104 protein-coding genes, 2 tRNA genes, 1 other RNA gene and 2 pseudogenes (2 of these 109 only partly in view) are annotated in these 115343 nt (G+C 25.2%); 56 read left to right on the top strand and 53 right to left on the bottom strand.

Annotated elements, in window-relative coordinates:
- From EXC38_RS01300 to EXC38_RS01265, 9 genes are all read left to right on the top strand, one after another.
- Positions 1 to 2722: the 3' portion of a hypothetical protein gene (locus EXC38_RS01300; RefSeq protein WP_129694556.1), read on the top strand. It extends 1418 nt beyond the left edge of the window; the window shows 2722 of its 4140 coding nt (coding positions 1419-4140); the start codon falls outside the window, past its left edge; its stop codon occupies positions 2720 to 2722.
- 51 nt (positions 2723 to 2773) lie between these two features.
- On the top strand, positions 2774 to 3964 hold the full coding sequence (locus EXC38_RS01295) for an Mbov_0401 family ICE element transposase-like protein (protein WP_129694555.1): 1191 nt from the start codon (positions 2774 to 2776) through the stop codon (positions 3962 to 3964).
- Between the two features lie 626 nt (positions 3965 to 4590).
- Positions 4591 to 5967 carry a glycine--tRNA ligase gene (locus EXC38_RS01290; protein ID WP_109246681.1) on the top strand — a complete coding sequence of 459 codons (1377 nt, stop codon included), beginning with the start codon at positions 4591 to 4593 and terminating at the stop codon, positions 5965 to 5967.
- Positions 5968 to 5987: 20 nt separating this feature from the next.
- Positions 5988 to 7937: a DNA primase gene (dnaG, locus tag EXC38_RS01285; protein ID WP_129694554.1), complete on the top strand. Its 1950-nt coding sequence runs from the start codon at positions 5988 to 5990 to the stop codon at positions 7935 to 7937.
- A complete protein-coding gene (locus EXC38_RS01280) occupies positions 7927 to 9465 on the top strand; it encodes an RNA polymerase sigma factor (RefSeq protein ID WP_129694553.1) in 1539 nt (512 codons plus the stop codon). The genes dnaG and EXC38_RS01280 overlap by 11 nt, the downstream gene beginning before the upstream one ends.
- 17 nt (positions 9466 to 9482) lie before the next feature.
- Positions 9483 to 10328 (top strand): deoxyribonuclease IV, encoded by an 846-nt coding sequence (locus EXC38_RS01275; RefSeq protein WP_129694552.1) that lies wholly within the window; start codon positions 9483 to 9485, stop codon positions 10326 to 10328.
- Between the two features lie 193 nt (positions 10329 to 10521).
- The gene (locus tag EXC38_RS01270) at positions 10522 to 10836 is read left to right on the top strand and encodes a hypothetical protein (protein ID WP_129694551.1); all 315 of its coding nucleotides are present in this window, start codon (positions 10522 to 10524) and stop codon (positions 10834 to 10836) included.
- Positions 10837 to 10948: 112 nt separating this feature from the next.
- Positions 10949 to 11104: a hypothetical protein gene (locus EXC38_RS03470; RefSeq protein WP_165056850.1), complete on the top strand. Its 156-nt coding sequence runs from the start codon at positions 10949 to 10951 to the stop codon at positions 11102 to 11104.
- A 123-nt stretch (positions 11105 to 11227) separates the two neighbouring features.
- A complete protein-coding gene (locus EXC38_RS01265; RefSeq protein WP_129694550.1) occupies positions 11228 to 11680 on the top strand; it encodes a hypothetical protein in 453 nt (150 codons plus the stop codon).
- A 197-nt stretch (positions 11681 to 11877) separates the two neighbouring features.
- On the opposite strand, the gene EXC38_RS01260 is transcribed toward EXC38_RS01265, so the two are convergent.
- From EXC38_RS01260 to holA, 6 genes are all read right to left on the bottom strand, one after another.
- A complete protein-coding gene (locus tag EXC38_RS01260) occupies positions 11878 to 12927 on the bottom strand; it encodes an aminopeptidase P family protein (RefSeq protein WP_129694549.1) in 1050 nt (349 codons plus the stop codon).
- A 16-nt stretch (positions 12928 to 12943) separates the two neighbouring features.
- Positions 12944 to 13096, bottom strand: a complete 153-nt coding sequence (gene rpmG, locus EXC38_RS01255; protein ID WP_004414614.1) for a 50S ribosomal protein L33 — start codon at positions 13094 to 13096, stop codon at positions 12944 to 12946.
- Positions 13097 to 13249: 153 nt separating this feature from the next.
- Positions 13250 to 14155 (bottom strand): CDP-diacylglycerol--glycerol-3-phosphate 3-phosphatidyltransferase, encoded by a 906-nt coding sequence (gene pgsA, locus EXC38_RS01250; protein WP_129694548.1) that lies wholly within the window; start codon positions 14153 to 14155, stop codon positions 13250 to 13252.
- Positions 14142 to 14666: an MHJ_0274 family protein gene (locus EXC38_RS01245; protein ID WP_004414708.1), complete on the bottom strand. Its 525-nt coding sequence runs from the start codon at positions 14664 to 14666 to the stop codon at positions 14142 to 14144. The genes pgsA and EXC38_RS01245 overlap by 14 nt, the downstream gene beginning before the upstream one ends.
- 67 nt (positions 14667 to 14733) lie before the next feature.
- Entirely contained in the window at positions 14734 to 16239 is a 1506-nt protein-coding gene (locus tag EXC38_RS01240) for an alpha-amylase family glycosyl hydrolase (protein ID WP_129694547.1), read from the bottom strand.
- 12 nt (positions 16240 to 16251) lie between these two features.
- Positions 16252 to 17220 (bottom strand): DNA polymerase III subunit delta, encoded by a 969-nt coding sequence (gene holA / locus EXC38_RS01235; RefSeq protein ID WP_129694546.1) that lies wholly within the window; start codon positions 17218 to 17220, stop codon positions 16252 to 16254.
- A 91-nt stretch (positions 17221 to 17311) separates the two neighbouring features.
- Here holA and EXC38_RS01230 point away from each other — a divergent pair, with 91 nt between their 5' ends.
- The 3 genes from EXC38_RS01230 to EXC38_RS01220 all read left to right on the top strand — a co-directional run bounded on the left by EXC38_RS01230 (position 17312) and on the right by EXC38_RS01220 (position 19927).
- Complete coding sequence (locus EXC38_RS01230; protein WP_129694545.1) at positions 17312 to 18043, top strand: YebC/PmpR family DNA-binding transcriptional regulator; 732 nt, start codon at positions 17312 to 17314, stop codon at positions 18041 to 18043.
- Positions 18044 to 18146: 103 nt separating this feature from the next.
- Positions 18147 to 18659 carry an MAG0490 family ComEA-like DNA-binding protein gene (locus EXC38_RS01225; RefSeq protein ID WP_129694544.1) on the top strand — a complete coding sequence of 171 codons (513 nt, stop codon included), beginning with the start codon at positions 18147 to 18149 and terminating at the stop codon, positions 18657 to 18659.
- Positions 18584 to 19927, top strand: coding sequence for an MAG0480 family ComEC-like protein (locus EXC38_RS01220; RefSeq protein WP_129694543.1), 1344 nt, complete (start codon positions 18584 to 18586; stop codon positions 19925 to 19927). Before EXC38_RS01225 ends, EXC38_RS01220 begins: the two co-directional genes overlap by 76 nt.
- Here the strand turns inward: EXC38_RS01220 and ligA are convergent.
- From ligA to EXC38_RS01200, 4 genes are read right to left on the bottom strand one after another with little or no spacing between them, the layout of a single operon-like run.
- Positions 19924 to 21933, bottom strand: a complete 2010-nt coding sequence (gene ligA / locus EXC38_RS01215) for an NAD-dependent DNA ligase LigA (protein ID WP_004414724.1) — start codon at positions 21931 to 21933, stop codon at positions 19924 to 19926. The genes EXC38_RS01220 and ligA overlap by 4 nt on opposite strands.
- A gap of 1 nt (position 21934) precedes the next feature.
- A complete protein-coding gene (locus tag EXC38_RS01210; RefSeq protein WP_109246674.1) occupies positions 21935 to 22885 on the bottom strand; it encodes an energy-coupling factor transporter transmembrane component T family protein in 951 nt (316 codons plus the stop codon).
- A gap of 1 nt (position 22886) precedes the next feature.
- Entirely contained in the window at positions 22887 to 23915 is a 1029-nt protein-coding gene (locus tag EXC38_RS01205) for an ATP-binding cassette domain-containing protein (protein WP_129694542.1), read from the bottom strand.
- Positions 23900 to 24703, bottom strand: coding sequence for an energy-coupling factor transporter ATPase (locus tag EXC38_RS01200; RefSeq protein WP_129694541.1), 804 nt, complete (start codon positions 24701 to 24703; stop codon positions 23900 to 23902). Before EXC38_RS01200 ends, EXC38_RS01205 begins: the two co-directional genes overlap by 16 nt.
- 200 nt (positions 24704 to 24903) lie before the next feature.
- Here EXC38_RS01200 and EXC38_RS01195 point away from each other — a divergent pair, with 200 nt between their 5' ends.
- Together EXC38_RS01195 and EXC38_RS01190 are read left to right on the top strand one after the other, a co-directional pair.
- A complete protein-coding gene (locus tag EXC38_RS01195; RefSeq protein WP_129694540.1) occupies positions 24904 to 26805 on the top strand; it encodes a hypothetical protein in 1902 nt (633 codons plus the stop codon).
- A gap of 142 nt (positions 26806 to 26947) precedes the next feature.
- Complete coding sequence (locus EXC38_RS01190) at positions 26948 to 27946, top strand: IS30 family transposase (RefSeq protein ID WP_129694539.1); 999 nt, start codon at positions 26948 to 26950, stop codon at positions 27944 to 27946.
- A 181-nt stretch (positions 27947 to 28127) separates the two neighbouring features.
- Here EXC38_RS01190 and hpt read toward each other — a convergent pair whose 3' ends face one another.
- The 10 genes from hpt to EXC38_RS01140 form a co-directional block, all read right to left on the bottom strand.
- Complete coding sequence (gene hpt, locus EXC38_RS01185; RefSeq protein WP_004414737.1) at positions 28128 to 28673, bottom strand: hypoxanthine phosphoribosyltransferase; 546 nt, start codon at positions 28671 to 28673, stop codon at positions 28128 to 28130.
- Positions 28643 to 29314: a deoxynucleoside kinase gene (locus tag EXC38_RS01180; RefSeq protein ID WP_129694538.1), complete on the bottom strand. Its 672-nt coding sequence runs from the start codon at positions 29312 to 29314 to the stop codon at positions 28643 to 28645. Before EXC38_RS01180 ends, hpt begins: the two co-directional genes overlap by 31 nt.
- Before the next feature lie 148 nt (positions 29315 to 29462).
- Positions 29463 to 30335: a bifunctional 5,10-methylenetetrahydrofolate dehydrogenase/5,10-methenyltetrahydrofolate cyclohydrolase gene (locus EXC38_RS01175; protein ID WP_129694537.1), complete on the bottom strand. Its 873-nt coding sequence runs from the start codon at positions 30333 to 30335 to the stop codon at positions 29463 to 29465.
- A gap of 2 nt (positions 30336 to 30337) precedes the next feature.
- Positions 30338 to 30514, bottom strand: coding sequence for a DUF2188 domain-containing protein (locus EXC38_RS01170; RefSeq protein WP_004414744.1), 177 nt, complete (start codon positions 30512 to 30514; stop codon positions 30338 to 30340).
- 166 nt (positions 30515 to 30680) lie between these two features.
- Positions 30681 to 31068: a transfer-messenger RNA gene (ssrA, locus tag EXC38_RS01165) on the bottom strand.
- A gap of 5 nt (positions 31069 to 31073) precedes the next feature.
- Entirely contained in the window at positions 31074 to 31505 is a 432-nt protein-coding gene (gene smpB / locus EXC38_RS01160; protein WP_129694536.1) for an SsrA-binding protein SmpB, read from the bottom strand.
- Positions 31506 to 31573: 68 nt separating this feature from the next.
- Positions 31574 to 31789, bottom strand: a complete 216-nt coding sequence (locus EXC38_RS01155; RefSeq protein WP_129694535.1) for a hypothetical protein — start codon at positions 31787 to 31789, stop codon at positions 31574 to 31576.
- A gap of 144 nt (positions 31790 to 31933) precedes the next feature.
- Positions 31934 to 32137 (bottom strand): hypothetical protein, encoded by a 204-nt coding sequence (locus EXC38_RS01150; RefSeq protein ID WP_129694534.1) that lies wholly within the window; start codon positions 32135 to 32137, stop codon positions 31934 to 31936.
- A gap of 48 nt (positions 32138 to 32185) precedes the next feature.
- Complete coding sequence (locus tag EXC38_RS01145; protein WP_129694533.1) at positions 32186 to 35296, bottom strand: type I restriction endonuclease subunit R; 3111 nt, start codon at positions 35294 to 35296, stop codon at positions 32186 to 32188.
- 12 nt (positions 35297 to 35308) lie between these two features.
- Positions 35309 to 36673 carry an RNA-binding domain-containing protein gene (locus EXC38_RS01140; protein WP_129694532.1) on the bottom strand — a complete coding sequence of 455 codons (1365 nt, stop codon included), beginning with the start codon at positions 36671 to 36673 and terminating at the stop codon, positions 35309 to 35311.
- Between the two features lie 139 nt (positions 36674 to 36812).
- On the opposite strand from EXC38_RS01140, the gene EXC38_RS01135 reads away from it, so the two are divergent.
- The 4 genes from EXC38_RS01135 (at position 36813) to EXC38_RS01120 (ending at position 39521) form a co-directional block, all read left to right on the top strand.
- Complete coding sequence (locus EXC38_RS01135) at positions 36813 to 37421, top strand: restriction endonuclease subunit S (RefSeq protein WP_165056848.1); 609 nt, start codon at positions 36813 to 36815, stop codon at positions 37419 to 37421.
- Between the two features lie 129 nt (positions 37422 to 37550).
- The gene (locus EXC38_RS01130) at positions 37551 to 38021 is read left to right on the top strand and encodes a restriction endonuclease subunit S domain-containing protein (RefSeq protein WP_129694530.1); all 471 of its coding nucleotides are present in this window, start codon (positions 37551 to 37553) and stop codon (positions 38019 to 38021) included.
- 75 nt (positions 38022 to 38096) lie between these two features.
- Complete coding sequence (locus EXC38_RS01125; protein ID WP_129694529.1) at positions 38097 to 38684, top strand: restriction endonuclease subunit S; 588 nt, start codon at positions 38097 to 38099, stop codon at positions 38682 to 38684.
- A 36-nt stretch (positions 38685 to 38720) separates the two neighbouring features.
- Positions 38721 to 39521, top strand: a complete 801-nt coding sequence (locus EXC38_RS01120; RefSeq protein WP_129694528.1) for a tyrosine-type recombinase/integrase — start codon at positions 38721 to 38723, stop codon at positions 39519 to 39521.
- Here the strand turns inward: EXC38_RS01120 and EXC38_RS01115 are convergent, their stop codons facing one another.
- Entirely contained in the window at positions 39522 to 40622 is a 1101-nt protein-coding gene (locus EXC38_RS01115) for a restriction endonuclease subunit S (protein ID WP_129694527.1), read from the bottom strand. It lies immediately after the preceding gene.
- Between the two features lie 6 nt (positions 40623 to 40628).
- Between EXC38_RS01115 and EXC38_RS01110 the strand changes: the two genes are divergently transcribed.
- The gene (locus EXC38_RS01110; protein WP_129694526.1) at positions 40629 to 41123 is read left to right on the top strand and encodes a restriction endonuclease subunit S; all 495 of its coding nucleotides are present in this window, start codon (positions 40629 to 40631) and stop codon (positions 41121 to 41123) included.
- On the opposite strand, the gene EXC38_RS01105 is transcribed toward EXC38_RS01110, so the two are convergent.
- Positions 41103 to 42581: a type I restriction-modification system subunit M gene (locus EXC38_RS01105; protein ID WP_165056847.1), complete on the bottom strand. Its 1479-nt coding sequence runs from the start codon at positions 42579 to 42581 to the stop codon at positions 41103 to 41105. The genes EXC38_RS01110 and EXC38_RS01105 overlap by 21 nt on opposite strands.
- A gap of 15 nt (positions 42582 to 42596) precedes the next feature.
- Positions 42597 to 42803, bottom strand: a complete 207-nt coding sequence (locus EXC38_RS01100) for a helix-turn-helix domain-containing protein (RefSeq protein ID WP_129694524.1) — start codon at positions 42801 to 42803, stop codon at positions 42597 to 42599.
- A gap of 195 nt (positions 42804 to 42998) precedes the next feature.
- On the opposite strand from EXC38_RS01100, the gene EXC38_RS01095 reads away from it, so the two are divergent.
- Entirely contained in the window at positions 42999 to 43676 is a 678-nt protein-coding gene (locus EXC38_RS01095) for an IS30 family transposase (protein ID WP_129694523.1), read from the top strand.
- A gap of 39 nt (positions 43677 to 43715) precedes the next feature.
- On the opposite strand, the gene EXC38_RS01090 is transcribed toward EXC38_RS01095, so the two are convergent.
- The 4 genes from EXC38_RS01090 to EXC38_RS01075 form a co-directional block, all read right to left on the bottom strand.
- The gene (locus tag EXC38_RS01090) at positions 43716 to 44462 is read right to left on the bottom strand and encodes a DUF4238 domain-containing protein (protein WP_129694522.1); all 747 of its coding nucleotides are present in this window, start codon (positions 44460 to 44462) and stop codon (positions 43716 to 43718) included.
- Positions 44463 to 44483: 21 nt separating this feature from the next.
- The gene (locus tag EXC38_RS01085) at positions 44484 to 45005 is read right to left on the bottom strand and encodes a cyclophilin-like fold protein (protein ID WP_197723424.1); all 522 of its coding nucleotides are present in this window, start codon (positions 45003 to 45005) and stop codon (positions 44484 to 44486) included.
- Positions 45006 to 45359: an ATP-binding domain-containing protein gene (locus EXC38_RS01080; RefSeq protein ID WP_330445409.1), complete on the bottom strand. Its 354-nt coding sequence runs from the start codon at positions 45357 to 45359 to the stop codon at positions 45006 to 45008.
- A gap of 111 nt (positions 45360 to 45470) precedes the next feature.
- Entirely contained in the window at positions 45471 to 46802 is a 1332-nt protein-coding gene (locus EXC38_RS01075) for a nuclease-related domain-containing DEAD/DEAH box helicase (RefSeq protein ID WP_129694520.1), read from the bottom strand.
- A 68-nt stretch (positions 46803 to 46870) separates the two neighbouring features.
- Here EXC38_RS01075 and EXC38_RS01070 point away from each other — a divergent pair, with 68 nt between their 5' ends.
- The 3 genes from EXC38_RS01070 to EXC38_RS01060 are packed head-to-tail and all read left to right on the top strand — an operon-like array spanning position 46871 to position 48280.
- Positions 46871 to 47266: a helix-turn-helix domain-containing protein gene (locus tag EXC38_RS01070; RefSeq protein ID WP_129694519.1), complete on the top strand. Its 396-nt coding sequence runs from the start codon at positions 46871 to 46873 to the stop codon at positions 47264 to 47266.
- On the top strand, positions 47257 to 47865 hold the full coding sequence (locus EXC38_RS01065; protein ID WP_129694518.1) for an IS3 family transposase: 609 nt from the start codon (positions 47257 to 47259) through the stop codon (positions 47863 to 47865). The genes EXC38_RS01070 and EXC38_RS01065 overlap by 10 nt, the downstream gene beginning before the upstream one ends.
- The gene (locus tag EXC38_RS01060; RefSeq protein WP_220096544.1) at positions 47789 to 48280 is read left to right on the top strand and encodes an IS3 family transposase; all 492 of its coding nucleotides are present in this window, start codon (positions 47789 to 47791) and stop codon (positions 48278 to 48280) included. Before EXC38_RS01065 ends, EXC38_RS01060 begins: the two co-directional genes overlap by 77 nt.
- Positions 48281 to 48307: 27 nt before the next feature.
- Here EXC38_RS01060 and EXC38_RS01055 read toward each other — a convergent pair whose 3' ends face one another.
- The 4 genes and pseudogenes from EXC38_RS01055 to EXC38_RS03695 all read right to left on the bottom strand — a co-directional run.
- Positions 48308 to 53452 (bottom strand): DEAD/DEAH box helicase, encoded by a 5145-nt coding sequence (locus EXC38_RS01055; RefSeq protein WP_165056845.1) that lies wholly within the window; start codon positions 53450 to 53452, stop codon positions 48308 to 48310.
- Positions 53453 to 53463: 11 nt separating this feature from the next.
- The gene (locus tag EXC38_RS01050; RefSeq protein WP_129694515.1) at positions 53464 to 56793 is read right to left on the bottom strand and encodes a hypothetical protein; all 3330 of its coding nucleotides are present in this window, start codon (positions 56791 to 56793) and stop codon (positions 53464 to 53466) included.
- Positions 56794 to 56843: 50 nt separating this feature from the next.
- Positions 56844 to 58538, bottom strand: a complete 1695-nt coding sequence (locus tag EXC38_RS01045; RefSeq protein ID WP_465223459.1) for a type I restriction enzyme subunit R domain-containing protein — start codon at positions 58536 to 58538, stop codon at positions 56844 to 56846.
- 93 nt (positions 58539 to 58631) lie between these two features.
- Positions 58632 to 59015, bottom strand: a pseudogene (locus tag EXC38_RS03695) (DEAD/DEAH box helicase family protein); the annotation flags it as partial.
- A 224-nt stretch (positions 59016 to 59239) separates the two neighbouring features.
- Between EXC38_RS03695 and EXC38_RS01040 the strand changes: the two are divergent.
- Entirely contained in the window at positions 59240 to 59596 is a 357-nt protein-coding gene (locus EXC38_RS01040; RefSeq protein WP_129694514.1) for a hypothetical protein, read from the top strand.
- 393 nt (positions 59597 to 59989) lie between these two features.
- Here the strand turns inward: EXC38_RS01040 and rnr are convergent, their stop codons facing one another.
- From rnr to ruvA, 7 genes and pseudogenes are all read right to left on the bottom strand, one after another.
- The gene (gene rnr, locus EXC38_RS01035) at positions 59990 to 62122 is read right to left on the bottom strand and encodes a ribonuclease R (RefSeq protein ID WP_129694513.1); all 2133 of its coding nucleotides are present in this window, start codon (positions 62120 to 62122) and stop codon (positions 59990 to 59992) included.
- A 9-nt stretch (positions 62123 to 62131) separates the two neighbouring features.
- The gene (secG, locus tag EXC38_RS01030; protein ID WP_004414865.1) at positions 62132 to 62386 is read right to left on the bottom strand and encodes a preprotein translocase subunit SecG; all 255 of its coding nucleotides are present in this window, start codon (positions 62384 to 62386) and stop codon (positions 62132 to 62134) included.
- Between the two features lie 17 nt (positions 62387 to 62403).
- Positions 62404 to 64077 carry an aspartate--tRNA ligase gene (gene aspS / locus EXC38_RS01025; protein WP_060823232.1) on the bottom strand — a complete coding sequence of 558 codons (1674 nt, stop codon included), beginning with the start codon at positions 64075 to 64077 and terminating at the stop codon, positions 62404 to 62406.
- Positions 64077 to 65336, bottom strand: a complete 1260-nt coding sequence (gene hisS / locus EXC38_RS01020) for a histidine--tRNA ligase (RefSeq protein WP_129694512.1) — start codon at positions 65334 to 65336, stop codon at positions 64077 to 64079. The genes aspS and hisS overlap by 1 nt, the downstream gene beginning before the upstream one ends.
- 34 nt (positions 65337 to 65370) lie before the next feature.
- Positions 65371 to 68016: a protein translocase subunit SecDF gene (gene secDF / locus EXC38_RS01015; RefSeq protein WP_129694511.1), complete on the bottom strand. Its 2646-nt coding sequence runs from the start codon at positions 68014 to 68016 to the stop codon at positions 65371 to 65373.
- Positions 68017 to 68104: 88 nt separating this feature from the next.
- Positions 68105 to 69053 (bottom strand): annotated as a pseudogene (ruvB, locus tag EXC38_RS03660) (Holliday junction branch migration DNA helicase RuvB).
- Positions 69031 to 69648 carry a Holliday junction branch migration protein RuvA gene (gene ruvA / locus EXC38_RS01005; RefSeq protein ID WP_129694510.1) on the bottom strand — a complete coding sequence of 206 codons (618 nt, stop codon included), beginning with the start codon at positions 69646 to 69648 and terminating at the stop codon, positions 69031 to 69033. Before ruvA ends, ruvB begins: the two are co-directional and overlap by 23 nt.
- 110 nt (positions 69649 to 69758) lie before the next feature.
- Here ruvA and EXC38_RS01000 point away from each other — a divergent pair, with 110 nt between their 5' ends.
- The 3 genes from EXC38_RS01000 (at position 69759) to EXC38_RS00990 (ending at position 72117) form a co-directional block, all read left to right on the top strand.
- Positions 69759 to 70307 (top strand): inorganic diphosphatase, encoded by a 549-nt coding sequence (locus EXC38_RS01000; protein ID WP_129694509.1) that lies wholly within the window; start codon positions 69759 to 69761, stop codon positions 70305 to 70307.
- 145 nt (positions 70308 to 70452) lie between these two features.
- On the top strand, positions 70453 to 70833 hold the full coding sequence (locus EXC38_RS00995) for a hypothetical protein (RefSeq protein WP_004414883.1): 381 nt from the start codon (positions 70453 to 70455) through the stop codon (positions 70831 to 70833).
- A gap of 189 nt (positions 70834 to 71022) precedes the next feature.
- Complete coding sequence (locus EXC38_RS00990) at positions 71023 to 72117, top strand: MHO_1580 family protein (protein ID WP_129694508.1); 1095 nt, start codon at positions 71023 to 71025, stop codon at positions 72115 to 72117.
- 25 nt (positions 72118 to 72142) lie between these two features.
- On the opposite strand, the gene nadE is transcribed toward EXC38_RS00990, so the two are convergent.
- Positions 72143 to 72904: an NAD(+) synthase gene (gene nadE, locus EXC38_RS00985; RefSeq protein ID WP_004414885.1), complete on the bottom strand. Its 762-nt coding sequence runs from the start codon at positions 72902 to 72904 to the stop codon at positions 72143 to 72145.
- A gap of 152 nt (positions 72905 to 73056) precedes the next feature.
- Here nadE and efp point away from each other — a divergent pair, with 152 nt between their 5' ends.
- From efp to EXC38_RS00965, 4 genes are all read left to right on the top strand, one after another.
- Positions 73057 to 73614, top strand: a complete 558-nt coding sequence (gene efp, locus EXC38_RS00980; RefSeq protein ID WP_004414887.1) for an elongation factor P — start codon at positions 73057 to 73059, stop codon at positions 73612 to 73614.
- Between the two features lies 1 nt (position 73615).
- Positions 73616 to 73924: an MMB_0454 family protein gene (locus tag EXC38_RS00975; RefSeq protein WP_040543522.1), complete on the top strand. Its 309-nt coding sequence runs from the start codon at positions 73616 to 73618 to the stop codon at positions 73922 to 73924.
- Positions 73917 to 75767 carry a transketolase family protein gene (locus EXC38_RS00970; RefSeq protein ID WP_129694507.1) on the top strand — a complete coding sequence of 617 codons (1851 nt, stop codon included), beginning with the start codon at positions 73917 to 73919 and terminating at the stop codon, positions 75765 to 75767. Before EXC38_RS00975 ends, EXC38_RS00970 begins: the two co-directional genes overlap by 8 nt.
- 127 nt (positions 75768 to 75894) lie before the next feature.
- Positions 75895 to 76893, top strand: a complete 999-nt coding sequence (locus EXC38_RS00965; RefSeq protein WP_129694506.1) for an IS30 family transposase — start codon at positions 75895 to 75897, stop codon at positions 76891 to 76893.
- Positions 76894 to 77070: 177 nt separating this feature from the next.
- Here EXC38_RS00965 and EXC38_RS00960 read toward each other — a convergent pair whose 3' ends face one another.
- Positions 77071 to 77793, bottom strand: a complete 723-nt coding sequence (locus EXC38_RS00960; protein WP_129694505.1) for a pseudouridine synthase — start codon at positions 77791 to 77793, stop codon at positions 77071 to 77073.
- Between the two features lie 125 nt (positions 77794 to 77918).
- On the opposite strand from EXC38_RS00960, the gene EXC38_RS00955 reads away from it, so the two are divergent.
- The 5 genes from EXC38_RS00955 (at position 77919) to EXC38_RS00935 (ending at position 80195) form a co-directional block, all read left to right on the top strand.
- Complete coding sequence (locus tag EXC38_RS00955) at positions 77919 to 78227, top strand: MG284/MPN403 family protein (protein ID WP_129694504.1); 309 nt, start codon at positions 77919 to 77921, stop codon at positions 78225 to 78227.
- Entirely contained in the window at positions 78211 to 79344 is a 1134-nt protein-coding gene (locus tag EXC38_RS00950) for an MHO_1580 family protein (protein WP_129694503.1), read from the top strand. Before EXC38_RS00955 ends, EXC38_RS00950 begins: the two co-directional genes overlap by 17 nt.
- A complete protein-coding gene (locus EXC38_RS00945; protein ID WP_129694502.1) occupies positions 79344 to 79853 on the top strand; it encodes an MHO_1590 family protein in 510 nt (169 codons plus the stop codon). The genes EXC38_RS00950 and EXC38_RS00945 overlap by 1 nt, the downstream gene beginning before the upstream one ends.
- A 7-nt stretch (positions 79854 to 79860) precedes the next feature.
- Positions 79861 to 80085, top strand: a complete 225-nt coding sequence (locus tag EXC38_RS00940; RefSeq protein WP_004415005.1) for a phosphopantetheine-binding protein — start codon at positions 79861 to 79863, stop codon at positions 80083 to 80085.
- 35 nt (positions 80086 to 80120) lie between these two features.
- Positions 80121 to 80195: transfer RNA gene (locus EXC38_RS00935), tRNA-Trp, on the top strand.
- Positions 80196 to 80311: 116 nt separating this feature from the next.
- On the opposite strand, the gene EXC38_RS00930 is transcribed toward EXC38_RS00935, so the two are convergent.
- Positions 80312 to 80386: transfer RNA gene (locus EXC38_RS00930), tRNA-Thr, on the bottom strand.
- 95 nt (positions 80387 to 80481) lie between these two features.
- On the opposite strand from EXC38_RS00930, the gene prfA reads away from it, so the two are divergent.
- The 10 genes from prfA to EXC38_RS00880 all read left to right on the top strand — a co-directional run bounded on the left by prfA (position 80482) and on the right by EXC38_RS00880 (position 90173).
- Entirely contained in the window at positions 80482 to 81561 is a 1080-nt protein-coding gene (gene prfA, locus EXC38_RS00925; RefSeq protein ID WP_129694501.1) for a peptide chain release factor 1, read from the top strand.
- The gene (locus tag EXC38_RS00920) at positions 81561 to 82271 is read left to right on the top strand and encodes a peptide chain release factor N(5)-glutamine methyltransferase (protein WP_129694500.1); all 711 of its coding nucleotides are present in this window, start codon (positions 81561 to 81563) and stop codon (positions 82269 to 82271) included. The genes prfA and EXC38_RS00920 overlap by 1 nt, the downstream gene beginning before the upstream one ends.
- A gap of 34 nt (positions 82272 to 82305) precedes the next feature.
- Complete coding sequence (gene dnaJ / locus EXC38_RS00915) at positions 82306 to 83412, top strand: molecular chaperone DnaJ (RefSeq protein ID WP_129694499.1); 1107 nt, start codon at positions 82306 to 82308, stop codon at positions 83410 to 83412.
- Positions 83413 to 83504: 92 nt separating this feature from the next.
- A complete protein-coding gene (topA, locus tag EXC38_RS00910) occupies positions 83505 to 85346 on the top strand; it encodes a type I DNA topoisomerase (protein ID WP_129694498.1) in 1842 nt (613 codons plus the stop codon).
- Positions 85347 to 85477: 131 nt separating this feature from the next.
- Complete coding sequence (locus EXC38_RS00905; RefSeq protein WP_129694497.1) at positions 85478 to 86587, top strand: hypothetical protein; 1110 nt, start codon at positions 85478 to 85480, stop codon at positions 86585 to 86587.
- Positions 86588 to 86589: 2 nt separating this feature from the next.
- On the top strand, positions 86590 to 86856 hold the full coding sequence (locus tag EXC38_RS00900) for a hypothetical protein (RefSeq protein ID WP_129694496.1): 267 nt from the start codon (positions 86590 to 86592) through the stop codon (positions 86854 to 86856).
- A gap of 25 nt (positions 86857 to 86881) precedes the next feature.
- Positions 86882 to 87550, top strand: coding sequence for a (d)CMP kinase (gene cmk, locus EXC38_RS00895; RefSeq protein ID WP_129694495.1), 669 nt, complete (start codon positions 86882 to 86884; stop codon positions 87548 to 87550).
- Positions 87550 to 88866: a ribosome biogenesis GTPase Der gene (gene der / locus EXC38_RS00890; protein ID WP_129694494.1), complete on the top strand. Its 1317-nt coding sequence runs from the start codon at positions 87550 to 87552 to the stop codon at positions 88864 to 88866. The genes cmk and der overlap by 1 nt, the downstream gene beginning before the upstream one ends.
- Before the next feature lie 2 nt (positions 88867 to 88868).
- Positions 88869 to 89843, top strand: a complete 975-nt coding sequence (locus tag EXC38_RS00885; protein ID WP_129694493.1) for an NAD(P)H-dependent glycerol-3-phosphate dehydrogenase — start codon at positions 88869 to 88871, stop codon at positions 89841 to 89843.
- Positions 89844 to 89876: 33 nt separating this feature from the next.
- Complete coding sequence (locus EXC38_RS00880) at positions 89877 to 90173, top strand: HU family DNA-binding protein (protein ID WP_057235694.1); 297 nt, start codon at positions 89877 to 89879, stop codon at positions 90171 to 90173.
- A 183-nt stretch (positions 90174 to 90356) separates the two neighbouring features.
- Here the strand turns inward: EXC38_RS00880 and EXC38_RS03670 are convergent, their stop codons facing one another.
- The 5 genes from EXC38_RS03670 to EXC38_RS00855 form a co-directional block, all read right to left on the bottom strand.
- The gene (locus EXC38_RS03670) at positions 90357 to 90665 is read right to left on the bottom strand and encodes a Holliday junction resolvase RecU (RefSeq protein ID WP_268812630.1); all 309 of its coding nucleotides are present in this window, start codon (positions 90663 to 90665) and stop codon (positions 90357 to 90359) included.
- Positions 90666 to 90717: 52 nt separating this feature from the next.
- Positions 90718 to 92847: a UU173 family protein gene (locus tag EXC38_RS00870; protein ID WP_129694492.1), complete on the bottom strand. Its 2130-nt coding sequence runs from the start codon at positions 92845 to 92847 to the stop codon at positions 90718 to 90720.
- Positions 92819 to 93688, bottom strand: coding sequence for an MAGa7180 family putative nuclease (locus EXC38_RS00865; RefSeq protein ID WP_004415149.1), 870 nt, complete (start codon positions 93686 to 93688; stop codon positions 92819 to 92821). The genes EXC38_RS00870 and EXC38_RS00865 overlap by 29 nt, the downstream gene beginning before the upstream one ends.
- A gap of 118 nt (positions 93689 to 93806) precedes the next feature.
- Positions 93807 to 94325 carry a peptide-methionine (S)-S-oxide reductase MsrA gene (gene msrA / locus EXC38_RS00860; RefSeq protein WP_004415152.1) on the bottom strand — a complete coding sequence of 173 codons (519 nt, stop codon included), beginning with the start codon at positions 94323 to 94325 and terminating at the stop codon, positions 93807 to 93809.
- A 101-nt stretch (positions 94326 to 94426) separates the two neighbouring features.
- Entirely contained in the window at positions 94427 to 95494 is a 1068-nt protein-coding gene (locus tag EXC38_RS00855) for a hypothetical protein (RefSeq protein WP_129694491.1), read from the bottom strand.
- Between the two features lie 264 nt (positions 95495 to 95758).
- Here EXC38_RS00855 and EXC38_RS00850 point away from each other — a divergent pair, with 264 nt between their 5' ends.
- Genes EXC38_RS00850 through EXC38_RS00840 form a run of 3 tightly spaced genes read left to right on the top strand, consistent with a single transcriptional unit; the run spans position 95759 to position 98876 of the window.
- The gene (locus tag EXC38_RS00850; protein WP_129694490.1) at positions 95759 to 96733 is read left to right on the top strand and encodes a variable surface lipoprotein; all 975 of its coding nucleotides are present in this window, start codon (positions 95759 to 95761) and stop codon (positions 96731 to 96733) included.
- Between the two features lie 27 nt (positions 96734 to 96760).
- Positions 96761 to 97717, top strand: a complete 957-nt coding sequence (locus EXC38_RS00845; protein ID WP_129694489.1) for an ABC transporter permease subunit — start codon at positions 96761 to 96763, stop codon at positions 97715 to 97717.
- Positions 97710 to 98876 (top strand): ABC transporter permease subunit, encoded by a 1167-nt coding sequence (locus tag EXC38_RS00840; protein ID WP_129694488.1) that lies wholly within the window; start codon positions 97710 to 97712, stop codon positions 98874 to 98876. Before EXC38_RS00845 ends, EXC38_RS00840 begins: the two co-directional genes overlap by 8 nt.
- A 28-nt stretch (positions 98877 to 98904) precedes the next feature.
- Here the strand turns inward: EXC38_RS00840 and EXC38_RS00835 are convergent, their stop codons facing one another.
- Positions 98905 to 99918, bottom strand: a complete 1014-nt coding sequence (locus tag EXC38_RS00835; protein ID WP_223213791.1) for an HxHSH motif-containing lipoprotein — start codon at positions 99916 to 99918, stop codon at positions 98905 to 98907.
- Entirely contained in the window at positions 99918 to 101783 is a 1866-nt protein-coding gene (locus tag EXC38_RS00830) for an MAG3240 family lipoprotein (RefSeq protein ID WP_129694487.1), read from the bottom strand. Before EXC38_RS00830 ends, EXC38_RS00835 begins: the two co-directional genes overlap by 1 nt.
- A 115-nt stretch (positions 101784 to 101898) precedes the next feature.
- Here EXC38_RS00830 and EXC38_RS00825 point away from each other — a divergent pair, with 115 nt between their 5' ends.
- Genes EXC38_RS00825 through EXC38_RS00810 form a run of 4 tightly spaced genes read left to right on the top strand, consistent with a single transcriptional unit; the run spans position 101899 to position 106287 of the window.
- Positions 101899 to 102849, top strand: a complete 951-nt coding sequence (locus EXC38_RS00825) for a ZIP family metal transporter (protein ID WP_129694486.1) — start codon at positions 101899 to 101901, stop codon at positions 102847 to 102849.
- Positions 102850 to 102872: 23 nt separating this feature from the next.
- The gene (locus tag EXC38_RS00820) at positions 102873 to 105224 is read left to right on the top strand and encodes an OppA family ABC transporter substrate-binding lipoprotein (protein WP_129694485.1); all 2352 of its coding nucleotides are present in this window, start codon (positions 102873 to 102875) and stop codon (positions 105222 to 105224) included.
- On the top strand, positions 105224 to 105694 hold the full coding sequence (locus EXC38_RS00815; protein ID WP_129694484.1) for a variable surface lipoprotein: 471 nt from the start codon (positions 105224 to 105226) through the stop codon (positions 105692 to 105694). The genes EXC38_RS00820 and EXC38_RS00815 overlap by 1 nt, the downstream gene beginning before the upstream one ends.
- Before the next feature lie 32 nt (positions 105695 to 105726).
- Positions 105727 to 106287 (top strand): variable surface lipoprotein, encoded by a 561-nt coding sequence (locus EXC38_RS00810; RefSeq protein ID WP_129694483.1) that lies wholly within the window; start codon positions 105727 to 105729, stop codon positions 106285 to 106287.
- A gap of 26 nt (positions 106288 to 106313) precedes the next feature.
- Here the strand turns inward: EXC38_RS00810 and EXC38_RS00805 are convergent, their stop codons facing one another.
- Genes EXC38_RS00805 through EXC38_RS00795 form a run of 3 tightly spaced genes read right to left on the bottom strand, consistent with a single transcriptional unit; the run spans position 106314 to position 108366 of the window.
- Positions 106314 to 106877 carry an NAD(P)H-dependent oxidoreductase gene (locus tag EXC38_RS00805; RefSeq protein ID WP_129694482.1) on the bottom strand — a complete coding sequence of 188 codons (564 nt, stop codon included), beginning with the start codon at positions 106875 to 106877 and terminating at the stop codon, positions 106314 to 106316.
- A gap of 27 nt (positions 106878 to 106904) precedes the next feature.
- Positions 106905 to 107957: a helix-turn-helix domain-containing protein gene (locus EXC38_RS00800; RefSeq protein ID WP_129694481.1), complete on the bottom strand. Its 1053-nt coding sequence runs from the start codon at positions 107955 to 107957 to the stop codon at positions 106905 to 106907.
- A gap of 10 nt (positions 107958 to 107967) precedes the next feature.
- Positions 107968 to 108366 (bottom strand): cytidine deaminase, encoded by a 399-nt coding sequence (locus tag EXC38_RS00795; RefSeq protein WP_057247538.1) that lies wholly within the window; start codon positions 108364 to 108366, stop codon positions 107968 to 107970.
- Positions 108367 to 108547: 181 nt separating this feature from the next.
- Here EXC38_RS00795 and rpsP point away from each other — a divergent pair, with 181 nt between their 5' ends.
- From rpsP to rplS, 3 genes are read left to right on the top strand one after another with little or no spacing between them, the layout of a single operon-like run.
- On the top strand, positions 108548 to 108808 hold the full coding sequence (rpsP, locus tag EXC38_RS00790; RefSeq protein ID WP_057236159.1) for a 30S ribosomal protein S16: 261 nt from the start codon (positions 108548 to 108550) through the stop codon (positions 108806 to 108808).
- Between the two features lie 2 nt (positions 108809 to 108810).
- Positions 108811 to 109488: a tRNA (guanosine(37)-N1)-methyltransferase TrmD gene (trmD, locus tag EXC38_RS00785; RefSeq protein ID WP_129694480.1), complete on the top strand. Its 678-nt coding sequence runs from the start codon at positions 108811 to 108813 to the stop codon at positions 109486 to 109488.
- A complete protein-coding gene (gene rplS / locus EXC38_RS00780; RefSeq protein WP_004415194.1) occupies positions 109478 to 109831 on the top strand; it encodes a 50S ribosomal protein L19 in 354 nt (117 codons plus the stop codon). The genes trmD and rplS overlap by 11 nt, the downstream gene beginning before the upstream one ends.
- Positions 109832 to 110244: 413 nt before the next feature.
- Here rplS and EXC38_RS00775 read toward each other — a convergent pair whose 3' ends face one another.
- Both EXC38_RS00775 and EXC38_RS00770 read right to left on the bottom strand, forming a co-directional pair.
- Entirely contained in the window at positions 110245 to 112920 is a 2676-nt protein-coding gene (locus EXC38_RS00775; RefSeq protein WP_129694479.1) for a hypothetical protein, read from the bottom strand.
- Between the two features lie 645 nt (positions 112921 to 113565).
- Positions 113566 to 115343, bottom strand: partial view of a coiled-coil domain-containing protein gene (locus EXC38_RS00770; RefSeq protein ID WP_223213790.1) — the 3' portion only. The gene runs 904 nt beyond the window's last position; 1778 of the gene's 2682 nt are visible here — the last part of the coding sequence; the start codon falls outside the window, past its right edge; its stop codon occupies positions 113566 to 113568.

Below are 115343 nucleotides of genomic sequence, written 5' to 3'. Positions count from 1 at the left end.
TCAATCAATTTGAGCTAACATAATAACTCAAATTAAATATAATCTTTCGTTTGCAAATGATCCAAAAAACCCATCAAAATGAATATCTCACTGACCTAGTTTAGCTTTGTCAAACATCAAAAATCTTATTTCAAAAGCGAATAATATAATTAAAACTTATGAATCAAATAAATGAAATACATCTGAGAGTGACGAAGCTAAAAAACAAGAAATAAATAGAATAAAACAAGAAACTATTGTTTGAATGAAATACGTAAACAAATTAAAGTCACTTTTGCTAAAACAAGAAAAGGATATCTTTTATTCAAGATCCAACAAAATCAATTCATTATATCAATTATTAATTGAAAAGAATCAAGATGAAATCTTAGAACACAACTATAATTACATCCAATATATTAACTTGTTTGACAAATTCAAAACTTTTGTCACTTCATTTGACATTTTTGACAAGGGATTATTCATAAAAAGTCTTTCAATACCATCTGCAAAATTAATGATTAATTTTAGACCAATCAAAGATATTTCAATTTCAGATGAAAATATAAACATTGATATCAATGATATCGATTTATATACACTATCTCAATCATCAATTAATCTATTAATTCAACCACCTTACTCAGAACTATTAAATGTAAATAAGATTAAAATTACTTCATCTGAAAATGGAACAAAAGCATTAGTAGAGTATGAAATCTCTTTAATTGACCATCCAGTTTTAAAAGATAAGAAACTTAAAAGAACTATTAATTTGATTGCTTCATCAAGAAAGTTTGCTTTATTTAATCAAATTAAAAAGAAACAAACTATTATTGAAAAATGGTTAAAATCAAATAATATAACAATTGATAATATCAATAAAGACTTTAGTTTTTTAAAAAATTATTGAGATTCATACTTTAAAAATAAAATTATTATTTTTGATAATTCTAAAGATGAGTTGTTTTATAATGAAAAACTAAAAATTATTTCTGATTTAGATATTCAACTTAAAAAGAATTATCTTGAATATTTAGAAAAATTAAAAAAACAACTAATAAATCAATTTAATTCCCAATATGACCAATTTATCTCAACACTCAATTCATTAGAGGAAAAGAAATATGATTCTTTAATTAAAAAGTTCAAATCCTTAATAATTGATTTTGGTAACAAAAAATATATTGTATACACTGAAAAGTCTAAGCTTGTTTCTTCAATGTCAATTAAAGAAAATGATTATAAAATTGTTTCAATTGACATTTTAAGAAAGTATATTAATATTTTAGAAGGTTTAAATAAACAATTGAATGATGATATTGACAGGATTAAGAGACTATTTGATATTTCATCAATTACATTAGACATTTTGCTAAATAACAATACAAAAAGAGCTGAAATAATTGAAGCATTTCAGAAAAAGATTCCATTTTCTGTTAATGAAAATATAGACTTCATTCTTGACTTTGTTAAATCAATACCAGGAGTTCCTGGATTTGTAAAGTTTACAACTAAAAATGAAACAAAATTAATTGGTGAATTATTTTTAGAATTACCAAACATTAAAAAAGATATTTCTAAATTAGATCTAAATCTAAAAATAACAAATAAAACTTCAGAAGAAACAATCATTCGAAGATTTATTCAAGTTTTGGGATTTAATGTAAGTAGATTTCAAGATTTTGATATTAAGATATTAAAAGCAACAAAAGGATTTGCGGGTAATATCTTTATTAATGGTTTTGGACAAAAAATCTACGGACTATTGAATATTCCAATTCCCCAATTAAAAATTGATGATATTTCAGGTTTGGATTTAGATTTAGATTTATTAAAGGAAATCACTGAAAATGATGTTATTGCAGCACTAATTAAAAAACTAGGATTTGATGTAGAAAAAGACAAAGACTTTAAAATCTCAATTAAGCAGCCTACAAAGGATGTTGTTGGTTTGATCACAATTACTGCTCTTGATACAAAAATAACAGGAGAACTGCTTATTAATATTCCACCTAAAAATCTACCTATTGATTTATCGAAACTGAAATTAGATATTGAAAGCAGTATCACATGATACACTCCAATTGCCGAAATTATTAAGTCATTTAATCGAACACTAGGTTTTATTCCAAAGATTGATGGAGATTATCGCATCTATACCACGAATACTCCTTTTGTTAATAAGACATTAGATGGAGCAGTGACAATTGTTTCGGCTAATACAAAAATGTTCTCTAATTATTTGGAACTTAAGTTTAATCGCCCTAAAACAATTGATATATCTGCCTTGAAATCTAAATGATCATTTAAGATTACTCAAAATACTAAGATTGATTATGTAGTTAATGAGTTTATCAATTTAATAAGGAGTTCAAACTTTATGCCTGAAAAAAACTCCGATTTTTCCTACACTTTTACAATTCCAACTAAAGAAAATGAAAAAGGATATATTCAATTTGAATCATTACCCAATTCTCCACTAATAGGAAAATTACGTCTTGATATTGTCTTTGTTGATAAAGAAGAAACGATTCCGGAAGTTATTCCTACACCCGAAGTTCCTGCCCCAAAACCTATTCCTAAAAATCCTAAAACTGATTCTAATTTTCTAATAAAAATCATTGCTGGCACATTAACTTCTTTAATCTTTTTAGGACTAATAATCGCAATTGCATTTGTCTTTATAAAAACAAGAAAATACCAAGTTAAGATTGAATTTGAAGAAGAAAATGATGAGTAGATTGATTTTTTTAATTTACAATTGAATCAGTTAGACAAAGTAGGTGTTTCAATGAAAAATCAATCTTCTTCATATAATAATTCAGTTCTTTCTTTAATTAAAAATGAAATTGAACAAGCTGATTTAAACTTTAGAAACTCAAAAGAAAGAAAAGAATTACATCTTCAAGTCCACTCAAAACTTAAAAGAAAAATAACTACTACAAATGGAGTAGTGGTTGTTTTCTTAACAAAATACATTAAAAAGGTTAAGGGAGAACCGAATAAAATATATGTTTTTGATAGACACCTACTTTTAGAAAACAATAAAGAGAAAATCAACTTATCTTTATATGCTTCAATTCTCAATGATTTTCTCAATGGTTATAGTTATCGAGAAAATGCCAAAAAACATAATGTTTCTATCGGAAAAATCTGAAGGACTATTAAGTATTGCTCAGTAAATAAAAATACTTTAGTTTCCTATCAAGATAAGCTTCCAAACTCAAAAGAAAATATAGTTTATATATCAGTTGATGACGCGTACCACAAGTTCTATTTTTCTAAAAATCATGTTAGAAAAATTAAGTTTAAGTTAATCATTTTTTATATGCTTAGTTGTTCGAGAAAGATGATTAATAAGAATCATTTTTTAATTTTAAGAGATGACAATAATAATTTAAATTACCCAATTTCAGCATTAACTGAAAAAATTAAGAGAATTATTTTAAATTGCTATGGAGAAAATGTTAAACTAGTTGTAACAGGGGATGGTGCATCGTGAATTAAGAACCTTGCAATTAGACTAAAAGCAGAATATATACTCTGCCGCTTTCATTTAAAACAAAAACTAGGAGTTATTTTTAACAATTCAAAAGAATTAAAATCAATGCTTGATAAGTATTATTTAGATACTGGTATTCGGTTAGAAAAGTTAATTAATCGGTTTATTTTCAATCAAAATTATGAAGATCTAATTAGATTTTTAGAAAACTCCCTAAACCAAATTAAGGATTATTTAAATCCTACAAGATTGACTCATTTAACTGATTTTTTAAAATACATTAAAAGGAATCTCAAGGGGTTACTAGATGTTCCCATGGAAAGTTCGTTGTATTTTGGCAATGTAGCTGAATCATTTGTTTCTCATTTAATTAAGAAAAAAATCAAAAGGAATTGAACGATATATAGTGTTCAGTCAATTATGGTTTTGTTATTAAGAAATCAAAATGGTATTTATTTGGAAAACTACATTGATGTTTAAATTATTTTTTTAAATATAATTAATCAACATTATTTTAAATTATGCTATAAGCATATTTTTCATCTCAAAATAATTTTTAAAAACTTACATTTTTTTCCAACAAACCCTGATAAAATATATATGTAATTGTTTTTAAATTAGTACACCACCTAATTTTGAACATCGCCAAATTTTTTTACTCTTATTAGTCATTTATTATCCCTTCTTTTTTAAAATAATTAGCAAATTCGACGCCATTCATACTATTTCCATTTATATTAAAAAATTTACAGATCCAATATTTTTTGTTCATTATTTTTTATTTTCTTACCCATAATCTATTTTTGCAGAAACGACGCAAACAGGCAAAGAACTTGAAATTAGGCAAATTAACAGTTTATTGTTTTTTCATTTAACCTCTTTAATTAATTAGTAATTAATATTAATTTTTTTATATTTATACTAATATAATGTTATTGCTAAATATTTGTTTTTTTTCTAAAAAAAACAAAAAAATAAAAAAGTGTAATAAATGTTAAATAAATATAAAAAAATTTAAGATCAATTAATAAAAAACCTTTCTAATTTACCCTTTGTGGTACAATTTATATATTGTTTTAACAATCTATAAAAAATAGGGGTATCGCATGTCAAATGATAATCAAAAAAATATTCAAGATGTAATTGCACACTTAAAAAATCAAGGTTTTGTTTATCAAAATTCTGAAATATACGGCGGTGTTGTCAACACATGAGATTATGGACCTTTAGCAACAACAATGATGACTCAAATTAAAAATATTTGAATTAATGAATTTATTAGAAAAGAAAAAAATTATCAAATTGATTCAAAGATTATAATGAATAAAAATGTTTGAAAAGCCAGTGGACATATTGATAATTTTTCAGATTTTTTAATAGAAAATAAAGTTAACAACAAAAGATATAGAGCTGATCATATTGTTAAAGATTTATTTCCTGAAATTAACGTTGAAAAATGTACATTTGAAGATTTAGAAAAAATAATTAAAGAAAATGTTAATAAATATGATGGTGTTGCAACTGATTGAGGAGTGATTAGACCATTTAATTTGATGTTCAAAACTCAAATGGGAGCTATTGATAATGCTTCATCAGAAACATTTTTAAGACCAGAAACTGCACAAGGTATTTTTATTAACTTTAAAAATTTGACAAGAACCTCAAGAGCTAAGTTACCATTTGGAATTGGACAAATAGGTAAAAGTTTTCGTAATGAAATAACCCCTCGTGATTTTATTTTTAGAACAAGAGAATTCGAACAAATGGAACTTGAATTTTTTTGCGAGGAAAAAGATAGTGATAAATTCTATGAATACTGAATTAATAAATGTAAAAACTTAGTTACCTTTTTAGGATTAAAAGAAGATAATATTCGCATAAGACCTCACGAAAAAGAAGAACTAAGTCACTACTCAAAAGGAACTAGTGATATTGAATATTTATTCCCTTTTGGCTGAGGAGAGTTATTAGGGATTGCAAACCGTGGTAATTATGATTTATCACAACATATGAAATTTTCAGGTGAATCATTAGAATACCTTAAAGAAGATGGAACAAAGATTATTCCTTTTGTTATTGAACCTTCAATTGGGCTAGATAGGTTATTATTTGCATTAATAATTGATGCATTTGACATAGAAAAATTAGACAATCAAGAAGAAAGAGTTGTACTACACTTAGACCAAAAAATTTCACCATATCAAATTGCTATATTACCATTAATGAAAAAACAATCTGATGAAGCAAAGAAAATTTTTGAAGATTTAATTGAGAACACAAATTTAAGAGTAACTTATGATGAAAGTGGTTCAATAGGAAAAAGATACCGTCGTCAAGATGCTATTGGAACACCATTTTGTGTAACAATTGATTTTGATACCGTTGAACATAACACTGTCACAATAAGAAATCGTGACACAATGAAACAAGACACAATTTTAGTAAGTGATATTGCTAAGTATTTAGAAGATCAAAAAAAATAAAATAATGAAATTAGGGATAAATGATAAAAGAAAATATATGAGAATTTGTTATTTCTAAAAGCGACATTGTAAATATAGTTGGTCAATATGTTTCTTTGACAAAACAAGGAAAAAACTATAAAGCTTGTTGCCCTTTTCATGGAGAAAAAACGCCTTCATTTGTTGTTAGTCCAGAAAAAAATATATTTAAATGTTTTGGATGCGGAAAAAGTGGGAATGCTATTAAATTTATTGAGTTTAAAGAAAATTTATCTAGCATTGATGCATTAAAATTTTTAGCTAAAAAACAAAATTTAGATATATCTCAATTTGGCGATTTTTCTAATAAAGGCAATTTTTCTAATGAGCATTTTAAAATTTTAGAAGTTAACAAAAGCGCTTCAAATTTTTTTAGATATCAAATTACGTTTGAAAAATCTGACTTTTTAAAAGATTATCTTAAAAAGAGAGATTTAAGCGATGAAATAATAAAGGAATTTCAAATTGGTTTTGCTTCAAAAGATAAATCGATTTATGACACTTTAAAAGAACACCAATTTGATTCTTTTGAAATTTTTAATTCTTCTTTAGTTTCAAATTATGATAATAAAAACTTTTTTAATGATCGTTTAATATTTCCAATTCATGACGAAATTGGAAATATTGTTGCTTTTTCTGGTCGTGACATAACGGGATTACAAAATCCAAAGTATTTAAATAGCGCAGAAACAATAGTTTTTAAGAAAAATGAAGTTATGTTTAATTATTTTCATGCCAAGGAACAAATATTTAAGCAAAGAGAAGTTTATTTAGTTGAAGGGCAATTTGACTGCATCGCATTACATAAAACCAATATTAAAAACGTTGTAGCTATAATGGGTACCTCACTTTCAATTAATCATCTTAAAGAGTTATCAAATAAAACTATAACTTTATTTTTTGATAATGATTCTGCAGGAAAAGCAGCAACATTAAAGAATCTTAAAATTATTCTATATTATGCGTCTAAGTATCAAATTAATGTTAAATTTGTTGTTAATAATTTAAATAAGGACCCAGATGAAATTTATAAATTAGATCAGGGAATAACACTAAAGACGTTATGTGAAAATAAAATAGATATTGTTGAATACTTATTTAACTTGTGTAAAGAAAATATTCAAGATAATAGTCAATCATTTGAAAAAAATAAAAAATTTGAAGAGATTTTTGAATATATATACTATGTTGATAAGTCGTTAGTTTTAATGTTGAAAGAAAAACTGATTGCAAGTAATATTTTAAACAAAGAATTATTCGAATATTATTTGTCAAATTCAAAACCTTATTTTCCTTCTGACCCATTTTTTAAAAATAAAGTAGCTGATTCAAAAATAAGAAATAATTTTAATGAAATTAGAAGCCAAAATATTCAATCAAAAAATTTTGATGTTAATTTTGATAACTTATTTTTAAATAAAGATAATTTTCAAGAATCAAATAACATAAAGCAAAATTTAAAGATTAATAAACAACGAAATAATCTTAATTATAAAAAGACAAAACTTAGGGAAGGCTTAAGTTCACATTATACTTTATTGAAAGATATTTTATTAATGTCATTAAACCAAGAAGTATTCATTAAACAATGAAGAAATGATAAATTTCACCAGTTAGACCTAAAAGATGAATCACAAAAATCTTTAAGAAAATTAATTACATATATTATTAGAAAATCAAAGCAAGGCTACAAAATTAATCAGAATAATTTAATTTCTTTTATCGAAAATGATATTAAAGAAATAAGTAAAACAAACCGCAATGATTTAGTTAAGGAATACAAGTCATATCTAGAAGAAGCCATTCGACTTTCACAAATTATTTCAGATAATAATTTAAATAATCAAGATCTTGATTTAATGCTTAATAAAGTTGATGAATTTGTTGAACGAAGAACAAAAACCGGCAAACAAATTTTGATTTTCAATAAAGGAGAAAAAAATGCCAAATAAAGATTTAGAAAAATCAATAGACTATATTGTTTCTGTTATTGAGCAAGAAATAGAAAAAAAACAAAAGAAAGATAAAAATAAGAAAACTTTTTCACAAGAAGAAGTGTTTAATATTATTGATAAGAAGAAGCTTTTTGTTGATGAAGAAGAAGCTGATTTATTGTTAACCAAATTATTTGAAAAAAACTTAATTTCTAATAATGTAGATGATGGTGATAATGACGATGTTGATGATTTTATTGATGATGATCAATTCAATGAAAATGCTTTAAAAAATATTGATTCCGAAGAACCAGATATTGAAGAAATTGATTTTGATTCAGAATATGATGATAGTACTAGAGTTATAAATGATGATACCAGTTCAAATGATGAAGAAGAAAATTATAGCGAAGATGATGAATATATTTCCACAAGAATTGGTGGAGAATATGAAGATGATGACGAATATAATTATGATTTAAGCGAATATGATGATTATGGTGATAGCGTCTGAAAAAGTAGCCGTAGATCTTCAGAAGATTTTGAAGCTTCAAAACTATTAAAAAATTACGATAGTGAAGAAATTAAAATTGGTACTTTAAGAAAAAAATCAGAAAATAGTAATTTATCAAACCGTTTAACAGAAACAAATGATATTGTTAAATGATACATGAGATGAATTGGTAAATATGGTAAACTTTTAACTCCTAAAGAAGAACTTGAAACAGCTGAAAAAATGGCAAACGCTCGTGAAAAAGGCGATTATTATACATATAAAAGGGCTCGTGATTTATTAATCAAAAGAAATTTAAGACTTGTTATTAATAACGCTAAGAAATATAAAAATCGTGGTCTAAGTTTTATTGACTTAATTTCTGAAGGTAATTCAGGAATTATGAAAGCTGCTGATAAGTATTTATACACTAAAGGTTATAAATTCTCAACATATGCAACATGATGAATTAGACAAGCAATTACTCGTGCTGTAGCAGATCAAGCAAGAACAGTTAGAGTTCCTGTTCACATGGTTGAAACAATTAATAAGGTCTTAAAAATCGAAAGAGAATTACAACAGGAAAATGGATATCCACCAACAGATGAAGAAATTGCTAAGAAATACGGCGAACCAGAATTTACTGCTGATAAAGTTAGATATATTAGAAAAATTAATATTGACCCTATTTCATTAGATAAAAACATTGGAAAAGAAGAAAATTCTAGTTTTTCTGATTTTGTTAAGGACGAAAGTGTTATGAGCCCTACTGACTTTTCTAGTCAAGAAGAATTAAAGGTAATTATAAATGAAATGATTAACTCTCTACCAGATGAATCAGATCAACTTTTAATTCGTAAAAGATATGGAATTTCTGATCCTAATGGTGAATCATATCGTCCGCATTCATTAGACGAGATTGCAAAAGAATTAGGAATTACCAAAGAAAAAGTTCGTCAAATGGAAACAAAAGTTTTGCGTAAATTAAAACACCCACAAAAACGTAAAAGATTAAAAGAATTCTTTGCTAATGAAGGTTATAATTCCGATTAATTATAGGAGATTTTAATATGATTAAATTAGGCAGTCATATTTCATTTGCAAAACCGGATTATTTATTAGGTTCAGCAAGGGAATCAATTGAAAATAAAGCAAATTGTATGATGATTTATTTAGGTCCTAATCAATCAACTTACCGCGTTGATAAGCAATATTATCAACTTGATGAATATCTTAAGTTATATTCTTCTAAAATAAAGCCAGAAGATATTGTAATACATGCCCCTTATATTGTTAACCCATCAAACCCTGAAAAATCAAAGTTTGCAATTAACTTTTTAGTTTCAGATATAAAAAGAATGAATTATATCGGGGCTAAGTATTTGGTTCTTCACCCTGGATCTCATACAATTTATTCACAAGAACAAGCTAAAGAGAGCTTGGTTTCTTCATTAAAACAAATTCTTGCGCAAACTAAAGATGTAGTAATTGCTTTAGAAACAATGGCAGGAAATGGAACTAATTATTGCAATAGTTTTGAAGTTTTAAGAGATGTAATTGAAGAGGTTCAATCTGAACGTGTTGCTATCTGCTTAGATACATGTCACATTTGAGATGCGGGTTATAATATTAAGGATTATGATAATTTTAAAAAATATTTAAAAGATAACGATTTTTTAAAATATATTAAAGTTATACATTTAAACGATTCCTTAAATCCATTGGGTGCTAGAAAAGATCGTCATGCTAATATTGATAAAGGTTACATTGGGTTAGAAACATTACAAAAATTTGTGTTCGATAAGGATTTTGATAATATACCAATTATTTTAGAAACACCATATATAAATAATAAACCTCCATATAAAGAAGAAATAGCTTTATTGTTAAATGAAAGCGAACCAACATTATTTTAAAAAAAGCAAAAAGTTAGGCAAAAAGTTTAAACTTTTGCTTTTTTTTAAAGCAAATTTTGTCATTTTTAAAACCAAATTTTTAATAAGAATATAATAAAGTTGTTAATTAAGCTAATAAAATAAAGGAATAAAATTGATGAAAAAGACAATTTATGCTTTGTTACCTATTTTATAAACATTGCCCTTAGTGACAATGTCTGCTAAAATTAGTGACAACGAATTTAAAAATGAAGAAAAAAAGCAACGCGCATATGCAATATATGATTATATTAAATTAACAGGTCGACAAGATGCGCAAATAATAAAAACATTTAAATTAAAAAGCAAGATACCTGCTATCCCGAAAGGAAAAATGTTCTGATTTAATGATAAAGGCTATTCAGTAATAAGTGACTATGATAATTATATTTATGAAGTAAATCCTGATATTAAATTATCAGGTTTTGATTATAAATCAGCGCAAGGTCTTGAGTTGCTAGCTCCGAGGAAAATTTGTAGAGCTTTCTAAATACGGTCCTAAAGATAAAACCTTACAAGGCGGTCATGTTGTTGTTGCTTACGGGGCATATGATGATGAAAGATTTTTATGCAATTATGGATGAGATTTAGATTACAGTCAAATGGTAATAAGAAAATATCATCAATATAATGATTATAATTTTGTAATAAATAATAAAGGCAATGGTAAATTAAAAAAATTATTTAACTTTAATGGCGTAAGATACAACGGAAAGGATATTGATAAATTATTAAAAGAAAAAGGATATATTAAATAATGAATAAAATTAGTAAAAAGAAAAAAATTATTATTGCAATAATTACTATAGCGATAATACTATGTATAATAGGAATTATTTTAGGATTTTTTGGAGCTTTATCGAAAGGATATCATCATTTTTATGGATAAATCAATTAATCTTGAACAAAATAAATCTAAATTAAAATGAGTTTTAAGTATAGCAATTTATTCGATAATATTAGCAATATTTTTTATAGTTACTTTATTGTATACTCAAGATTTTTTAAACACTCAAGCTAGATCTGCAGCAAATAAATTAAAAAACTATGAAGAAGGTGTTGAAATTTTTTGATTCAAAGGCTTTAGAATTTCACTATTAGTAATCTTGTTTGTCTTAACCATTTTCTTTATTGTATTATTTGTAAAATTCTGAACTAAAATCAAAACAAATAATAAAAAAGATAGAATAATATCAGTAACCTTATTTTCAATTAACTCATTTTTATTATTTTTTATCTTTTATTTATGTTGGTATTCTAATTCATTCTATTGATGTTGTTTTGTGAACATTAAAATACGGATGATGAGAAGGCGGAATAGTTGGAAAAGATAAATTAAGAATTGAAATAATTTATTATAACTACATAATTTGAATTGAAGCCGTGTTTTTTGTTTCGGGCAGTTTATTTACGCTTATTTCAATATTCCAAATTTATCACTATGGAAAAATGGTTCATAAGAAACTTTACTTATAATCTAGAAAAGTAAATAATAAAAAGTTGCTTAAGCAAAGCAACTTTTTATTATTATCTATTTATAATCTTCTGGTCTACTTAATACTTTAGCACCTGTTTTAGTAACAAGAATAGTATCTTCTATACGAGCTCCACCAAGGTCTTTAACATAAATACCTGGTTCAACGGTAATAACCATTCCTTCTTCTAAAACAACGTTACCAGATCTTCTTCCTACACCTGGTAGTTCATGAACATCAATACCAACACCATGTCCGGTAGAGTGAGTAAAGAATTTACCATAACCTTTTGATTCAATATAATCTCTACAAATTTTATCGATTTCAGATGTTTCGATACCTGGTCTAACTGCTTCTCTTCCTAATCTTTGTGCTTCAGTTACGATATCTAAAATTGTAACTAATTCTGGCGATTTAGGTTTTCCAAAGAAAAATGTTCTGGTAATATCACTTGCTCAACCTTTGTATTGGGCTCCAAAGTCAACCTTAACAATATCCCCATCCATTAATTTACGGTTTGTTGGGTGGTGATGTGGTTCAGCAGCATTTGAACCAAATGCGATAATTGATTCGAAACATTCTTTTTCTGCACCAAATAAACGCATTAAATATCCTAATTTATTTGAGGCTTCTAATTCAGTCATGCCTTCAACTAAGATTTTCTTAAATTCTTCAAAAGCTTGTAATGAAATTAAACAAGCTTCTTCGATTTGTTCATATTCTTCTTGGTCTTTTTTAATTCTGAATTGTTTACCTTTTAAATTATGGAATTTAGCTTTAGGTAACATTTGTTTAAAATATTCTAATGTTTGAACTTGTAGATAATCTGCTTCGATACCAACATTTGCATATTTCTTTTTTTCTAAGAAATTAGCTAATGTATTTCCATTTGATTCTAATAAAATAACTTCAACATTCTTTGCAAACTTACTTGCATATTCAATGTATCTGCCATCAACAAATAAATAAGCTTTATCTTTTTCAATTACGATAAAACCATCACTTGTTTGAACGCCGGCGTATCATAATCTAGTTTGTGGTGCTTCTGAAATAATTGCATCTAATTTTAAATCATCAAAAATTTTGGTTATTTCTTGTTTTAGCATTTTTTACTCCTAATACTTATTTCTTTTCTTTGTGACCTGTGTGCGCATTACATTTTGGACAGTATTTTGTTACTTCCATTTTTTCAGGGTGCAACTTTTTGTTTTTCTTTGTAATGTAGTTTTCCATTTTACATGATTCACATCTTAATGTTAAACCTTCTCTTGGCATAATTTTCCTCCTGATTAATTTTATGTGAATATATTTAATAATAAATATATTAAAAATAATAATAAATTATATTATAAAAACGTTTTAATTTAGTGTTTTTGTACAATTAAGCTTTCTTAAGAATTTATAAAAAAATAGTTAGTTGAATTACAACTAACTATTAAAGAAAGGTTCATCATATGAAATTTGATCAGAATTATTTTTATCTTTACTTTTTGGATTTTCTGAATCTAATTTCTTTTCTTCGTTTTCTTCATTTTTAATTTCTGCAGATTCAATAACTATATCTTCTTTAGAAATTTCTTCTTTCTCTTTTACATTATTTTTCTGTGCTTCAACATCTAATATATATTGCTTAGTAATTCCTTTTAGATATTTACGTAAATAAATTATTCCACTGATTCAGGCTAAAATAAGACCTAAAATTAAAGGGATATTAACATACAATAAATATAAGTTATTAGTTACATGTTTTCCGGTGTCAGGATCAATTTTCGTAAATCAAGGAGCTGAGACAGCTATTGCAATAATTGCCAATGAAACTATAATTGTTTTGATTTTTCCTCATCAATTTGCTGCTACTTTAATATCTTTTTTAACAGCATATACTCTTGCTCCGTCAACAAATATGTCTCTAATAATGAATAGAATTACTATTGGCAAATATGAATAGTTCATTAACGAAATAAATAAGAGCATTAATGTTGTGGCAATCTTATCAGCAATTGGATCAAATATTTTCCCGAAGTTAGAAACTGTCTTTGTTTTTCTTGCTACATATCCATCAACAAAATCAGTAATCATTGCAGTAATAAAAATTAAAACATTAATTCAATAAATTGCGGATAATGCTATTGAATATTTTTGCTCACCAACAATTTTTATTCCGTCATATCAAAATGTTCCATTAAATTTTGTTACTAGCAAGAATGCTGTAGACATTAAGATAATAAATGGAATCATTAAAATAATTCTTAATACTGTTAATCAGTTTGCAACACCAAACCTTGTTTTATTTGTTTTCTTAGTTTTTTCTAGTTGTTTTTTATTTTTCTTCATAGAATTGTCTTTCAATAGATTCTAAAGTAATCTTTTCTAAGTTATTATTTCTTTTTTCTTCAGGAATGCTATTGTATTGATTTTCGAAAAACTCTAGTACATTATTAATTTTTTTCTCTCATAAATTAGGTTGAGTAATTGTTAATAATTCAGCATTTTCTACAAAAAGGCTATATTTTTCATCGTCTTTAAAAAAGAAAGCAAAATCATCTCTGTTAATTAATTTTAATAAAAGTCTTCTTGCACCTTCTTTAATTTGACCCATTTTATATAATGTTTCTTTTTCAACAAATTTATTTAATTCTTGTTTTGTAAAATCAATAATATGTTTGTATGTAATTATAAAATCATAATATAAAGCTAAAGTTTCAGCGTTTTTTTTATTTTCTAATTTTTCAGCTTTTCTCTTAGCACGTTTATTTTTAGTAGCTTTTCAAACAATGTAAGCAATTATTAATAATAAAACTACTGAAAGCAATGTATAAACTACAACTTGTCCGTTTCCTTGCATAGTATCTCCTTAATTAGTTTTAAAAATTATATATTGTTATATTAAATTTATTATAAATAAATTCAAATTAATGTTTTTGTTTGTATAAAATTAAACTTTCAAAAGGCCCTAATTCTTTAGGTATTTCTGAATAAAATTTATTAGCATAAGAACTTGTTAATATTGAAAAATTGTTATAAGGAATTATCTTTCGATGATTATTTGTTAGGTTTATAAGAAAAATAATTTTTTGTTGGTTAATTGTATGCTTAATTTTAAATATTCCTTTATTATTTTCTAAAACTGTATTCTTATTTTTAAAAAATAAAGAAAAATCAGAATTAAAAACTAATTTATTTAAAAAATAAACAAAGTTAATAGCACTATCATTATTTTTTGTTTGGCTTTCAACATTATTATGTTCAAAATTTATTGGAAAAAAAATATTTCTATTATTTTGGTTAAATATTTTATTACTATTTCAAGGCATTTGAATATATGAAGATCATTTATTAAAATAACAGTTGTAAGTAAAATATTTTTCTAAGCTAACGTTTTTTGATTGATAAAATCGTTTTTCTTCATTGTAATTTTCGTTATTGAAGTCAAATTTTCAATTAAATTTAGCTCTTAAACAACCAATTTCATCACCGTAATATATACCAATTGAATTGTTTCCTGAATATAATAACATCATAAAACTTTTAACTGATTCGGTAAAATATGCTTTTTCATTCCCTCATTTTGAAATTATTCGTCCCGATAAATCGGAACCAAAAGAAATAATGACATTAGAATCATCCTTGAAAGCTGATAAAAATTTAAAAATTAGATTAAAATTTAAGCAATTTTTCTTGTTTTTCTTTAAAAAATCATTATTTCCAATTGTCGAAATTCATGTTAAGTATAAATAATCTAAACATTTATTTTCTAAAGAAAGCATTTTTTTATATAAACCTAAATTATTATTATGAGATTTTAAAATTACATTCATTTCCGGTTTTTCTCTTTTTATAATTTTATATAAATCAGTAATAAATTTAAGTTTATCTTCATCCCTTAAACTATCAAAGGCAAGAAATTCAAAGTTATCTAAAATAATTGTTGAAATATTCAACTTTAAATAGAAATCCAGTACCTTTTCAAAATATTTGATAAAGTCTGTTAATTCATACAAAGTTGTGTTTGTGATGCTTTTATTAATTAAGTAAGGATCTAACTTTGTTAAATATTTATTTGTTTGTTTCTTATTTAAATCATACAAACTCATCATATTATTTCAGTTAATAAAAGACTGTTTAATATTTTTTAAATCTATGATTGGCGCGATTTCTATTTCATTTTCTTTAAATTTTTTTACTATTCTAGCGAAATCTTTAATTGATCCATATTTATTTTTTATTGAATCTAAATTAAATTCATTTTGATATTGGTTTAAAATATCATCAAAAGCTACAACACTTATTCCTAATTGTTTAAAATAGTCTAGTTTTAATTCGACACCATTAAAATCTCCAAATCCACTGTTATTTGTATCTAAAAAGTTTTCGAGTTTTAGTTCATATAAAATTATTTTTTTATTTGATAAATTCATTTCTATCCTTTTTTATTTTAATAAGAAAATATTGATCAAACCAATAAAAGTATCGCTTGAAATTTCACCTAATTTATAATTTACATCAATTTGCGAAATATTAGCTATCATTTCGTTTAATTTTTTTTCACCTATTTTTAAAAAGAAATCTCAATGAAGTTTTACTCTATATGGATGAATATTTATAATTTTCGAAATTTCTTCATTACTAATATTTTGCTTTCTTAAAATGCTTATACTTTTTGTGTTTAATAAAATCGTTGAAATCTGAGAAAGAATTAAACTTATGTCAATTCCATATTCTAATTGTTGATTTAGGCTTTTAATAATTGATTCGGGACTATTTCACTTTAATACAGCATCACTTAATGCAAATTCAATATTATTGGCAACAGAAAAATTATTTTGATTAACAATGTCATTTGCTATTTCTTTATTAATCAAAAGTAATTTATCTATTTCATTTTCTATTAAGCTTAAATTATTTGGCATTGAACTTAAAAAGTTAAAAAGTGTAGACTCGTTAATCTTGCCTCCTTTTTCTTTAATAATTGTGTTAACAAAAGAAAATAATCTGCTTTCATTTATTTTTTCAACCTGAATTACTTTACTATTCTTATTAATAAAATTAAAAGCCAAAGAAGGACTAAAATTCTTGTCGTATTTATAAATTTCTTGAGTGAAAATAAATACTATATTAGGATCATTAATTGAACCTTTAATTAAATTAATAAATTCTTCAATTAAATTTTTTGAAAATTTACTTTTGGTATTAAATATGAAAGGATTTTTAATAATAATTATTTTTTTATTAGAAAATAAACCTGTATTATTTAACGCGTCTGCAAGTTCTTCTAATGTGAAAAAATCATAGAACTTAATTAGTTCTAAATCTTCTGAATCGTCATTTTTTTCTTTATCAATTATTTCATTTATTTTTTTTCTAATAAAATAATCTTCATCACCTTTAATTAAATACATATACGCTATTTATTATATTATGAAAGTATAAAATTTTGGTATAATAAACAAATATCGTTAATATTAACTAAAAAAAGATTGGAGTACGCATATGTCAGGACATTCAAAATGAGCAACAACAAAACATCATAAAGCTGCAATGGATTCAAAAAGAGCACAAATGTTTCAAAAATTTTCTAAGGAAATAATTGTAGCTGCAACAATCGGTGGACCAGATCCTGATTCAAACCCAGCATTAAAATTAGCAATAGCAAAAGCTAAAGCAAAATCTATGCCTAAAGCAAATATTGAAAAAGCAATTTCAAAAGTTTCAGGCGGATCAAAAGAAGGTGCTAATTTTCAAAGTTATTTATATTCTGGAACAGCATTTGGGGGGATTAATTTCGTTGTTAGTTGTTTAACCGATAATTTTAACCGTTTGGCTTCAAATATAAAACACTACTTTAATAAATATAATGGTCAATTAGGAAAACAAGGAACAGTACCGTATGTTTTTGATCAAAAAGGTTTAATTGAATTTTCTAAAGAACTTGCTTCTGAAGAAGAAGTAATGATAACTGTATTAGATGCTGGCGCTGAAGATTTTCAAGTAGAAGAAGATTTATATGTTATTACTACTCAACCATCTGATTTTCAAAAAGTAAAACAAGCCTTAGATGAAACATTTAAAATTGAAAATTATTCAACTGCTGAAGTTACATATATTTCAAACTCTGATGTTGAAGTAGATGAAGAAAAAATGGAACAACTTGAAAAGTTTGTTGATTTATTAGAAGATGATGAAGATATTCAAGAAGTTTGACACAACGCTGATTTAGTTTAATAAAACAATAATAATTTAAAGCCAATTGATATCGGCTTTTTTTATTTTCTCTCTTTTTTCTCTTTTTTGTCTGATTCAAGAAAATAACAGGCATTATTAAATTATGAAATTAAAATTTAATAAAAAGAAAGTTTTTTTAACACTCGGAATGTTTATATTTTCATCTTCTATTCTTGTTGGCGCAATAGTTGTAAAAAATGAAATCATAAAAAGAAAAAGCGTTTTAGAATTAGTTGATAATCAATATTTAACTGTTTATATTGACGGAGCGGTTAAATATCCGGGTGAATATACTTTTAAAGATGGGGCAATCTATCTTGATTTAATTAAAGAAGCGGTCTTAGAATCCGGAGCTAGTCTTAAGGAATTTGATAAAAAACAAAAATTAAAAAACGGCGAAAAAATAACTATTCCTTATTCAAAAAATACAAAATTAACAATTAAAGATATTAATGGTTACGAAACATTAATTAATCTTGGAATTAAAAGAAATATAGCTATTAAGGTTTTTGATTATATATCAAATAATGAAGTAAAAAAATGAGATGAAGTCCTAAAAATACCTGGTATTGGTGAAAAAACTTACTTAATATTAGTAGAAAACATAAATATATAAATTGTATCTTACCGTCTTTATTGGCTGCTTTAACAACATTTGTTCTGATTTTAAAAATAAATATAATTTTAGTTTCTGTTAGTTTATTTCTTATTTGCTTATTTAACCTTTTTAAGACTAAATTCTGAGTTTTATATTTAGTATTTTTTTTAATGATATTTTTAGCTTATACTGTTTACTACCTTTTGATTTATCAATTTGATAATTATGAAATAAACGAAAAAATTAAAGTTTATAAAATTCATAAATCGTTTTTAATATTTAAATATAAAAATTTACTATTCAGAATACCTAAAAAAATTATTAAGCTTAATTTAGATTTAAATAATAATTTTGAGTATTTTTTTAAAATAAAAGGAACACTTAAAAGAATAAATAATTTAACACTTTTTAATTTAAGCAATGAAATATTTTTTGACATTAAAAATCTGAAAATAAATTTTGATTACCAAATTCAAAAGTTAAGTCTTTTTTCTTCAAAAAATGGAATTGTTTTAGAATATTTGAATATCATAGTTTTAAATAATTATTGTTCTAATAGTAATGTCGTAAATAAACTAAGTAATTTAAATATTATTCATTTTTTTACAATAAGTGGATTTCATTTTAATTTAATTTATTTAACTGTAATTAAACTATTTTCGAAAATTAAAAGAAAAATTTTTATCGAAGACTTTATTGGTGTTGGATTGTTAATTATCTATTTAGTAGCTATAAACTTTCATATAAGTGCAAGCCGTTCTTTAATTTTTTTAATCTTAATATTTTTAAATAAAAACGTTTTTAATAGAAAATTAAGTAATATATCTTTATTATCTATAACAGCATTAATATTATCTGTTTATAAACCTTTTTCAATATTTTCTTACTCCTTCATTCTTTCTTTTTTAATAACGTTGTCAATATTTATAATAGTTGATTTTTTAAAAGAAAAAAACTATTATTTAAGAAGCGCTTTTGTATTAATTGTTGTTCATATTTACTCAACTTTTTTAATACACACTTTTAGTGAAGATTATAATATTTTTTCATTTTTTATTCAAATCCTTTTAATTCCAATTGTTTCATTTAATTATATTTTTACATTAATTTTTTTCAAAATAAATTTTGTAATTGAAACAAATTTATTAATTTTTGATGCTATTCTAAATTTATTAAGTGAAGCTAGTTATATTATAAAATTTAGAATTGATTGAGTTTATTGTTTTAGTTTTACTTCATTGTTATTATTTTTAAATAAAATAAAACTCCAGCCTATTTTAGGCTAAGAGTTATCGTTATTTGAAAGCATAGTATTAAATTGTTCTTCATTAATTATTTGAACATTATGTTTTTTTGCTTTTGATAGTTTGCTTCCTGCATCTTCACCTACTAATAAATAATTTATATTTGAGGATATTGAAGAAAGAACTTGCCCTCCATTTTCTAAAATTATCTTTTCAAAATGGCTTCTTGGCTTTGATAATTTTCCTGTAATCACAAATGAAAATCCCTTTAAAATTTCACTCTTAGTGTTTTCTTTGTATATTGGATTAACACCTAAGCTGATTAAGTCTAGAATTAATTGCTTGTTTTCTAAAGAACCAAACCATTCAATTAATTGTTTTGTAATTTTTGGTCCAATATCATGATAGTTTTCAAATACTGTAAAGTCAAAATCTAAGACATTTTCAAATTTTAAAATTTTTGATGCTAAAAAACGTGCAGTTTTCTGACCAATCAAAGGGATTGAAAGAGCAAAAAATAATTTTTCCAACGATTTATTTTTTGATTCTTCAATCGAGTTCAAAATTTTATTTATTGAAGTTTCTCCAAATCCGTCTTGTTGAATTAATTCATCTTTAAATAAATAAAGTTTAAAAATATCTAAAAGATTTTTAATATAACCTAGTTTATTAAAAAATATAACATTTTTTTCACCTAGTGAGTTAATATCAAGACCTTCTTTTGAAGCAAAATGGATAAGTTTTCTAATTTTTATTTCGGGACATTGAGTATTTAAACAATATTGTTCTAATTTTGTTTCATTAAAAGTTAAATCTTTATTGCAATATGGGCAGGTCTCAATTGGTGCAAATTCTTCAAAATTATTTTTATTTGCTAAACCAATTATGCAAGGAATTATTTCTCCTGCTTTTTTTACATAAACCTCATCGTTAATGTTTATATTTAGTTTTTTAATAAAATCGTAATTATTCAATGTGGCAAAATTAACTTTTGTCCCCGATAATTCAACTTCATTGAGAGAAGCATTATAAGTAACCAAGCCAGTTCTTCCTACTGTTACAAAAATATCTTTTAAAATAGTCGAAGCTATATCAGGCTCATATTTAAAAGCAATTGCAGAATGAGGAAACTTTGCTGTATAGCCTAATTTATCATAAAATTCTAGTTCATTAAGTTTTATAACTATCCCATCAGTTTCATAATTCAATTTTTGTTTTTCATTCTTAAATTCTTTTATAAATTCTTTAATTTCGCTAATTGAGTTAATTTTTTTTGATTGATCAGAAACATTGAATCCTAATTTTTTCAAAAAATTAAACGATTCTTCCATTGTTTTTAATTCATGATTTTCAGGCGATACAACATAGTATAAAAACGATGATAATTTTCTTTCAGCTACTATTCTAGGATTTAATTGTCTTAATGTTCCAGCAGCAGCATTTCTTGGATTAGCCATTGTGCCCTTATTTTCTTTAATAAGTTTGTTATTTAATTCATCAAATTTATCTATAGGAAGATATATTTCGCCCCTTACTTCCAATTCTTTTTGGTAATTAATCTTTTTAGGAACATTTTCTATTTGATAGATATTATTTGTAACATCTTCTCCTATAATTCCATTCCCTCTTGTAAGTGCTTGTTTTAGAATTCCATTTTCATATTTTAGCGAAATAGAAAGACCGTCAATTTTGGGTTCAATAAAAAAAGAAAATTTACTTGTAAGTTTTTTAATATTATCTATAAATTTTTCTATTTCTTCAATTGTGTAAGCCTTATTTAAGGAAAGCATTGGTTTATCATGACTAACCTTAGTAAATATTTTTAAAGCATTAGCATTAATTTTATTTGTCGGTGATTTTTCAAGTTCTTCCTTAGAAAAAAGAAAACTAAAATCACTTTCAAGTTTTTTTAATTTGTTAAATTCTGTATCATAAATTTCATCAGAAACTAGCGGATTATCATAATCATAATAATACTTATCTCATTTACTAATCTTGTTTTGAAGATCTATAATTTGTTCTTTTATTATTTTATTTTGTTCATTCATATTAAACCTTTTGGAAAGTAGCTAGTCATCACGATGGGAGGTTTATCTGTTCTATAGCACATACTACAACTAAACTAGTTAAACCCATTAAAATTAATGTTGCTAATAGGTCTTTTCAGTTTGGGGCTAATTGTCTATAATATGTTCTTTTTGAATAAGGTTCATAACCTCTAGATGTCATAGCGTCAGCTAAGTCATTTGCTTTATTAAATGAAGAAACAAAAAGTGGAATCATTAAAACAATAAATGATTTAATTTTGTCCTTGATATTACCATTTTTAAAGTCGACACCACGACTAGATTGTGCTTTCATAATTCTACTCGATTCTTCAAGAAGAGTTGGAATAAATCTTAATGCTATTGAAATAATCATTGTAATAATTTCTGTAGGTATTCTGAAAAGTTTTAAAGGATATAGTAAGTTATTTATTGCTCTTGTCAATAGTACTGGCTTTGTTGTTACTGTTAAGATTGTGGTAATTAAAATTACTCCATAAATTCTTAACATAATCGTAATTGTTCGATGAATTGAAAATAAAGTTAGCTGAAAAATATTATTTATATCATTATTAGGAGCAAAATATGTTACATTAACAATTATCTTTCCACGATAAATTAAATAAGCGTCAGCATTTACTTCTGAAGATAGGGGAACATACTTATCTAAATCATAATACATTACGGCTCCCTTAACTGTAAGCATATTAACCAAGAGTAAAAATATGGCAATGTAAATTGGTAATTTAATTTTTTGAAATAATGATTTTATAGACTTTGTAGAAATTGCATATAACACCATACTAAAAACAACTAAAATTGATAATGTTATGTAATGTTCTGAAACAAAAAATAAAATTATAAATAATATATTTGCTAAGAATTTAAGTCTAGGATCTAATTTATGAATAGGAGTATCAATATTCAGATATTTACCAATAATTGTTTTGTTCATCTTATACTCCCTTCTTTTTCTTATTTTTTAAATTTTCGTTAATCTTTTCAGCTAATTGCTCAATATTAGTTACTTTTCCGATGTTAAAACCTGATTGGTTTAATTTTTCAACAAAAGAAAGTAACTTTGTAGGAATTAAATTATTTTCAATTAATAGTTTATTGTCACTTAAAATTTCATAGGTGTCACCATCTTTAATGATTTGGCCTTCTTTTACAAACAATGTTCTTTTAGTTCATCTTAAAGCATTATCCAAATCATGGGTTACTATAATAATTGTTATTCCTTTTTCGTATAGATTGTAAAACAATTGAAGCATTTCTTCAACACCTTGTGGATCTAAACCAGCTGTAGGTTCATCTAAAACTAGAAACTTTGGTTCCATAGCTAAAATTCCAGCTAATGCCACTCTACGCTTTTGACCGCCTGATAAATTAAATGGACTTCTTTTTAAATAGTCAAGTGGTAATCCAACCATTTCAATATATTTTGCAGCAAGTTCTTTTGCTTTATCTTTTTTTACACCCATTGAAATTGGTCCAAAAATAATATCTTTTTCAATTGTTGATTCAAATAATTGATATTCAGCAAATTGAAAAACAACACCAACTTGTTTTCGTAATGCCTTAACATTTTTGATTTTTTTCTTGCTTTTTCTAATATCTACATCTGTATAAACTATTTCTATTCTATTTTTTTTATCTAATTTTTTAAATTCTTCTAGTCTTAATCTATACTCATTTAGCTTATTTTCATATACTTCTTTAGTATCTTCTTTTGTTTGTTTAGGCATTTTGGGCTTACTCATTTTTTTATATAACGGAATATCACTAAAGTGTATTGAACCATCGTCAGGAATGATTAAAGCGTTAAGGTGTTCGATTAATGTGGTTTTTCCCGAACCTGTAGGACCTATTATAGAAATAGCTTCACCCTCTTTTATAGTCACAGAAACATTATTTAATACCTTTATGTATGTTGGTAATTTTTTATTGTATTCTTTGCTTATATTTTCTACTTTAATCTTCATAAAGTCTCCAATAATTCTTTTTCATCATATGTGGGTTTTATATCCTTAATCATTTCGCTTAATTTGTAAATAAAAGGCGAATCTATTTTAGCTATTTCAATAATTTCCTTATCATTTAATATTTCAATAGGCTTTCCTTGGGCAATAACTTTTCCGCCTGAAAAAACAATCAGTTTATCAGCCAGTAGTGCCTCGTCCATATCGTGTGTAATTGAAATTAATGTTTTATTAGTTTTTTCATGCAAATTATGAATAATTTTATAAATATCATTTCTCCCTTTAGGGTCTAGCATAGAAGTTATTTCATCAAAAATAATAATATTAGGATCTAATGCTAAAGTAGAAGCAATAGCTACTCTTTGCTTTTGCCCCCCTGATAAATTTTGCGGTTCACGATCTAAAAAATCGCCCATTCCAACTTCATTAGCATATTTTTTGATAATTTCTTCCATTTCATCAACAGTCATTTTTTTGTTTTCAAGACCAAAAGCAATATCATCTTCAACTGTAGCCCCAATAAATTGGTTATCAGGATTTTGATAAACAATACCTATTTTTTTACGTATTTCTCTTAGGTTTTCAGAATTAATTTCCATTCCATCAATAATTATTTTTCCATATGTAGCTTTGTAAATTGCGGCTAATAGTTTAGAAAACGTACTTTTCCCTGAGCCATTGTGACCTAAAATTGCAACATATTGACCATCTTCAATTGTGAAATTTATATTATCTAATGCTAATTTTTTACTTCCTGGATATTTATAACTAAGTTTTTTAATTTCAATCATAAAAATAATTATATACATTTATTGATTTAAGATTGCAAAAACTAGAAATCGTTTTAAATTAATATTCATTAATATAAATATTAATGCATTTAATGTGTAAATAATTTAGTAAAGAAAAAACTTTTATTTTTTAAAATTTATTTTTTAAAATATGTTTTATGTGTATAATTATCTAACTATTAAGAAAAAGGGGACTTATTATGAAAAAAAATAAAAAACTTTTAGTTGTTTTAAGTGGGTTGGCAAGTACATTAATTCCAGTTTCAATTCTATCTGCTAAATGTTCAAATGATTCTAATTCAGGAAGTGAAAATGCTGGCGAAAACAGCGGTGGAAATAGTGGTGAAAATGGTGATTCAAACCAAGGTGATAATGGTAACTCAAATGAACAAACTGAAGAAGAACGTATTAAAGAAAAAACAAGGGAGATTAATGAAGCTGCACAAAAATTAGTTATTAAATTTGATAAAACAAAAAACACAATTGAAGAAGCTTTAAAGATCGAGAATTATCATTTTAATTTAGATGCAAAATATAAATTTGAAAAGATTAGTTTAACAAAAAAAGGCGAAAATTCAGTTTCCTTAGTTTTCAGATTGAAGGACGAACAAAATAATATTTTTTCAGAAAGCGTTGTTAAGTTTTTTAACTTCGAGTTTTATTCAAATTCACAATGAACGGAAAAATCTTCTGTTGTAAATGGAATTACAGCTGATAAATATGGTAATTTAGTTCACTTATACGAATTAGACAGTCAAATGGATGTAAGAAAAGCTATTGAGAAATTAATGGCAGAAAAACAAAAAGATAACATTTCTGTTTCAAACTTAACAATAGAATCTTATGATGAATCAACTGGAACCATTTCAATTAAATTTGATTATCAAATTGGCAAGCAAACCTTTACAAATAAACAAGCAACTTTATCAGGATTTAAGAAAATTGAGATTTTTAATCCAAACCTATTAACCGTATCATTAAATAAAAATAAATTAATAGAGGAAAAGAAAGATATTAATCAACTAAATAATACAAACTTGATGGATTATTTAACAATAAATTTCTTAAATTCTAATGGTGAAAGTGTTGATTTAATAGAATTAACAAAGGAGAATCCTGGATTATATTCATTTAAATATGATGTTATATTTTCGAATGAAGAAACTAAGGAAAGTGTTAATTTTGTTTTAAATATTAATTATAAAAAGAAAGAATTGAATCAAAAAGAGCAACAAGTAACAGCTAAAGTTGACGTTTTAAGAAAACAGATTAAAGATAGAGAAATAACAAAAAAAGAAATTTTAGATTATATTATTGATAATAAATTAACCAAGAAAGAAGTTGATAACAGTGGTAAGTTTGCATCCTCTTTATTATATTTATTTAGAAATACAGGAAAAATTGTTGATAATTATGTTGATAATTTTGAAGATAACTATTTTAGTGCTTCAGAAAAAATTGAATTAGCAAATCAAAATTTAACAATTGATGATTATGCTGGAAATGCAAAAATAAGTTTTAATTTAAAATATAATGATAATGGCGAAGAAATTAATTCAAAAGGTAAAACAATTAGTGTTAATGGCTTTAAAAAGTTAACCAACACATATTTAGATAATTTTGTTTTAACATTTGATTCGTTATCTAATTCAACAAAGGCTTTCATTAAAAAAATAAAAGAAGAATATTTAAAAAACCCTTCTCAAAATTTTACCCTAGATTCTAATTGGATTAAAAATAATTGAAGTATAGGTGATTCTTTTGTCTTTTTAAGAATGACAGAAAAACAATACAATAACACAGAAATACTTGAATACCGAAAAAATTCAATACTTCAATTAAACGCAAATGGCAAAAGTATAGAAGACTGTATAAAAGATGGTTCAAAAATAGATATTTTTAATAAGGACGATTATTTTGAAATTAATAATCTAAATGCTATTTTTGAATCAATAACAATAGAAAGTGTTAACGGAAATAGAGTAAATTTTGTTTTAAACACAAAATTAGAAATAGCAATTCATTCGTCCCAACAACAGGTAATCAAAATTCCTAAAACAGTTTCATGATTCTTTTATACAGACAAAGAAAGTTCACAATAAAAAAATAGCTTTTCAAAAAGCTATTTTCCTAAATTGAAAATTCAAGTGCAACACATTTAAAGTAAAATTTAGATGTGGAACTTGAATTTTTTATATTAATTAAAAAAAAGAAAAAAGTTCCATTGGAACGGAAGGAACTCATATGAATTATACAATAAAAAAATATAACCATTTAACAGATTCTGAAAGAATAATTATTGAAAATTACTTAAAGTTAAATTATTCTCTTCGTATGATTTCAAGATTAATTAAACGAAGTGTATCAACCTTAAGTAGAGAAATAAAAAGGAATACAAATGAATTTGGAGTTTATGAATTTAAATATGCTAGTTTAAAAACAAAAGAAAGATTTAGACATAAGTATTATTTTAAATTTGTCGATAACAAAAAATTCAAAAATTTTTCTAAAGCTTTTTTACAAAAATATGACAAAAAGTTTTTTGGCATAAAGTCAACATATAATTATATAAAAACTAAAACAAAGCACTGTTGTCCTTCTTTGAGAACAGTGTTTAATTGAATAAATACTAATAATTGAGTTATAAAAAAGTATCAAAAATTAAGACTATATTATAAAAAAGGTGGTAAAAGAACTGCATCTGTAATAAATCGGCTTGTAAAATCAGCTGATTATGTTTTTCCAATATGAACCCGACCTAAATCTATAGATTTAAGACTTGAGTTTGGACACTGAGAAGCAGATTTGGTTTTAGGAAAAAGAGCAAATGGATATAATAATGTTTTAACTTTAACCGAAAGAAAAACAAGAATTGGATTTGCAAGAATAATACAAAGCAAATCGCCACATACAATTAATTCAGAACTAAAAAAGATTATAAAAGATAATGGATTACAAGTAAAAACAATAACAATAGACAACGGTATTGAATTTGAAAAAATAGGTATTTTAGCTAGATGAATGAACATAAAAATTTATAGGGCTGAGCCTTATGCATCTTTTCAAAGAGGATCAAATGAACATTGAAACGGAATTTTAAGAAGGGAATTTAAAAAAGGATTTAACTTTAATACTATAACGCAAGAAAAATTAGATTCGGTTGTTAACCAAATAAATAATATGACACGCGAAATACTAAATTGGAAAACACCGCTACAAATGTATTTAGAAAATATTAAATAATAATCATGATCAACAAATACTAGTAAAACAAAAGTTTTTTATTTTCATTTGCAAAAATGAACTTTTTTATTTACTTTTTTTGATTAAATAATTTAAAAAAATAAAAAATGTATAATAAAAAAAGCCCAAGGCATTTGTGTTGCACTTGAACTTTCTCTTTGGGAAATAGCTTTTCAAAAAGCTATTTTTTTATTGTTCCTATATATGGTAATTGGCGAAGTTTTTCCTCTCAATCAAATCCAAAACCAACTACAAAGTCTTCTTTTTGAATTAAAAAGCCAAAGTTATCAGGTTCAAAATCTACAACTCTTCCGCTAGGTTTATTTAATAAAGTAAGAACTTTTAAACTTTTTGGATTTCTTGATTTTAATATAGATACAACCTTAGTCATTGTTCTAGCTGTATCAACAACGTCTTCAACTATTAAAACGTCGCAACCTTCGATATTATTAACAAGGTCCAAAATGATTTTAACGTTTCCAGATGACTTATCTTTTCCGCCATATGAACTTGTAATCATAAAGTCTGAAATAAAATCAATATTAATAGTTTTTATTAATTGTGCATAAAAAGGTAAACAACCCTTTAAAAGACCTACAATAATTAAATTATTAGAATCCTTATATGTTTCATTAACCCAGTTACTTAATTCAACAATTTTATCTTCTAATTGCTTTTGTGTAAAAAGTATTTTATCTATTCTTGGATCAATTGTCTCATTTGACATTGTTTTTCCTCCTCATCAATAATTTTAATTACTTGATCATAAACTTCTTTTTCAGTTAAGTTATTTGTATCAATTGTTCTAAAATTAAGTTGAAAATTATCTGCTAGTTCTTTAAATGTTTTGTAATAATTATCATGTAAATTTTTGAAATACGTATAATTTAAATCTCAATTATCTATTTCAGATTTTCTACCTCTTTCAAAAATTCTCTTTTTAAAAGTATCAAAATTTATATCCAAAAATATTACTAAATCAGGCAATTCTGATTTTGTAATTAGTTTAGTGAATAATGCATCATAAGCTTCTAAATATTTTGGTTCCTTTTCTTTCAATATTAATTTAGCAAAGATATAATGCTCAATTGAAAATCTATCTAAAAATAAATGACGATCAACATTTGGCTTATTTTTTAATTCTTCAAAAATTTCAGCAAATTTAGAAGAATGATTTTCAATAATATAGCTTTGAAAGCCTATAGTTAAATTAGGTCTTTTTTCATACAATCATTTTAAAAATGTATTAAATACCTCATCATTTTCTTCGAATTCATGTAAAAGCAACGAATTAGGATAATGTTCAACTAATTTTTCAGAAAGGGAACTTTTACCCGCGGCAATCATACCGCTAATACCAATTATCATAAACACCTCTTTATTAAAATTTATTTAATCTATTTTACTAAAAAGTTTTAATATAAAATATAAAAAAATAAAAAAATTACTAATAATCAAATGCCCAATTTTTAGAGAAAATGAGAGATAAAATTATAGTAAATATTTCTTTATTTTTTTAAAATTCATTGGTTATTTTTGAAAAAATATTTGTTCCATTTTGGATATCAAAAGCTTTAATTAAATTAAGAATTAAGCCCACAATGGTCATAGGTCCAACGCCACCTGGCACCGGTGTTAAATAAGATATACTTTCCTTAATTTTATCAACTTCAATATCGCCAACTATTTTATTTTCAATACGGTGAATGCCTACATCAACTAAAATAACGTTATCTTTTAATTTAACGTCATTTAAGCAACCTCTGCTTCCAGTTGAAACCACTATTAAATCGTTTTTATATATATCATCCTTACTTGTGTTTATATCGTACCTTCTTACTCTAGCATTCCTTTGCTCAAAAAAGTCTGATAAAGGTTTTCCTACTATTTTACTTTGACCAACAACACCAATATTCATGTTTTCAAAATCTATATTATATTTTTTTAATAATATAATAATCCCTAAAGCAGTTGCTGGTAAGAATGATTTTTTATTTAAAACAAAGTTTGATTTTTGATTAACCTCATGTAGGCCATCGATATCTTTCTCTATTTTAATTTCATTTAATAAATCATTTATATTTTTAACATTATTTGTTTGTATTGGAAGTTGGATAATAAACCCGGTTGTTTCTTCATTTAACTTTTTAATAGCTTCTTTTATTGTTTTTTCTGTTGCATTTTCTTCTAATTTAATAAAATTTGTTTTTAATCCTAAAGAATGAGCGATATTTAATTTATGTTTTATATAAATATTTGACTCTTCAAGGTTTCCGACTTGTAAAATACCTAAAATTGGCAACTGACTATCTGCCAATGTTTTCAATTCATTCTTTATTTTTTCTTGAATTTCTTCTTTAGTTTTTTTACCATCTAATAATTTGTACATTACTATACTTTTCTAAATGCACCAGTTTTGCTTTGTACGTTAATTGATGTTGTATCTTTTAATGATCTTGCATAATCCATTGCTTCTTTTTGGGTTTTAAAAACTCTTAAAGCACGTTGTCCCTTTGGGTTTTTTACTGCTCAACCATCAGGATGATTCACCACTAATCTAACAGCCATTTTGCCTCCAATTAATATTTATTTTTCGTTTTGAATATTTTTATATATATTATAAAGTTATTAGCGTTTTTTATTTAAAAAATAGTTATTTTTTTAAATAAAACCAAAAATTATTATTAAAAAAAGCAACATAAAATATATTGCTTTTTGGCGTTTTTTGTACATTTGGTGGAGGTGCGGGGAATCGAACCCCGGTCCACACATTCTTTTGGTATTGGTTCTACAGTTTAGTTTATTTTTAAATAAATTATTTAAATTAAAATAAACAAAAAAGTTAAATAATTCCAGATGATAATGTCACTTAGCTATTTACTGATTTTCGCCAAGTCTAGCCCTTAACGACAAAATTCTAAAAATGGGCCATTAATAAGAATTTGACCAGATTTAATTAAGCAAAAACTGGATTTAATTGATTGTTCATAACATTTGTCATGAAAAATTCTTTTTCTTTTTTGTTTTCTAAGTTTGCATTTAAAAAGCCTAGAAAGTATTTTAGGTTTACAAGACCACTGCAACAATAACAATTAAATGCATGTCGAAGCCATTACACCCCCGTGAATTAATAAATATTCTTAAGATTTCTTTTTAACTCTTCTTGTTTAATTTTCTCACGCTTATCGTATTTTTTTAATCTTTTTGCCAAAGCAATTTCTAATTTAATATGGTTATTTACTCAATAAATTGAAATTGGGATTATGATTAAACTAAGTCTATCGGCTGTGTTTTTCATTCTTAAAATTTCTTTGCTATGCATCAACAATTTACGAGAACGATCTAGTTCGCCCTTTACTAACATGTATTGTGATATATGCATATTATTAACCCAAATTTCATTTTTATTGCTAATAGAACAAAAAGCATTATCAAGTTTTACATTTTGTGCTCTTAAACTTTTAACTTCTCATCCTAGTAATGAAATACCAGCTTCATATGTGCTGTGTATTTCATAATCTGATTTAGCAAATTTATTTTTTGAAATTAATTTTGGCATAAATTAAATTATAAATGATAAAAAAAGAAACATTAACACAATTTTGCATTAATATTTCCTTTTTCTCTTTATATACTTTCGATCTTTATACAGTAATCTTTTCCAACTTTAAAATTATATTTATTTCCTTTTGCTTCAAAATCTTCATTTCTATAAATAGATGGTAAAAGTGAATAGTTGTAATTATTCTCACCTCTATAGTAATTATTATCGGTATCCTTGAAAACTAATGTGCCATCATTTAATATAGATATTCAGGCTTGCTTTGAGGAATAACACAACACGAATACAAATTCAATAGTAGTGTAATTTTTGCTATTTTTTTCTCTATCTTTTTTATCATATTAGTCTTCATAGATAAAGTTTGATATTTATTTCAAATCAAAAATATCAGCATTAATATCACTTTCACTATTAGCTAGATAATCTTAATTATCTATATATTCTCCAAGAACACTTAAGATATTGACAAAATTATTACAAATCTTGTTCCAATTATCTAATACTAATTCATTTAATTCAACAACTCCATCAAATGAGAACGCATGTCTATCAACGTAATAAATATCAACCAGAGGCTTATATTTCAATAATTTTTGTTCTAATCTATCAACTATTTTAATGAGTTCCATGTCATTATTCTGCCACAAAAAAAATTATTTTTATTTATCACTCATCTTCTAAAATTCATTCATTATATATTCAGCTTGTTTAATAACATCATCTACAGCTGATTTAGTATATTCAGGTGGATATTTATATTTCTTTAAACATTCTTTAATCTTAGTTCTCATTTTAGCTCTAGTAGATTCTTTATTAGACCAGTCGGTTTGAGCATATTCCTCAACAACTTCTTTTAATTCTCTAGCAATTAATTTCAATGTTTCATCACATAATAAATCTTGAGCCGATTTATCTCTAACTAGTGCATCATAGAATGCTCTTTCTCTACCAAATATACCTAATTTATTAGCTTCTTTTTCATCGGATACCATTTCACTAGCAAAACTTACTAAATCAACAATTGTAGTTTCAGGTTCAAAATTAGCATCTCTGTCGTTATATTTTTCAAGAATCTTTCTTAATCTCTTAGAATATTCTTGTGATTTAAAATAATTGTTCTTTCTTGATTCTGCAATCGCTCTTTCAAGTAATTTCTTAACTATTTCAACAAATACATGAGGTGGATTTTTCTTTCTTAATTCTTCAATTTTTTCTTTACTTAATAAATCTATGACATTAATTGAAGAATCTTTATCTTTTGTTAATACTTTAACTTCATCACCTTTAATTGCATCAGCTAATAATTCTGATACATATTCATTCATTTCTTTTGTAGAAATAACTCCAGGTTTATTACGAAGCTTTAATATGTAACTTCTAATAGCTAAATAATACATTACATCATTTTTTTCATCGGGTGTAACAATACCACCACATACAACAAATGCTTGTTTTATAGCCAATGATAAGTCATTAATAAATGGCTCTTCTCTCTTCTTTTTATCAGATAAAATGAATTGAGCACCTTCTTGAATTGCCGTAAATCTTGTTAATGAATCTTTACTATAGAATTTAGATTTTTCAATCTTATAGAACCATTCGTTCAAGATACTTAATTTTTCTTTTAAAATAGTGTAAATTTCTTTCTTGATATCTTGAACATTAGTTTCTCTATCTCTATCAGTATATTCAGTTAACGCATTTTCCAATGCTTCATTTAAGCCGATATAATCAACAATTAAACCATAATATTTACCTGGATATACACGATTTACACGAGCAATAGCTTGCATAAGATTATATGATTTTAATCTCTTAATAAAATACATACAATCTAAATCTGGTACGTCAAAACCAGTAAGTCACATATCAACTACAATTGCAATTTTGTATTTTGATGTATCTTTCTTGAATTCTTCACCTAATTCTTTTCTATAATCGCTATTACCAAATAATTTTCTTTGTTCTTCAGTATCTTTATTAGATTCAGTAACAACTAAAATTACTTGTTCTTTTAAATCGGGTCTTAATTCTTCAGTTATCTTTTTATATAATTTAGCAGCTGCAATTCTTGTTTGACATACAATCATTGCTTTGCCATTTAAGAATCCTTTTCTTTCCTCATAATGAGCTAAGATATCCTTTGCAAAAAGTTCAATCATATCATCACCTTCTAATATGACTTTAATTTTAGACATTTCAGCCTTAGAACGTTCTATAGAATTCTTATCAGCTTTTTCGTTTTTTTCAATATCAGTATAATATTCATCAATTTGTTTTAATATCTCATCATTAGTCCATACTTTGGCTAAGCGTGATTCATAATATAATTTAACTGTTGAACCATCAATAACTGATTGAGTCATATCGTAAACATCGATAATATCACCAAAAATATCAGTTGTTTGTTTATCTTTTGTAGATACTGGTGTTCCAGTAAAACCAATAAATGTTGCATTAGGAAGAGCATCTCTTATATATTTTTCAACACCATATTTAAATACTGCTTCCATTTCTTCGGTTTCAGCATTCTTTTCATAATGAACTGTTTCATAAATGCCATAATGCCCTCTATGAGCTTCATCAGTCATGACAATAATGTTATTTCTTTCATTCTTTGGTAGATTTTCTTTATCAAATTTACCAACGGTTGTAAGAATAATACCACCTTGTTTTATAGTAGATAATTTCTTAACTAAATCTTCTCTTGATGTAGCAATTGCAGCTTCACACTTTAAATAATTTCTTGCACTATAAAATGTTTTATATAATTGATCGTCTAAGTCAATTCTATCTGTTAGCATTACAATTGTAGGAACATTTAATGATTTTTCTAACAATAATCTATGAGCTAACATAACCATTGAAAATGATTTACCACTACCTTGTGTATGCCATATAATACCAGCTTTACCATTACCATTTGGTTTAACAGTTTTGATAATAGAATCTAGCGCTTTATTAACACCAAAATATTGATGATATTGAGCCATTATCTTAACTGGTTTCTCATTTTTATCAATAATGAAGAAAATGTTGTTTTTAATGAAATCAATTAGCCGTTTTTTCTCAAATAAACCATCAAATAAAATATTCAATTTGGTTACACAAGAATCATCGTATCCTTTTTCACCTTCAACACTTTTCCATTCGTTATATCTATCAATCTTAGATGTTAATGTACCAACTTTAGTATAAACACCATCAGATATAACTAAAAAAGCATTATAATTGAATAATGTCGGAATATCATATCTATATCCATCATGTTCCGAATTAGATCCGAGTTGTGAATATGCATGTTCTAATGTCGCATTAGTAGCATCTTCATCAAATGATTTTAATTCCATTACAATTAAAGGTAATCCATTGATATACACAATTACATCAGGTATTCTTGTATTTTTACCTTCTTTAAATTTAACTTGATGGCAAACTTGAAATACATTATTTTCAGGATTATTAAAATCAATAAATTTAATTAATGGATTGACTTGATAATCTTTAGATTCTATTGTAATTCCATCAATTAAAATCTTATGAAAATCAAAATTGCGTTCAAATAAAGATGGATTTTCTAATCTTTTTATAGCATTAATAGCATCTTCAATGATATTCATATCAGATATCTTATTAATCTTAATAAGGCATTCTTTTAATAAATCTTCATTAATGAATTCATCTAATGTACGATTTAATATCCAATTATCATTTTCATCTATCAATTCATATCCTTTATTTTGAAGTAAGGATATTATAGTCTCTTCAATCACACTTTCATATACCATAATTTCACCACCTTAATCTATAACTTCCCAATAACCTGAAACTTTATTTCCAATTCTTACAATTTTTTTAGCTTCTTTTAATCTATCTAATGATCTTTGTACTGTTCTAGCCGTCTTACCAACTTTTTGGGCTATTTCTTCTCTTGTATAAACCGGATTTTCTTTCAATAAGAGTATAACTTCACTATCTAATTCATTGACTCTTTTAGGAATTTCTTTAGTGACATCACTAGTGACATCCTTGGTGACATTTAGAGTGACATTGTTTCTATAGAAACTAAATCTAAATCCAAATTCATTGTTATAGTATTCGTATTTAACATTATTGGCAGCACATAGTTCTAATACTTTTCTTATTCCGCTTCCTTGAACTTCAACATTCTTAGAGCGATATAAAACATCTAATATCTTCCTGTTTCTAGGCATTGATTGAATTCTACGTTCAGCAAAATCTTCTGGTTTATAATTAATTGGAAACTCACCAGGATTATAAATATCAATCATCGTTGGAGTTATATCAATTTCATGTTCTGTAATTGAACGATAATTAGCATGAGCAAATGCATTGACAACAATTTCTCTTACAGCATCAACTGGTACTTCTGGTATTTCGATTCTTGATGTACTTTTACCATCAAATTCAACTCTCCAGTTCATATGTTGATTAATATATACTGTTGCGATATCTATCAAATTATAAATATTATCATGAACCCTATTAATATCTAAAAAATTTATTCTTTGGTCTGTAGCATAAACAGCCATTTTTAAAACAGTTGGTTCCTTTGATGAGAATAGGAAATAGCCAGCATTTGTTAACTTGTCATCAACCATCAATCCCAACATTCTTAATAACTCTTTTTCATCATATTCTTCGAGAGGTTCTAACCTTCCGCAATTGACTGCTCTTGCATAAAAACTCTTTAATGCTTTAGAATCTACATCTTCAATCTCAAATGTAGTTATATTATTTTCCCAAATAGATGAATAATCTGTATCAAGCATCATATGTTTTAATTCATCAGGTGTCATGCCCTCAGCTCTATCATGAACTCTCTTATAATATCTGCCATAAGATGAATATGGCCTTTCAGTTCCAGCAAACTCAACTTTAATAACACTTAAGCCATCTAGCATCTCCTCTTTAATTGAAGGATAAATCATTGGTTTAATTGCAGTTTTAATATGTGTTGCTACATCATCTAATGAACTATCACTTACTATTTGTCCACATACATCTCCATTTGGTTTGACTCCAAAATATAGAACGCCTTTACCATGCTTATTTAAAATGGCACAAATATCATCCATTGCGTCCCTAAGTTCACCTGTTGTTTTTTTAAATTCCAATGTTTCGTTTTCTTTTCCTAAATTCATATGGACATATCCTATCAATTAAATAAAAAATATTATATCATAAATAATTTAAAATGTCACTAGTTTTGTCACTAATTATGTCACTAGTTTTGTCATTGTTTATAATTTCATAGTTAACACTATAGGAACAATAGATGATTTGATTGAAAAAAAACAAATTGAGTATAACAAAAAACTTAAATATTTATTATTCTTACTTGACAAAAGTGAATCTGATAAAACAAATACCTTTGGTTATGTTTTTAAATCTTTTAATGGTGGAACATTTGAAAGCAAATATTATGTTACAAATTCAAATAAAAAACTTATAACTATTAAAAATATTGATGATAGCGGTTTTAACACTAATAATGTTTCACAACTTTCAGAAGAAAAAGCAGATAATAAATATCTATTATCAATCGGCGATATTGTTTTAACTATGACTGGAAACATAGGGCGTTCAGGGATAGTCGATGAAAATAATTGTTATTTAAATCAGAGAGTACTTAAAATAACATCGGATTCTTCTAGCTATCTTTTTGCGTATCTACATAAATATAAAAAAGAAATTATTCAGTTAGGCAAAGGAACCGCTCAACTCAATTTATCATTAGATGATTTAAAAGAATTGAAAGTTTTTAATTCCTATAATGAAATTACATCCTTTAAAAAATATGATTGTCTATACAGTTCTTTATTAAATTGTAAATTGGTAATCAAAAAAGCTAAGCAAATTAAACAATTATTACTATCAAAATATTTCTAGCTAATTAACACTATAGGAACAATAGATGATTTAATTGAATTTAACAATAAAATTACAGATAAATTGCATACTTTTTCAGATTTAATTTATCAAAATTATCTAATAAACACCGATAACACGTCCATTGTTATGTTAGGTAATTGTTGTGAAATAAAAACAGGTAAATTAAATGTTGAAGCCTCAAGTATTAATGGCAAATATCCATTTTTCACATGTGGCAAGGATGGACTACTTATTGATGACTATGCATTTGACTGTAAAGCTATAATTGTTGCAGGAAATGGTGAGATATCTTGTAAATACTATGAAGGTAAATTTAATGCTTATCAAAGGACATATGTTCTATCACCAACAAAATACTTCTATTTATTTCAAAAGGCATGTGAGTTTGGAATAAATGATTTAATCATTAATTCTCAAGGTTCAGTTATAAAGTTCATTACTAAAGGAGTGCTTGAAGTAATTTCAATTCCTCTAAACAATGAAACTATAACAACAAATCAAAAACTCGCTTCGCTTTATGATTTAATGTTCAAATATAAGAAAATGAATAATAAATTAAAGCAAATAAAGCAAAATTTGTTATCAAAATATTTCTAGCTAATTAACACTATAGGAAGTGTCGATGATTTACTTGAAAATTATCAGTCAAGAATCAACAAAATATGCGAAATATTGGATATTTCATTAAAAAAATATCCTGATAAAACGACATTTGAATATCACAATCCAAACATAATTAAATCAGGAATAACTTTATTTGACAAAACTAAGGTGTATGTGGATACTTCTACCATAGAAGGTATCAACAACATTTCTGAAGGTGAAATTATTAGTTATAACAAGAGACCTTCTAGAGCAAATATGCAACCAGTAAAAAATAGTGTATGATTTGCTAAAATGAAAGGCTCTAATAAAAAACTAATAATTACTAATAATGACATTGATTTAATTGACAATTATATATTATCAACAGGATTCTTAGGATTAGAAGCATCTAAAAAACTTCCTTTAACTTTTCTTTCTGCTATTATAATTTCAAATGATTTTAATCTTCAGCGTGATTTAAATTCAGTTGGAACAACAATGGCTGGTGTTAATAATGATACTTTCATTAAAATATTAGTGCCTTTATTAGATGATAATGAACTAAATGATTATGAATTAAAATATCATTATTATATCGATGAATTATCATTATTAAGAAGAAAAATAAACAAACTAAAAGAAATAAAATCTCAATTATTAGATAAATACTTTTAGTATGTGATATACCTTCAAATAATTAGGAGGTATCATATGAAAGATTTTAAAAATTTCTTACTTCATCAAAATTTATCTAAAAATACAATTGATGCATATGAAACAGCTGTAGAAATGTATAATAGAGATTTTGATGAAATCACAAAACAAAATTTATTAGCCTTTAAAGCTGTCTTGGTTGACAAATATAAAGGTAAAACAGTTAATTTAAGAATTCAAGGTATAAATAAATATCTTGAATTTATCGGTAAAGATAAGTTGAAACTAAAATATATCAAAGTTCAACAAAAAAGTTATCTTGAAAATGTAATAAGTGACGCTGATTATGAATTTTTCAAGAATAAACTTATTAAAGATGGCAATCTTGAATGGTATTTCGTTGCACGATTCTTGGGCGCAACTGGAGCTCGTGTATCAGAATTAATTCAATTTAAATACGAACATCTAAAACGTGGATATATCGATTTATATACTAAATCAGGTAAAATACGAAGGATATTCATACCAAAAAGGCTTCGTATAAAAGCAATAGAATATTATGATTCTATTGGAAGAATCGAAGGCTATCTATTTTTAAATAAAAATGGTAAACAAATAACTACAAGAGGGATTGCTCACCAATTAAAGGCACTTGGTGAAAAATTAAAAATGAATCTAAAAGTCATTTATCCCCATTCTTTTAGGCATAGATTCGCAAAAAACTTTCTAGAAAAAAGAAAAGATATAGCCTTGTTGGCTGATTTAATGGGCCATGAGTCCATTGAAACAACAAGGATATATCTTCGTAAAACCAGTGAAGAGCAACAAGCTATTGTTGATAAAATAATAGATTGGTAATTAAAAATATTTATTAAGGAGATTGGATTTTATATTTTTCAAATATTCAATCTTCTTTTTATTTTGTAATAATAATTTAAATAATGAGTTCAAATACATTTTATCTTCTAGTCCAATGTCAGCATATTGTAAATGTTGAATTGATTTAGAAGCATGTAATATTGTAGTGCCTTGTGAATGATCAGCTATAATTTTCTGATTCAAATCACTATTTATTCCAAAATAAACCAATCCTTTATTAATATCATTACATTTAAGATTATAAATACCAGATGAATAAGCACCAACTAGTCCAATATTATTTCTTCCTGGCGCACCATCAAATGCACATAATATATCATCGAATTTAGAAATAACTAGTTCGTTATCTAATTTAACATGGGTAGTACCGATGGCATTTAAATCGCCCACTCTTAAATAATTAATCATATTATCTTTCTTAATATCGCTATAATTCGATGAACCAACTTCGCATCCTTTAGAGAATTCGACTATTTCAGAAAGATTTTTAGTTTGAATATTATTTAATTTATTGATTTTTATTAGACCAATTTGAATGATTTTTTCGTTTTGTTTTACCAAATTTTCAAGTAAATCATCGACACTTCCTATAGTGTTAACTATGTGTTGTTGTAGGGCATAATCAACAACCGGAATTAATAAATCCCCATATTGCTCTGCATTGATATTATTACGAGTGCTTCCAGTGAATAAAGACGAAACTTGGTTCCAATAAGATTTGCTTTGACAGTAGTATCCCAAATATTGAGGATTAATCAAAGTGGGATCAATAGAGAATTTTATTAAGAATCCGGCAAACACAGTATTTGGCTTTATATTTTTACAAAAAAAATTTCTGCCAGTACTATTGCCAGTTCTTGCAAATACTATATCATTTTTATTCAAAACATATTTATTCCAATTTTTATAAAGATTTGGATTAATGCATGTTTCCAATGTGTAAGGTGCATATCCGTTATCATCAATATCTGTAATTCTTAGATATTGTGGATATTTTGAATTATAATCACATGATGATGCTCCAATGCCATAAACACCTTTATTTGGATTTGATAAATTTTTAATTTTTTGATAGTTCATAACTATATGAGAACATTTAAAATAAAAGAGATTTCTGAAATTATAAATGGTGCTACACCTTCAACTAGTAATCCTTTATATTGGGATGGAAGTATTCCTTGGATTACGCCAAAAGATTTAACAGATTTTCATAATCGCTATATAAATAGCGGTCATTCTTTTATTACAGAAGAAGGGTATAAAAGTTGCTCTACAAAAATGTTACCAATCGGAACAATCTTGTTATCATCAAGAGCACCTATAGGCTATTTAGCTATTGCCAACAAAGAAATGTGTACGAATCAGGGTTTTAAATCTATAATATGCAATTCACAATATATAAATAATTTATATATGTTTTATTGGTTATCCACTAAAATAAACTATTTGCAGCAAATATCTAGTGGGGCAACATTCAAAGAATTATCAAAAGATAATCTTGAAAATGTAGAAATAAATCTTCCAACACTTGCCGAACAACAACACATAGTTAACACTATACTATTTCATTTCTTCTTCTAAAATCTCTTTAATTTTTTCTTCTAGTTCCTTACCCTCCTTCATTAATTCAAATAATTCAGCAGATGCTTTTCTTAATTCCTCTTGAATTTCTTCAGGAGATAATTTATTTGATTCATCTGCTCCTACATATCTTCCCGGATTTAAAGAATAATCTTTTGATTTAATTTCTTCTAAATCTGCTTTTTTGCAAAATGCAGGTATATCTTTAAGACTGTTATTTTTAAAGTCTTTATAGGCTTTTACAATTTTATTAATATCAGCTTCTTCTAATACTCGTATCTTTTTTGATATAAGCTTACCCATCGAATCAGCATTAATAAATAATACATCAGTGTTAGTCTTTTCCTTATTTAAAACCCAACATTGAACAGAAAGTCTAACATTAGCAAATAATTTATTAGGTAATGCTAAAATTGCTTCAACTTTACCTTGTTCTATCATTGCTTTTCTTATTTTGTAATCATCAGCTGTATTTGATGTAGTTGCACCATTGGGCATAAGAATAGCTGCTTTACCACGTGGTGCTAATTTAGCATACATTAATGATAACCATGCATAGTTACCATTTTTTTCATTTGGTTTACCAAATACTCATCTCGGGTCTCCGGCTAATGATGGTTTCCAATATTCTTTTAGGTTATATGGTGGATTGGCAATTATAAAATCTGCTCTTAATGTTTTATGTAAGTCATCAGTAAATGAATTGCCATTCCTTTCACCAAGATTTCCTTCAAGACCACGAATAGCTAAATTCATCTTAGCCATCTTCCACGTTCCAGGATTTGATTCTTGACCGAATATAGAAATATTATCAACTTGTCCTTGATGTTCTTTTACGAATTTAGAACATTGAACGAACATACCACCAGAACCACAACATGGGTCATATACTCTACCTCTATATGGTTCTAGAATATCTACCATTAATTCAACTACTGATTTAGGTGTAAAGAATTCTCCGCCTTTTGTAGGAATATATTTAGCAAATTCTCCTACATAATATTCATAAACTTGGCCGAAGAAATCTCCATCAACCCCTTCCATATTTAAATTATTAGTAAAGAAATCAACTAATTCACCTAACGCTGTTTTATCTAAATCGCTCTTAGAATAAGTCTTAGGTAAAATACCTTTTAATTGATTATTATTTTTTTCAAGTTCAATAAAAGCATTATCGATAATTTGACCTAAGCCATCTTGTTTAGAATGTGATGCTACATGACTCCATAATGCATTCTTGGGAACGATAAAAACATGGTCAGAGATATAATAATCTTCATCATCTTCTCTGCCATCTCCAACTTTCTTTAATTCATTATATTTAGCAACATATTTATCACTAACATATTTTAAGAAAACTAGTCCTAATACTACATTTTTATAATCTGCAGGATCAACTTTATCTCTTAGTTTTTCCGCTGCTTTCCATAATATATCTTCCTTAATTATTTGTGACATAGTTAACATTATCTCCTATTCTTCTATTACTTTAATATCAAATTCTTTAAATAATTCTTTAAGTTTTACTTTAGCAAGTTTAGTTGGCTCATATTTTCCATTTTCTCATCTATTAACTGACTGAAAAGACACACCAAGTTTAGATGCAAGTTTTTCTTGGGATATATTCATTCTAGCTCTAAGTAAAACTATCATTTCAGGATAATTTACTTTCTCTTTCATAAACGTTACCCACCTTTTACATTATATAACGAATTATACCACTTTTTCGTCTATAAATCTATTATATTAAGAAAATTTAAAAATTAAAAATATGGCGTTCCAGTATACGTAAGTAATCTGGCGCCATATTTTTTGTCCTTTGTATAATATATATAACATCAAAAATCCATTACGAAAGGACACATTAATTATAATATGAACAGTAAAATAATTAATAATTCTAAAAAAGTTTTTTGTATAAAGATATCAAAATTGATTCAAAATAAGTATAAATTTTTGCAAAAACGTTCAGTAGCAAATCTTATTAATGACTTCAAAAAATATGCTAAAGAAAATAATATTGAAATTGTAATACCATCTTTACAAGCTATTTATTATCTAATAAATAGTCATAAACTTATTGATTTTAAGATTTTTCCAATTAAGAAAACGATTACAGGTTTAAAAAGAAAGAAAAGAATGGCAAAACGCTCAAGAATTACCTTTGCTAAAAGTATTGAAGAAAGACCAGAATATATTAATAATAGAAGTGAATTTGGTCATTATGAAATTGATACTGTAATTCTTAATAAAAGATCAAAATATTGTTACTTAACCTTATTAGAAAGAAAAAGTCGAAAACTATTTATTAAAGTCATTCAAAGAAACTCCGATTCAATGGCAAATGGACTAAAAACCATTATTAAAGAAAACAAATTAAAAATTAAGAGTATAACAATGGACAACGGATCTGAAAATGTTAAATTAAATACTATTGATAAGAAAATTGATATTTACGTCTGCCATCCCTATTGCTCCTTTGAAAAAGGTTCTATTGAAAATTGTCATAAATTTATTAGACAATTTATATCAAAGGGGATTAAAAGAAAATAAGCCTTAATGACGAATTTGTTTTAAAAGTGCAAAACGAAATTAATTCTTTAAATCGTAATTATAGTTTTCAAACATTACGCTACAGCTAGCCATCAATTCACCATATTGATATTTACCACTCTTTATTTGCTTCAAAATATAAGACATTTTAGAAATATCAATGCCGCCAGTAATCATATGGAATCCTTCATATTCACTGCACATTCCGCAATCAGTCAAGATATATTCTTTATCTTTTGGAGTATCCCAAAATGCTATATAAGATTCTAAAAATGGCATAGCCCAAGCCAGCATTTCTCTTGTAGCTAGAGGGTTTAATGCAATATCTCTTATATTGTTGGTTTTAGCAAAAACCTTTAAAGTTCTTAAATACAATTCGTTATTGGAAAGATTTAAGTCCTTTGTCTTTTTCAAGAAAGAATATTCTCGATATACATTAATATAATGTTCAGCGTTATGTTCGAAGCTTTTTAAAATACCACAAAATTGATCTTCAGATTGTGTTCTTACACTACAAATCAACATATATCGTTTCAAAGTTTCTAACTCTGTTCTTGTAAGAACGACATCTCCATCAACCAATATCTTATTGTTAAGAATGTTTGAAACTCGACTTTCAATATTAAAATTTACTAGCTTCTCAATCTCTTCATCATAAATGTCATCTTTATAAAAAACTTTGTGAGGTCTTTTACTTTCATCTATTCTACCAGTATGCACATCAAATACATTTATTGCGTTAGAAAAACGCCTAATAATGAATTGTGAAACATAATGATTTTTCATTTTAAGACCTTCTTTCGTTCTTTATTCTAGACTTAGTGTAATAACAACATCTTCATCACCAAGTAAATCTATTAATTCACTTTTAGATAAATTGATGTGGCCTAATTTCGTATAAGACCAAGTATTAGAATCATAGAATAATACTATTTGATTTGATGAGTATAAAACTATATCTCCTGGATTAGTAGTAATTCTAGTATCAGCTGATGGTAATGTAGAACCAATTGAACCTACCTGCTCAAATCCACCATACTTACTCATATTTATAGTTAATCCATCTTTAGCAAGATTCTTAAAAGCTTTTACTGAATCATTATCAGCCCATATTACATCTACTTCTATGCCATCTATTTTTAATGTTAATTTCATATTTTCAGTTTCATCTTCCTTAGTTGTTTGATTATCATCTGATGGAGTAGTAATTGTTGTACTGGGCTCATCAGTAGCTGGTTGAGTTAGTGAATTATTATTCTTGTTACAGCTAACTAAACAAAAAATTGCAATAAAGCATGCAATAATGATGCTATCTTTAAACAATCTCATTTATTTTATTATTCCTTTCATAATTCCAATCAACTGTCTAGTTTTATCAGGATTTGGGAATGTTTCACTAAATCTTCTCTCAATAACTTCTTTAAAGTTAACATTATTTTTATTAATAAAAATGAATAACCTCTTTTTTGCACGCGAAGCTGCAACATAAAATGATTTATTATTTTCATCGAAAATGTCGTTATTTATATCTGTAATAATAACATCATCAGCCTCTAATCCCTTAAAAGTAGGACACGTAAAAACTTTTGTTTTCTTGCCATTCATTTTAACAGTATTAGTGCCAGAATCATTAATGATTACATCTTTCAAATTTGATACCTTCAATGAATCAGCGCGAGAAATAATTACTCTGTCATTACCTGTTTCTTTAGATAATTTGTCGACAAGATTACCTATTTTTGTTTTTAATTCATCACCAGTATTATAGATATAAAAATTTGATGGTTCACCAGTCTAAGCCTTATCATATAAGACAGGCTTTAATTCAATTAGTGAATATGCTGTAGCAGCTATATTTTTTGTATTTCTACAATTTTTATATAAAGTCAATTTAGAATCAACATTTTGTATGTATGTAGGAAGCTTTTTAGAATTTACCAATTGGTTCTTATCATAGAAGATGAAGAAAGATGTATTTTTCTTATCATCAATAGGGTTTTCTCCATATTCATAAAATAATTCTAGTATCTTTGAATCATCAGCTCTTTCACGCCCGAAGTCTTGACCTTCGTCAACGATAATATGTTGATACTCGAATTTATCTTCTATTATTTCCGTTTCAAGAATATCTTTTAAATCATAATAGCTTAACGAATCTAAAGACGTTTTACATTTCTTACATCCAAATGCATCTAGAGTATAAAAATAAACATTCTTTAAATCACTTGAATAACATTTGTGTAACCACTCTCGAAGATTTTTGTTATAGCAAAGAAACAATACTTTTTCACCACTATTAGATAACCTTCTAGCTCTTTCAACAGCGACTAATGTCTTACCAGTTCCACTTGCGCCACTTATTGCTGCTGTCCTTTGGTGCCTCAAGAAATCAAGAATTACGAACTGCTCATCTAGTAATTCTATATAAGTTTGTTCATAATCTTTTTTTACATTTACAATAGCTTTAAATGTTGGGCATAATACTTTACTATATAAATTCATAGCATCAGAATAGGACAATGAATGTTTATAACCAGGACCATCTTCGATAAGTTCTTCTTCATATTTACATACAATATGAACTTTATCCATACGTTCCATCAAAGCTTTTACTTGTGAGATTGTTTCATCTTTATACAACAATGCCTCACGAGTCATTATTATTTCTTTTACCACATTTGGACCAAAATCCGTATTTTGTATTTCTTCTTTAGTATATTTTGGAAACCACACTGCTACCATGAATTTACAACTATTAATATTATCTTTGTATTCAGGATATGTTTTTCTTAACTTATTGAATAAATTATGTTGTCCAGAAAACGCCTGATCGAACGGATCTTTCATATTTATTTCTTTTACAGTTCCATTCTCATTTTTAACATACTTCCATTGTCCGTTTTCATTTCTAGAAACTCTAGCATTCTTACATTCCATAAAAAGGCACCCATAATTCGGGTTGAAAATAAGAAAATCTATTTCATTTTCATTTAAGCCTTTATCTGGTATTAATTGAACTAATCTATACGAATGAAAGACATAGTAATCATTTGGCAATTTTTGAAGGGCCTCAAACATATCTTTTTCACCACTTTTTGGTTCAAAATAACCATCTGTCGGAATCATAATAGCCAAAATCTATAATGAACCCCAAAAGTTAGACCAAGTAATTTGGAAAAACTTTTGGGGTTTTTATGAAATTGAAGTTAGAAGATAAGATAAATATAATTAAACTAATAGAAGAAAATGAAACTAAAAAAAATATAATGAACTTGTGTAATATATCAAAAAGTAGATTAAATACTATTTACTCTTTGTATAAAATTCATGGTTATCAAGGATTAGTTAGAAAACATAATAATAAATATTCATATGATTTTAAAATTCAAATTATTAAAGAAATTAAAAATGGTGAGCCAATGAATAAAATAGCTAATAAATTGAATATAAATGTTGGTTTAATTTATTCATGATTCAAAAAATATTCAAATTTAGATTATAATGGTCTTAATAGAAAACAAGGAAGGCCTAGAAAAATGAAATTTGAATATCAAAAAAAGATAAAAATGATTTATGTGAAATGCAAATAAAGATCAAGGAACTTGAAGAGCGCAATTCTCAATTAGAAATGGAGAATGATTTACTAAAAAAATTGAGAGCCTTGGTTCTACAAAGGAAACAGCAACAAAAAAAAGAAAAAGTAATTGTTGTGTATGAATCAAGGCACAAATATCAATTTAAAAGTATGTTAGTATTTTTCAAATTATCAAAATCAACATATTTTTATATTTTAAAATCTTTTAAGAAAATAGATAAAGATTCCCCAATTAAGGATTTAATTTTAGAAATTTTCAAAAAAAATAAATCTCGATATGGGTATCGTAGAATAACTTTAGAACTTAAAAATAGAGGTTTTGTTGTAAATCACAAAAAAGTAAGGCGTTTAATGAATGAATTGAATATTTTTGGCATTAAACCAAAGGCTAAATATAAATCTTATAAAGGCAAAATAGGTAAAACCTGTAAAAATTTACTTTTAAATAAAATTATAGATAAGCAAAAAAACATAACCTTTTTTGAAAGAAATTTTAAAACAGAAAAAAGTAAACTAAATATGAAGCACTGATGTTTCTGAGTTTCATATTCCTTCAGGAAAACTTTACCTTTCGCCAATAATTGACGCACATAATAGAGAAATAATTTCTTATTCTGTTTCTAGGTCGCCTAATTTTAAACAAATTAAGGATATGTTAGATCGTGCTTTTGAGAAACATAAAAATTTAGACGGTTTAATTTTTCATTCAGATCAAGGCTGACAATATCAGATGGAAGAATATCGAAACATTTTAAAACAAAAAAATATTTTACAAAGTATGTCTAGAAAAGGAAATTGCTATGATAATTGCATAATTGAAATTTTTTTTGGCACAATGAAAAACGAAATGTTCTACGGTCATGAATATGAGTTTAATTCATTAGATGAATTGGAACAAGCAATTCATAAATATATAAAGTACTATAATGAAAAAAGAATAATTACAAAATTAAAAGGAATGACGCCTAAGAAGTATAGGTATCATTCCGTAAAAAGCAATTCGAATTAATTTTTTTAGTCCAACTTTTGGGGTTCACTATAATCACCTCAACAATTCTTTTACAAATTCTACATAATCAAAAGAATCTGTTAATAAATAGCAATCAAATTTATTTTGAGAATTCACTAAATTATCATATGATTTTTTATTTTCAATAGTAAACAACAGAATGTTTCTATCCTTCCAAGCAAAATCAGCATATTCAACTTGACTACCGTCATTAGGATTTAACACATAACCGTAACCATCTGGAGTTTCTGCTCGCTTAATGCTTATTTCACTTATTAAACTAATTAAAGAGCTATTTGATTCACTTCCATCAAGTGTTCCACTATTTATAAATTCATTTATATCTACCATTGTAAAATCATATTGTGGATCTGATAATGCATAATTTTTATTTTTATTCTTGATATTACTAATTATTACTGACAAAGCATTCTTTGCTAAGCCTCTTTTTATATGCTTATGCAAACGTTGATTATTATATGTTCTTAAACAGTTATAACAAGATGTATCTTCATCGCAACAGTTTTGAGATACTTTAGCAAGTGCATTTTTTAATACTTCCATCAAAGACTTATCATCTTTTAATCTCTTAACATGACCTGCACCTCCAGCCATAGTATCAAATAATATAAATGAGTAAGGCTTTGCTAAATTTGTTTTATAAATCATGCCTCCAATATCATTTCGTTCAATGTTGTAAGTCATGCTAATTCCTTCAAGAAGAGCAAACAATACTGAAATTGCAGTGTCTTCATCAAACATTTCATTAACTTTATTGAATGAAATCTTTACGATATCAGTTCTGTAGGAATGCCCTAAATGTATCAATTCAAGCTTGTTACCACACTTACAAAGCTTTCCTCTATATTCTCTATGTTCTAAAGTTTTAGTAGGTAATTGGTTTTTCTTATCAAGATCTGTATAACCACAATGTGGACAGAAATAAAATCTACTTTCATTCAATACTAGCAACTGTTCGTCCTTATGCTCAGATACATTCACGACATTATTTAGTTCATCGTTACTAGATAGATTATCACCTATATAATAAACATCACTCGCATATGTCTTAAATGGCTTAATTCTCCTTGATTCTTTATTCTTTCTATCTGCAACAAAACCATAAATAGGTGTTAAATAAGACTTAAGCTTGCCCATTGAAGTATCTAGTGTGGCTCCACAATACTTACATGTGTTATTAGAAACAAAATAGTTTTTATCTTCACTTGTATTTATAGTATGACATTTTTCACATTCGCAGTAAAAAGTTGCTGGTAATGAATAGCCATTATGAGGCAAGAATAAATATCTTGAAGTATATTTCCTTTCATCAACAATGACTTCAGAACCTGGAGCATATTCAGAAATTGCAACAGATAAATTTCTTGAAAGATTATAATCTTCGTTCATTTGTTCCTTATCATAGTCATAAATATAAAGTTCGACGTTATCTACTGGGAATCCATATCCTGGAATAACATTATATTTAGTAAAATATGTAATTAATGAATTTGGAGTATTCAATCTTCTAAGAGATTCTTTATATGAATTTGCCAATGAATAATCTCTTTGATTTCTAGCGTATTCTTCTGCTTCTTTATAAAGTTCAACAAGTCCATTTAAGCCTTCAGTCATTTTATTTAATGAACTTTCAGACATATCAAGATAATTGATCCACTTAAAGCCACCATATTTACTTATCAATTGACTATCTTTAAGAACATACTTATCTACCATAGTACCTAATTTTGCAGGTTTAGATTTAATATAATTTATAAATTTATTTGCGACATCATCTGATAAGAAATGCTCAACAGAATCAAAATCCTCAGTAAATTCAGGCTCTTTGAAGTACATTGAAAGAGCTGTTGCAGTTATATGTCTCATAATAATCTTATCATTGTCAACAACAAAATATGGAGGTTTAACAAGACCTCTTATCATTTCAGCTGGATTTGAAAAATAAGTATAGTCATGTGAAGAAGTTCCACAGAATGTTAATACAAATGCAGAGGTTTCAGCTCTTCTGCCAGCACGACCAGCTCTTTGCGCATAATTAGAAGGTGTAGGTGGGACATTTCTCATAAATATAGTATTCAAACCACCTAAATCAATACCCATTTCAAACGTAGTAGAACAGCTTATAAAATTAATTTTCCCATTTTCGCTCTTAAAATCATCTTGTATTTCTTTAGCCTCGTTTGCATTCATTTGAGCTGTATGCTCTCTACATACAAGTTTTTCAACAGGACGGTTCATATATTCATTACGATAATAGTTATCTTTATAGAATGCATCGTTATCTACATCGCACTCTATCAATTCACCATCGCAGTCCGCCTCAGTACATTTATTATTAACGTTATAAAGAGTTAATTTATTACATTTTTGGCATTTATAAAATTTTAATTTTTTGTATGAAAACAAATCATAATTATTAGCTTTTATTACGTATGTATTTGGATACTCAGGAGCTTCTGTATTTGGAATTAAAATTTCTTCTTCAATTGCATTTTCAAAAATAGTTTTCATTAAAAACTTTGCTTTATTATAATCATACCCTAAAGTTTTCATTATATATTTAAGGCCATTATTTATTCTTCCGTCATCAACTGGTAAAAATGATTTAACTGGATAATATTTTGGCTTATCAGAATCTTTTGTTTTCTTTGTATTCTGCTCCATGATATACATTTTTCTTTGACGATATCCCAATAATTCTTTTTTCTCTTCAGGATCATCACAAAGAATAGTTTCATATTCAATAGCAGGAGCCATCCTAAATAATGTAAATAACTGAGTAGTAATATCTTTAAATTGTTTTCCAGTAATATTATCGAAACCTGCACCTTGAAGTGCTTCAGTCAGTGCATCTTCATCAGCATAATTACCTTTATTTAAATTTAATTTAAAAGCAAATAAGCCAATACCTTCTCCACTATTTCTACCATCAACTAATAATAATTCCCATAAGGCTGTTGCTTTGGCATGCTTTATTGCTTCTTCTTCAGTATAGTGGAGTTTATTTCTAAAAACATCATCCAATTTTGTTACAAGTTGCAGATATGATATTTTTTCATGGTTGTTTTCTTTTAACAGTTCCCAGATCAATGTTTTCTTTAAGAATCTATCATTATTAGAATTCAAGAATTTTGAAAAGAATGCTGCTTGTTGTCTAGAGTCAGAAAAGGCAAGAAATTGTTTTCTTCCAGCCACCTCTTTAGGTTTGCTCTTAAATAATGAGTTTGTTTGAGCTGCTTTCTTAATTACAGGATAATTCATAGACTCATAAAGAATTTGGGAAATTAAAGTAGTGGCTCTATCTTTACCAACGTGGAATCCCATAATAACTCCACCATTATTTGCTTTATATTCACAAATAGGACATCTATGAATATTGTTCGTCACAATATCTTCATCATCTAAATCTTTTTCATCTTTTCCAATAAATTTATATACAACAGTTTTATATGTATCAAAGCACTCACAATCAGATGTTATAATAGCTGATTTTGCACTCTTTATATATCCACATTTTGCACACAAATAATACTTTTCAAAGTTTTGATCTGAATCAAGGTCATTTTTCTCTTCATCCGTCAAACAATCACCAATTAAATAATATTCAAGCCTTTTGGCCTTATCAGCATATGATTCATCGATATCTATTTCATCGTCAATGCATAAATAGTTATTTTCTGTAATACCCATAATATATGGAACTTTACAGTTTTGGCAAATACCGATTTTAAATGCTTTAAATCCATCTATTTGGTTAACAGTTAACAGGGATAGATTTTTTTTGTTTCCAAGTGTTATGAATGCACCATCTGGAGCCTTCATAAACATATGGTATTTAATATCATATAGTTTTAAAGGGTACTTGCTATCATTCGATTGTGACTTAGTTATTAACTCAACTAATGAAGTCAAATCTTCTATCTTAAAATTATAAAAATTCCTAAATACATCAAAAAACTCTCCAACTCTATTAGTCCAATGGTAAAGATTTTGAGCATTCTCATCCTTAATTAATAAATTATATAAATTTACTTTAACAGAAACCGAATCATCGTATTGATTGTATTTTTGATATACATTTTTAAATTCTTCTATATTTTCAATATTATCTAATAAAATTTTATAGTCTGCAGCTTCAATTTCGTATTTTGGAGTAATATTATTTGAGTGCCTAATTGCAAATATAATATCATCATCAGTAAATTTAGATGAAGTAAGTCTTGATGCAAAATCGATAATATCAGGTAAATCTTCTTTTCCCCTACCTAATGTTGCACTGGTTAATACAAATTGAACATTTTTATTAGCTGTTCCTAATAAGCGTCTCAATAGCAATGAAATTTCAATGCCAAGAGCACCACGATATATGTGTGCCTCATCAAGCACGATAAATTTTAAATGTTTCAAAGCTTCTTGAGATATCAAACTTTCATCTGAAGGTCTAATTAATAAATACTCAAGCATTGAATAGTTTGTAAAAAGAATTTGAGGAGGATTAGCGCGCATTTCTTCACGTGTTAAAATTTCATTCTTAGATGGCTCTCCATACTTTCTTTTATATAATTCTATTTGCTTTTTACCATCAATAGATTTTCTATCTTCTGGCGTTCTTCCAGTATAAAAACCAAATTTAATTTCCTCATAGTTTTTTAAAAAAGATCTAAGTCTATCGATTTGGTCATATACTAATGCATTTAATGGAAACAAGAATATTGCTCTAACACCTGGTTCTTTATCTCCATTTTTTAATTCCTTAATAAGTTCATTAATAATAGGTAGCATAAAACATTCTGTTTTACCCGAACCAGTACCTGTTGTAACAACTATGTTTTTACCATTGCCTATTCTTGTAAAAGCATTTACTTGATGAGCATAGCATGGTCTATCAAAGTCCAAATCTCCGACCTTCAAAAATTCTTTTTCAAAAACATTATCCTTAATTAACTCATTAATAGACTTAGAAGGTTCAAAAGGAAGAGTTGAAGATAAATAAGGACCTTTATATAATTTTGATTCTAATTCTGTAAGTCTATCATTATAAAGTTTTTTGTATGTTTTATCCCTAATATCGAATGTTGATCTTAGATATGTAGAAAACTTTGACTTTATAAAATTAGTCTGATCAATTTGATTATTGAATTTCTTTTCCATCATCTATCCTCCTACTTCATACTCAAAATTGCACTCAAAATTTTTAATCCATTTTCTAGTTTTAAATTATATTTTTTGTTATCTTTAATCCTATAAATCTTTATAGCACTTTCTTCAGAATTTAAAGTTATAGGGCTAACATATACATTTTCTAACACAATTTTATTCCCTATTCCAACAATGTTCCCTAATAAATAATATTCATCATCTAACTGTTCTATTCTTATAAAATTAATCCAATTATTGTTAGGCTGATATTTAGAATTATCATCTAAAATGAAATCTTTTATTTGTAATCTTCTTTTTAAAAAATAAGACGTAGTTCTAATTGGTTTTGACGTATAAAACGACTTTTCCTCATAGCCACCGTTGATTTTAGGTTTAAATAATAAAATCGTAAATGAATTAAAGATGCTTTTATTAATTTTTATATTAATCGCTTTTCCACTTGTTATCTCATCATTATAAATTATTTTATTAAATCCAGATGGACATATCTCCATTTTCAATTTGTTTGTACCTATAAATACAGTATTAACAACTATTTCACTAGTAACATCATTAAAATATATATTTTGTTTTTCAACTTTCACTTCCAAATCATCAATGCACACCTTAGGAAAAGTCTTAAATGGCACTTCGTCGTATTTCTTAAACAATGATATACCTGAAGCTGGCATGTGTAGTGAGGCAGTTATATAATGAACACCATCATAATGATTAATAAGGCTATTTTTATCTAATTCTATTGATCCCCCACTAGATATTTGAACTTTGTGTAATATATTTTCTGTATTAGTTATTGACAACAAAAGCCACAATTTAATCTTTCCTTCAAAAAGGATATTTGCCTTTATTTTTCCAGATGATTTATCATATTCAATAATAGAATCGTTCTTAATAAAAGGCTTATACCAAACTTTTAAATATTTGCTTCTTGTTCCATATTCAAAACTTATCTTCAAAGAAATTGCATCTTTTAATGTCTTTAAATAATCAACATTGATCTCATATTTAAATTGATCTAAATCGTTTTGAACATAATTTAGTTTTCTTTTTCTTATTGTTGATTTTTCATCAATAACATAAGGAATTAAATTGTCTGGGCCACATACAAAAATTGAATTTTTAGTTTGATTCAATTCAAATAAATAAAATTTCCAATCAATGTCATGCCATACTAGCCCATCAATACTATAAGAAATTGTTGATGGATAAATATTTAATTTTCCATGCCCTAAACCTTTAACAAAAGCGTCATACTCTAATTTTGATGTTCCGTATGGATAATCAAATGATATTGTTTCATTTAAAAATTTAGATGAAGTTTCATAAATAATTGATTCATTTGTTTTTGAAACGAAACACTTTGATAAAGTATCATCATAAACAAATACTAGATCAGAATTCTTGATCATTTTATTTGTTTTAATATTATATATTTTAATATTATGTAACCCTGAATCTAAACCATAAATCTTAATTAAGTATGCAAACAAACCGTTATACTCGTTAGAGAATAAATATATTCTATAATTAATATCGTTGTCTTTGCCAAAAGTTATAATGTTATCATCTACTGATATGTAAATATCTTCCTTATCACAAGATGCTTGGAATAATACAGAAATATCCTTATAAATTTTTTCTTCTTTTCCTTCCATAGTTGTAAAAGAAGCCCAAGGAACTTGATAACCTATTAATTTAGGATCTTTAATTTTGAAGAATACATAAGGTTCATTATCAAATCTAAACACTTCTTTTGAATTAACTTCAAAAATAGATATATAGTAATCTTCTTTTTTAGATACTATTACAGCACTACTTCCACTCTCATCATTGTTATCTAAAGTATGAGATACAACAAATATATCTCCATCATATTCCGTACCAGGTTTAACTTCATTTCCATTTTTATCAAAGAATAATACTTTTCTAAATAATCTTTCCTTAGATGAGTATATTTCTTCACCATCACAAACTATTTTGTAGGAAAGTTTATCAATTGGTGAACAATCCAACAAGTATTTTTGTCTTTTAATAATGTATCCACCCATAGAAACATCATCATTAAAAAGAACATCGTCTGGTCCATCGACATCATATGCTTTAATTAATTTTGAATCAGAATATATCTCAATTTGAACTTTTTGAGGATCATATGAATCATCCATACAATACTCACCAGTGTTAAGATACAAATACTTTTGATTTTTAAGCTTAATATATGGTCTAGATAATAATCTACTTTGCTCATATTTTGTTTTTTCCTTAGTATTATTATCAAACTCATCAACCCATGAATCATATCCTTCTCTATAATATGGTTCTACAATAAAAGAATCCTCATGTCTTGTTAAATGATTTATTATTAATCTAATACAATGTGATATTATTTTTATAAGAGCCTCTAAATTAAAGCCACTATAAATACAAGATTGAGTATATTTTGACATTAAATACTCAGTACCTTTTATACTATCAGAATCACTCAATAAATCTTTTCTCTTTAAAGCACGTAGACATTCTTCAACTTTTGCCTCAATTTGGTCATTTGAAACATCCTCATCAAATAAAAGTTTTTTCTTGTAAATATCATACGATATTTTGTATAGTTGTGAAACTCTATAATGAGGGACTGAAGCATAAATAATTGGAACTGCATTATACGAACTATCATGGAAATATTGAACTTCTTTTCTATAAGGTTCCAATATCTTATACATTGAATTTCGAATAGAATTATCTGTAAATTGGTATTCAGTCTCACTTCTATGTTTTCTATAATTGCTAAAAATTTGTGTATGTAAATCTCCATCATAATATTTTAGAGCTAGGTATGATAAAAGAATAATGACTTCTATTTTACAGTCATCTTTTAAATAATACCCATTCATTGCTTTTTCTAAATAGCGAAAACCTTCAGCACATAATGTTTCCTCAAATGTTTGATTATCAAAATTATTAATAAGTAATTGAGTAATACTTTCATTATTTTTGAAAAGTTTAATAACACTATTTATATCTTTTAGTGATGAAACATCATCGGAAATAATTTTCTTTTCAATTATAGGAACTTCTACCTTAACGCTTGTAACTAAGGTGTTTTTTAATTCATTATAAAAAGAGGCGGTTTCTTCGTTTTCAAATTCAAGAACATTTTTTTCAACTGCTATAGTTGCAGAAAATGACTTGTTCACTTGAATGCCATTAACAATAAAAACAATATCAAAATAAATGGCACTTCCAGATAGTCTTACTTTACTAATCGTTCCGTTGCCATACATTTGGCTAATAATAGATTGGTTTTCTATTTTTGATATTAGTTCTTGTTGTGTCATATTTTTCGCCTCTCTTTATATGATGTTGTTATATCGTATTTTAATTTATCTTATTTTCCTGACACTAATGTCTTATATAGTTCTTTTGCCATAATATCCATTACAGCCTTTTGGAATTGATCGTTTCCAAGTAATCTTTGGAAAGCATCATCGTTCTTTGTGTAACATTTAACTAATACTCTTTCAAATTCTTTAGGGAATATTGATTTAATAAACATTTGAGCATCATTAGTTTTGGCATACTCAGTAAGTTTTTTCTTAACAACAGGATCCCCCATAAGCATCTGGAATACACTATCAAGTGCTACCTTATCAGCTGCTGAAAAATCATCTTGATATTTCTCGTTAACCTTTTCAACAATTCTTTCTAAAGTATCAGTCTTATTACTCTTTTTAGTTGGTTTAGCTCCTTTACCAGGAACAACTTCGCCACCTTCTTTTTCAAGTTCAATAGCACCTTTAAATGTTTCTTTTAATTTAGCATATTCAAGTGATACTTTACCTGTTAAATCAAACACAGGATATTGTGTCTTTGGTAATAATCTAATTAAATGAGAAATATATAAATAATCTTTAAATAAGTCTTCATCATTAATTCTTACAAGCTGAGTTACAAATCCATATGAACGAATAAACTTCATCATTGTATCTCTAGCAAGTAATCTCTTGTCATCATCTAAATCAGCGTAATTATCTACTGCTGGTTTCATGACACTTACAAGTTTTCCAATTGCGGAGTCATCTTGTTTTTTCTTATCAGAATTAACTTTCATAATTGCATAGAATTTATCTATATCTTCATCATTAAAGAGTGAAAACTCATTTAATTTGCTTCTTAAATCATAAACTCTATTTACATCACTGCTTCCTACTAATGTAGTCTCTTCATAGAAAGGTTGGAATGACTCTTTAATACTTTCTGATGTATTAGCAAAATCAAGTACGAAAGTATCATTTTTAAATGGACAAGTTCTATTTAATCTAGATAATGTTTGAACCGCATTAACTCCTTTTAATTTCTTATCTACGAACATTGAATGTAACAATGGTTCATCATATCCTGTCTGATATTTATCAGCAACAACCATAATGTTGAAATCATCACTCTTAAATGCCTTTCTAAACTTAGCATCTGAATTAATTTTCTTACCATCAGGATATTCATTCATTTCAGCTTCAATATACTCAGTATCATCACCATCAAATTTGACTTTACCTGAGAAAGCAACTAAAACACCGCATCCTTTAGTTTCGTCTGGATGCTTTGATAAATACTCTTTAACTGCTTGATAATATAAAACAGCACTTTGTCTAGAATCAGTAACAATCATAGCCTTACCATGACCGTTAATCTTCTTTCTGCTATTATTAAGGAAGTTATCCATAATCATATCTACCTTTTGAGAAATGTTAAATTCATGTTGTTTATAATATTTAAATAAAGCTCTTTTTGCTTTTTCTTCTAATAATTCAGGGTTATCTTCTGTATTAGTGATTAACTTAAATGCTTCTTTAATAGTTACATATGTACTTAAAACATCTAAAATAAAGCCTTCCTCTATTGCTTGTCTCATAGAATAAGTATGGAATGGTTTTTTCTTTTCATCACCGATACTAGTTCCAAACAACTCCAGTGTTTTATTTATAGGTGTTGCAGCAAAAGCAAAGAATGATTGATTCTCATGATGTCCTTGACCTAAGATATTTAATAATTCTTCAGTCTCTTCTATTGTATCAGGATTCATATCATTTTCTTCTGCAAATGCCTTCTTTTCTTTCTCTACATCAATTAAAGAACTTCTTAATGTTCTAGCAGATTCACCACTTTGACCTTGATGTGCTTCATCAATAATAACCGCAAAGTTTCTACCTTTTAATTCATCAAAATCTTTGTAAGCATATAAGAATTTTTGAATAGTACAAATAATAATCTTTTTCTTATCATTAATAGCATCAACAAGACCTCTAGAGCCTTTCTTTTGAGTAATGCACTCAACTAATCCAGCTTTATGGTCAAATGAATTGATAGTATCTTGTAATTGAGAATCTAAAACAATTCTATTTGTAACAATAATTACTGAGTCAAAAATGTATTTATCATCTTTATCAAATGCAGATGCTAGTCTATAAGCTATCCAAGCAATAGAATTAGATTTACCAGATCCAGCTGAATGCTCAATTAAATAATTTACACCAGCACCTTTTTCTTTAACATCTGCTAAAATCTTTTTAACAACATCATATTGATGATATCTATAGGCATGTCGTATGGCAATGTAATAATAAATTTAATGGAACTAAATGCACTACTCCTACTCTTGATGAAGAAACAATTAAAAATGCCTATTTAAAAGCAATAAACATTCTTCTTAAAGATAAGGACCTTCTTATTTCAAATCTTCTTCTAGTAAAAGAAAAACTACTAGATGTTAATCTATCAAAGCCTATGGAACAAGCCAAGAATGAAATACTAGTAGTTAGTGGTTTATGTGACCAACACATTTTCAACAAAGAAAAGAAACAAATGAAATATGAAGCTTACATGGAAGAATATGTAGATCTGGTAAAAAGATTTACTAAAGCTCAAGACGAGTACAATAAGCTTATGGCTGAACAAGTCGATAGGAATAGACAATCAATTAAGCTTCAAGCATTCATCAATGAAATTAAAGCTACCGATACACTGAATTTAGAATTTAACGATAAACTCTTCAATTTAACAATCATCAACATAAAAGTATATAAAGATAACCACCTCGAATTCAATTTTAAAGATGGCTCAGTAATAAATATTGAACTCTAGTTTAGCAGGCTAGAGTTTTTAATTTGTTAAAACTGTCACGTTTGTCACGTGTCACGTGGGAGTATTTATAAAATTTGATATTTCTTCTCTTATATATCTTTATATATAGTTAGTAGTAGTTTAACGATTAATAATAATTTAACGATTTAAATTTATATATAAATGCTATATATACTACTACTGCTATATTTATTGTAGAAATACCTTATAAATCATTATTATTTGTAGTATTTATGCCTATATAAAAAAAATAGCCGATATTTTGGTATCGACTATACTTAACTCTAATGGTGGAGGTGCGGGGAATCGAACCCCGATCCACACATTTTTTTGGTATTGGTTCTACAGTTTAGTTTATTTTTAAATAAATTATTTAAATTAAAAAAAGAAACATTAACACAATTTTGCATTAATATTTCCTTTTTCTCTTTCTATACTTTCGATCTTTATACAGTAATCTTTTCCAACTTTAAAATTATATTTATTTCCTTTTCCTTCAAAATTAGATATTTTAACAACTTCATCATTTAAGTCTTCAAATCTAATTAATACACTTGTTTGAAATTCGTTGATATTTAAAAATAGACCAAATTTTTCTATCGAAACTAATGTTGCTAAAAATTCTTTATTTATTAATGATTCAAAATACTCAGCTTTTCTAATATCTACAATATTTCTTTCTACTGTCATTGCTGTTTTTTCGCTTAATGAATTGAGATTTGCAATATTTTCAATTTGATTTGAAATTTCTTCAAATTCTTGATCAGAAAAAGTTTTATTTTCAAATAAGTATTTTTTAATTAAACGATGTAATAATAAATCAGGATATCTTCTAATTGGGGAAGTAAAATGAGAATAAAACTTTGAAGCTAAACCAAAATGACCAATATTATTAGAAGAATAAATGGCCTTCTGCATTGTTCTTAAAAATGCATTTTTAAAGTATTCACTTAGCCCTTTTTCTTTAATCTTATTTACCATTTTCGCAAAACTTAGTGGTTCGCCATCAAATGGCACTTGAACATCTTTATAATTTGCAAATTTAATTAAATCTTGTAATTCAAATAATTTTTCATCTGAAGGTTTATCATGAATACGGTAAATTGATGGAATATTTTTTTTGCTCATGATTGAAGCAATTGTTTCATTAGTCCTAACCATAAAGTCCTCAATCATATTTTCACTTTCACCTTCTTCTCTTATTTTAATTCCTATAACCTTATTATCTTGAATAATAATCTTAGGTTCCTTAATTTCAAAATTAACGTATCCATCTTGCAATTTGCAATTTCGAATAACTTTAGAAATATTTCTCGAATCATTAAGAAGATTCTCTAATTCGGTTGGCAATTTTATTTTATTTTCAAAATAATCGTTTACCTCATTGTAAGTCAAACGATAGTTTGAATTAATGACGCTTTCATAAATTTTTTCATCAACATTATTTCCATTCTTATCGATCTCAAGTTCTAAAGTTATTGTACATCTATCCACATTAGGGTTTAGCGAACAAATTCCATTAGATAGCTCAAATGGGAGCATTGGAATTACCTTATCTGGTAAGTATATAGAAGTTCCTCTCAATAGCGCTTCTTGATCAATAGCACCATTTTCTTTAACATAATAGGATACGTCAGCTATATGAATAAAAAGCTTAGTGTTTCCATTTGGTAATATATAACATGATATAGCGTCGTCAAAATCCTTTGTATCTAATCCATCAATTGTAACGGTTAGTAAGTTTCTTAAATCCTTTCTTTTTGAAATTTCATAGCTATTAACTTCTGTAGGTAAAGATTTAGACTCAAAGATAACATTTTCATTAAAATCTAAATTAATCTCATTTTCTGAAAATATTTTTTTAAATGGATAATCAAAATCTTTTGTGTTACTTAAAATTTTATTAAAAGCCACAGCGATATTCTTGTTGTTAGGATTTAAAATTGAAACTTCAACAATATCATCTTCTTTGATATTTTTAGGAATTTGACTTTTATTTAAAATTTCAATATTTCCCTTATCTTTATCATTTAATGGTTCAAAAACATAAAAGTTTTTTTGATTTTTAATCAATTTACCAACAAGGATTTTTTTCTTATGATCTAATAATTTTTCAATTTTTGCTTTATACAAAACTTCTTTGTTTTCATTGTAATAATAAAATATTTTAGCTTCAATTAAATCTCCATCTAAAAGATTTCTAATTTCAAAAGGAAATAAAATCGCAGACTTATTAATTTTGCCATCTTCAAATTCAATGAACCCTAATCTTTTATTGGTTATTGCAACATTATTTTGCACAGTTTTTATATAAAAAATAGGAGCATAATCACTATTTTTTTTAACTTCTATTTTATTTTCAGAAACAAGATTTTTTAAAATCATGGAAAGTTTAGCGTTTAATGTTGGATGTATTTTTTTCTTTTTTACTATTTCTAAAAAACTTAGACCCAAAGGATTATTTTGAATAAATTCCAAAATTTCATTTGAATCTAAAGTTTTAAAGTTCGTATTTTCTTTTTTCATTATATATTATTAACCTTGTTGTCAAACAACACGTAAAACAATCGCAAAAATGAACATTAGAACGCCTAAAGTAATCATTGATCATTTAAGAACTTTCTTTATCCCACGTTCTTTTGAAATTTTAAATAAATCTAAGTCATTACTTCCAACTAAAGCACCACTAAAACTATTAGAATCTGGAGCCATCATAAATGATATTCCAATTATACCTAATGAAATTATTGATAATATTACAACTAAAATTCATACTAATGTACTACTCATATAATTTCTCCTTAATTTTATTTTTTGATTTCTAAACCATATTCTAAAAGTTGTTCTTTTGTAACTTCAGAAGGTGCACTTGTAAGTAAATCTACTCCTTTTGCATTTTTAGGAAATGCAATAACATCTCTAATTGATGTTGACTTTGTTAAAATCATTAAAATTCTTTCGATACCAAAAGCAATACCGCAATGAGGGGGAAGTCCATATTCAAATGACTTTAAGAAAAATCCAAATCTAGATTTTTGTTCTTTCTCAGATATATTTAATATATTAAACATCATTTTTTGTGTTTCTAAATCATATATTCTAATAGAACCAGACCCTAATTCGAAACCATTTAAAACGAGGTCGTATGATTTTGCTTTAACTTTAGGAAATTCCTTATTTTCTAAATATTTTATTGTTTCTTCTTCAAACTGTGTGAATGGATGGTGGGCAGGAACATATCTTTCTGATTCCTTGTCGTATTCAAACATTGGTCAATTTACGATTCATAAAAAGTTTAGTTTATTAGGATCAGCTAATTGATAAATATCATTTAAAAGTGTTCTAATAGCTCCTAATGATTTTAATACATTATCTTCTTCATCACCAGCGGAAATTAAAGCATATGAATTATTATGTTTTTTTGATTCATCAATATTTGATAAGTGTTTGCCAACTTCACATGTTGCACAAGATAAATCTAATATTTCAAAAAAGTCACCGCCATTTTTCTTAAAAGTTTCATTAATTAATTTAATATGTTCATTTATATTGCGATCAAAAATAATAGCTTTTACAAATTTTCTATTAAATTTGTGTGAAAAAAGTTTTGAATAGTCTTGAATTAAATATTCATATCTTGTATCTGGTTTATCATTTCCATAATGTTGCATTGAGTAATCAAAGTCCATTTTTGGGAAATTTAAGTTAATATCATATCCTAATTTTCCTAAAACATCAACTCACATTTCCTCACAAATATTAAAAATTTCTTCTTTTGTTGCGAAAGACATTTCTATATCTAATTGAGTAAATTCTGGTTGACGGTCTTTTCTTAAATCTTCATCTCTAAAAACTCTTGCTAATTGAAAATATTTTTCTACTCCACCAGCCATTAATAATTGTTTAAATAATTGAGGCGATTGTGGTAATGCGAAAAACTTTCCCTTTCTTCTTGTAGGAACAAGATAGTCTCTAGCCCCTTCAGGTGTTGATTTTGCTAAAATAGGTGTTTCTACTTCTATAAATCCTTTTTTATCGAAAAAGTTTCTTATATATAAAGATAATTTATGTCTTAATTTAAGATTTTCTAAAACTCTTTCATTTCTGATATCTAGAAATCTATATTCTAATCTTAAATCTTCATTTGCAGAATTCATTTTATCATCATTAATATCAAAAGGAATTTGTTTAGAAGAATTTAAAATTTCATATTCATTAACTAAAACTTCAATCTGCCCTGATTTTAATTGTTCGTTTGCCTCAAGACGTTTTTGAACTGTTCCTTTAACTTTCAAACAGCTTTCTTTAGTTAAAAGAGGATCAGAAACATTTGTGAAAATTAATTGTACAATTCCGCTTGAATCACGAAAATCTACAAACATTTGATTTTTGAATTTTCTTTTATTTGCAATTCAGCCATATAATTCGACCTCTTGATCAACATTATTTAAATTAAGGTTTGAACAATATACTTTTTTCATTACTTTACTTCCTTTAACTTATTTTTAAAATCTTCAACATTTCTATATTCAAAAACAAATTCTTTTTCATTTATTTTCATTTTTATTTCATTTTCTTTTGAATTTAGTTCTTTAAAAATTAAAATATTAGGTTTTAATTGATAGTTTTGTTTAAATAGTTGTTTAATTGTTATTTTTTTATTTATTAGTTCAACATTAAATTCTTTACGAAGATCATAAGCAATATTAATGATTTCTTGTTTTTCTTCGTCATTTAGATAAGCTATTAAAATATCTAATTTATTTTTCAGATTATCGTATTTTTCAATATTAAAAGAAATTATTTCTGCTATTCTGTCTAGTCCAAAAGCAAATCCGATTGATCCAATTTTTGGTCCTCCAAAAGATTCAATCATTCCGTCATATCTTCCACCACCTAAGATAGTTGATTGTGATCCTAAAGCTTCAGAGGTAGAAACAAATTCAAAAACAATATCAGTGTAATAATCTAGTCCTCTAACTAAATAAGGATTTATTTCATATGATATTCCAAAATTGTTTAATAAATTAATTAATTCATCAAAATCTTTCTTTTCTTCATCTGATAAAAACTCAATAAGTTTAGGTGCTTTTTTAACAAATTCCTTTTGGTTTTCTTCTTTATCATCAAGAATTCTTAAAACATTTTTCTCTAAACGAAGTTGTGATATTTCACTAAGTTGGTCTTTATATTTTTGGAAGTAGTCTTTTAAATAATTAATGTATTTATTTCTACTTTCAAAGCTTCCTAAATTGTTAATTTGCAATACAAAATCGTTTAATTTTAATTCCTTTAAAAAATCGTTAGCAAATTTTATTATTTCAAAATTGGATAAAACAGATTTATCTTCGATAAGTTCAACACCACCTTGAATAAATTGTCTATATCTTCCCTTCTGAGGTCTTTCATATCTAAACATTGGGCCAAAATAATACAATTTGGTTTTTTCTAAATTATTTATTTTATTTTCAACATAAGCTCTAATTGTTGAAGCTGTACACTCAGGTCTTAAACTTATTGTTCTTTGACCTTTATCTTGAAAAACATACATTTCTTTGGTAACTATATCACTTGTTTCACCCGTAGCGCGAACAAAAAGAGCATAGTCTTCGATAATAGGTGTTTCAATAAAACTAAAATTATATCTATCACTTACTTTTTCAAAAGTTTGACGAATAAAATTTAATATTCTAGCTTCTTTTCCAAAAATATCTTTAGTTCCCTTTAATCTATTAAACATTTTGACCTCTTAAATACTTTTATATTTTTTAAAATTACATTGAAAAATCATTAATTCCAATAAATGTTTGTTCTTGAATTTTTTCTGTTTTTCAGAAATCTTTTTCTATTCTTTTTTGTTTATTCTTAAATTTAATATTAATTAGTTGTTCTCAAATTTTTGGCATGATAAATAGGTTTAAGTATCATATAAATAATAATGATAGTTGAAAAGCTAAAATTAAATTAAATGAAACATTAACTAATAAAAATGGTGCTGAAGATAATAAAATAAATCCTAAGAATAAATTAAAATGTTGTAAGCCAATTACGTCTGATAATAATATTTTAATAATACTGTTAACTTGTTCTGGTTTGTAAATAAAGTTCTTTGTATTTATATCTTTTTTAATTTCAGCCTTAATTCTAGAAGCATTTATTATTGAATCTAAAACATTTATGAATGATATAAATAATAATCCATCAAATACAAAATTATCAATTTTGGTTCTAAGAATAATTAATGAAGAAATTACTAAACTGATTAATAATAATTGTTTAATTAAATAAACTAGTGCTGATTGGAATGAATATCTAAATGTGATATAAACAATAACAGTTATATTTATCAAAATAATTAATAAAGCTGTTCATCCAATTGAAGCGCCAATGTATGAATTATTTAAATTATTTCCAGATTTAACTAGTTCGACATTTAAATAATTTTTTGAGTTAAAGAAGTTAACTAATTCTGTATTAATAAAATCATTTATATTTACGTTTGAATAAACCAATAACGAATTTAGACCCTGTTCATTAACCTTAACTTTTTCAATAATTACATTAGCTTTGCTACTATTTGTTATAAATTCAGTTAAGTCATTAAAAATTGCCGATTGAGCTGAAAGGCTTTCGCTGTTTTTAAAGTCTATACCGATGTTGTAAATAAATTTATGACTTAATTCATTGGTTATATTAAAACCAGATAACGCTGATTGAGATTTAATAGCAAATAATGCATAAATGATAATTGCAACACTTATTAAAATTATTAATGGAATAATAAAATACTTAGTTTTGAACAAAATATTAATTTTTTCAATAAATTTACATTTAGTTAATTTTGTTTTAGTTATTAAGTGTTTCTTATTATCAAAAGATTCTGTTTGAATAAATGATTTGAATAATAATGTATTTAATCCAATCACTATTGCCGCTATTAGTAAAGCTCCAATTCCGATTAAAGCCCCAATTGTTGAAGAATGATTTATATTTAAATAAAAGGCCAAAATTGAACCTATTCCTAAAATCGCAATAACATCAAGTCCGGAAATAAAAGTTCTTTTAGTTGCTTTATTTATTGCTTTATTTGTATTAGCGCCTTCTCTAAGTTCTTTTGAAAAAATTTGAAGTTTCTTAGTTAATAAACTAAATGCCACAAAAATAATAAATATTGTAGTTAATGCAATTAAAGAATTAATTACTACACCAAATGCACTTATTATTGATAAGAAAACAAATAATAGAAATGCCATTGTGACACTGGCTATAGCACCTAGTAATCTATGTTTTACAACTAAGAATATAGACATAGCAATTAAAATAATAACAATAGCTAAAATATAAGAATCAAACTGTTTTGATGATTTAGTTTCAAAATAAATTGCTTGTTTTTCTAAAATAAATGGTGTATATGAAAAATTAATCAATGAAGTTAATTGTTTGTTTGAATAACCATTTGGACTATTGTTTATTAAATAAAATATTGAATCACGTTTTTGTGATGAAATTAATGAAACAGGAGAAGTGGCTGAAATTAAATATTTTTGAGCATTAATTGAATATTTTAGGTTTGGTTTTAATGAACTTAAAATATTGCCTTTTTTATCTTTTGTAACTTCTTCACCTGGGTTGTGATTTACATAAGCATAATTAACAGGATTATTTTTTGCTTTATCTCAGTTTTCTTTATCGTATTTAATTGCATTATGAATAAATTCATCTAAATTCAATCAGAAATAAACTTTATTTTTAGGAGCTTCCAGATTTTGATCTTTTTCTCGAAAACCACGAATTCAATAATCGTAAGCTAAATGTGTGAACTGATCTCAAGCATAATTATTCAATTTAATTTGAATTCTATCTGCATATCCTTGTGGAATTTTATCACTTGCAGGATTTGCATCTAAATCCATATTAAAATTTTGAGAACCTTCATCAATAAGTTCTTGTAATCCGTGAAAAGTACTTTCTCCCCCTTGATATCTTCCTTTATAAAACAATGGATTACCATTATGATCAGTAATTGTTAAATAAGGTTTCTTAACCAATGAATCTAATAACTGTTTCTGTTTTTTATCATCAGTAGCTAGTAAACTTTTAATTTCGATTAAATCATTAGATAATAACTTAACATCAAAATTAGATGTCAATTTATCATCCTTCTCTTGTAAATAATTTTTTACTATATCTGCAATTTTATTAGGTGCTATGTCTGTTTTTGAACTTGATTGATATTTATCTTTAGCAATTTTTAAAACTGCATTTGTACCTACGATATTGTTATTTGTTGGATTGTTATTTTTTAAAGTAGGATTTAAATAAAATATTGTTCCAAAAACTAATGCTATAATCATAGCAATTAACACAAAAATACTAAATACTCATTTTATTGCAGGACTTATTCTATTTTTTTTATTCATAGGTACAATTATATAATAATTGTTCTTTTTTAGAACATATTAATTGAATTATTGAATCTAAGTTATAAAAAACTTAGTTATGTTTAAATTATTTATTAATTTTTTTTAAATATTCTAAACCGTCTTCCGTTATCCTTCTTCCCCTAACAGTTTTTTCAATATATTTTTGTAATAGTAAAGCAGGTTCAAGATCATTTATTATTGTAAACTTATCATCTTTTATTATTGAACTAATTGTATCTAGTGAAGCACTTTTGTTTTTAAATATATTTTTTAAAATTAACAAATATTCTACTTGAAAAATGTTTAATCCACCAGGATAAACGTCTAAATAATTGAATGCTTCTTTCACTAAATTTAAATCGATTTCTTTTTGATTTTTAAAAATTGCAAAATCATGAACTCGCTTTAATAAATTATTAGCTATTCTAGGTGTAAAACGACAGTTCTTTGAAATTTCTTCAACTGCTTTTAAGTTGATTTTTATATTATTTCTTGTAGCAAGAATTAGAAATAATTGTTTGAATTTCATTAACTGTATATGGCAATAATTTACCAATATATCCAAATCTATCCTTAAGAGGATTTGAAATTAAATTAAATTTTGTTGTAGCTCCAATTAAAGAAAATTTATTCAAATTAAGACGCATTATTTTCATATCGCCTTCAACCCCTATTGGCAAATCAATTACATATTCTTCAATTGCTGAATATAGCAATTCTTCAACATTCTTGTTTATTCCATGAATTTCATCAATAAATAAAATGTCATTTTCCTTCAATGATGAAAATAACGTTAAAATATCACTTTTCTTTTGAATTAAAGGCCCTTGGACATAAATGATATTTGCTTTTGTTTCACTTGCAATAATTTGTGCTAAAGTGGTTTTCCCTAAGCCGGGAGCTCCGTAAAAAAGGATATGATCTATTGGTTTCTTTTGTTTGTTAGCAGAATTAATCATAACCTTTAAAGTTGAAGTAATTTTATTTTGTCCTATAAAATTATCAAAACTATTAACCCTGAATTCTTGCTTCATTTTGTTTTTGGCTTATTATTTTTATTGCATTTTCAACAGATTCTTCTATATTATTTGTTAATTCCATATTATCTAATGCAAGCTTTATTTGATTTGGTTTAAAACCTAACATTTTCATAGTTTCTTCAAATTCTTTTAATGATGAATTAGTTTGAGTAGCTTTATTAAATTTTTGAAGTTCATCTTCAGCCATTTTAGAAATAAATTTTTCATACTTATCTTTTAATGTTAAAAGTATTGAGTTAGCAATTTTATTAGAAACATAAGGTATTTTAGTTAATTTTTCCTTATCCGAATTTGCAATGTAATTAATAATATTTTCTCAACCACTGTTTAAAATTGAAATTGCTGTTTTTGGGCCCAACCCTTGTAAAGAAATTAAATCCTCAAATACTACCATTTCTTTAAAAGTATCAAAACCATATGTTACTTTATTATATTCATTAATAATTTCCGAAATGAAAATTTTTCTTATTTCGCCAACCTTAAATCTGCTAATCTGAGGTGCGTAAATTAGTTCTCCTCTTCCATTATGATCTAAAATTAAATAATTTGCATTAGTATGCACGATTTTACCGTATAAATAAATTGTCATTTTTTGTTTCCTCCGCCATTAAATATAAGAAAAGTTTTGCTTATTAGATTGCGAAAGCGAAAAAATGAAGAAATTTTTGAGAAAAGATAAAAATTGGTAAAATTTAAACTATGAAAAATATATTAGTAAACATAGAAATTTCTAAAAATTCTAATATTAAATATGAATACGATAGAAAAACTGGAAAAATTAAAGTTGATAGAATTTTAAGAGAAGGTTTTAAATATCCAGCAAATTATGGTTATATTTCTGAAGCTTTAGATTGAGATGGCGATGAATTAGATGTTTTAGTATATTCTCCTGAAGAATTTATGCCTGGTGTAGTTGTAGAAGCAAGAATTATTGGAGCAATGAAAATGATTGACTCTGGTGAAACAGACACAAAATTAATCGCTGTGCATGCTGATGATTATCGTTTGGATCATATTACAAAATTAGAAGATTTAGATAAAATGTGACTTCATTCAGTAGAATTATTCTTTAAAAATTATAAATTCTTTAAGGGTGCCAATGTTACAAACGTAACTGGTTTTGAAAACATTGAGTGAGCTGAAAAAGAATATAATGAATGTGTTGAACTAATGGAAAAATACGGCTCGTTAGACAAAAAAGAATTTATCGAAAAAATGAAAAAATTACATCCAGAAAAATATTTATAAAAATATAGTGTACAAAAAACGCTATATTTTTTAAAACTTAAAATTTTTTTTATATTTTTTTTGAAAAATATAAAAGAATTTTTGAGTCTCAATTATTAGATAAAAAATAAAATAAAGGATTAAAATAAGGTGGAAAGCGAGGAATATGGAAAAAAAATTTAAAAAGTTATTAGCGATGAAACCGATATTGTCAACCTTATTATCAGATTTAAATGTAGATAATAAAAATGGTAGTAAAAAATATCATTATGATATAGAAGAATTTGAACTAAAATTAGCTAAAAAATTATCTAATTTTGCAAGAATTAGAGAAAAAAGATTACAAAATAAGTTAAATTTCATTGATTTTATTTATGATTTAATTAAAGGTCTTTCGCCTCTTGATCGTTCAATATTATTAACAATAATCTTTAGAAATGACTACGACAATATCACTTGAAAAACATTCAATATTTCAAAATCTACCTTTTATCGCAGAATTAGATTTTTAGAAAGAATAATATATTGATGTTTATTTGGTGAATAGTAAAATTAGTATAAAAAGTTATTTTTTAATATTTATTTGCTCAAGTTGCAAATAAATATTTATTTTTAATTTTATTCGAAATTGAGACTAATTTAAAATTTATATAATAAAAATTTTTCAGTCTCATTATTAATTTTTTAGCTGAAAAAAATGGTGTACTTATTATGCCTAAAAGGCACTGGAGAATTAATGATATATAATTACGAAGATGTAAATCAGCAAAAAATTACATATGAATATAAAGAAGAGATTAAAACTTCAATTGAAAAATGTAAAATTAACAATAAAAATGTAGATTTAGGTTTAAATCAGAACGAAAAGTGTGAAATTGAAATTCTTAGAAATTTAAATGAAAATTCTTGAGTCTTAGAGTTTATTGTACCAAAAAGAGTTTATGATTCATCGAGAATAAAAATTATTGAACTTAATGATAAAAAATTACTTATTCAAGATTTAGAAGAATTGGAAAACAATAGAGTTAGATTTAAAACTATGTTTTTTCAAGATAAAACAATAATTAAATTTGGTGATCTTTCAAAATTAAAATTTAGTTTTCACTCAAAATGAAGAAAAGATTTTTTTAATAAATTATCTTTTATAATTAATTTTAATATCAATAAAACTAATAATGATTTTACAAATATAAATGTAAGAGATAAAAATTTAAAATTTAACTTCATTGAATTGATAAAGTTTGATATTGAGAATAATGTTTTACCACAACTTAACCCTTTTCAGAATAATATAGCTTATTATAATAATTTAATTTTTAATTTTAACTTTTTCAACTTAAAACAAAATGAATTCTTATATAAAGTATTGGATCAAAAAATCGAACTTAAGACACCAAATAGATATTATGTGCCGGCTCGTAATTACAATATAAATTTTTTAAATAAGATTTTAATTAAAGAAAATAATAAAGATTACAGCTTTGATCTAATACCAAAAATTAATACGATAAATAAATTTAAAACAAATATTGAATATTTTATTAATAAAAATAATAGATGAGATAACAATCAAAAAGAATTTTTTGAATCTAAAAACGGAACTTTAAAGGGATATCATTTGCCATTAAAATATAACGGTGATATTACTATAAAGTTTAATTTAAATCAAAAACTTATTAATAATCTTAAAGAAATAAAATATTTAACAAACTTTTCACATCCTCTTTTTAATGAGAATAATGGTTTAATAAAATTGAATTGCCAGGTTATAAACACTACAGAAGAATTCCAAAATTTAAATTATTCGGACTGAACGTTAAAAAATTTATAAATTAAAAAACATCACGTGATGTTTTTTAATTAACTTTAGGTCCCTTTGGAATTAATTTTCTTTTGTGGTCGGTTTTTTTATTTAGAAATTTTATTTTTTTCGCAACGGTTTCTTCGGTTTTATATTTATCTAAAATATATTCTTCAAATTGCTCATAAGTAAAACCTAATTCATCTTCATCATACTGGTTATTTAATAAATTTGCACTCGGTCTTTTTTTAATAATTTCAATCGGAACTCCAATAACCTTAGCCATCTCATAAACATCGCTTTTTAATATATTAGCAAAAGGTAATAAATCGCAAGCTCCATCTCCTCACTTTGTAAAATAACCCAAATAATATTCATTGAAGTTATCAGTTCCTAAAACTAGCGAATTATTTTGTTGCGCTTTTGTATATAGAACATTCATAAAAAATCTTGATTTGGCATTTGCCTTTATTCAATTTTCATCTAGGCTAAATTTATTTGCAAACATATTAAATTCATCTGTTAAATCAATTGTTTCAATAGTATTGTTTAAAATGATATTCAATTTCTTAATATCTCTTTCATTTTCAATATCACTTTTCGTTTTTAAATAATAAAAGTGTGTTTTTAAACCTAATGTTTTATAACAAATTAAAGCTAAAGTAGCGCTATCTATTCCACCAGAAATTCCTAAAACTATTCCTAATGAATTTGCTTTTTTTACTTTACCTAAAATTCATTTTTGAATTTTTTTAATCACTGATAAATATTTTTCTGATTTATTCATTTGAGTGTTATTTGTTTGCTTCTTATCCATAATTAATAATTTTATTATCATTTCAACAAATTATTATTTTATTTTTGTTTTTCGCATTTAATAATTTATAATTTTTTATATTTATAATAAAAAACAAACAAATATTTAAATAAATAAAAATTAAAAATAAGAAGTAAATTTAGGAGAAAAATATGATTAATGTTAATGATTTAAAACCAGGAGTAACATTTAAATTAGATGGAAATATTTATGTTGTTTTAGAAGCGCAACATTCAAAACAAGGAAGAGGGCAAGCCAATGTTAAGGCTAAAGCTAAAGATCTAAGAACAGGTTCTACAACTATCAAGTCATTTACTGGCGGCGAAAAAGTTGAGAAAGCCATGATTGATAAAATTTCAATGGATTATTTATATAATGCAGGAGATACAGTTGTTTTAATGGACCAAGAAACATTTGAACAAATAGAAATTCCTGTTTCTTCATTAGAATGAGAATTAAACTTTTTAAAAGAAGGAATGAAAGTTATTGTTAGAAAATACGAATCAGAAGTATTAGATATTGAATTACCAGCTAATGTTGCTTTAAAAGTAACAGAATCACCTGATGCAGTCAAAGGCAATACTGCTCAAGCAGCACAAAAGAAAGTTACACTAGAAACAGGTTTTGTAGTAGAAACTCCATTATTTATAAAAGAAGGAGAAGTTATTTCAATTTCTACCGAAACAGGTAAATATGTTGGAAGAGCATAAGATGAGTGATTTTGTTTCAGTTAATACAAAGATGAACTTTGATTTCAAAGTAGAAAGTGAAACTATTTATCAAGCAATTAATCATTTTTTTGAAAATCAAGATGAAATTATCTTAACAAAAGAACCAATCATTAATATCAGAGACAATAACGGAATTGAAATTTTTATTAGTTATAAATTAAAAAAAGGTTCAATCCTGTCTTTTGAGACTAAGAAAATGATTTTTATGTTGGAACAAAGAATATATTCTTTATTAAATGTAAAACCTAATAATATAAATGTAATTTTTGAAGGTATAAAAAATGTTTAAAAGTAAAAGAATTAATAATCTAGCAATAGATAATATAAAAATTAATTCCTTGGCACAAATTGCTAATTCCAAAAACACAAATATAGCAATAAATATTACGGCAGCTAAAATTTTTCATGCGCTTTTTGCTTTTCATTATAAATTTGATATAAAAAACCCTAATTGAATTTCAAGGGATAGATTTATTTTATCTATTTCCGAAGCAAATCCAACTTATTATTCAATGCTGTACTTATTAGGATTGATTAATAAAGAAGAAATAAAAAATATAAATAAACCAATTTGTGAATTTTGTAACTATTTAAAAAAGAATAATAAATTAGGCATCGAAATCTCTTCTGGAAAAATAGGTAATGGTGTTGCTGAAGCAGTTGGAATTGCAATAGCAGAAGCCTATTTATCGGCAAATTTTAGAGAAATTAATCATTACACTTATGTTTATGTTTCTAATAGGGATTTAGAAACTGGCGTTGCAAACGAAGCATTGCAATATGCTGGGTCAGTAAAATTAAATAAGTTAATTGTTTTATATGATGCAAATACATTGCTAAGCAGTTTTAATATAAATAAAAAAGCATTGGATATAAAGAAAACTTATCAATCTTATGGCTTTAAATATATAAAAATTGATAATGCTGATTATAAAAGCATATCTAAAGCAATTTCTAAGGCTAAAAATAGCAATAAACCAACATTTATTGAAATTAAACCTCCTTTAGGAGAATTATCTAGCCATAATTTAGAGAACTATTATACAAAGTCATCAACAATAGATTTTGATCAAATTGATGAATTTAAAGAGCAAACTAACTTTAAGAAGGGTGACTTTTTTGACACTTATTCAGAAATAGTAGAAGAATACAAGAAAGTTTTTGAAAAGAATAATAAATTATTTAATAAATGAACTGCCTCAGATAAATTAATAAGTTTTTTAAATGAAGAATTAAAAGAGAATGTTAATGATAACTTTTTATCAGCTTCTAATGAAATTGATTCCAATTTATTTACAATAATTAACAACCTTTTTTATAAATATAACAATACTTTTGCTCTTTCTTCATTTCTATGAACCTTAACAAAAATAAAAACTGCTAATGGTGTCTTTGATTTTAACAACAAAGAAGGACGTTCGTTGCTTCTTGGAATGAAAAAAGAAGCAATGGGATTGATAGCAAATGGGATTTATACCCATTCTAATTTCAAACCATTTGTTTTTAACTCATTATCATATGCGGAAAAAATTATTCCAAGTATTAGAAAGTCATTAGCAGATAATTCTAAAATTTTATATATTTTTAATAATGACTTAAATTCTGTTGAAAATTCAACTACTTTTTATCAAGAAGAAGAGCAAATTGGAATTCTTTCACAAATCGAAGGATTAAAAATATTATATCCTGCAGATCAAAAAGAATTAATGGGATCGATAGAATATTACTTAAATAAATCTGATGGCCCAGTTGTAATAATTGCTAATTTTTCTAGCAACTGAATTTGTGATGCAACTTCAAAATATAATTTTTTATCAGGATCATATTACATTTTAAAAAATGATTCAGAATATTCATTATTAGCAAAAGGTAACGATTTACAAATTGCTTATAAATTAGCTAAAAAACATAATTTGAATTTAATTTCAATTTCAAATGATGGTAATTTATCTAAATTGAATTACAATAAAAAAATGGCTATCACATTTACAAAAGATATTAGCGACGGATGAATGAAGTATGCTAAATATAACTTAAATGTGAATAACTCAAATAATAAAATGAAATCAGATTTTAATTCAATTGAAAAAAACCTTAAAATGATTTTAAATAAAAAAACTAACAGCATTTAATTTGCGTTAGTTCCTAAATTGAAAATTCAAGTGCAACACATTTAAAGTAAAATTTAGATGTGGAACTTGAATTTTTTATATTAAATAAAAAAAGAAAAAAGTTCCATTGGAACGGAAAGGAACTCATATGAATTATACAATAAAAAAATATAACCATTTAACAGATTCTGAAAGGATAATTATTGAAAATTACTTAAAGTTAAATTATTCTCTTCGTATGATTTCAAGATTAATTAAACGAAGTGTATCAACCTTAAGTAGGGAAATAAAAAGGAATACAAATGAATTTGGAGTTTATGAATTTAAATATGCTAGTTTAAAAACAAAAGAAAGATTTAGACATAAATATTATTTTAAATTTGTGGATAACAAAAAATTTAAAAATTTTTCTAAAGCTTTTTTACAAAAATATGACAAAAAGTTTTTTGGCATAAAGTCAACATATAATTTTATAAAAACTAAAACAAAGCACTGTTGTCCTTCTTTGAGAACAGTGTTTAATTGAATAAATACTAATAATTGAGTTATAAAAAAGTATCAAAAATTAAGACTATATTATAAAAAAGGTGGTAAAAGAACTGCATCTGTAATAAATCGGCTTGTAAAATCAGCTGATTATGTTTTTCCAATATGAACCCGACCTAAATCTATAGATTTAAGACTTGAGTTTGGACACTGAGAAGCAGATTTGGTTTTAGGAAAAAGAGCAAATGGATATAATAATGTTTTAACTTTAACCGAAAGAAAAACAAGAATTGGATTTGCAAGAATAATACAAAGCAAATCGCCACATACAATTAATTCAGAACTAAAAAAGATTATAAAAGATAATAAATTACAAGTAAAAACAATAACAATAGACAACGGTATTGAATTTGAAAAAATAGGTATTTTAGCTAGATGAATGAACATAAAAATTTATAGAGCTGAGCCTTATGCATCTTTTCAAAGAGGATCAAATGAACATTGAAACGGAATTTTAAGAAGGGAATTTAAAAAAGGATTTAACTTTAATACTATAACGCAAGAAAAATTAGATTCGGTTGTTAACCAAATAAATAATATGACACGCGAAATACTAAATTGGGAAACACCGCTACAAATGTATTTAGAAAATATTAAATAATGATCATTATCAACAAATATCAATAAAACAAAAGTTTTTCTATTTTCATTTGCAAAAATGAACTTTTTTTATTTACTTTTTTTGATTAAATAATTTAAAAAAATAAAAAATGTATAATAAAAAAAGCCCAAGGCATTTGTGTTGCACTTGAACTTTCTCTTTGGGAACTAACAGCATTTAATTTGCGTTAGTTTTTTTTATGATGTTTTTTTGAAATCAATTTATTTCTATAGAAGTTAGTTTTCTAAACTCACCAATTTTTAAATTTTCATCGTTAATACATCCATATCTTTTGCGATGTAATTTTTTTACAAAATTATTCACTAATAAGAAAAGATTTTTTACGTGATGATTTCTGCCTTCATTTAAAATTACACTATACACATTATCATTAATTTGTTTAACTTTTTGTTTTGAAAAAACTCCATTTAGTTTAACAAAACTAGAGTTTAAGAAAGATAATTCTTTTTCGCTTAATGGTTTTTCTAGATGAACAATATATTCTCTTTCTATTTTTGAAGAAGGGTGAGCTAATAAGTTAGCAAAATCCCCATCATTTGTTATTACAATTACGCCTGTAGTATTGAAATCAAGCCGTCCTATTGAATAACAGTATTTATTAACACCTATTCACTCATAAATTGTTTTTCTTCCTTGTGGATCTTTTAATGTACAAATTGTATTCTTGGGTTTATTAAGTAACAAGTAAAATTTTTCATCTTTATTTTTTAATAATTTATTGTCAATTTTAATAATATCATCAATTGAAACTCTTAAACCAATTGTTGCAATTTTATCATTAACTAAAACCCGCTTTGTTTCTATTAATTTTTCCGCTTCACGGCGCGAACAAAATCCAGCGTCAGAAATCATTTTTTGTAATTTAATTTTTTCTCCCATAATTAAGACCTTTCCTAAAATAGCACTTTGAAAAAATAATATTTATATTATAAATATTTTTATCTTAAGTTTCAATTTTATCTTATTTATTTGTTTTTGGTATTAAATTGGGGTAGGAGAAAAAAATGCTAGAAAACAAAATTGATAATTTAAAAAATATGAGTTTGCAAAAGAAAAGAGCTTTTATTATAGATTTTTGCTTGAACCAAAAATTAAGAAAAAATACTGCAAAAGATAAGAATATTAAGAATGTTAATATGTTAGAATTTTTTCTTAATTCTTTAAGCGAAGAATATCGAATGATTTTTATAAAAGACTTTATTAATAATGGAAATGATTCTTCTTGATATTTAGAAAATTGATCCAAAAACGCTTATTATAAAAAATTGAATTATTTAGTAGATTTATTTATCGAATATGTTTATTGTTCATAATCAAAACATTCAAAAATATGAATTAGTAAATAAGCAAGATCGATGAACTGAAGAATTTATTATTAATGCAAAACAAACAAGGTACTTAGATAATTGGAGTAGTGTTAATGAGATAACAAAAGTTAGAATCAAAAGAATTATTCAAAGTGATAATTTTATTATTACCTTTGAGCACTACAATCCGCTAAGAGAAATAAAAGACATAAGAATTACCCCTTTAATTAATAATAAGCTAGTTGATTTTAAACCAAGATATAATCTTAATACCGGAAATATTACACTGACTTTTAATAGTGATTTAGATTCTAAAAACAAATTAGATTTTAATGATATAGCTAATTTAAATTTTGAAATTGAATACAATATCGGCGGTTATTGATATCAATGCAAATCTTTTAGTTATTGAATTAAAAAAAATTTAAGATCTAAGAATATACCAATTAATAAAGATATAAATGTTGAAATTCTTAGCGAAATAGAAATAAGTTCAATACCTGATAGAATTGACAAATTTTCAATAAATCATGATTTTAAAACTAAATATCTAAATTTTCTTTTTAGACCAAATACTCTGAAATTAGGAACTTATAATAAAAACCTGTTTTCTTTAGAAATAACAAAAAAAGATAATAAAACACAAGAAGAGTTTTTTATTGATAATACAGATATTTATGATTTAAATTTTTCAACTGCAAATTTATTTAGTAACTCAAAAAATAAATACGATACAAAAATAAATTACACTTCTTTTAATCAAGCTAATATTTCAATAGATTCATATTCTTACTACGATAAATTGTCTGAAAGTGTTATTGTTAATGAACCAAACCATAATGCAAAATTAGGTCTATTAATCCCTTTAAAATTCGAAGGAATTTTTGGATATGAAATTCTTTTTAATTTAGGTAAGAATTTAAAGAATTTTAAACTCAGTTATTCTCAGGAATTAAAAAAACCATTCTTTAGTATTAATAATGGAATAATAAAATTGAAAGTTTCATCAGTTAAAGGTTGGCTAACTGACGAAAAATGGCATTTAATTAAATATAAAAACTTTATTGAAATAATTAATAGCGCTAATTCTTTAGAATCAATAAATAAAATAGGGGAAAAATAATGAAAGAAAGAAATAAAAAAATAATATTATGAACATCTTTAGGGCTAATAATTAGTACCTCTGCCGCATTAGCTACAACTTTTGTTGTTTTACAAAATAAGAAGAGTCAAAATTCAGATCCAGAAAAAAATGAGAATCATGAAGAAAAAAGCAATAACCATAATACTAACAATAGTGAAACCAATAACTTAGATCAAAATACTAATAATAATGATAATTTACTTGATAATAAAACAAAAAAAGAATTAAATTGAAGGGAAATTTTTCCTGAAATAAAAAGCTCAGATTATTATAATAAATTAAATTATAAAGATGGGCAAGCTTGAATTGATGAAGACATGATTGTTTATATTATTAAAGATATTTTGAATAGAATGTTAGTTACTAATGGTGAAGTCAGATACGCGTATAAAAAAGTAGATGATCAAAATTTAATAATTACTTTTAAGTGAAATAATGAAAAAGAAAAAAGTGTTGTAACTTATAAGATAAGTACAAATAAGTTATAATATTATTATGAATTTTCAAGATATCGTATTTAAAGAATTAAAAAAACTTACAAAAAAACCTTTTGATTTGGACACATTAATCAAAGACTTAAACATTGATAGTTTAGATCTTGTTCTTTTAGTATCAGATTTAGAAAGTAAATTTAAAATCGAAATTAAGGACGAAGAATTAATGAACCTAAAAACTATTAATGATATTATCGATATAATCAATCAAAAATATACAAAATAAAAAAAATAATGTAAAATAATTATCGTATCGTTTGTACGGGTATAGTTCAATGGTAGAACAACGGGCTTCAACCCCGTGTGTTGTGAGTTCGAGTCTTGCTACCCGTGCCATATCATTAATTTAATGAATTCAAAAGCAACTTCGATGTTGCTTTTTTATTTAAAGTTAAAAAATAAATAACAAAAAATCTAACATTTGTTAGATTTTTTGTTAGTAAATTAATATATGGTGCCGTCAACTGGAATTGAACCAGCGACCCCTTCCTTACCATGGAAGTGCTCTGCCCCTGAGCTATGACGGCGCTTTTAAATATGGCTGATTATTATTATATAAAAAAACAACTATTATTTTTAATAAATTTAAATAAATTTAAATATTTTAAATATACTTATACATATGGAAAAAACGATGTATGAATCTTTATGTTCTATTAAAAAACAATATTTAGAACTAGAACAAAAATTAAACGAACCAGAAGTTTACAATAATATAAAACAATATACAAAAATTTCAAAAGAAAAAGCCGATATTGAAGATATATATTTAAACTTTAAAAAATACCAAGAAATAGAAGATCTTTACTTGCTAAGCAAGGATATTTTAGCTAATGAGAAAGATGAAGAACTAATTGAATTAGCAAGAAATGATATTGATAACCAAGTAGAACAACTAAAAGAACTAGAAGAAAAAATCAAAGAACTTTTATTACCTGTTGATGAAAATGACAAACGAGATGTTATTGTCGAAATTAGAGGAGCAGCAGGTGGTGATGAAGCTAATATCTTTTCCGGAGATTTATTTAAAATGTATCAAAAATACGCTGAAGAAATGGGCTTTAAAATAAAAATTATTGATTATACATATGGTTCAGCTGGCGGGTATAGCCAAATTGTTTTTAGTGTAAAAGGAGAAAAAGTTTTTTCTAAAATGAAATTTGAGAGGGGTGTTCATAGGGTGCAAAGAGTTCCTGCAACCGAAACTCAAGGCCGTGTGCACACCTCTACAGCAACTGTAACTGTTTTACCTGAAATTGATGACGACGTTAATATTGTTATTAAACCAGATGATATTGAAGTAGATGTTTTTAGATCATCAGGAGCTGGCGGGCAATCTGTTAACACAACTGATTCTGCCGTTAGAATCACACACAAACCAACTGGTATCGTTGTTACTTCTCAAGACGAAAGAAGTCAAATCCAAAATAGAGAAACCGCTTTAAAAGTTTTGAAAAGTAGATTATACGAAATTGAAATTCAAAAAAGAGAAGAAGAAGAAAGTGGTTTAAGAAAATTAGCAGGAACAGGCGATAGAAGTGAAAAAATTAGGACATATAATTACCCACAAGATAGAATTACTGATCATAGAATTGGATTTTCAACTTCTTTAAAAGTTGTTATGGAGGGTGAATTAGAAAAAATAATTGAAGCTTTGATTGCCGACGAGAAAGCAAGAAAAATTAAAGAAGCAGGTTTATAATGATAGATAAAGAGGTTTTGCTAACAGAAAAAAGAAGATACGAGCAGCCTCTTTTTATTTCAAAAAGGGAAGAAAAACTATTAAAAAAAGATTACCCAGTTCAAAAAATAATTGGATATCAAACTATGCAAAATGTTCATATTGACATTAGATATGATGTTTTAATTCCTCGGTATGAAACAGAAGAGGTTATTATCGAAGCATATAAATATATAAATAAAGATTCAAAAGTTTTGGATTTATGTTGTGGATCAGGTTTTATTGGTTTGGCAATAAATAAAAATATTAAATGTAATGTTACATTATCTGATATTTCTAATCAAGCAATTAAACAAACAAAATTAAATATCAAGATAAATAAACTAGAAAATTGTAAAGTTATAAAGAGCAATTTATTTAAAAAAATAAAAGAAAAATTTGATTTGATTGTATCTAATCCACCATATTTAAATAAAAATAATATTTTTGCAAATTCTTTAAAATGAGAGCCAAAGAAAGCGTTGTTTGCAAAAGATAGTGGTTTATTTTTCTATAAAAAAATTACTAATGATTTAATTTATTATCTAAAACCTAACGGTCATCTAATTTTAGAAATAGACGAATTTTCTAAAAAATGACTTGAAGAAAATTATCCTAACACCACTTTTATAAAAGATATAAATAAAAAAAATCGAATTGCAATACTAAAATATAATGATTTAAAAAAATAGCACTCTAATTAAAATTGTGCTAAAATTGTTTATTATGTCAAACAAGAGAGATTATTATGAAATATTGGGCATAAATAAAAATGCTACAGAGAAAGAAATTAAAAGTGCTTATCGTAAATTAGCTATGCAATATCATCCTGATAAAAATAGTGCGCCTGATGCTGAAGAAAAATTTAAGGAAGTATCAGAAGCATACGAAATATTATCAGATCCAGCAAAAAGAGAAAAATATGACAAGTTTGGTCATAATGCATTTGACCCAAATGCTTATCACTTTGGAAATTCAGAAGATATTTTCAGTAGCTTTTTTGAAAGTTTTGGTTCAGGTTTTTCCGGAGCTGATATTTTTGGAGATATTTTTAGTTCCTTTAATAATTATGAAGATCAAGATAACAAGAAAGGACAAGATTTACAATTAGTAGTTAATATTAATTTTGAAGATGCGATCTTTGGCAAAACAATTGAACTTAACTTAGATAAATATGAAACTTGTGATTATTGTCATGGGACAGGCGCTGAAAGTAACGCTGATATAGTGACATGCAGTACCTGCAACGGAGCTGGTAGAATTCAACAAAGAGTAGCAATTTTTTCAACAGTAAAAACATGTCCTACATGTAAGGGTTTAGGCAAGAAAATTAATAAATTCTGCCATGAATGTAATGGACAAAAAAATAAAAAAGTCAAGGTTACACAACGTGTAGAAATACCTGGTGGTGTTGAAGATGGTGATACTATTAGAATAAAAGGTTTAGGAAAACCTTCTTCTTACACTAATAATCCTGGTGATTTATATTTAGTATTTTCTATTACTCCAAGTAAAAAATACAAGAAAATAAATAACGATTTATATATTGAAATGCCACTTTCTATTAAAAGTTATTTATTAGAAGATGAGATAGAAATACCTACACCATATGGTAATAAGAAAATTAAAATAGATCATAGTTTAAAAATTAATGAACCATTTAAAGTAAAAAATTGCGGATATCCTTATAAAAATTCAAATTATAAAGGGGATTTATATATTAAATTTGATTTATATATGCCAAAATTAAGTAGGGAAGAAAATAAAAATCTTAAAGAAATTTTTGAAGATAAAAATGATACAAAACGAGAAGAATGATTAAAAAAATTCTAGTCGTTTTTTTAATTTAATTTTTTAACAAAAATTTTTATGTTATTATTATTCTTTATAAGTTAACAAAAAAGCAAGGGGGGAGGAACTATCATATGTCAGAAAAAATAATGATTGTTGAGTCACCAAATAAGGTTCATACTATTCAAAAAATAGTAGGAGATGAAATAAAGGTATTGGCCAGTGTTGGTCATATTTTAAAACTATCAACTGGTGGATTAAATAATTTAGGAATTGATTTTGAAAATTGAGAACCAAAAATGATTCCTGATCCTTTGAAAAAAACAATAATTTCAGAACTAAAAAAGGCTGTAAAAAATGCTGATGAAGTTTTAATAGCAACTGACCCTGACCGTGAAGGTGAAGCAATTGCTAATAATTTAATTACAACTTTAAAATTAGAAAATAAATATAAAAGAATTAAATACAATGAAATTACTGATGAGGCTATAAAATTTGCAATAGAAAATCCTTTAGAAATTGATAAAAATTTAGTTAAAGCTCAAAAAACTAGACGTATGTTAGATCGAATAATTGGTTTTCGTTTATCGCAGTTAATGATGCAAAAAGTAAAAAACGCTCCTACAAACCCTTCTGCAGGAAGAGTTCAATCTATCGCTCTAAAATTAGTTTGTGATAAAGAGAAAGAAATTGAAAACTTTAACCCAATTTTATATTCTAAAATTAATGCTAATCTAATTAATGGTTTGAGTGTTCCCTTATATTTAAAAGAAAATAAAGAATTCGAAGATAATACATGACTAAATCGTGAACAAGCAAATATTACTTATAATGAACTTTTAAATAGTAATTATGAATTAGTTGTTGATGATATTTCTGTGTCAAAAAGAAAAGAAAGCGCTTATACACCTTTTAAACAATCGGTACTATATAAAGAAGCAAAATATAGTTCAAAAACAGTACAAAGTTCAGCGCAAAAATTATTCGAAGCAGGGTTAATTTCTTACCCAAGAACTGATTCAACAAGATTAAGTGAATCATTTATTAATAAAGCACAAAAATATATCACAGATCATTTTGGTGAAAATTATGTGGCTAAAGAAATTAAAGGCTTTGCTGGCTCACAAGATGCTCACGAGGCAATAAGACCAACATATATTGAATTAACTCCTGAAGAAGCTAAAACAAAACATGATTTAAATGAAATTGATTTTTATATTTATAAAATAATTTATGATAAAACAATAATGTCTTTAATGACATGTCCAGAAAAAGAAAATTATAGATTTAATTTAGTAAATGAAAATAATAACTTTAGAATGTCATTTAGCAAAGTTATTTTTGATGGTTATTATGCATATTTAGGTAAAGAAGAAATAATAAACATTCCAAAATTACAAATTGGAGATATTTTAAAAGTTGGTGAGTTTATCAAAGAAGATAAGAAAACATTGCCACCAGCTCGTTATAACGAAGGTTCTTTAATTAAAAAATTAGATGATATTAAAGTAGGGAGACCATCAACATTTGCATCAACAATTTCAGTTATTAAACAAAGATTATTTGTCGAATTAACAGATGGTCATTTAATTCCGACAGAGTTTGGAAAAATAGTTTTAGAAAAATTGTTAACAAGTTTTCCAAAAACAATTAACGAGGAATACACAGCTAAAATAGAAGCAAAATTAGACTTAATTTCTGAAGGAAAAGAAGATTATAGAGAATTAATGCAAAAATTTTGAGACAGTTTTAATGAAAGATATGATGATGTTAAAGATCAAATAAATATAACCGTATTAGAAGTTAATAAGTTAGATGAAAATTGTCCTTTATGTAATTCTCAATTAGTCTATCGTTATACAAAAATTAAAAAACAAAAATTTATTGGATGTTCAGCTTTTCCTAATTGTCATTATATAAGAAATATTGAAACACAAAATAAAGGTTTCTTTAGAAGACGTAAAGCTAAAAAATAAATAAAATATATTAGCACATATGTAAAAAAACCAAAGAGAAAAATTTAAGGGTTGTTTTACTAAAATACTAATGTATTTTATTTTTTTAGTTTTATTTACAAATATTAAATTTACATAGTAAAATTGTTATCATGAAAAAAGAAATAAAGAAAACAAAGAAACATTCGACAAAATGAACTTTATTTTTAGTTCCAGCATTAACTCTTTCTGCTGTTGCGGGAGCAATTTATTATGTTGTTAAAAATAGTAGAACTATCCAAAAAGAATTTTGATCAGTCGAGAAATTTAATGAGGAAGTTAAAAAAATTGAAATTAAAAAACAAATAGTAGGTTCTTTACAAGCAAAAAATCTTCTATCTGATTTTAAAAGTAGAAAAAATCTAGCACAAAAAAGAATTGATGAGTTTAATGAAAAACATAAAGAAATAATTGAAAAAAAACCCGGAAATCTAACTATTGAAGAAAAAAATATTCTTAAAAATAAACCAGAACCTTTTAACCCTGATTTGTTTTTAAAAAATAAAATCGAAACACTTTTAGATTTTGAAAAAATTAAGTTTTTAGATTTTAAATTTTTAGATGTTGAAGAGATTCCTAACGATTCATTTAATTTAAGAATTCATTTTGAAGTATTTTTAAATTATGAATATGCTAAGGGTATTTTTGAATCAAACAAAGTAAAGTCAACACCAAATTCTAAGTATTACTTTAAATCAAGTGAAGTTGTTCAATTTTTATCTAATAATTTAAAAACTTATCAAGGAACTGAGTTTTCTAAGATGTGACCTGAAAACAAAAAAGAAGCTGAAGAAATAGTTAGAAAATATGATGTGAAAAGCAAAGAATTAGAAAATCAAGTTTTAGCTCTTGAGGAAAGACAAAAAACAATCGAAGCAAAAGAAGAAAAAACCCAAGAAGAATTAAATGAATTACAAGAAATAAAAACAAATATTAATTCATTAAAAGAGCAAATTAAAGCTGTTTTCAAAGGAGAAGATTTTCAGCAAGAAATTTTTACTTGATTTGAAAAAACCTTAATAGCAACAGATGCTTTTCAAGATATTTATTCAAAAGAAAAATTTAACATAAAACCTTTTATTGAAAATTCAAATAACCAATATGTTTCATGAAACCCTAAAAAAGGTTTAAATGAACTAACAATTAAATATTTATTTATAAACAAAGAAAATGAAAAAATTAAAAGTGAAGGTGAAATTAAAATTTTTACTTTAGATGTTTAATTATGGAAAAAGAAACTAATAAATTAAAAAAAATAATTGCTGAAGATACTAAACAAATTAAAGACTTAATTAAATTGATAAAAAAATATAATTTAAATGTTGATTTGGATATAGAAAGTTATATTCAAGACTTGGAAAACAAGAGTATTGAAGAGATTAAATTAAATAAAATAATTAAAAATCTAAATATAGATAAAAACTATAAAAATTACGAAGATTTAAAGATTGAAGAAAACCAAGAATTATTAGACTTAATTACAAAAGATTAGAAAAGGATTAGAAAGGGAGCTCAAAATGAAAAATAAAATAAATATTGCGATAGATGGACCAAGTGGCGTGGGAAAAACAGTTATGGCCAAAATGTTAGCAAAGGAACTAAATTATAAATTCATTAGTAGCGGTAATATTTATCGTGCTATTGCTTATAATTCATTAATCAAAAATATTGATTTAAATAATGAACAAGAAATTAATAATTCTTGAAATTTTAACGATTTATTCATTACTGAAGATGAAAAAATATTTTTAAATAATGAAGATATAACCTTAAAAATTAGAGAAGATAAAGTTTCATTAGTAGCTTCATTAATTGCAAAATTTCAATCTGTGAGAATCAAAGTGAATGAATTTATACAGAATTTTGGTAATAAAAATAAAGGCATTATTGTCGATGGTCGTGATGCAACATATCGAATTTTACCTGATGCCGAAGCAAAATTTTTCTTGTGAGCTACCCCAGAAATAAGAGCAAAAAGAAGACAAAATCAAAATCTTTTATTAGGAATAGAATCTAATTATGATGAAATATTAGAATCTATAAAATTAAGAGATTATAATGATATCAATCGCGATATTGATCCTTTAATTGTAAGTGAAGGAAGTGTAAAAATTGATTCAACAAATATGAGCGTTGAAGAAAACTTTCAAGTTATGCTTAAGGAAGTTAAAAAGAGGTTAAAATAATGAAAAATACAGTAGCATTAATAGGTAAGCCGAATGTTGGTAAATCAACATTATTTAATAAAATTATTGATAAAAGAAAATCAATAGTTTATGATACACCTGGAGTAACTAGGGATAGAATTTATCATTCAGCAAAATGGTCAGGTTATGAATTTAATATTATTGATACTGGTGGTATTACCCAAGAAGAAGGAAACTTTAAAGAAGAAATTCAAAAACAAGCTCAAATCGCTATTAACGAAGCTGAAATTATTGTTTTTATTATCGATGGAAGAGAGCCAATTACTACTGAGGACCTTTTTGTTGCGAGTTTATTAAGAAAATCAAATAAGAAAGTTATTGTAGCATTGAATAAATTAGAATCCAATATTAATAATTCTTTTGATAGTCAAATTTATAAGCTAGGATTTTCAGAAATTTTTCCAATTAGTGCTATTCATGGGGATGGTGTAGGAAATTTACTTGATGAAATAATTAACAATTTAAACTTTGATAACAAAGACAAAAATGATAATTTTAAGTTAACAATTTTAGGACCTGCAAATGCTGGAAAATCAACTTTATTAAATACTTTAACTAATGAAGAAAGATCAATAGTTTCTAATATAGCAGGAACTACAAGGGATTCTATTTCGTCTTTTATTAAAATAAATAATGAAGAATTTGAAATAATTGATACAGCCGGAATTAAAAGAAAAAGTAAATTAACCGATAGTATTGAACATTATGCTCTAATGCGTGCTACTGATTCAATTCAAGAGGCTGATTTATGCTTATTAATGTTAGATGCAACTGAAGAAGTTAGCCACTTTAGTCAAAATATTATTGGAATAGCATATGAATTAAAAAAACCCCTTATTGTCATTGTTAATAAATGAGATTTAATAGAAAAAGATACAAATACAATGGCAAATTATAAAAAGAATTTATCAAAAAAATTAAAGTTTGTTGATTGAGCTCCTGTTGTATTTATTTCTGCTAAAAATAAACAAAGAATAAATAAATTAAAAGATGAAATTATTCGTGTTAAAAATAATATATCAAGAAAAATTAACACTAACCAATTAAATTCGATAATGATGACTGCCCAAATGATTAAACCAGCTTCACCAATTAAAGGTAAAAGGTTATCAATTACATTTTCTAAACAAATAGATGGTTCAATTCCGACATTTTTACTTTTTGTTAATGATACAAATTGTGCTCACTTTACTTATTTAAGATATATTGAAAATCAAATTAGACAAAACTATGATTTTTCAGGAACACCAATAAATTTAATTTTAAAAAATAAAAATAAAAAAGAGGAAAGATAATTATGAAAAATAAAATTGCAATTCTAGGCAGTGGTGCTATGGGAACAGCTTGTGCTAATGTTCTTGCCGAAAATAATAACGATGTAATTATTTATGGAATTGATAATAATGAATTAAATGATCTTAATAAAGGTTTTAACAAAAAATATTTTGAAAATAAGCTAGAAAAAAACTTTAAAACAACAACTAATCTAGAAGAAGCAATTGACCATGCAAACTTCATAATTATCGCTATACCTACCAAGTTTATTCCTGATGTGTTTAATAAATTAATAGAATTAATAAAATATAAAACAGTTATTATAAATGTTTCAAAAGGTTTTTGACCAGAAACTAATTACTTTGTTCATAACAAAATGGAATCATTATCTTTTGAAAACAATAACATAAAGGGTGTTGTATCATTAATAGGTCCTTCTTTTGCCGTTGATATAATAAACAAGCAAATTACAATTGTAAATGCAGTTTCAAAAGAATTAAAAATAGCCAAAAAAGTGAAACAATTGTTTTCAAATTCATGATTTGGAGTTTCTATTAATGATGATGTAATAGGAGCTGAAATAGGATCAACATATAAAAATATATTAGCAATAGCCTCAGGCATGGCTGTTGGTTTAGGATATTCTACAAATACTCAAGCAGCATTATTAACAATGGGATTAAAAGAAATGGCTAAATATGCCAATTTTTTAGGTGCAAGAATTGAAACAATTTATGACCTTTGTGGTTTAGGTGATCTTATGTTAACTGGTTTATCAGAAAAATCACGTAATTATCAATATGGGATAAATTTTTTCAAAAATAAATTAGATGACAACAAGACAACTGTTGAAGGTTTATATGCACTTAAATACATTTATGAGCAAAATATATCTAAAAATAAATTAAATTTGCCATTAATAGAAGGAATTTATAAAATAGTATATAATAAGGAAAACCCAAATAAAATAATAAATAATTTGATGAAAAAAATTTAATTTTAGATTTGCTAAAATAAATAAGGAGTTAAAATGACAAAAAAAGAATTAATCAAAAAAACTTCAGAAGAAACCGGCTTTCAACAAGCTATGGTAGAATCTATTTTTGACCAAATGATTGATATTCTAATAGAAGAAATGGCTAACTCTAGACAAGTGACCATATCTGGATTTGGTGTTTTTTCTTCAAAATATATTCCTTCAAAAACTCAACAACATAATATTACAAAAGAAGAAATTGAAGTTCCTGCAAAAATGGACCCTAGATTTAAATTTTCTGATGTTTTAAAATCAAAAGTAGATGAAATTCATCAAAATTCTAAAAAGTAATATTTTCGATTATATTTAATATTCCCGGGAAAGATAAACTTAATTTTTTACCAATATCTAAAGCATCTTCAAAATGAAGTGCTTTTTTATTTTTAATTTTTTTATTAATTGATCATGCATAATTAAAAAAAATACATTTTCAAATTTAAAATATATTATTCAAAAAGCTATTCCACCATTTTTTTAGATTAAGTTTAAATATTCTATTTGATGATTTTTAATATTTTTTAAAGGTAAAATACTTAGTTCTGTGCTTTTTGCTTCAAAAGCAATAAATTTTCCTTTATAAATACCATAATAATCAACAGAGCTTTTGCTACTAATTACTGCCTGATCTAAATTTAGTTTTTTATTCTTTAATGAAACAGATTTAAAACTGATATCTAAATTTTTTTTATGAATTAAGCAAATATCATTTTTAAAGTAAAATTCATTAGTCTGGTTAATTATTGTTTCCAATAACATTCCGCGATTTTTAAAAATTGTGTTCATAATATTATTAAAGCAAAAAAAATAAGGAAATTTTCCCTATTTTTTCGCATATTTAAACATCATATTTTTCATAATTTTTTAAATATTCTTTTTTATTTTTCATTAAATATTTTATTAAATCTGCTGCCATTAGCATTGCCATAACATCATTATGACAGTAAATTTTTAAATCTTTAATCTTTTCGTTTCATTCATTATCTTTTATAAAATTTAAAGCTCTTGAAGTTGAGATAATTAATGCTGAACTACCATTTTTAACATTTAATTCAGCATATGGTTTAATATTATGTTTTAAATACTGGCCCAATTTATTTTCTGTAACAAAATATTCAATTTTTTTAATTGAAAAAGCACCATTTATATATCCGATATTAATTGGTCTATCAATAACAAAAACTTTTTTCATATGTGAAAGAAAAAAATTACATATATCTACTAATCTATTTATAATAAAATCTATTTTATTTAAATATAATTGGTAATCTTCATCAGATATCATCGTTTTTTTTCAATATATTTCTAAAGCTTCTTTTATTTCTATAAGTCTGGCTCTTTCATAACTGATATTATAAATAATATAATATGATATTTCTTCATCGTATAAGTCATCGACTATTTTTTTATATGTATCTATTCCAAAGTCTTTCGGATCGTAAACATAGTCATTACTTTCGTAAATCTCATTATTTTGCGTTTTAATAATTGATGTTTGAGAAATAACTTGATTTCATGCTGGTAAGTAATCTATCATTGGGGTCGGCAAAGTGACACCTTCAAAATCAAATCAAGCTATTTTTGCTTCTTTATCATTAATTACCTTATACTCATATAATTCTTCAATATTGGGGGCAATTGAAATAAGATTATTATCATAAAATTCCAAAGCTTTTCTTCTAGTTAAAACGTCAACTTCATCATTTACATTAGCAACAAGTTTTAATATTTTTTTACTACCGATTTTATAATTTGGATATTTCATTTGAAACAACTTAGAAAAAAACATATTAGAATTAAAATTATCAATAAAGTCATCATAACTTAATTCTCAATCTACTTTAATATTATCTTTGTTTTTTATTAAATTTAAAAACTCATCAAAAGAGCAAGTATAATTACTGATAGTTTTTTTAGTATCTGAATTTTCTAATCTTTTCTCATGAAAATTATAATTAGCTGAAGTTAACTCAGCTAAAACGTGGTCAATAATGGATTTATTCTCTTTTGACTTGCTTTTTCTTTTGCTTGAATAATCAAAATTTGGATCTCCAACTAATTTTGCTTCTATTTCTTCTTCTGATAATTCTTTTTTGTTTTTAGAACTAATTGAAGCACCACTTTTTGAATAATAACAATATTTGGTTAAAATAAAATTTAAAGTACCTTTTTTAACATTAATTCTTTTTTGATATTTTGGCTTAAATAAAAAAATTTCATTTATCTTTAGAAAATTATTAATAATTTTAAAATCTCAATAACTCTTTAAAAGTTGCTTTCTATTTGTTTTTTTAGAATAAATTAAATTACCAAAAGTGCATTCGGTTGTGTCTAAAAAAGTAACTTTAGAAAGACAATCTTTATATTTAAAAACAGGATTTATAATTAAGCGATAATTTTGTTTTAATGCTTTTTCAGTTTGACTAAGCATATCTTCTTGAGTTTGTTTTAAAGAAATAAACTTAATTTGATTATCGTTAAGTCCGTATTTTTCTTTATAAAAATTAATTAGTTGTTCTACCCCTTGATCATATACTTTTTCAATACCAGTTGATAATATATTTATATTTGTAAAAATAGAAAATAAATAATTAATATTTTTATATGTTTCTTCATCAAATTGTTTTTTTTCTAATTTTTTTGTTGAATCAAAATATTGTTTTAAAAAATCTATTTTTTCAAATGGGTTAAGTTTACTTATTTTTTCTTTCTCTTCATTTTCTAAATTTTTTTCAGTAAAATCATTAACTATATTTTCAATTTCTTCTGTATAAAAATCGAGAAAATCATATTCGCTATGATTTAAATCATCTTCATCATCTTCATAAGAAGTATCGTCTTGTAATAAAGCTATATTTTTCTTACAATAAGAATTAATTTCTTCATCAATATCATTAAAAATAAGTCAAGGCTTTGTTGTATTTGCAATTAAAAAATCATTAAATGAATACACTTGTTTCTTCTTCATATTCTGGCACTGCCTTCCCCATCTCTACTCATTCCAAGTAAAGTTTTTCTCATTCATTATAATTTTTACAATCTAAATAATTAACAATATCTGAATCAATTGCATCATTTCACTGCGGGCTCACACCACTTGTTGTATATTTTTTGTATCACTCTTCACAAGCTTTAATATCATCCAAAACTTGTTTGGTATTAACTTCAAAAAATCAGTTTTTAATCTTTCTTTTATTAATATCAACGTTTTCAGGATTCACATAATCTTCCTCTTCTAAGAAACATGCTACTATTGTAAATTTTGGTGCACCTATTAAATAAGAATATAACTGTGCTTGTTTTATGTAAGCAACATTGATTAAATTATTATTTCATGCATCAAATTTTTTACTACCAACGGTTTTAATTTCGATAATAATATTTTGTTCCTCTAAATAACCATCTGGTAACCCCCCAAACAATTCATTATCTTTAAAATAATCAAAGTTATAATCTTTTGCATTAAATCTTTTAATTTCAAAGTGAAATTTTTCTTCTAACTTTGCCAGAATTTTTGGTTCCAAAGCAATACCAGCATTTACATATTTTGGATCTAATACTGGAAATCTAAAATTAGCAACTCTAGCAAATGCAGCAAAGTCACTATTAAACTGAGTTAATTTTAAAATGTCACCTAATGCTGATCCAGTAATTTTTCTAAAACCCAAAAAAGAACCAGGTTTATGTGACAATAATTTTTGATGATATTCTTTTTTTAATTTTATTGTTTTTGTTTCATAATCAAGATCATATTGTAAACCGTTATAATGTGAACGTGAAGGAATTTTAATTTGTCTTTTGTTTTCCATTTAAGCCTCGCTTTTATATATATACTATTTTACAAAATTTAAATGAATTAAAACTAAAATGAAACTGTTATCCTTTATTTCATTTGCCTGTTAAAAAAAATAAAAAAGTTTAAGATGACTATCTTAAACTCTCAATTAATTTTAATTCATCTGAATTTAGTTTATAATCAACATTTAAATTCACGTGGCAATAACCATTAGGATTTTTAACTAAATAATCTTGATGATATTCTTCTCCTAAAATGAAATGTTTTAAAGGTAAAAGCTCAACATAAAATTCTTTGTAATTATTTTTTAATAGTTCAAATAATTTGTTTACTACTATAAAATCATCTTCATTTTCATAATAAACACCTGTACGATATTGAATTCCAATATCGCCACCTTGTTTATTAAGCGAATCAGGTTCAATAATTTTAAATAAATGTAATACTAATTCACCTATTGAAACTAAACTATCTTCATATGTTATTTTTACAGTTTCAGCATGAAGTGTATTTTTTAAATTTTGGTAAGTCGCTTCTTCAATAATACCATTTGCATACCCGACTTTAGTGTCAATAACTCCATTAACACGAGAAAAGTAGGCTTGCACCCCCCAGAAACAACCACCGGCAAAATAAATTGTTTTTTTCATTTTTCTCCTTTTTTTTGAAAAATAGCATTATAATTTTAAACTTTTTTTGAAAAATAAAAATACAATAATGTTCAAATTAAACGAACAATTATTGTATTTGTTTAAAATTTAACTTTCTTATATTTCTTAGCAATACTTTTATATACCTCAGAAACATTTTCATAATAATCTGGTTTAGTGTTATCTAAAGAATAAATTTTATCAATAGAATTAGCTAGGTCTTCTGCCATATTTAATTTTCTATTTTTATTCGATTTCTTTCAAATATCATAATATTCTTTAAAAATCGAATAATATTCTTTTCTTGATAATCATGGTGAAAAACAAGTCATTATCTCTTTTAATAAAGAAAATAAAATTAAAACATCTGAATTATACATATCGGTAATAATGATATATTTTCTCTGACCAAATGAAAAAGTTAATGCTCTTGTAAATGTTTTCTCTACATATGGCAATTTAATTAATTGAATATTTCTTTCCTTTAATATTATTGAAACTTGTTTAATTTTTTCATCAAAATCAGTGTCGTTACTGAACAATGCTTCCATTAATTTTACTATTGTATTTTTGGGTAAATATTCTTTAAATCTTTGTAAAACTAACTTGTTTTTCTCTTTAAAATTTTCTTTTATAAATAATTCACAAAAACGAATAAAAGGCAATCTTCCTGGTTCAACAATTTTACATTTTATTATGTATAAATTCTTTGCAATATTTTTGGCATATTCATCAATATCTACTGTTCCGTAATATTGTCTTAAAAATTCTATTTTTTCTTCTTCGGTAGAATTTTCCTTAATTCTATAATAATTTAAAATATTTGTTAAATATGGGTTGCTTTCTAAAATGTGTCAACCTAATCTATTTATTAACTCTTCGTTATTGTATTGTTTTGTTGTGTATTTAGTCTTAAAGTAATATCATTTATTACTCAAATATCCTATTTTTAAATTAAATAATTTTTCTAAATCTTGAATTAAATTTAAGCTCACATCAGGCTTAATATCATTTAAAAGATTAAAAATTTTTCTTCTATCTATATTTAATTTTTTACAAACTTCAACAGATTTTAATTTTGAAATATTAAAAATATTTCTTAAAAATTGTCCAAAAGTTGTGCATGAATTAATTTTTTGTTCTATTAATTTTAAATTTTCTTTATCCATAAACCAGTTTGAATAAATTCCTATTTTATTTTTACATAAAATAAACCAATAAATATTGGTCTATAATTTCCCCTTGTTTATATACAAATTATAATTTATTAAAAATAAATTTATCATAATTTTTTTGACTTTTTATATTAAAAAAGATTATTTAACTTCGTTTTTGTTCTAATTTAACAAAAAAAATAAAAATATAGTTAAATTTTTTTTGCAATATAATATATAATTTATATTATAAAATAACTTAATAATTAAGAGGAAAAAATGAAAAAAAGTTTAAAAATTGTTTTATCTATATCACCATTAGCCGTAGTTTTATCAACTCCATTAATTGCAGCTTCATGTAAAAAAGAAGTACACGAAAATACAACAATAATCAATGAAATTAATTCAAGTAAGGTTTTTATAGAAAAAATTGTTAAATATGAAGAAGAAGAAAGTGAAAAAGCAAATGCTCAAAAAATTTTAAATGAAATTAACGAATTTCAAAAAGTTCAACCTGAATCTGATCACTATGATGCAAAATCATTAAAAGAATTTCTTCAAAGAATCAAATCAGCCATTAATAGTTTCAAACAAAGAAATACACAAGAAAAATCAGGTTTAGTAGTACAAAAAATTGTTGAAAATCAAGAAGAAAAAGTAGCTTCTGAAGTTGTTGGTGAACTGAAAGCAGCTACTAACTGAAATGATGTTAAAACAGTATTTCAAAAATATGGAATAAGCTTTACTGAAAAAGAATTAGCTGAAAATGAAGAACTAAATATCGCTGAATCAACTCATGCACACGACGATGAAGGCGAAATTCATTTAGATATTAAATTCAAAATTGCCAAATCAACAGTAAGATTTACTTTATTAGGTTTCAAAAAAGTTGAACCAATTACAACTATTCAAAATTGAAAATTTGGAACTAAATTAGTTGGAAAATTAGAAACAAACGAAGTACAACAAGCTTATTTAAATAAATTAAAAGAGGAACAAGCTAAAAGTTTTCAAGCTCTTTTAGTTGAATTTAAAAAGCATATTAGTGTTGAAGTGGTTGATAAATCAAACACAACATTAGAATTTAGAATTAAATTTGATGAAACTCAAACAAAAATCGAAGGAAATAAGTTACACTTATTAATTGAAGTATATGATAACACAAATATAACACAAGTTATTGAATCAAAAGTTTTAGTTGTAGATCTAGAAGATGAACATGATCACCATCATGAAGAAGGTCACGAAGGATAGAATATCTTTCAGAAATAGGAGGCAATAATGATAAATAAGAAAAAAATCAACTTATTTAAAAGCATTGCTTTTTATTTTTTTATTTTCTTTTTTGTTATTATAGTAATATTTTTTGCTATTAATATTTTAATAGAGCCACAAATAAAGAAAAATTTAGCGGTTTATTCACATATATCAAATAATTATGGAACAAGATTAAAAGACTTTTTAGTAAATTTATTCACTTTTAATCCGGGAAAAATTTATTCACATGAGTTATCATCCTCGCAAAACAATATTCTTTTGCTTTATTTAAATCAGTTTAAGTGAACTTTTTTAATAAGTTTTTTAGTGTTTATAATTAGTTTTATTTTAGGGAATATTTTAGGAATTACTTCAGCTTATAAACTAAATAAATCATATGATGTTATTGTTTCAGTTATTGTTTCATTTATAGGAGCATTACCGATTCTTATTATTGCAATCATTGCATTAACCAACTCTTCGTTTTTTGGTTATCCTTCACAATTTTTGAATAATAAATTAAGTCTCGTTTCCTTATTTGTTCCAGTTTTAATTTCTTCTTTTCCAACCTTAGCTATTTTCTTTTCTAAATCAAGAAAGAAAGCCTTTGAAATTTTAAAATCAGATTATTATTTATTTGCAAAATCATATGGAATGAATCAGTCTCAATTATTAAGAAAAACAATTTTAAAAGAACTTTTAATTAGTGAGTTAAATTTATTTTTTGTAATTTATGTTTTATTATTCACAGTAACAATTTTAATTGAAAGAATATTTTCAATTCCAGGCCAAAGCTTATTAATTTCTTTTGCTTTCAAAAAAGGTGAGTTAGATATTATTATGTTTTACTTTACTTTTAATTTTATTTTACTATCAATAATTTTATTATGTAACCAAATAGTAATCAAAAAATTAGATCCTAGTTTACAAGAACAAGGCATATTTTTTAAAAAGAAATTAAAAAGGGGGCAAAATGCATAACCTTTTTACATTTAAAAAACAAAAATTTAAAAATGAAAATCCTTATGTAATTCACACAACACAAACTAAACAATATTGAAAAAGATTTTTTAATAATAAACTAAACTTAACATGATTTATTTTATTTTTAGCTTTATTTTTAACCTTGATTATAGCAACTTTTTTCATAAGTAATTCGCCAACAAATTCAATAAATCCAAGAACAAATTTAGTTAATAACTTGCCTTCTTATTTATCACAAACAATTACTAGAAACTTTAATCGTGGAGATGAATTAGATTTTATTAGAAATATCGCAGATCTTGAATATAAAGAATCAATAAAAAATCATCGGGAATTAATTTTTTGAATTGATTTTGACTCAGCAAGAGAAATTGGTGGGGATCAGACCATCTATACAGATATTGTTACTTTGAGATATAATCCTTACAATTTGATAAAAGCAGTTAATTTATTAAATAAAAATTCACTTATTGAAATTCCAAACGGTTTATATTTAGGAACTAATAATCAAGGGATTGATATTTATGCAAGATCTATTTCTTCAATTTGAATAACAATTTCAATTATTTTTTCAGCTATATTTATTAATATTTTTATTGGATTTAATTTAGCAATAATTACTAGTTTTTATAAACAAAACATTCTTATTAAGTTTATTAGTAAAATGATTGATTCGATAAGTGTTATACCTGAAATTATTTGAGTGTTTTTACTATCAATTTTTATTGGTACAAATTGATATGGATTATTAATTTCTTTATCATTGATTTGTTGATTTTCATATTATAACTTTGCAAAAGAAGAAATAAAAAACTTAATGAATAAAGAATTTATTATCGCTGCTAAAGCTGTTGGCTTATCAAATTGAAAAATAGCCTATAGACATATATTCAAATATATATTTGCTAATTTTTTAATTATAGTTGTTGAAAGATTTTCTATTAATATTTTAATTGCTTCTTCATTAGCTTTCTTGGATTTCATAAATGATACAAATAATTTAAATATTGGCTCAATTTTAAAAGAGGCGATTGGTCTAGCTTCTGAAAATTCTGGATATTTAATAACAGTTTCATTATTTATAATCATTTTTTCTTTAATTCTTAAATTATTATCAGCTTCTTTAGCAAACACTTTCAATCCAAAATTTAAATAGTAAAAAGTCAGAATTTAAATCTGGCTTTTTATTTTAAATTAATTTTGTTTTCAATGCCCTCTTTTTTTGCAATTTCTATTAAGATTGCTTTTATTTGTTCCATAGCATTTTTGGCCTGATTTTGAAATTCGATATTTATAAGATTATTTTTTTCATCAAATTCCATATTTCCTTCAAATAAATTTACTATAAAATTAAAATCATCTTCATAATTTTTTTGCCCAATATTATCAATAACATTTTGTTTTAAAATTAAAAAATCTTGTTTTAATTCATTTATTTGTGCTTCATTTTTCACATTATTTTTTAATAATATGTGTCATAAACCCATTTCAAAAATTAAATTTATTATAGCATGTGAGTGACTATGGGAGTTTTTATCACTTTCAATATTAATATTTTGAAGATCTTCAATTCTTGAAATTTTACTTTCATTAAACAGATTATTTTTTAAAAAGTTTCATGAAGAAATAATCGCTTTTTGTAATTGACCTAAATTTATATCTTTACCGCTTAATCTATTGTCAATTGTTTCTATAAACTTAATAAATTGTTGATTATCAAAAACTAAATTTACGTCATTTAAAACTGCATCAACATCATCAAAAATTAATTGATACTTATCAAATAATTTGGCTAATTTGGATTTATTCTTTCCTGCTTCTTCTAATCATTTAATATAAAATTGTTGAATTTTTTCAGAATTAATAGGATTTCCTTGGTCAATTATTAGGGCTGAAACTTTTGTTCTTAATGCCTCTATTTTTCTTATTAATTTAACATAATATTTACGATAATTACGGTAAACACTTTTTACATCAGAAAATATTTGTGAAATTTTTTGACTATAAATTTGATTAATCTCTATAGTTTTGCTATTTTGTAATTCAATTTTTTTAATATTATTTTTATTTTCATTAGTGTTATCTCATATGATATTTTCTCTATCATCTGGATATTCTATTCCGCACGAAACAGCTATCAAAGGAGTAGACAATGAAGATGCTGGGATTAGAAATTTTCAAATATTTTTCATTTTCATTACATACCCCTTTCGTAATTAATTAATGTGAAGTTATTTTTTTCATTAGTATCATCATACCCTTTAAAATAGTTTCAATATAAAGACGCTTTAGCTATAGTTCTTTCTCCACTACTTTTAAACTTATAATCCACATTATCTTCAAAACCAATAAAATTTAATTCAAAATATAATTGACCAAGCTTATTTAGTTCTGGATTTAAATTTATATCAATTCTTTTAACTCCACTCAATGTTTTTCCAACTTGATTTTCCAATGCATAAGCAAGAAGGTAATTATTAACATAAGAATTGAAGACTTTTACTTGATATGAATCACTATTTAGAAGTGAAACATCAAAATTTTGTCGACTGTCATTGTTTCAATAGTTAAATAATTCATTCATTTTATTTGAAGCTTCATTTAATCCTTGCATGAAAGCAGAATCAGAATTATTATCGACAAATTCATCTAAATTTATACTTGAAGGTAACCCAGTATTTTGCGGTTTGAATGAATAAATATCTTCTGGTAAAACCGAAGAAAGATTTTTATTTCTAAATATCAAACCTTTTAGCCTGTGACCATGGTCATCAAAGTTAGAACTTATTCATGAATAAAGTTTTTTTGTTCCATCTTTTTTTGTAACCTGAACTATTGCTCTTATTAATTGATTTGTATCAAAATAATCTGTAAATTCAAAATCAAGAATTTTATATTCTAAATCTTCTTTTGATTTATATTCTGGAACTTTAATTGTAAAAATTTCATCTTTAAAAGTATTAAATAAATACATTAATCCTTTGGCATTTCAATAGTCGGGTGATGTTGATGATTTGATAAAATGGTTAATGTTATCAATAATAGTTAAGTATTCTTTCCCATTAATTATCAAAAGCGGGTTTTCAACATAATCAGTAAATAAGGGGAATTTTTCTCTTAAAGGTTTTAAACCAATTCCAAATTTTCCATTTGTTGAATAATTTCTAAATCCATTTAAATAATACTTTTTATTTTTGTTTGATTCCGACATTAACTCCTTATTATTTCAGTCTTTTATGCTCTTAATTTTAAAAACAATGTAATCTTCAGCTCCAGTATAAGAGTGCTTAATTTCAGTGTCTTTTCAATCAATTTCAATTGAAGAAACATTAACATTAAATTTGTTCATGTAAAGTTTTAAAATGTTAACAAACACTTCTCGTTGCATTTTATGTTCTTCAGATAAAAAAGCAGTTGCTTGAATATATTGTGGTTGAATTCAGTTTGAAAATAAAGTTCTTTTTTTATCACTATTAACCAAATATTTTCTATTCATTATTGAATAATTTAAATTTATATCTTGATTTAATCTAAAAATAATAGTTTGTAAGTCTTCAAAATATGGATCCCTATTTCTGTTAAAATCCTTTCCATAGATTAAAGCTAAATTAGTAAATCATTCATCGTTAAATGTTCCCGCTGAATCAACATCATCAAAAGAATATTCGTTTAAAAAATCATTAATGTCACTAGCTTCATTTGAATCAAAAATTCTAATATTATTACTTTCAGTAACAAATTGTTTTCAATTATTCTTATAAGTAAAATCTGGATGATACACAATTCATCTATCTTTTTTCAATAAATATAATTTTCCTTTTTCGATTTTAACATCATCAAAATTGTGTTTTCCTTCTTTGTCAAAATGATAAAAAATATTATTATCTTTTTCAATAGATGCAATTTGACTTAAAGTTAAACGATTTAAAAATACTCTAGATATTTTTTGAATGTCTAGATAAATATCTTTTTTGAGCGTTTGCGAACAACTTAAGGCAATTGTAGGCAATGACACAATGCTAGTTGTTAATAATAATTTAAATAATTGCTTTTTTATTTTCATATTTATTAATTTTATCACTTTTTTTTATATTATAGTTATAAAATTATTGTATAATAATAAAGTTTTAATAGACTAGTTTAAAAATAAAAAATATTATTTTTTTGAAAGGAGAGATATGATAATTAATCCAGAAGGTACATGATTTGAAAACAATTTAGAAATGACCTTGTTTTTAAATTTACTAGTTTACATTCCAATATTAATGGCTTTACCTTTAATTTTAATGGGCTTACTATCGTTTGCTAAAGTTAAAAATAAACCTAATAAAAGTAATGCATTAATTTACATGTATGCTTTTTCAACTGGGATGTTTTTAATGATTGGTGCTTTTGGTTTTCTAAGAGAGGGTTATGAAGTTGCTAAAACTTTTACGCATAGTTCAAGCGATAAATTTGGTTCAGAAATCAATAGAACTTTAGTTATAGTTGGAATAATTGGATTAAGTTCCTTAATTGGATTTACCTTAGTAATTGGTGGGAGATATTTATTTATTAAGAAATCTAAGATAGACCCACACTCAAGTCATGAAGATCATAACCACTCAGATCACTTAATTTCTTTTAAAGATATAGATAACCCAAAAGCAGCTTGATTAGCAATATTTATGCTTTTAAGTCACCGAATTATCGACGGTTTCTTTATTGGGTATTCAATATTTAAAATTATTTCTTCTCAAAACACTTTTTCAAGTTCATTAATGCTTTTAATAACATTTACTATTCACATCTTAATTGAAATGGCAATAGTTTATTTTAGACAAATTCAATATGGGGAAAAAAGGGCAAGAGCAGTTTTATATAACTTTTTAACCTTTTTACTGATAATTCCGTTCATTTTTTTAGGTGCTTTTACAGGTAGATTTTTAAATGATAATTTACAATGAATTCAATCAGGATTACTAATAATGGGTGGATCAATAATTGTTTTTACAGCTATCTTTGAATTAGTTCCCGAATTTATTCATATTAGAAACAAAGATATTAAAACTCTATATCGTACATTAATAATTTTTAGTATTTCAATTGTTACAACAATTATGTTATTAAGTTTTCACGCGCACGTTTAATTTTAATTTTAGGAGGTTTTAAAATGAATAAAAGAATATTGTTTTTAAGTCCATTAGCAATTGTTTTGCCATTTGTTTCATTATCATGCGCAAAAAATGATTTTAATCACGATTTTTATCATTACATTGAAAAAAATAACTTTGCTAATGATTATGGAGATTTTAGTTATTTAGAAGATAATTATGTAAGTGAAAACATACACAAAATTAATTTATCAACTTCAGCAAAACTTTTTCGTGTGAAATCAAGAAAACAACCACTAATTGATTTTAGAGACAATATTGTTTTAGTTCCATCAGAACTATCCTACCAATTTGAATGAGCAAAGAAAATAAATATTATTACCTCAACAGAAACTTTAGCTTTTGACAATGACAAGATAAACAAAGTTAATTATGATAATGATGCAACACCAGAAGAAGGAGTTTTTATTCCTAAAAAGGATAAAGGAAACGGTTTTAACTCACCTTTTCTTTTTATTCCTTCAAGCGATAAAAAATCTATAAATAGCGATAATTTTAAAAATAGTTTAAAAAGTTTAAAATCGTTTGAAATAGAATTAAATGAAAAGAACGATATTTGGGTCGATTATCAAGGAAAATTAGTAAAAGAAAATAATAAAATTAATCATAAATCTTTTAAACTAGGTTTATTATCTAAGCTTCTAAGAAACAAAGATTTTAAAAAGCATTACATTGAAAAGAACAAAATTATTTTAAAAAATAATAATTATGATTCAAAATTAGATAATGGTTTTGATTTATATAGTTACCTAATTAAAAGTAAAATTGACATTGACAAATTATTAGATTTTTCAACTAACAAAATAATTATTAAAACTATTGATGATTCATTAATTAATTTTGAAAAGCTCTTTGAAAACTTATTTATTATTCACAATTATTTTGATGCAATTCCATTTGAAATTATTGAATCAAAATATAAAGATCCTTCAAAAAATCTAGAATGGTTTTTCAGCTATGGTAAAGATTTTCAAAAGCGTTACTATGCAGGTAGTTATTTTATTTCAAAAATGGATAACAATATAACAGAATTAGAGATAAATAAGTTTTACATAAAAAATAATAATAAGTTAAAGAAAATTACTATTGAATATAATCCTTTACCTATTTCTCAATCAACTTTTTCTTTACAGTCATTAAATGCTTTCAAGCAGAATATTATTTCTAAATTAGATTATGAAGCTTTAAATTTAGACGAAAAGAATTACATTTTAAAAAACTATCAAAAATATAATTTTTCTTATCAAAAAAATTACAATAGATTTGAGCTTAATAATCAAATTATAATTAATCAAAATCCAGATATTGATTCAAAAAATATGAATAAGAATTTTATTAAGCTATATTATGGATTAAATGAAAACAATCAATTAGATTTAAAACCAATTAATTTAACTTTTCAATCATTGTTTAATAGTTTGATTAATCAATATGCATTTACACAAGATAATAAAAGCTTGTGATTAAGCCAAGCACCTGAAAATTTAAAAATTTTAGCTAATAATAGTGCTATAAATGTTGAAGAAATAAAAGACTTATATAATCAAATTTCAAAGCCAATAATTTTTAATTTTGAAAATGAAAAAATAAGTAATACATTTCAATTTCAAAATAAGAATAAATTAAATAATCCTCAACTGATTTATGAAGAAGAAAAATTAAAATCAACTTGATTTGATTTGATAAAAGAAAACTTGGTGAAAATAATAAATGATTTTTATAAGCAAACAAATAATGAAGAGAATATATACGTAAATATTCCTATTTTGATTAATAAAGATAATCAAGAAGTTAATAAAAAAATATTATTAGTTAAAAATATTTTAAACTCAATTGATTCAAGATTTAAAGTAAGTTTAATCAAAATCGATGATTATGAAAAATATCATTATTATTTTGAAGAAAATAAATCAATATATAAGAAATCAACTTTTAAATTATTTCAAGGCGATACAGTTGAATTTATATACAATCAATTAACAAATTATGATAATAATCTAGTAAGATTAATTAACTTTTTATCTAAAAACAAAGTAATTTACCAACAAATATATAAGCAATTAATTAAATTAAATGTTTTTTTAATAAGTAATAATTTGAGTTTAGAAAATAATGTTGACACACAAACTAAGAATAAAATAATTGATTTTATCTACTCTTTAAAAATTGAAGAACAAGCTGAATTAATTAATGAAATCAACAACTTAATAAGTTATTCTATGAGTTTTACAAACCAAATAAATATCAATAGTTTTTCAAAAGTTGTTTATCAAAAAAACTTTAAAAAGCCTTTAGGTTGAAATAACTTAAATTATTATCAAGATATCGAAATTAACGAAGGGAGAAAATAATGAGTAAGAAAAAATTATTATTACCAATTTTAGCAACAACAACTATTTCACTTTTACCAATAGTAGCAATTTCATGTAAAAATGGTAATTCTGGAACTTGAAATAAACCAAAAGTTCAACTTTTAACTTCATCTCAGATTCAAGAAATTGTTGATAAATTTGAATTTAAATTAACAAAAAAAGGCAACGATTTAGAAACTGAAAACAAACTAAATGAGTTATGAGAAAAATTAGTAAAAAATAAAGATAATACAAAAAGTAATTCGCAAATTATTATTAATTGAAATAGCGAATTTAAAGACAATTTTATTTTTAATTTTCATAAATTAAATGGTTTTGGATCTTCACACAAATATACATTTAAATTAATATGAGATAACCAAACTCCTGCAATTTCTTATCAAATTCTTTGTGTTGATAGAAATAATGAGCTTGAATATCAAGGAATGGTAAAATTAGAAATTCAATAACACAAAAAAATACTGTATTATAATATTATATTATGAAGAGAGTATCAAAAATTTTATCAATTGGTTCATTAGTATCTTTAAGCTTACCATTATTGGCAATTTCATGCAATAATTCTAAACCTCAAATTGATAACTCGGGGGGCAGTTCTAGTAGCGATTGAATAAATCCGAATATAAATAACTGAAATAGATTATCTTCTTCACAATTGGCAGAAGTTAAAGATTCATTTTCATACACCTTAACAGCTGAAGGAAAAAAATTAAGTCGTGATGAGCTAGAACAAGTAATTAAAGAAATAAGAAAAAATTGTTATCCTGGGGATTCAGGAGTAATAAGTTCTGCTCTTACTGCCGAAAAAACATTTTCCGATGTTAAAAAACATCCAAAGTTTAAAAAATACTTTTCATTCACTACTGCTTTTGATAAAAACTTTTCATATTTAGGTGGACATAAATTAGAAATGGAATTTATGGTTCGTGGAGATGATAAAGATTTACCTGCTATAAAATATGTTTTACGTTGCCCAGATAAAATATATCAAGGAAAAATGGCAGTTGAAGCAACAGAATTTGTTTACCTAGAAATAGATTAAAAAAATAGAAGCAATTTTAAAAACTTCTATTTTATTTTTTCAATTATTTTATTAATTATTTTTTGTTTTTCTTCTTTATTATATTTAAATAATTTGTCAATTCTTTTTGCTTCTTTTACCTTAATTCCAGTAAATCAACAAACCGCTCTTTTCATCATTGAAAAATCAGAATTTTTATAAATTAGTTTAATAAAAAAGTTAGGTGCATCACATGTTGAAAAAATTCTTGCGCTTTTTCCCTTAAGTAATTTATCTCATAAAGGATCATTCTTATGATATTTATAAGCAAATCCAGGAACAAATACATTATCAATATACCCCTTTAATAAAGCTGGTACAGATCCTCATCAAAGTGGATAGAAAAAGATCAACTCATCGGCTCATTTTATATTTTCTTGTTCGTTTTTAATGATTTCTTCATTTTCTTTTGTTTGTCCACTTTTGTTTAAAACTAAATTTAAATTTAAATCAATTATATTAACTCTACGAACTTGATTACCCAACAATTTTAATTTTTCTTCATAAGCATCTGCTAGTCTTCCATTAAATGAATCCTTAGTTGGATGCCCCATTATTAAATAGTAATTCATTTTTTAATATCCCCCATTTTTTATTTTTTAATTAAAAGAAACTTTCTTATATTTTAAAAATACTTCTTTTTTGATATCACAAAATTCACCTTTGCGTTCTTTGTGATTAATTTCAAAGCATTGTTTGCGAGCTTTCAATGCATCATCAATTCCTTTATACTTTAAATTAAATTTCTCTTTGATCTCATAATATGTATTAACATATATTTCATCAATTTGTTTTTCATCTTTATTAGCAAAGAAACAATGTGTAATTTCATGCAAAATGTAATTAAATATAAATGCTTCGCAATTAAAAATATCTGAAACAAAGATTAATCTTACTGCACCTTTTTGAAAAGTAATTGCGGCTATATCACTTTTTTCAATAAAAGGCATTGTAATTAAAATTATTCCTTTTGTTAAAAGATATGATTGTAATTCTTCAATTTTTTCTTTAAATTCTTTATTCTCATTGCAAATAATTTTTACAACCTTGCGATATATAAGTTCAAAAGTATTTTTTCTAAAAACACCTATTTTTTTATTTTTTATTGCATCTAAAACTGAAAGTTCACAGAATCTTATTCAAACCTTACTATTAGGATTTGCATAAACACTTTCATCAGCTAAGGCATTTTCTTTTAAATATTGACTATAATTTTTTAAATCAGCTACACCATAAAATCTGTTCATCATCATAAGTTTTTTACTTACTGGCATATCTTTAGTTAATTTAATATTACTTATTAAAGGAAGACTTGGATTAGCGATAATAAAATCCTCTCCATAATTTTTAAGCAATTCTTCAATATTTTCGTTTTCAACTCTTTCTTTATTAGCGTAAATTGAATACACTTCAGATAATGTTCCTAATTCTAAGTTAAAAACATTTTCCATTCCTTCAATAATCGACATACTCAAATTAACGTTAACTTTGCTATTTATAATAATATAAATATATTGCGTACTTAATCCTAAACGTTGAGCTAATTCTTTTTGTGAAATTGAAAATTTTTCTAAATAATAAGAAATTTCTTCACCAAAATTTTTGCCATGTAATTCAACGTGTCTCAAATCACAAATATGTTCTAATTCCATTTTTTTCTTCTTACATAGGCATAATATCTTCAGGTTTAACAGCACCTGGAATTAAATCCTTTATTAAAAAGCTTTTTTCTTCTAATAAATCAGTTGAATGTAAAATAACTTTAGCATTCTTATCTAAAAATTGAGACATAACTTGAAGACAAGCACCACATGGATACAACAATTTATTTAAATTACTTATAATATGAATTTCTTGAAAACTTCCTACTTCTGCTCCATATGCGACTGAACCAAATAAGGCTGATCTTTCAGCACAAAGTCCACTCGGATAAGCGGCATTTTCGCAATTAACTCCATAATATTCTTTTCCATTTTTATCAATTGCTAATGCTGCAACTTTGACTTTTGAAAAAGGGGCGTATGAATAATTTAACTTTTCTTTTAAAATTTCTTTTTTCATAATATTAATTTTACCATTAAACCATTTATTAAAAACCATTTAAAGATAAGTTTAAATTGTATTTAAAAAATTAAAAAACAAAAAGTGTAAAGTATTTTTGCTTAACATCTTTTTTTATGGTAAAATTTTTCTATTAAAAAAATATAAATTTAATAATTAAACAAAAAACGAAAGGAATATCATGGTTAAATTAAGATTAAAAAGAACCGGTAAAAAATTCCATGCAACATATAAAGTTGTAGCATCAGATGCAAGAGCACCACGTGATGGGAAATTTATCGATGAATTAGGACACTATGACCCACATACAAAAGAATTATTTTTAAATGAAGAATTAACAACAACATACTTAAACAACGGAGCTAAACCTACTGAAACAGTTAGAACTCTATTAAAAAGAAATGATTTCTACAAAAAATATATCGAATCAAAAAATAAATAATTATGAAAATAAACATACTCACATTATTTCCTGAATATTTTGAAACTTTTAAAAGTTATAGCATTATTGCCAAAGCAATTAAACTTGGGCATTTAGAACTAAATATTATTGATTTTAGAAACTTTTCACGTGAAAAAAGAAATAAAGTCGATGATACGGTTTATGGTGGCGGCGATGGTATGCTTTTACAAGTAGAACCAATTGACTTAGCATTAGAAACAGTTCCAAATAGTTATAAAATTCTAGTTAGTCCACAAGGAAAAACATTCGACCAAAAAAAAGCACATGAATTAGCTAAACATAGCGAAATTACTCTTGTGTGTGGTCATTATGAAGGTTTTGATGAACGCGTTTTAAATTTCGTGGATGAAGAATTATCAATTGGCGATTTTATTTTAACAGGTGGGGAAATTCCAGCGATGGTTATTTCTGAAGCCGTAGCTCGTTTGGTTCCTGGCGTATTAAGAAAAGGGAGTCATCAAAATGAAAGTTTTGAAAACGATGGCTTGCTTGATTTTCCTCAATATACAAAGCCAGCTGAATATAAGGGTTTAAAAGTTCCAGAAGTTCTCTTATCTGGAAATCATAAATTAATTAAAGAATGACGTGAGAAACATGCTTATTTAAAAACATTGAAAAATCGTAAAGATATAATCGAAAGGATTAAAAATGAGAAGTAATTTATTAGAACTTGTAGAAAAAGATCAAATTAGAACTGATCTTCCTCAAATTAGAGAAGGATATGTTGTTAGAGTTCACGTTAGAATTAAAGAAGGCGATAAGGAAAGAATTCAAGTTTTTGAAGGTTTAGTAATTGCTGCATACGGTGAAGGAATTAACAAATCAATTACTGTTAGAAAAGATTCATATGGTGTTGGTGTAGAACGTGTATTTAAGATTAACTCACCTTTAATTTCAAATATTGAAGTTACAAGAAAGAATAAAGTTAGAAGAGCTAAACTTTACTACATGAGAGGTCTTAAGGGAAAAAGCACAAGATTGAAAGAAATCAAAAGAAAATAAGATTAATTTATATTTTTTAAAAGCGCAAGACATAAAACCTTGTGCTTTTTATTTTTTTATTTTAATTAATTAGAAATAATAAAAATATAATAAAAAAATAAAGTTGTTGTTTTTTTAAAACTTGACTTTACTTTTTTTAATTAATAATTATGAGTTTAATATGTTTTGATAATCATTTTAACTTTTTTATAGTCGTGTTTTGATTCTTTAAATTTAAATATCTATATTATCATCATTAATTTGTCATTTTTGGTTATTTAAAATATTATCAATAAAAATGTATTTATTTTTTAAATACTTCTTGAGTTTCTAAAATTTGTCATTTAAAATTTTTTTAAATACTATAATATAAAAATTTATTTAAATTTTTGTTTAAAAATTCTTTAAATTTTATTAAATTATCTTTGTATTTTTTATCTAGCAGTAGATGAATCCCCTGATTCCTGTGAATCTTTTCTTGCCTTTTCATTTTGGGCATGGCCTAATCATTTAATTAATTCCGCTTGTTTTTGATCAAATAATTCCTTGGTAGCTGGTGAAGAAATTACTTCAGCTTCTATTTTCTCAATTTTACTTTGTAATTCGTTTTTTATTTGCAAATATTTAGGTTGGCTAAGTTGTTCTCGAATATAATTTTTAACATTTTGTTTTATTTCTTCATATCTATTTTTTGCTACACCAACTTCTAAACCTAAATTATCAATTTCATTACGAGCATTTCTTGCGTGTTGTATAGCTTCGTATAATGCATAATTTTTTTGATTTAAAAATTCTCGTGTTTTAGCATCATCCGAAATTTCAGAAACCTCATTTAATATTTTGCTAACTTTATTTTTTAGTTCTTCTCTAATATCAGAATATTTTGGTTCAATTAATTCATTAACCAAATTATTAGCTTCTTCTAATTTTGATTCAAAATTAGAAACTTCATAATCAAGCATTTGCTTGTGCATTAAAAACATTTGATAAATATGATGTAAATCATGAAAAGGAATATCAGAATTTTCTACTTCGACTTTTTTAATCTCTAATTCTAATTCTTGTTTTAATTTTTTATAAATATCTTTTTTACTTAGTTCTACTAATAATTCATCTATCCTTATTTTATTCTCATTATGATGTTTTATCGTGTCATTAAAAATAGCATAATGTTGAAATATTTCAAAAATTCTTTTTTGCAAATCAGAATTATTTAAACTTGCGTGTTTTACTAATTCGTCGTCATTAACTACTCTTTCAATTTCATTTTGAACATAAGTAAGTATTTTAGCTATTTCCGAATCATTATTAGATCATTTTGCTAAAACTTTATATTTTTCTTTTGCTACAAGCAATTTATTTCATAAAGTTTCTCTAAATTTAACTTGATTTTGAGTTTCAATCAAAAGTTCATCTAATGATTTAATTCCTTGATCGATTGATTCAGGATCTTCTTTATTTGTTCCAGTTTTAATTTCTTCTATTTTTTCTAATAAATAATTTTTGAAATAAGTATTTCTTAATTCGCCCATAATATCATCACGATAAGCTTTAACTTCTAATTCTTTATTTTCAAATGCTTTCATTTTTTCTAAAGCTTTATCTAATTTTTGTAATTTTTCACCTGATTCTTTCATTAGTTCATCTAGTTTTTCTATAGCAGATAAATAATCTTCTTTTAAGCTAGAAGCACTAATAGCTTCCTTGATGGTACTGAATTTTTTATCAAAATCTTGTTTTAATTGTCGATAATTGTATTTATTCAAGTCGTCAGATAATTTTAAAGCTTCAGTAACCTTTGATTCATATTTAGCTTTTGCTTCTTCTAAGGTTAAAATTTGCTTATCTTTTATATTTTTAGCTTCTTTTGCTTCATTAATAGCAATTTGTAATTTTAAAGTAGCAGGTCAATAATCACTTGCAGCTGAATTATCATTAATACCATAAGAAGCACTTTCGATTTCTTGGTTTAGTTTTTGTTTAATTTCGCTATATTCAGATTTTTCATTCAATATTGCAACAAGTTGTTGTGCTAATTCTTTTTCATTTTCATAAGCAGATTTAGATCTTGCTAACTCAATATCTATAGCTTTCTTATTTTGTTTAGATAATTTTAATGCTTCTTCTAAAATTAGATCTTGTCCATAATAACCAACGTAATTACTTTTTTTAATATTATCTTCACTATTGAAAATTTGTTTTTCTAATTCATTTTGAATATCACGGTAAATTACATTTTTACTTAATTCTTGGGAAAATGCTTCTGCTTCTTTCTTTAAGTCTAAATATCTACTAATCAAAAGTAAATAATTTTCTAAAGTTGCTTCTTGGTGATTTACTTCACTTCTCAAGATATTGATTTTTTGTTTTCTTTCTTTTGGTGTTAGTAAAGAAAAATGATTTTTATTTTGTGGTTGAAAATTATCATTAATTAATCTTTTAACTTGATCTTTAAAATATGAATAGTATTTTGAATCGCCAATAGCATTATCCAATTCATTTGCTCTTAAAACTAATTGGTCAAATTCAGATAATCTTATTTTTGCTTGATCAATTGCCTTATTTAATTTTTCAGTTGCTAGTTTGTAATCTTCTTTTGAACTATTTTCGTTGATATTTTTTGTTGCTTCAGCAATATCTTTGTCTAATTTATCTTTAACAGTCTTATATTCGTCATCTGTTAATTTAGATGATAAATCTTCTGCAGATTTTTTAGCTTTTTCATATTCTTTTTTTAATTTTTCTAAAGAACCGTCATTATTGTCAATTTGTTCTTTATCTTTTTTAACTCCTTCAATAACTTTGCTTAAATTTTCTACTTGTTTATCATAATCTTCTGCATTGCTATCTTTAGTTATATTTTTATTTGTTTCATCTAGTGCATCTTGTAAGTTTTTTCTAATATCTTTATATTTAGGATCTAATAGTTTATCTATAAGTTCCTTAGTCTCATTTACTTTTTCCCCTAATTTCTTTTTTGAAAGTCATAACTTATTTTCTGTGGGTAAATTTTGGTTTTTCAAAATTCCAACAACTGTAGTAGCTAGCGCTGCTGTAGCTGCTGCTGTTAAGAATGTTAAACCAATTACTAATTTTCTTGATTTTTTCAATTTTACCTCTCAAATTATGTGTTTGTTTGTTGTATTTTGCAAAATATATTTTTTTCAAAAATATTGCCAACTAATTTTAACTAATAAAATTAAAAAAAAAAAAAAAAAAAAGAAGTTTTATTGAGGAGTTTTGGCAAAAGTGCAAAAAATGTCTTTTTTTTAACTTAAAATAGGACGTTTTTTGGATAAAAAATGAAAATTGAAACTTTTTTTAATAAAAAAACCACAAAGCGTGGTAATAGTATATGAACCCAAAAAGTTGGACCAAATAATTTGGAAAAACTTTTGGGGTTTATTATAATTTTTAAAAATTTTTTCTACTAAATATAATAAAAAGTAAAGTCGTTGTTTTTTAAAACTTGACTTTACTTTTTTAATTAATAATTATGAGTTTAATATGTTTTGATAATCATTTTAACTTTTTTATAGTCGTGTTTGATTCTTTAAATTTCAAGATCTAGATTATCATCATTAATTTGTGTTCTTTGTTTATTTTCTAAATGCTTCTTGAGTTTCTAAAATTTGGCATTTAAAACTTTTTTAAATACTATAATATAAAAATTTATTTAAATTCTTGTTTAAAAATCTTTAACTTTTATTAAATTATCTTTGTATTGTTTGTCTAGCAGTAGATGAATTGCCTGATTACTGGGCATCTATTGCTTCCTTTTCATTTTGGGCATTATATAATAATTGATTTAATTCCGCATCTTTTTGATCAAATAATTCCTTGGTAGCTGGTGAAGAAATTACTTCAGCTTCTATTTTCTCAATTTTACTTTGTAATTCGTTTTTTATTTGCGAATATTTAGGTTGGTTAAGTTGTTCTTTAATATAATTTTTAACAATTTGTCTTGTTACTTCATATCTATTTTTTGCTTCACCAATTTTTAAACCTAAATTATCAATTTCATTACGACGTTCTTTTGCGTGTTGTATAGCTTTTCACAATGCATAATTTTTTTGATTTAAAAATTCTCATGTTTTAGCATCAGTCGAAGTTTCAGAAACCTCTTTTAATATTTGACTAACTTTATTTTTTAGTTCTTCTCTAATATCATAATATTTTGGTTCAATTAAGTCATTATCCGCAAAATTATTAGCTTCTTTTAATCTTGATTCAAAATTAGAAACTTCATAATCAAGATTTCGCTTTTGCATTAAAAATCATTGATAAGCATTCATTAAATTATGTGAAAGGACATGAAGAGAATTATCAAGACTTTCTGTTTCGACTTTTTTAATCTCTAATTCTAATTCTTGTTTTATTTTTTTATAAATATCTTTTTTACTTAGTTCTACTAATAATTCATCTACCATTTTTTTATTGTCATTATAATGTTTTATTTGATCAATAAAAGCAACATACCAAAATAATATATCCCAAATTTTTTTGCGCAAATCAGAATTATTTAAACTTGCATGTTTTACTAATTCGTTCTCATTAAATACTCTTTCAATTTCATTTTGAATATCAGTACGTAATTTAGCTAATTCAGAATGATTATTATATAGTTTTGCTAAATCTTCGTATTTTTCTTTTTCTTCAAGCAATCTATTTCATAAAGTTTCTCTAAATTTAACTTGGTTTGGAGTTTCAACCAAAAGTTCATCTAATAATTTAATTCCTTGATCGATTGATTCAGGATAATCCTTATTTACACCATTTCTAATTTGTTCTATTCTTCCTGATAGATAATCTTTGAAATAAGTATTTCTTAATTCACCCATAATATCATCACGATAAGCTTTAACTTCTAATTCTTTATTTTCAAATGCTTTCATTTTTTCTAAAGCTTTATCTGCTTTTTGTCATTTTTCAGTTGATTCTTTCATTAGTTCATCTAGTTTTTCTATAGCAGATAAATAATCTTCTTTTTGATTTGAGCTAGAATTACTAATAGTTTCCTTGATATTATTGAATTTTATATCAAAACCTTGTTTTAATTGTTGATAATTGTATTTATTCAAGTCGTCAGATAATTTTTGAGCTTCAGTAACCTTTGATTCATATTTAGCTTTTGCTTCTTCTAAGGTTAAAATTTGCTTATCTTTTACATTTTTAGCTTCATTTGCTTCTTTAATAGCATTTTGCAATTTTGAAGCAGCATCTCAATAAACATTCTCAGCTGAATTATCATTAATACCATAAGAAGCACTTTCGATTTCTTGGTTTAGTTTTTGTTTAATTTCGCTATATTCAGATTTTTCATTCAATATTGCAATGAGTTGTTGTGCTAATTCTTTTTTATTTTCATAAGCAGATTTAACTCTTGCTAACACAATATCTTTAGCTTTCTTATTTTGTTTAGATAATTCTAGTGCTTTTTCTAAATTTATAATTTGTTCATCATAATTAGTAGGGATTTTATCCAAATTATCTTCACTATTAAAAATTTGTTTTTCTAATTCATTCTGAATAT

Origin of the sequence: Mycoplasmopsis arginini (assembly GCF_900660725.1) — a bacterium.
In the GTDB taxonomy this organism is placed as follows: domain Bacteria; phylum Bacillota_I; class Bacilli_A; order Mycoplasmatales; family Metamycoplasmataceae; genus Metamycoplasma; species Metamycoplasma arginini.
Note: the sequence above shows the minus strand (reverse complement) of the source record. Positions and strands in the feature narration are given on the sequence as shown.